We start from the raw sequence: 111,657 nt of genomic DNA, 5'->3' as shown, positions 1-111,657 counted from the left end.
GCTGAGCGATGTTCTCGGCGACCAGCTGGGCGTCGGTCTCGGGCTTGCGGATTTCGACGATGTTCAGGTGAACCTCGCCGTCCGTCATCGCCGCGATGTCCTTGCGCAGCTTGTCGATGTCCGCGCCCTTCTTGCCGATGATCACGCCAGGGCGCGCGGCATAGATGGTGATGCGGCACTTCTTGTGCGGGCGCTCGATGACGATCCGCGACACGCCGGCCTGGTACAGGCGCTTCTTCAGCGCACGACGAACCTTGAGGTCTTCGTGCAGAAGGCGGCCGTAGTCAGCGCCGTCGGCGAACCAACGGCTGTCCCAGGTGCGGTTGATGCCGAGGCGGAGCCCGACCGGATTGACTTTCTGACCCATCAGGCGGCCTCACCCAGCTCGCGGACCACGATGGTGATCTCGCTGAACGGCTTTTCGATGCGCGAAGCGCGGCCCCGCGCACGGGCGGCGAAGCGCTTCATCACCAGGTTCTTGCCCACGAAGGCCTCGGCGACGACGAGGTTGTCGATGTCGAGGTTGTGGTTGTTCTCGGCGTTGGAGATCGCCGAGTAGAGCGCCTTGCGCACATCGATGGCGATGCGCTTGTGGCTGAACTCCAGTTCGTTGAGGGCACGCTGCACCTTCAGGCCCCGGATGGACTGGGCCACCAGGTTGAGCTTGCGAGGGCTGGTGCGCAGAGTGCGCACCTTGCACATCGCCTCGATGCCTTTCAGCCGGCGAGCCTTGGCTTGCTTCGACATGGCTTACTTCCTCTTGGCCTTCTTGTCGGCCGCGTGGCCCGGGAAGTAACGCGTCGGCGCGAACTCGCCGAGCTTCATCCCGACCATGTCTTCCGAGACCAGCACGGGAACGTGCTTCTGGCCGTTGTGCACGCCGAACGTGAGGCCCACGAACTGCGGCATGATGGTGGAGCGGCGCGACCAGGTCTTGATCACGTCCTTGCGGCCGGAGCTCTGGAGAGCCTCGGCCTTCTTGAGCAGGTAACCGTCGACGAACGGACCTTTCCAAACGGAGCGGGTCATGCCTTAGCGAGCCTTCCTGGCGTGACGCGAACGGATGATGAACTTGTCCGTCGCCTTGTTGGTGCGGGTCTTGCGGCCCTTGGTCGGCTTGCCCCACGGAGTGACCGGGTGACGGCCGCCCGAAGTCTTGCCTTCACCGCCGCCGTGCGGGTGGTCGACCGGGTTCATGGCGACGCCACGAACGTGCGGGCGGCGACCCTTGTGACGGTTGCGCCCGGCCTTGCCCATGACCTCGTTCATGTGGTCCGGGTTCGACACGGCGCCAACGGTGCCCATGCAGCTGTCCGGCACCATCCGCAGCTCGCCCGAGTTCAGGCGGATCTGCGCGTAGCCGGCGTCACGGCCGACCAGCTGAGCGTAAGCGCCGGCGGCGCGGGCGATTTGCCCGCCCTTCAGCGGCTTCAGCTCGACGTTGTGGATGATCGTGCCGATCGGCATGCCGCGCAGCGGCATGGCGTTGCCCGGCTTCACGTCGGCCTTCTCGGAGGCGACCACTTGGTCGCCGGCCTTCAGGCGTTGCGGAGCCAGGATGTAGGCCAGCTCGCCGTCGGCGTACTTCACCAGAGCGATGAAGGCCGAACGGTTCGGGTCGTACTCCAGGCGCTCAACGGTGCCGACGACGTCGAACTTGCGACGCTTGAAGTCGATCATCCGGTACAGACGCTTGGCGCCGCCGCCGCGGAAACGGACCGCGATGCGGCCGCCGCCGCCACGACCGCCGGACTTGGTCAGCCCCTGGACGAGGGACTTCTCCGGACGGCCCTTGTGGAGCTCGGACTTGTCGACCAGGACCAGCTGGCGCCGGCCCGGCGAGGTCGGGTTGTAGTGCTTCAAGGCCATCGGATCAGAGCCCCGTGGTGATGTCGATCGACTGGCCTTCGGCCAGGGTCACGATCGCTTTCTTGACGTCGGAACGGCGGCCGACGATGCCGCGGAAGCGCTTGGTCTTACCCTTCACGTTGAGGGTGTTGACCTTGGTCACGTTGACCTTGAACAGCGCTTCGACCGCCGCAGCGATCTCGTCCTTCGAGGCGTCGGCGGCGACCTGGAAGACCACCTTGTTCTGCTCCGAGAGCAGGGTCGCCTTTTCAGTGATCACCGGCGACAGGATGGTGTCGTAGTGACGAACAGTGGGCTCAGCAGCCATTACGCGGCCTCCTCAGTCTGGAAGCGCTGCTGGATCGCCTCGACCGCGTCCTTGGTCAGGACCAGCGTGTGGCGGCGCAGCACGTCGTAGACGTTCAGGCCGGCGTTCGGCAGCACGTCGACGTTCGGGATGTTGCGCGCGGCGAGCTTCAGGTTGGTGTCGACTTCGACCCCAGCGATCAGCAGGGCGTTGGTGATGCCGATCTTCTCGAGGCTGGCGCGAAGCGCGGCCGTCTTGGCCTCGCTCGGCTTGGCCTCGTCGAGCACGATCAGCGAACCGGCCTTGGCCTTCGACGACAGCGCGTGCCGTAGAGCCAGCGCCCGGACCTTCTTGGGAAGGTCGAAGGCGTGGCTACGCACCACCGGCCCGTGGGCCTTGGCGCCGCCGACGAACTGAGCCGCCCGGCGCGAGCCGTGACGAGCGCCGCCGGTGCCCTTTTGCTTGTACATCTTCTTGCCCGTACGAGAGACCTCGTTGCGGACCTGGATCTTGTGGGTGCCGGCGCGGCGCTTGGCGAGCTGCCAAGTGACCACGCGCTGCAGGATGTCCCCACGGATCTCTTCGATGCCGAAGATAGCGTCGGGAAGCTCGATCGAGCCGCCCTTCCCGCCGTCGAGCTTGATGACGTCGAGTTTCATTAGGCTTGATCCCCAGCTTCCGGAGCCTGAGCTTCGGCTTCGACCGGCGCTGCCTCGGGGGCGGCGGCGGGCTGGCCAGCGGTGCGGAAGGCGCCCGGCTTCGGGGCGTCGGCCGGCAGAGCCACCTTCACCGCGTCGCGGATCTTCACGAACGTGCCCTCGGTACCGGGGACAGCGCCCTTGACCAGGATCAGGCCGCGCTCAGCGTCGACGCGCCAGACGGTCAGGTTCAGGGTGGTGACGGTTTCCTGGCCGTAGTGACCAGCCATCTTCTTGCCCGGGAAGGTGCGGCCCGGATCCTGACGGTTACCCGTCGAACCGTGCGAACGGTGCGACACGGACACACCGTGGGTGGCGCGCAGACCGCCGAAGTTCCAGCGCTTCATGGCGCCGGCAAAACCCTTACCGACGGTCACGCCGGTGATGTCGACCTTCTGGCCGACCAGGAAGTGGTCGGCGGTCAGTTCCGCGCCCACGTCGATCAGGTTGTCTTCGGAGACCTTGAACTCGACCAGGGTCCGCTTCGGTTCCACTTCGCCCTTGGCGAAGTGGCCACGCAGGGCCTTCGAGGTGTTCTTCGCCTTCTTGGCGCCGGCACCCAGCTGGAGGGCGACGTAGCCATCCTTGTCTTTGGTGCGCTGAGCGACGACCTGGCAGCCCTCGAGGCTGAGCACGGTCACCGGCACATGGCTGCCCACTTCATCGAAGAAGCGCGCCATACCCAGCTTCTTGGCGATCACGCCGGTACGCATCGGACCGATCCCCTTAGAGCTTGATCTCGACGTCCACGCCGGCGGACAGGTCGAGCTTCATCAGCGCGTCCACGGTCTGCGGGGTGGGGTCGACGATGTCGAGCACGCGCTTGTGCGTGCGGATTTCGAACTGCTCGCGCGACTTCTTGTCGACGTGCGGCGAGCGGTTGACGGTGAATTTTTCAATGCGCGTCGGCAGCGGGATAGGCCCGCGCACGGTGGCGCCCGTCCTCTTGGCCGTATTCACGATCTCGCGAGTGGAATGGTCCAACACGCGGTGATCGAAGGCCTTGAGCCGGATGCGGATGTTCTGACGATCCATATCGCTCTTCAGTTTCCCTACAGGCGGTCCGCCCGCGTGATCTCGACCATTTCAAAGACCAGCCCGAACACCTCTTACGAGGGGCTCGTACGCGAAAGTCCGCACAAACGACTTGGGCCCGCGCGTGAACCGCGAGGGCCGTCCCGAAACGCTAGCTTGTAAGCACTGTCCCAGGTCGTTCTGCGAACCGCGTCTGCGCCCCAAATCACTTCGAAGCGCACAGCCGGTCCAACAGGAGGCGCGGTAATACCTACCCGACTCGCCGACGTCAAGGCCGCGGACGCGCCGGAACGCCGCCGATCTTCACCGAGCCGGAGCCCATGACGCTGCGGCGCACCGCGCCGCGGACCTGGCGCACGCGCACGTCGCCGGAGCCGGCGACTCGCGCGCTCAGGCTGTCGGCGACGCCGCCGAACACGGCGTTGCCGGAGCCGGCCATGGAGACGGTCATCGCGGTGGCGCGGCCCTCGGCCACCACCACGTCCCCGGAGCCCGCCATGCGGACGTCGAGCGGCCCGGCGACCGACCGGACCCGAACGTTACCGGTGCCCGCCACGTCGGCCTCCAGGCGGCCGCGGACGTCGCCGGCCGCGATGTCGCCGGAGCCGGCCACCCGCAGCTTCGCCTCCCCGGCTGAACCGGCGCGCGCGTCGCCGGAGCCGGCGAGGTTCACCGCCAGCCGATGCTGAACATTGGCCACCGTCCAGTCGCCGCAGCCGGCGGCGCCCAGGGTGACATTGCGCGCCCGGCCGATCACGCCGAACACCGCCCCGCCGGCGGCCACGTCGACGTCACGTGGCGTGCGCACGACCACCCGCGGCATGTCCTTCAAGGCCACGTCGCCGACGCCGGCGATGCGCACCAGCGCGGTTGCCCCGTCGCCGCTGCAGCTGCGGATCCGGCCGCCGTCGAGGCCGCCGTCGATGACGATGCGGCCGCGGCCGTCCTTGAGCTTGAGCGGCAGGCGCGGATGGCCGGCAATCACCTCGACACGCACGTCGGCCCGGTCCTCCGGGATGATCGTCAGCTGGGCGACGGCGTCCTTGATCTCCAGCGCGGTCGCGGCCGCCGCGGCCTGGGCGGCGGCGAGGCTCGCGACGGCGCCTGCCAGAAGCGCGATCGGCGCACGCATCAGGTCTCTCCCCTCGCCCCAGGCGCGGCCGAGGCTATCCCCGGCGCACCGAGGGCGCAGCTGAAATCGCGGTCACGGGAAGCCGCGCCGCAGACAAAGGAAAAGGCCGCCGGGAGCGATCCCGGCGGCCTTCTCTAACGCTCGAGCGTCGCGCAGGCTTGCGCCTGCGTGCGCCTTACTTGGTGATCTTCGAGACGACGCCCGAGCCGACCGTCCGGCCGCCTTCGCGAATGGCGAAGCGCAGGCCCTGGTCCATGGCGATCGGGGTGATCAGCTCGATGTTCAGCTCGACGTTGTCGCCGGGCATGACCATCTCCACGCCTTCCTTCAGCTTCACGATGCCGGTCACGTCGGTCGTGCGGAAGTAGAACTGCGGGCGGTAGTTGGTGAAGAACGGCGTGTGGCGGCCGCCTTCTTCCTTGGTCAGGATGTAGACCTCGGCGGTGAACTCGGTGTGCGGGGTGATCGAGCCCGGCTTGCAGAGCACCTGGCCGCGTTCGACGTCTTCACGCTTGGTGCCGCGCAGCAGCACGCCGACGTTGTCGCCCGCCTGGCCCTGGTCCAGCAGCTTGCGGAACATCTCGACGCCGGTGCAGGTGGTCTTCTGCACGTCGCGGATGCCGACGATCTCGACTTCCTCGCCGACCTTGACGATGCCCTTTTCGATCCGGCCGGTCACCACGGTGCCGCGGCCCGAGATCGAGAACACGTCTTCCACCGGCATCAGGAACGGCAGGTCGACCGGACGCTCCGGCTGCGGGATGTAGGCGTCGACCTGGGTCATCAGCTCGAGGATCCGGTCTTCGCCGATCGCCGGGTCACGGCCTTCGACGGCGGCCAGCGCCGAGCCCTTGACGATCGGAATGTCGTCGCCCGGGAACTCGTAGCTCGACAGCAGCTCGCGAACTTCCATCTCGACCAGGTCGAGCAGTTCGGAGTCGTCGACCATGTCGACCTTGTTCATGAACACCACCAGCGCCGGAACGCCGACCTGGCGCGCCAGCAGGATGTGCTCGCGGGTCTGCGGCATCGGGCCGTCGGCGGCCGACACCACCAGGATCGCGCCGTCCATCTGCGCCGCGCCGGTGATCATGTTCTTCACGTAGTCGGCGTGCCCAGGGCAGTCGACGTGCGCGTAGTGACGGTTCTGCGTCTCGTATTCGACGTGAGCCGTGTTGATCGTGATGCCGCGGGCCTTTTCTTCCGGCGCCGCGTCGATGTCCGCGTAGTTCTTCGCGGTCGCACCGCCGGACTTCGCCAGAACGATGGTGATCGCCGCCGTCAACGTCGTCTTGCCATGGTCGACGTGACCGATGGTGCCGATGTTGCAGTGCGGCTTATTGCGTTGAAACTTTTCCTTGGCCATTTCAAGCTCCAGCCCTGTCCGGGCCTGTCCTCTAAACTAGGGTTGGATTGGTTAGGCGTACTTCTTGATCACTTCGTCGGCGACCGCTTGCGGGACCGCCTCGTAGTGGTCGAACTGCATGGTGAACTGCGCCCGGCCTTGGGACATGCCCCGCAGGTTGTTCACGTAGCCGAACATGTTGGCCAGCGGCACAAAGGCGTTGATGACGATCGCGTTGCCGCGCACGTCCTGCCCCTGGATCTGACCGCGACGGCCGTTCAGGTCGCCGATGACCGAGCCCAGGTACTCTTCCGGGGTCACGACCTCGACGCCCATGATCGGCTCGAGCAGCTTGGCGCCGCCCTTCTCACGCAGTTCCTTGAAGGCCGCGCGCGAAGCGATTTCGAAGGCCAGGACCGAGGAGTCGACGTCGTGGAAGGCGCCGTCCACCAGCGAGGCCTTGAAGTCGATCACCGGGAAGCCGGCCAGCAGGCCGTTTTCCTTGGCCGAGGTCAGGCCCTTTTCGACGCCGGGGATGTATTCCTTCGGCACCGAGCCGCCGACGACGGAGCTTTCGAAGACGAAGCCCGAACCGACTTCGCCCGGCTCGAACACCAGCTTCACGCGGGCGAACTGGCCCGTACCGCCGGTCTGCTTCTTGTGGGTGTAGTCGATCTCGGCCTTGCGGCTGATGGTCTCGCGATAGGCCACCTGCGGCGCGCCGATGTTGGCCTCGACCTTGTAGGTGCGCTTCAGGATGTCGATCTTGATGTCCAGGTGCAGCTCGCCCATGCCCTTCAGGATCGTCTGGCCCGACTCGTGGTCGGTCGAGACGGTGAAGGACGGGTCTTCCGCCGCGAGCTTGGCCAGGGCGACGCCCAGCTTCTCTTGGTCGGCCTTGGACTTCGGCTCCACGGCGATCTCGATCACCGGGTTCGGGAACTCCATGCGCTCCAGGATCACCGGCGACTTGCCGGGGTCGCACAGGGTGTCGCCGGTGCGGGTGTCCTTCAGGCCGGCCAGGGCGACGATGTCGCCGGCGTAGGCTTCCTTGATGTCCTCGCGGTTGTTCGAGTGCATCAGCAGCATGCGGCCGACGCGCTCCTTACGGTCGCGGGTCGAGTTCAGCAGGCCCATGCCGGTCTCGATCTTGCCCGAGTAGATCCGGCAGAAGGTCAGCGAACCGACGAAGGGGTCGTCCATGATCTTGAACGCCAGCATCGAGAGCGGCTCTTCGTCCGAGGCCTTGCGCTCGATTTCTTCTTCGGTGCGGTAGTCGATGCCCTTGGTCGGCGGGATGTCCACCGGCGACGGCAGATAGTCGACGACCGCGTCGAGCAGCGGCTGGACGCCCTTGTTCTTGAACGCCGAGCCGCAGAGGATCGGGTAGAAGGCGCCGGTCAGCACGGCCTTACGGATGCACTTCTTGATGGTCGCTTCCGACGGCTCTTCGCCGGACAGGTAGGCTTCCATCGCCTCGTCATCGAGCTCGACGGCGTTCTCGATCATGTAGGAGCGGGCTTCTTCGGCCTTCTCCTTGAGGTCGGCCGGGATCTCTTCGTCGCGGAAGTTCGCGCCCAGGCCGTCGTTGTCCCAGACAACCGCCTTCATGCGAACCAGGTCGACGAGGCCGCGCAGCGAGGACTCCGAACCGATCGGCAGCTGGATCGGAACCGCCTTCGCGCCCAGACGGTCGCGGATCGATTCCACCGACTTGTCGAAGTCGGCGCCCAGCTTGTCCATCTTGTTGACGAAGACGATCCGCGGAACCTTGTACTTGTCCGCCTGACGCCACACCGTCTCGGTCTGCGGCTCCACACCGGCGTTGCCGTCCAGCACGGTGACCGCGCCGTCGAGCACGCGCAGCGAGCGTTCGACTTCGATGGTGAAGTCGACGTGCCCGGGGGTGTCGATGATGTTCAGGCGCTTGCCGTTCCAGTAGGCGGTCGTCGCAGCCGAGGTGATCGTGATCCCCCGCTCCTGCTCCTGCTCCATCCAGTCCATGGTGGCCGCGCCATCGTGGACTTCACCGATCTTATGGCTCTTGCCGGTGTAGTACAGGATCCGCTCGGTCGTCGTGGTCTTGCCCGCGTCGATGTGGGCCATGATCCCGAAGTTGCGGTAATCTTCGATTTTGTTCGTGCGGGGCATAGCGGGGAGCTCTGCGAAAAGGGCTGTACGAGCGTGACAGTCTGAAATGGCTAGCGGTTCAGACGACCGTCGCGCTCAATCACTTGCGTTGGATCTCCCGGGCGAACCCGAAAATCCTGCGGTGGGCTGAACGGACAGCGCGGGCGGTTTAGCTCAAACCGCCCGCGCCGGGAACAGGTATATGAAACGTTACCAGCGGTAGTGCGAGAAGGCCCGGTTGGCTTCCGCCATCTTGTGGGTGTCTTCGCGCTTCTTGACCGCCGACCCGCGATTGGACGAGGCGTCGAGAAGCTCGCCGGCGAGCTTCTCGGTCATCGTGGTTTCACCGCGGTTGCGGGCGGCGTTGACCAGCCAGCGGATGGCCAGGGCGCGACGACGGTCGGGACGGACTTCGACCGGCACCTGATAGGTGGCGCCGCCGACCCGGCGGGAGCGCACTTCGATGGCGGGCGCGACGTTGTCCAGGGCGGCGTGGAAGGTTTCCAGCGGGCCCAGGTCCTTGCGCTTGGCTTCCAGGATGTCGAAGGCGCCGTAGAGGATGTTCTCGGCGACAGCTTTCTTACCTTCGTACATCACGTAGTTCATGAACTTCGTGACGACCAGGTCCCCGAACTTCGGATCCGGCAGGACTTGGCGTTTCTCGGCGCGACGGCGGCGGGACATGACTTCTTTTCCTTACTTCGGACGCTTGGCGCCGTAGAGCGAACGGCGCTGCTTGCGGTCCTTGACCCCTTGGGTGTCGAGCACGCCGCGCAGGATGTGGTAGCGCACGCCGGGAAGGTCCTTCACCCGGCCGCCGCGGATCAGGACCACCGAGTGTTCCTGCAGGTTGTGGCCTTCGCCGGGGATGTAGCACACCGCTTCGATGCCGGTGGTCAGACGCACCTTGGCGACCTTACGAAGCGCCGAGTTCGGCTTCTTCGGGGTGGTGGTGTAGACCCGCGTGCAGACGCCACGGCGCTGGGGGCAGCCCTTCAGGGCGGGAACCTTGTTCCGCGAGGGCTTGTCCTGGCGCGGCTTGCGGATGAGCTGGTTGACTGTCGGCATCTAAACTCGCTTGCGTGGAGGCGTGTGCCGTTGGGCCGGAGCGCCTCAGTTGGGGTCTTTGTCGTCTGCTCTTTCGCGACCGCCCGACTGAACGCAAAAACTCGCCGCGACGCCTTGCTCTGCGTCCGGCGAACCGGTTCAAACGGGACAGGGAAGGAATCCCAGCCTCGGAAGAGGCGCGCTACATAGTCGGGAAGCGGCTTGGCGTCAACGCTCCGGGCGGATCCGCGGCCGGAGGGTGTCAGATGTTAGGGCCGCCACGAAAACGCCGCGCGACGCGTTTCTTACACTGAAGCTCGAGGACCACGGAAGGCGGATGGCCAAGGCGACACGGCGCCTCAACGCGATTGCGATCGGCCTGTCCGTCGCCGCCCACGCCGTGGTGCTGAGCGTGCTCGCCCTGCACGCCCCAAAACTGATGCGCCCGCACGAGGAGGCCGGGCCGCCCGAACCGGTGATTCCCGTGCTGATCATGCCGCACACGCCGCCGGCCCCGCCGGGGGCCGAGAAGCCGGCGCCGATCCGGCTGCACCGCCGCCAGCTGCGCCGCGGGGCGCCGCCGCCGCCGGTCGAGCCGCTCGTCACCCCGCCGGTCCTGCCGGTGCCGAAGCCCCAGGCCGGCCGCCCCGCCGGCCCGCCGCGCTACACCGTCCAGCCCTCGCCCGGCGCGCAGCTGTCCACCACCCTGCGCGGCAGCCTGGTCGGCTGCGCCAATCCGAATCTGCTCAGCCGCAGCGAACGTGAGCGCTGCCAGGAGCGCCTCGGCCGCGGCGCCGCCGAGGCCCCTGTCCTGCCGCCGGCCGGCGACGCCGCGTTCGACGCCGCCGCAGCCTCGCGTGAGGCGGCGCGGCGCGAGCGCGACGCCGGCGTGCCGCCGGGGGTCACTGGCGGGTTTGGCGATTCCGGCAGCTCCTACCGCACGATGCCGGCGGAACCGCCTCCTCCGCCGCGGCTGCGCCCCTGAGAGGCTTTCGCGGCCGGGGATCAGTCGAAGATGTCGAAGATGTCGAACTTCTTCTTTTTCTTCCGGTAGTGGTAGTCGTCGTCGTAGCGGTGGCGGCCCTGCTCGCGGTCGAACGGATGGTTCTGCCGCCAGACCTCCGGGTCACGATGGAAGTCCGAGACCTCCCGCTCGAAGCGCTCACGGTCCTGCTGCTGACCCGCCTGGTCCTGGCGCGCCCCGCCCAGCAGCTTCTCCAATTCGCCGCGATCCAGCCACACGCCCCGGCAGCTGGGGCACATGTCCAGCTCCACCTCGGCGCGTTTCACGTTCTGCATCGAGACGTTGCAGTTCGGACAAAGCAGCAGTGGCAATGGTGATCCTCCAGGTCGTTCCCCGCGCCCGCTGATGTAGGAAGCGGGGCTGCGCGGCGTAACCCGCGCCCGCGCCCAGCCCGGGCGCTTTCTCCGCCTTCCCGGCCCGCAAAGCGAAACGGCCCGGGGTTTCCCCCGGGCCGCTCGTTACGCGTGACTGGCTGAAGAGACCTAGTCGACCTGCTCGGCCGCGGCCGCATCGGCGATGCTCTCCGGCAGCGGCTCCATGGCCGCCTCGCGGCTCTGCGCCAGGGCTTCGTCGCGCTTGGCGGCGATGCGCTGCAGGTTGCGCAGGTAGGAGCCCGTGCCCGCCGGGATGAGCCGGCCGACGATGACGTTCTCCTTGAGCCCTTCCAGGGTGTCGATCTTGCCCTGGACCGAGGCTTCGGTGAGCACCCGCGTCGTCTCCTGGAACGAGGCCGCGGAGATGAAGCTGCGGGTCTGCAGCGAGGCCTTGGTGATGCCGAGCAGCACCGGCTGGGTGAGCGCCGGACGGCCGCCACGGGCCTCCGCCTTGGCGCTCTCCTCGTCCACTTCGAGCTTGTCGAGGTGATCGCCCTTGAGCAGGCCGGTGTCGCCCGGCTCGAGGATCTCGACCTTCTGCAGCATCTGCCGGACGATCGTCTCGATGTGCTTGTCGTTGATCGGCACGCCCTGCAGTCGGTAGACCTCCTGGATCTCGTTCACCAGGAAGTCGGCCAGCGCCTCGATGCCCTGGATCCGCAGGATGTCGTGCGGATCCGGGTTGCCGTCGATCAGGTATTCGCCCTTGCGGATGATGTCCCCGTCGTGGACGGCGATGTGCTTGCCCTTCGGGATCAGGAACTCGACCGCCTCACCGCCGTCCTCCGGCGTGATCTTGATGCGGCGCTTGTTCTTGTAGTCCCGACCGAACTCGACCCGGCCGTCCATCTCGGCGATGACCGCGCAGTCCTTCGGACGACGCGCTTCGAACAGCTCGGCCACCCGCGGCAGACCGCCGGTGATGTCGCGGGTCTTGGCGCTTTCCGTGGGGATCCGCGCCATGACCTCGCCGGGCTTCACCTCGTCGCCGTCGCCGATCGAGAGAACCGCGCCGACCGGCAGCAGGTAGCGAGCTTCGCCGCCGTTCGAGATGCGCTTGTAGGCGCCGCTCTCGTCCAGCACCGCGATCGCCGGCCGCAGGTCCGAGCCCTTGGTCGAGGCCCGCCAGTCGACGACCACGCGGTTGGAGATGCCGGTGGCTTCGTCGGCCTCTTCGCGGAAGGAGAAGTTCTCCACCAGGTCTTCGAACCGCACACGGCCGCCGACTTCGGTGATGATCGGGGTGGTGTACGGGTCCCATTCGGCCAGGCGCTGGCCGCGCTTGACGGTCTCGCCGTCCTTGACGCGCAGGCGCGCGCCGTAGGGCGGCTTGTAGGCTTCGCGGTCCTTGCCGTCGACCTGCACCATCAGCTGCAGGTTGCGGCTCATGCCGATCAGCTGGCCCTCGGCGTTGACCACCGTGTTGCCGCCGGAGATCCGCACCACGCCGTCGTTGGCGCTTTCGAAGAACGACTGCTCGGCCACCTGGGCGGTGCCGCCGATGTGGAAGGTCCGCATCGTCAGCTGGGTGCCCGGCTCGCCGATCGACTGGGCGGCGATGACGCCCACGGCCTCGCCGATGTTCACCGGCGTGCCGCGCGCCAGGTCGCGGCCGTAGCAGGCGCCGCAGACGCCGTTCTTGGTTTCGCAGGTCAGGACCGAGCGGACCTTCACCGACTGCACGCCGGCGTTCTCGATGAGATCGCACATGTTCTCATCGAGGTAGCTGTCGGCCGGCACGATGACCTGGCCGCCCGGCTCCTTGATGTCCTCGGCCGCGAAGCGACCCAGGACCCGCAGGCCGAGCGAGACCAACACGTCGCCGCCTTCGACCACGGCGCGCAGGGTGATGCCCCGCGTGGTGCCGCAATCTTCCTCGGTGATGATGCAGTCCTGCGCCACGTCCACCAGACGGCGGGTCAGGTAACCCGAGTTGGCGGTCTTCAGCGCGGTGTCGGCCAGGCCCTTACGGGCGCCGTGGGTGGAGTTGAAGTACTCCTGGACGGTCAGGCCTTCCTTGAAGTTCGAGATGATCGGCGTCTCGATGATCTCGCCGGACGGCTTGGCCATCAGGCCGCGCATCCCACCGAGTTGCTTCATCTGCGCCTGCGAACCCCGGGCCCCGGAGTTCGACATCATGTAGATCGAGTTGATCTCGCCTTCGCGGCCGGTGGCGTCCTTCTCCGCGGTGGCGACCTCGATCATCATCTCGTCGGCGACGCGGTCGGTGGCCTTGGCCCAGGCGTCGACCACCTTGTTGTACTTCTCGCCCTTGGTGATCAGGCCGTCGGCGTACTGCTGCTCGTACTCTTCCACGAGCTTGCGGGTCTCTTCGACGATCGGCTTCTTGCGGGCCGGGATGACGATGTCGTCCTTGCCGAAGGAGATGCCGGCCTTGGCCGCCTCGCGGAAGCCGAGGCCCATGATCTGGTCGGCGAAGATGACCGTCGCCTTCTGACCGCAGTGCCGGTAGACGACGTCGATCAGGTTGCCGATTTCCTTCTTGGTCAGGTTCTTCTCAAGAAGGCGGTGACCCAGGGCCGGGTTGTGCGGCAGCAGAGCCGCGATCTTCATCCGGCCCGGCGTCGTATCGATCACTTTGCGGACCACGTTGCCGTCGGCGTCCATCTCGGTATGCCGCGACTTGATCTTGGTGTGCAGGGTGACCACGCCGGCGTCCAGCGCCCGGTCGATCTCGGCGAGATCGGCGAACGCCTTGCCCTGACCGGGCTCGCCGTCCTTGGCCAGCGACAGGTAGTAGAGCCCGAGCACGATGTCCTGCGACGGCACGATGATCGGCCGCCCGTTGGCGGGCGACAGGATGTTGTTCGTGCTCATCATCAGCACGCGCGCTTCCAGCTGGGCTTCCAGCGAGAGCGGGACGTGCACGGCCATCTGGTCGCCGTCGAAGTCGGCGTTGAACGCGGCGCAGACCAGCGGGTGCAGCTGGATGGCCTTGCCTTCGATCAGCTTCGGCTCGAACGCCTGGATGCCCAGGCGGTGGAGGGTCGGCGCGCGGTTGAGCAGCACCGGGTGCTCGCGGATCACCTCGTCGAGGATGTCCCAGACCGCCGGCTGCTCACGCTCGACCATGCGCTTGGACTGCTTGACGGTGCCCGACAGCCCCTTGGCGTCCAGCCGCGCGTAGATGAACGGCTTGAACAGCTCGAGCGCCATCTTCTTCGGCAGGCCGCACTCGTGCAGCTTCAGCTCGGGACCGACGACGATGACCGAACGGCCCGAGTAGTCAACGCGCTTGCCGAGCAGGTTCTGACGGAACCGGCCCTGCTTGCCCTTCAGCATGTCGGCCAGCGACTTCAGCGGACGCTTGTTGGCGCCGGTGATCACCCGGCCGCGGCGGCCGTTGTCGAACAGGGCGTCGACGGCTTCCTGCAGCATCCGCTTTTCGTTGCGGATGATGATGTCCGGCGCGCGCAGCTCGATCAGCCGCTTCAGGCGGTTGTTCCGGTTGATGACCCGGCGGTAGAGGTCGTTCAGGTCGGAGGTCGCGAAGCGGCCGCCGTCCAGCGGCACCAGCGGACGCAGTTCCGGCGGGATCACCGGGATGACCGACAGGATCATCCACTCCGGACGGTTGCCGCTCTCGGTGAAGCTCTCGATCAGCTTGAGCCGCTTCGAGTACTTCTTGAGCTTCATTTCCGAGGTGGTGGTCTTCAGGTCCTCGCGAAGCCGCTCGGCCTCCTTCTCGAGGTCGATGGCCTTCAGCAGCCCCTGGACCGCCTCGGCGCCGATTTCGGCGGTGAAGCTGTCGTCGCCGAACTCGTCCTGGAAGCGCATGTAGTCGTCTTCCGACAGCAGCTGGTGCTGCTTCAGCGGGGTCAGGCCCGGCTCGGTGACGATGTAGTGCTCGAAGTAGAGGACGCGTTCGATGTCCTTCAGCGCCATGTCGAGCATCAGCGCGATGCGCGACGGCAGGCTCTTCAGGAACCAGATGTGCGCGACCGGGCTGGCGAGCTCGATGTGGCCCATGCGCTCGCGGCGCACGCGGGCCAGCGTCACTTCAACGCCGCACTTCTCGCAGATGATGCCCTTGTACTTCATGCGCTTGTACTTGCCGCACAGGCATTCGTAGTCCTTGGTCGGGCCAAAGATACGGGCGCAGAAGAGGCCGTCACGCTCAGGCTTGAACGTACGGTAGTTGATGGTCTCAGGCTTCTTGATCTCGCCGAAGGACCACGAGCGGATCTTCTCGGGCGAAGCCAGCGCGATACGGATCTGGTCGAAGGTCGGGGCGGCCTGGACCGGATTAAAGATATTCAGGACTTCCTGGTTCATTGGATATCCAGTTCGTCAGGATTTCAAAGCGTGATGGAGAGGAGCTGACGGGCCCCTCTCCTCACGAAGGCTGCGGCGGTCAGGACGAACCTCACCCGTTCTCCAGCTCGACGTTCAGGCCAAGCGAACGCATCTCCTTGACCAGCACGTTGAAGCTTTCCGGGATGCCGGCTTCGAAGGTGTCGTCGCCGCGGACGATCGACTCGTAGACCTTGGTCCGGCCCGCGACGTCGTCCGACTTCACCGTCAGCATCTCCTGCAGGGTGTAGGCGGCGCCGTAGGCTTCCAGCGCCCAGACCTCCATTTCCCCGAAACGCTGACCGCCGAACTGCGCCTTACCACCCAGCGGCTGCTGCGTGACGAGGCTGTACGGGCCGATCGAGCGGGCGTGGATCTTGTCGTCCACCAGGTGGTGCAGCTTCAGCATGTAGATGTAGCCGACCGTGACCGGACGCTTGAACCGCTCCCCGGTTTGACCGTCGTACAGGAACGACTGACCCGAGCGGTCGAGGCCCGCCTTCTCCAGCAGGTTCTCGATGTCGTCGATGTGGGCGCCGTCGAACACCGGGGTGGCGTAGGGGATGCCCTTCGACAGGTTGCGGGCCAGCTCGAGCAGTTCCTCGTCGCTCTCCGGCAGTTCCTCTTCCGGGCCGTAGACGCCGGCCAGATAGTCGATCAGCGCCTTGCGCTGGCCGCCGTTCTGCCAGGCTTCCAGCAGGTCGGCGACCTGCTTGCCCAGGCCGGCCGAGGCCCAGCCGAGGTGGGTCTCGAAGATCTGACCGACGTTCATCCGCGACGGCACGCCCAGCGGGTTCAGCACGATGTCGACGTGCTGGCCGCTCTCCAGGTACGGCATGTCCTCGATCGGCAGGATCTTGGAGATGACGCCCTTGTTGCCGTGACGGCCGGCCATCTTGTCGCCCGGCTGCAGCTTGCGCTTCACCGCCACGAACACCTTAACCATCTTCATCACGCCAGGCGGCAGCTCGTCGCCGCGCTGCAGCTTGTCGACCTTGTCCTCGAAGCGACGGTCGAGCCGCTTGCGGGCTTCGTCGAACTGACGGCGCAGGGCCTCCAGCTCGGCCATCGCCTTCTCGTCGTCGAGCGCGATCTGCCACCACAGGCCCGGCGAGATCTCGCCCAGCTTGTCAGCGGTGATCTCGCCGCGGCCCAGGCCCTTCGGACCGGAGACCGCGTTCTTGCCGACCAGCAGCTGGCGTAGGCGGGTCGTCATGTTGCGGTTCAGGATGCCGAACTCGTCGTCGCGGTCCTTGCCCAGACGGTCGATTTCCGCCCGTTCAATCGCCAGCGCGCGCTCGTCCTTGTCGACGCCGTGCCGGTTGAACACCCGCACCTCGACAATCGTCCCGGCGACGCCCGGCGGCAGCCGCAGCGAGGTGTCGCGGACGTCGGACGCCTTCTCGCCGAAGATGGCGCGGAGCAGCTTCTCTTCCGGGGTCATCGGGCTTTCGCCCTTCGGCGTCACCTTGCCGACCAGGATGTCGCCCGGCAGCACCTCGGCGCCGATCGCCACGATGCCGGCTTCGTCGAGGTTGCGCAGGGCTTCCTCGCCGACGTTCGGGATGTCGCGGGTGATCTCTTCCGGGCCCAGCTTGGTGTCGCGGGCCATGACCTCGAATTCCTCGAGGTGGATCGAGGTGAAGATGTCGTCGCGCACGATGCGCTCGGAGATCAGGATCGAGTCTTCGAAGTTGTAGCCGTTCCAGGGCATGAAGGCGACGAGGGTGTTACGCCCCAGCGCCAGTTCGCCCAGCTCGGTCGACGGGCCGTCGGCGATCACGTCGCCGGCCTTGATCCGATCGCCGACCCGCACCAGCGGACGCTGGTTGATGCAGGTCGAGGTGTTGGAGCGCTGGAACTTCTGCAGACGGTAGATGTCGACGCCCGGCTTGGTCGGGTCGGTCTCTTCCGTCGCGCGGACGACGATCCGGGTGCCGTCGATCTGCTCGACCACGCCCGAGCGGCGAGCCACCACGACCGCGCCGGAGTCGACGGCGACGATCGCCTCCATGCCGGTGCCGACCAGCGGCGCATCCGACTGGATGAGCGGCACGGCCTGCTTCTGCATGTTCGAGCCCATCAGGGCGCGGTTGGCGTCATCGTTTTCCAGGAACGGGATCAGCGAGGCCGCGACCGAGACCACCTGCTTGGGCGACACGTCCATCAGGTCGACCTGATCCTTCGGGATCAGGGTCGGTTCGCCGTTGATCCGGCCGGGCACCAGGTCGTCGGCGATCGCGCCGCCGTCAAACCGGATGTTGGCCTGACCGATGGCGTGCTTCGCCTCTTCCATCGCCGACATATAGACCACCTCGTCGGTGATCCGGCCGTCGCGGATCCGGCGGTACGGGCTCTCGATGAAGCCGTACTTGTTCACCACGGCGTGGGTCGCCAGCGAGTTGATCAGACCGATGTTCGGGCCTTCCGGCGTCTCGATCGGGCAGATCCGGCCGTAGTGGGTCGGGTGCACGTCGCGGACTTCGAAGCCCGCCCGCTCGCGGGTCAGACCGCCCGGGCCAAGCGCCGAGAGGCGGCGCTTGTGGGTGATTTCCGACAGCGGGTTGGTCTGGTCCATGAACTGCGAGAGCTGCGAGGAGCCGAAGAACTCCCGCACGGCCGCGGCCGCCGGCTTCGCATTGATCAGGTCGTGCGGCATGACCGTGTCGATATCGACCGAGCTCATGCGCTCCTTGATCGCCCGCTCCATGCGCAGCAGGCCGACGCGGTACTGGTTCTCCAGCAGTTCGCCGACCGAACGGACCCGGCGGTTGCCGAGGTTGTCGATGTCGTCGATTTCGCCGCGGCCGTCGCGCAGGCCGACCAGGGTCTGCAGCACCGCCAGCACGTCTTCCTTGCGCAGGATCCGCACGTCGTCGGGGCAGTCCAGCTCCAGGCGCATGTTCATCTTCACGCGGCCGACCGAGGACAGGTCGTAGCGCTCGGAGTCGAAGAACAGGCTCTTGAACATCGCCTCGGCGGCTTCCACCGTCGGCGGCTCGCCCGGACGCATGACGCGGTAGATGTCGAACAGCGCGTCTTCACGCGCGGTGTTCTTGTCGACCCGCAGGGTGTTGCGGACGTAGGCGCCGATGTTGACGTCGTCGATGTCGAGCACGTCGAGCGTCGTGAAGCCCTGCTCCTCCAGCGAGGTCAGCAGCGCTTCGTCAAGCTCGTCGCCGGCTTCGGCGTAGATCTCGCCGGTCTCGTGGTTGACGAGGTCGCGGGCCAGGTAGCGGCCGTACAGCGCCTCGGGCGACAGCAGCAGGGTGGTGAGGCCGGCGTCGGCAAGCTTCTTGGCGTTCCGCGCGGAGATCTTGGTGCCGGCGGGGGCGACTTCCTCGCCCGTCTCGGCGTTGATCAGCGGGAAGTTCGGCTTCACGCCGCGCCACAGTTCGGCCTTGTAGGCGGTGGCCCAGCCGCCCTGGCGCTTCTCGTAGGAAATGGTGTCGTAGAAGGTGGAGAGGATCTCCTCCCCGTCCATGCCCAACGCCATCAGGAAGGTGGTGGCCGGCAGCTTACGGCGGCGGTCGATACGGACGTAGATGATGTCCTTGGCGTCGAACTCGAAGTCGAGCCACGAGCCGCGGTAGGGGATCACGCGGGCGGCGAACAGCAGCTTGCCCGAGGCGTGCGTCTTGCCCTTGTCGTGGTCGAAGAAGACGCCGGGCGAGCGGTGCATCTGGGAGACGATGACGCGCTGGGTCCCGTTGACGATGAAGGTGCCCTTCTCCGTCATGAGCGGGATGTCGCCCATGTAGACGTCCTGCTCCTTGATGTCCTTCACGGAGCGGGCGCCGGTCTCTTCGTCGGTTTCGAAGACGATGAGGCGCAGCTTGACCTTCAGCGGCGCGGCGTAGGTCATGTCGCGCTGGACGCATTCCTCGACGTCGTACTTCGGCTCCTCGAACTCGTAGGAGACGTACTCGAGGACCGCGCGTTCGTTGAAGTCCTTGATCGGGAAGACGGACTTGAAGACCGCTTCGACGCCCTCTTCCTTGCGATCCGCGACGCGCGTCTCGCGCTGCAGGAACTGTTCGTAGGACGAGCGCTGAACCTCGATGAGGTTCGGCATCTGCACGGCTTCGGGAATGCGGCCGAAGGACTTCCGGATCCGCTTCTTACCGGTGAAGGACTGCGCCATTTTTATCCCTTGAGGACACACGGGCGCACGGGTCCCGCGGTCTGACTTCTATCCTGCGTCCACCCTCGGCACTTCCCGGGCACGGGAAGCCGGACGCTGGAATGCCCCTGTATCGTCAGGGGCGCTCCCTCGCATGGTCGGAGGGCGACGGACCATGCCTCGGAGCGTGCACGCGCGAAGAACCGCGTCTTCGGAATCGGAAATTTCGCGAAGCAGCCGAAATAGGACCTTTCGGGCGGAAAGGGAAGCCCCCGGCGCACAGAAAGTGAGGCGGCGCGGATTGCACTCCGCGTCGCCTCCTTTGTCCGGGCCTGCCGGGCTTGCTGTGCTTTCGGTCGTTTACGCTGGTCGCGCAAACACCAACCGGGGGAGCGGGCGAAAAGTTCCGCCGCCGGCCGCCGCGCGGCGGACGCAAAAAGGGCCGGGATTGCTCCCGGCCCTTCCGCACGAAACCGATAAGTCGGCGTCGCCAGACTACTTGATCTGGACGGTCGCGCCGGCTTCTTCGAGCTTCTTCTTGATTTCTTCCGCTTCCTGCTTGGAAACGTTTTCCTTCACCGGCTGCGGAGCGCCTTCGACCAGGTCCTTGGCTTCCTTCAGGCCGAGGTCCGGACGGACGCCGCGGACTTCCTTGATCACGTTGATCTTCTTGTCGCCGCCGGCGGTCAGAACAACGGTGAACTCGGTTTGCTCTTCGACGGCTTCAGCCGGGGCGGCGGCGCCGCCAGCGGCGGCGACGGCCACCGGCGCGGCGGCCGAGACGCCCCACTTTTCTTCGAGCAGCTTGGAGAGCTCAGCGGCTTCCAGCACGGTCAGGGCGGACAGGTCGTCGACGAGTTGTTGCAGATTGGCCATTTGAATTTCCTTTTAGATGTCAGTGTTTGCCGGGAAGATGACGATCAGGCGGCGTCTTTGGTCGCGTAGGCGTTCATGACGCGGGCCAGCTGAGCCGCCGGCGCCTGCAGCACGCCAGCGATCTTGGTCGCCGGAGCCTGGATGAGGCCGATGAGCTTGGCGCGGAGCTGATCCAGCGACGGCAGGCTCGCGAGAGCCGTAACCGAGGCCTTATCCAGCACCTGTTCACCCATGAAGCCGCCAACGACGCTGAACTTGTCATTGCCCTTGGCGTATTCGGTCGCAACCTTGGCGGCGGACACCGGGTCCGGCGCGAAGGCGATGGCGACGGGACCCTTGAAGAGGGCGTCGCCCGCTTCGCCGATCGCACCGCCCAGAGCCTTCTGGGCCAGGGTGTTCTTCACCACCTTCAGCTCGGCGCCTTCTTTACGAAGACGGCCGCGAAGATCAGTCATTTCCGCAACAGTCAGACCCATGTAGTGGGTCACGACCACGGCGCCGGCGCCGGCGAAATCGCTTTTCAGCGACTCGATGGCTTCCTGCTTTTGAGCGCGGTCCATTGCGGTCTCCATACTCAGGTTCGACGCGCGCGGGAGTGCGCACGCCAGTCACACCTGTCCATGTTCGGAGAAGCCGCCGCCTCGCGCCCAACCGGTCGCCCGGGTGGCCTGCGAAACACACATCTTCCCATCTCCCTGCGTCCGGGGAAGGGCTCTCCCCCGCGTTCCGTCCGCGGGTGGCCCCCGCGGCTACACAGTTCTCGGACAGGATGGGTCGCTCCGAGGAGCGTCCCTTCCCTCGCCGACCGCGAGGCCAGCGACGAAGACGCGGCCATTACAGGAAAGCGCTGGAGAGTTCAACGCCCTGTTCGCTCGCCGCGGCGCCAGCGCGCAGAAAACGAAAAAGGGAGCGGCGTCGCCGCCGCTCCCTCTCATTCGTCAGCTATGTCGGTCCGCTTAGGCGGCGCCGAACGAGCCCGTCTCCACCCGGAAGCCCGGGCCCATCGTCGACGACAGGCTGATCTTCTTGATGTAGGTGCCCTTGGCGCCCGAGGGCTTCGAGCGGTTCAGCGCGTCGACCAGGGCGCGGACGTTGGCCAGCAGCGCCTCTTCCGTGAAGCTCGCCTTGCCGATGCCGGCGTGGATGATGCCGGTCTTCTCGGTGCGGAACTCGATGGCCCCGCCCTTGGCGTCCTTCACCGCTTGGGCGACGTTCGGCGTCACGGTGCCGACGCGCGGGTTCGGCATCAGGCCGCGCGGGCCGAGCACCTTACCGAGACGGCCGACCAGGGCCATCATGTCCGGCGTGGCGATCACGCGGTCGAACTCCATGAAGCCGCCTTGGATGCGCTCCACCAGCTCTTCCGCACCGACGATGTCGGCGCCGGCCGCCGTGGCTTCGGCCGCCTTGGCGTCCTTGGCGATGACGGCGACGCGGACGTCGCGGCCGGTGCCGGACGGCAGGTTGACCACGCCGCGGACCTGTTGGTCGGCGTGACGCGGGTCGACGCCGAGGTTGACGGCGATTTCGATCGACTCGTCGAACTTGGCTTTGGCGTTCGCCTTCACCAGCTTCACGGCGTCTTCGACCGAGTGGGCGGCCAGGCGGTCGCCCGTCCAGGCCTGGATGCGCTTGGGTTGCTTCGCCATCTCTTAGGCCTCCACGATCTCAAGGCCCATCGAGCGGGCGGAGCCCTCGATGATGCGGGCAGCGGCCTCGACGTCGTTCGCGTTGAGGTCCTTCATCTTCTTTTCGGCGATCTCGCGCAGCTGGGCGCGCGTGATGCTGCCGACCGTCTCGCGACCGGTCAGCTTGGCGCCCGACTTAATGCCCACGGCCTGCTTGATGTAGAAGGTCGCCGGCGGGGTCTTCGTGACGAAGGTGAAGGACTTGTCCTGGTAGACCGTGATCACGGTCGGCAGGGGCGTGCCCTTCTGTTCCTTCTCGGTGCGCGCGTTGAACTCCTTGCAGAAGCCCATGATGTTGACGCCGCGCTGACCGAGCGCCGGGCCGATCGGCGGCGACGGCGTGGCGGAGCCCGCGGGCACCTGCAGCTTGATATAGCCCAGAATCTTCTTGGCCATGTTTGCTCCTATAGGCCGGGATCCGGCCGGTTTGAGCCGTGGTCACGGGGTTGGCTGGCCCGCCCCTCCCACGGATTTGAATTCACGCCGGAGACCGGCGCGAAGCGGGCGCAAATATCAGGTGTGCGCGGCCGAGACAACTGCGGCGTCTCCCCTCCCCGCGTCATGGCCCGGCTTGTCCGGGCCACCCAGCCCACCAGCCCGGCCGCAGCGGCTGCGGAACGACTTCGGGATGGGTCGCCCGGACAAGCCGGGCGATGACGGATTTGAGCGGTCCGCTCGTGTTGGGTCGGGCTTGCCGGCAATGCAAAAAGGCCCGGCGAGCGCCGGGCCTTTTCGTAACTTTCGCCGCTCGGGCCGCCGATCAGCCGGTCTTTTCGACCTGGTTGTATTCGAGCTCGACCGGGGTCGCGCGGCCGAAGATCGAGACGGTGACGCGCAGGCGGGCGCGCTCTTCGTCGACTTGCTCGACCGAGCCGTTGAAGCTGGCGAACGGACCGTCGGTGACCCGCACCTGCTCGCCGATCTCGAAGGTGATGGTCGGCTTCGGCCGCTCCACGCCCTCTTCGATCGCGCCGATGATCCGGGCGACTTCCTTCTCCGACACCGGGATCGGCTTGGAGCCCGAGCCCAGGAAGCCGGTGACCTTCGGCGTGTTCTTGATCAGGTGATAGGCCTCGTCGGTGAGGTCCATCTTCACCAGCACATAGCCCGGGAAGAACTTGCGCTCGGTGTTGACCTTACGGCCGCGGCGGATTTCCACCACGTCCTCGGTCGGCACCAGGATCTCGGAGAAATGCTCGTCGAGGCCTTGGGCGTGAGCCTGTTCGCGGATCGAGTCGGCCACCTTCTTCTCGAAGTTCGAGTAGGCGTGGACGATGTACCACTTGTGGCGCGGATTGGAGGTTTGGGCGGCTTCGGACATGTCTCTTACCCCGCGGTCGCCAGCTTCAGAATCTGGGTCACGCCGAACTGCAGGCCGAAATCGACCACGGTGAAGAAGATCGCGGCAAGCGCCACCATGATGGCCACCATCACCGAGGTGATCCAGGTCTCCTTGCGGCTCGTCCAGGTGATCTTGCGCATCTCTGCGCGGACCTCCTTCGCGAACTGGGCGGGGCTGGTCTTCTTCTTCGGCTGGCTCTGCGCCACCGCAGCCGGCGAGGCCATGGCCGCGGCCGTTTTCGCCGCGCGGTTCCTCATCGCTTGCGGGGTCGAGCCCGGTTTCTTGGCCATGGCGGCTTTCTTCAAACTCGTCTTCGTGGGGCGGCGACTGTCGCGCCCCGGTGTTCCGACACGTACTTATATAGGATGGCAGGAGTGGAGGGACTCGAACCCCCGGCCCTCGGTTTTGGAGACCGATGCTCTACCAGCTGAGCTACACTCCTAAGCTCGTCTACCGGACAATGATCAGCGCGCCGGGAAGCCGTTCAGCCTTCCGGCGCGCGCGGCTCATTGGCCGGAGCCGGCTCATCTAGCAGGGGTGTCGGCTGGCGGCAAGGCGGATCGAAGCCCCGCCCCGCCCGTTCCTTTGGGCCCGTAGGCCGCAGCGAGATATTCCCATGGCCGAGCCCGACATCCAGAAGCGCTACAACCGCGACGAAGACCAGAAATCCGGCCGCCCGCCGCGCATGGCCCAGGAGCCGAAGGGCTCAGAAGGCTCCGCACGGACGTCGAAGACCCAGACCGACCCCGCCTCGGGCGAGCCCCTGCCCGGCGCCCCCGCCCCCAACCAGGCCGACTGATTCGGGACGGTAAACGGGGGAGCCCACGCCCCTCCCCCGCCGTCATCCCGGCCGAAGCGGAGCGACGAGCCGGGACCCAGGGGCCGCGCGCACCGCCCTGGTCCCGGATCGGCCATTCGGCCATCCGGGATGACGGGCGGGATGACGGGCGGGATGAGATCTAGGAATGCGAAAAGGCCGCCGGCGTGAGCCGACGGCCTTTCCTTCAGTCCGAAGCGTCGCGCAGGCTTGCGCCTGCGTGCGCCTTACTTGGTGATCTTCGAGACGACGCCCGAGCCGACCGTCCGGCCGCCTTCGCGAATGGCGAAGCGCAGGCCCTGGTCCATGGCGATCGGGGTGATCAGCTCGATGTTCAGCTCGACGTTGTCGCCGGGCATGACCATCTCCACGCCTTCCTTCAGCTTCACGATGCCGGTCACGTCGGTCGTGCGGAAGTAGAACTGCGGGCGGTAGTTGGTGAAGAACGGCGTGTGGCGGCCGCCTTCTTCCTTGGTCAGGATGTAGACCTCGGCGGTGAACTCGGTGTGCGGGGTGATCGAGCCCGGCTTGCAGAGCACCTGGCCGCGTTCGACGTCTTCACGCTTGGTGCCGCGCAGCAGCACGCCGACGTTGTCGCCCGCCTGGCCCTGGTCCAGCAGCTTGCGGAACATCTCGACGCCGGTGCAGGTGGTCTTCTGCACGTCGCGGATGCCGACGATCTCGACTTCCTCGCCGACCTTGACGATGCCCTTTTCGATCCGGCCGGTCACCACGGTGCCGCGGCCCGAGATCGAGAACACGTCTTCCACCGGCATCAGGAACGGCAGGTCGACCGGACGCTCCGGCTGCGGGATGTAGGCGTCGACCTGGGTCATCAGCTCGAGGATCCGGTCTTCGCCGATCGCCGGGTCACGGCCTTCGACGGCGGCCAGCGCCGAGCCCTTGACGATCGGAATGTCGTCGCCCGGGAACTCGTAGCTCGACAGCAGCTCGCGAACTTCCATCTCGACTAGGTCGAGCAGTTCGGAGTCGTCGACCATGTCGACCTTGTTCATGAACACCACCAGCGCCGGAACGCCGACCTGACGCGCCAGCAGGATGTGCTCGCGGGTCTGCGGCATCGGGCCGTCGGCGGCCGACACCACCAGGATCGCGCCGTCCATCTGCGCCGCGCCGGTGATCATGTTCTTCACGTAGTCGGCGTGCCCAGGGCAGTCGACGTGCGCGTAGTGACGGTTCTGCGTCTCGTATTCGACGTGAGCCGTGTTGATCGTGATGCCGCGGGCCTTTTCTTCCGGCGCCGCGTCGATGTCCGCGTAGTTCTTCGCGGTCGCACCGCCGGACTTCGCCAGAACGATGGTGATCGCCGCCGTCAGCGTCGTCTTGCCATGGTCGACGTGACCGATGGTGCCGATGTTGCAGTGCGGCTTATTGCGTTGAAACTTTTCCTTGGCCATCGGGGTCCTGCCGGCGTTGCTTAAACCAATGTAAGAGAGATTGGAGCGGGTAGCGGGAATCGAACCCGCATCCTCAGCTTGGAAGGCTGCTGCACTACCATTGTGCTATACCCGCCTAGCCAAGGCGGCGTCGCCGCACCTCTCGATTTGCTCCAGCGCGTGGTGGGGGAAGTAGGACTCGAACCTACGAAGCCATTACAGCAGCGGATTTACAGTCCGCCCCCTTTGCCACTCGGGACATTCCCCCAGCGCGCGGAGCCGCCTCGAGGCTTGGAACGAAAGCTCCGACGCGGCCGACGCGGAGTGCTATAGGCGCCCCGCAACAGTTCCGCAACCGGAGGTCCCGCTCGGGGGCCCCAATTTGGAGCGCGTCTTATAGTGGCCTCGCATTCCGAACGCAACGACGCCCGTCGGGGTCGAAAGCATCAATCTCACGGGCGCTCCCCAAGGCGTGCGGAGGCCGCCTCCGACGAGTGGATCTGGGGGTGGCACGCGGTCGAGGCCGCCCTCGAGAACACTGCGCGCGGCGAGCCGATTCGCCTCCTGGCGACGCCGGAACGGGCCCGCCAGCTCGAGCAGCGATTCGGTCGCCTGAAGGTGCTGGAGACCGCCGACAACGGCGCGATCGCCCAGGCGCTGCCGCAAGGTGCGGTGCACCAGGGCGTGGCGTTGAAGCCCGCGGAGCTCGAATCAGCCGTCCTCGAGGACTTCGTTGCGGAGCCCGGCGCGGTGCTCCTGATGCTCGACCAGGTCACCGACCCGCAGAACGTGGGGGCGATTCTCCGCTCGGCCGCGGCGTTCGGCGCCCGCGGACTGATTCTCCAGGACCGCCACGCGCCGAAGCTGACCGGCGCGCTCGCCAAGGCCGCGGCCGGCGCGGTCGAGCGCACGCCGATCGCCCGGGTGGTGAATCTCTCGCGCGCGCTGGAGACCCTGGTCGAACTGGGCTGGCGGACGGTCGGCCTGACCGGCGCGGCCGAGCGCACCCTGGCCGAGGCGCTCGACGGCGGTCCGGTGGTGCTGGTCCTCGGCTCCGAGGGCGAAGGCCTGCGCCGGCTGGTCGCCGAACATTGCGACGACCTCGCCAAGATCCCGATGCCCGGCGGCTTCGAGAGCCTGAACGTCTCGGCGGCCGCGGCGGTGTCGCTCTATGAGGCGGCGCGCCCGCGCTGATTGCTGATTGAACGCCGCCCCGCCTGCTCGCGCCGATCCAGCGCGGGCGGGCGGGTCTCCGGCGCCTCGGCCATTGCAGCCTGGCCGCGGCTGACGCATTGAGAGCGCCATGCTCGAAAGCCTGCTCTCCCCCGGCGCGATCAGCGCGCTCCTCCAGGTGCTGATGATCGACCTCGTGCTCGCCGGCGACAACGCCGTCGCGGTGGGCGTGGTGGCTGCGGGGCTGCCGCCCGACCAGCGCAAGCGGGCGATCTTCTGGGGCCTGGTCGCCGCGGTCGTCACGCGAATCGGCTTCGCCCTGATCACCACCCAGCTGATGGGCGTCATCGGCCTGCTGTTGGCCGGCGGCATCCTGCTGCTGTGGGTCTGCTGGAAGATGTGGAAGGAGATGCGCGCGCAGGCGGCGGTCGACGAAGCGACCGCCGAGGCGGTGCTCGACGCCGACCCGGCGACCGAGCCGAACGTCGTCCAGGCCAAGAGCTTCCGCAGCGCGCTGATCCAGATCCTGATCGCCGACGTCTCGATGTCGCTGGACAACGTGCTGGCCGTGGCCGGCGCGGCCCGCGAGCATCCCAGCGTGCTGGTGTTCGGCCTGCTGGTCTCGATCGCCCTGATGGGCGTGGCCGCGACCTGGATCGCCCGGCTGCTGCACCACTATCGCTGGATCGGCTACGTCGGCCTGGCGATCGTGCTCTACGTCGCCCTGCATATGATGTGGGAAGGCCACCGCGACCTGATCACCGATCTCGGCCGCGTCGAGCAGTACAACCGGCTGATGCCGGACGCCTTGGCGATCGATCCGGGCAAGTATCGGTAAAGACGGGGGCCTTCGCCCTCAGGACAGGGCTGCCGGCCTAAACGCCCCCTCAGTCGGCTTCGCCGACAGCTCCCCCGCTGCGCGGTGGAGCATCTCCGGCCCAGATCCTCCACCGCGCAGCGGGGGAGGTGGATCGCGCCAAAGGCGCGAGACGGAGGGGGGCGTTCGGGGAGAAGGGTTCCCTAAGCTGGCTTCTCGCCCCCGCCGAAGCGTTCGCGCCATTCTTCGACCTGGGTGTCCTCGACCTTGCGGAACAGCACTTCCGGCGCCTGCACCGGACGGCCGGGCTCGAGGACAGCGAGCGTCCCCTGCCCGTCCAGCGCCGGCCAGCGGCCGGGGAAGGACTCGCCGACGCCCATCGCGATCTTCTCGGCGGCGAACGGGATAAACGGCTCGCTGACCTTGGCGAACAGGGCGACCAGGTTCAGGCCGTAGCGCACCGCCACGGCGGCGCGGTCGCGGTCGGTCTTGATCGCCGTCCACGGCGCGGCTTCGGTCAGGTACTGGTTGCCGAGCACCCAGAGCTGGCGCAGCGCCGTCGCCGACTTGCGGAACTCGCGGTCCTCCATGTGGCCGGTCAGCTCGCGCAGCTTGGCCAGCACGTCCTCCTCGAGCTTGGCCTCCAGCGGCCCGGGCGCGCCGCCCTCGGGGACCACGCCGTCAAAGCGGCTCTCGGTGAACTTGCAGATCCGGTTGACGAAGTTGCCGAGCACGTCGGCCAGGTCGGCGTTCACCTGGGCCTGGAACGGCTCCCAGGCGAAGGTCGAGTCCGAGGTCTCCGGGGTGTTGGCGATCACCCACCAGCGCCAGTAGTCGGCCGGCAGCAGCTCCAGCGCGTGGTCCATGAAGACGCCGCGCTTCTGCGAGGTGGAGAACTTGCCGCCGTAATAGTCCAGCCAGTTGAAGCCCTTCAGCTGGTCGACCAGCTTCCACGGCGACGGATTGGTCGTGTGCCACTTGCCGTCGGCGTCGCGGCGCTCGTTGACCCCGATCAGGGTGCAGGGGAAGCCGACGGTGTGGAAGGGCACGTTGTCCTTGCCCATGAACTGCACGTAGCTGACGTCGCCGGCCTCGGCCCCGCGCCACCAACGCTCCCAGTCGGCGTCCTGCGGCTCGCGGCCGGCGTCGGCGGCCTGGCGGTCGGCCCATTCCCAGGTCGCGGCGATGTATTCGATCGGCGCGTCGAACCAGACATAGAAGACCTTGCCGGCCAGCCCTTCGATGTCGGGCAGCTGACCGTCGGGGTTCGGCCCCCACTCGAAGGCGTTGACCGGCACGCCCCACTCCAGGTCACGGGTGATGCCGCGGTCCTGCAGCCCCTCGTCCAGCCACTTCAGGGCGATCGAGGTGACCAGGTGCGGCCAGTGCGGCCGCTTGGCCTCGATCCAGGCGCGCAGCTTCTCGGAGAACAGGCTCTGGCGCAGGAACAGGTGCTTGGAGCCGCGGATCTCGATGTCCGGCGAACCGGAGACCGCCGAGCGCGGGTGCAGCAGGTCGGCCGGATCCAGCACCCGGGTGCAGTTCTCGCACTGGTCGCCGCGCGCCGCCTCGTAGCCGCAGTGCGGACAGGTGCCGATGACGTAGCGGTCGGGCAGGAAGCGCTTGTCGGCGTTGGAGTAGACCTGCTGGGTCACCCGCTCCTCGACGAAGCCCGCCTCCCAGAGGGTCTGGGCGAAGCGCTGGGTCAGCCGGTGATTGTGCGGCGACGACGAGCGGCCGAAGTGGTCCCACGACAGGCCGAACCGGCGGCCGAGGTCGTGCTGGACGGTGTGCTGCTCGCTGCAGAAGGTCGCCGGATCCTGGCCGGCCTCGGCGGCGGCCAGCTCGGTCGGCGTGCCGTGCTCGTCGGTGGCGCAGATATAAAGCGTCTCGCGACCGCGCGACCGCTGGAAGCGGGCGTAGACGTCGGCCGGCAGCATCGAGCCCGCCAAGGTCCCGAGGTGCTTGATCCCGTTGATGTAGGGCAGTGCCGAGGTGATCAGGATGCGGGACATGGTGCGGACTTATACGCCTCGGCATGGACGGAAGACCGGCGCTTATAGCCACGACGGCCTCTGACGCGAAACCCGGCGACCACGATTCTCGATCCCATCGGCGCCCGACACCGGCGCAGGAACCCCGCTGCCGGCTGCGGCGAGGTCCACCTACGGTGGAGCTTGCTGCAACCGTGTCGCGAGCTGAGCAGCAAATGTTATTGCCGCCCCGCTTCGCCGACCTAGTAATAATGGCTCAGGGTCCGAGATAATTGCCAAGCCATAAGCAACGTACGGCTCGAATTAGTTCGAGCCGAAAGTGATGTGCGGACAATAGGGGGATGTCACCCTGCTTCCGCGTGCAAAACTCCTCCGGGAAGGAGATGTGAAAGTGCAGCGCCTGATCGGTGTCTTCTTGCTGACTTGCTGCGCTTTCCTGCTGATTTCCGCAGGCATTTCTAATCCGACGACCAGGACGCGCGCGACGGCGGTCCCCGGCTTTCAGATCGCCTACTCCGACATGGTCGGTCCCGGCTACGAGCCCAACGATCCCAAGGCGCCCATTCTGATCGTCGGCGGCGCCGACAATCCGTTCTCCGCCTACTATCCCGAGCTGCTGAAGGCCGAAGGCCTGAACCTGTTCACGGCGATGCGGGCCCAGGACCTCACCGCTGAAGCCCTGGCCGACCGCCAAGTGGTGCTCGTCGTCAGTTCGCTGCTGTCGCCGGCCGCGATCGCAGCGCTGGAGGACTGGGTGCGCGCCGGCGGGCTGCTCGTCGCCATGCGGCCGCAGGGGCCGGTTCTGGAGTTGATGGGCTTCACGCGCACGCGGGCGGACGCCCTGCGCCACGCCTACCTCCTGGCCAGTCCATCGCTGCAGATGAGCCGCGGGATCGTCAACGAGACCCTCCGCGTCCACGCCTCGGCCGATCTGTGGGAGCCGCTGCCCGCGGCGCAGCTCGTCGCCGGACAAGACGACGCGCCGGTCACCGTGGCGCAGCTCTACGCCGATTCCACCACCGCCCTGCCCCACCCGGCGGTCACCGTGCGCCGCATCGGCCGCGGCTATGGCGCGGCCTTCGCCTTCGACCTGGCGCGCTCGGTCGCCCTGACCCGGCAAGGCAACCCGGTGTGGGCCGGCAAGGAACGCGACGGCTCCCTGCCCCGGCGGCCCAACGACCTGTTCTTTCCCGACTACTTGAACCTGGACAAGATCGGCGTGCCGCAGGCCGACGAACAGCAACGGCTGCTGGCGAACCTGATCCTGTCGGCCGCGGGCGCGCCCCTGCCCCGCTTCTGGTACCTGCCCAACGGCAAGCGCGCGGCGATCATCATGACCGGCGACGACCACGCCACCACCGACGGGACGGCGGAGCTCTTCGCCCGGCTCGCCGCCCTGAGCCCGGCAGGGTGCCGCCTGGAGGCCTGGGAATGCCTGCGGGCGACGGCCTACGTCACGCCCGCCACCGACCTGTCGGCCGAGAACGCCGAACGGTTCCGGAAGATGGGCTTCGAGGTCGGCGTCCACGTCGACACCCGCTGCCGGAACCAGGACAACGCGACCCTGTCGAACAGCGTGGAGACCCAGCTGCGGGGGTTCCACCGCAAGTACGCAGACCTGCCGCGGCAGACCACGCACCGCATCCACTGCATCGTCTGGAACGGCTGGGCCGACCTGGCGCGCATCCAGCGACAGAACGGCATCCGGCTGGATCTGAACTATTACCACTGGCCGCCGCCGTGGCTCGATCAGCGGCCGGGCTTCATGACCGGCTCGGGCTTTCCGATGCCGTTCATCGACAGCGACGGCTCTGTGCTGGACATCTACCAGGCCGCCTCGCACCTGGTCGACGAAAGCGGCGTGCCGCAGCTCGAAGGCGTGCGGTTCATGGTCGAGCGCGCGCTCGGCCCTGAGCAGTTCTTCGGCGCGTTCGGCACGCACTACGACCATTCCGACCGCTACGAGGACGTGCTGATCCAGGTCGCGCAGCAGCACGGCGTGCCGCTGGTCTCCGCCGAGCAGATGCTGAGCTGGCTCGACGGCCGCAACGGGTCGCGGTTCGCACAGCTGCGCTGGAAGGACTCGAAGCTGCGCTTTGACGTCCGCCTCGGGGCCGGGGCCGAGGCCGCTTCGGTCATGCTGCCCGCCGCCTTCGCCGGCGTCAGCCTCCGCAGGGTGACCTGCGCCGGCAAGCCGGTCGAGTTCGCCGTCCAGACCATCAAGGGGCTCGACGTGGCCTTCCTGGCCGCGCGTCCCGGCCAGTGCGAGGCGACCTACGGCCCCGACGCCCGGCCGCTCCGTTACGCCGCTAGAACGGGCCTTTGAACACCACCACCGCGCCGAGCCCGATCAGCACGAAGCCGACGAGATGGTTGGCGGTCAGCTTCTCGCCCAGCCAGGTCGCGGAGAAGATGGCGAACACCACCAGGGTGATCACCTCCTGCATCGCCTTCAGCTCGGCCGGCGCATAGACTGCGCGCCCCAGCCGGTTGGCGGGAACCGCCAGGCAGTATTCGAAGAAGGCGATCCCCCAGCCGATCAGGACGATCAGCCAGAGCGGCCGGTGCTCCACCTTCAGCTGGCCGTACCAGGCGAAGGTCATGAAGACGTTGGAGGCGAGCAGCAGCGCGACGGGCCCGATCGCGGTCCAGGTCTGAGGCATCGAACGCGCAGCTCCGTCCACGGCGGTTAAGCTCGCCGCGCCTTAGCCGGACTGCGCGCCTGACGCCAGCAAACCTAGGCCGAGACCTCGGGTTCCGCGCCCATCGCCGCCGCGAACGCCTCGAAGCTGATCTCCCCGCGGGCGATCAGCAGGCTGCAGTTCAGGTAATCGGTGAGATAGGCCCCGTTCGGTCCCGACCACCAGCGCTGCAGCAGGTTCTGCCGCCGATGGCCGACCACGACCAGCTCGGCCTTGATCTCGCGCGCGTAGGCCGAGATCTCCTGCGCCGGTTCGCCGCGCACCAGCTTGCCCTTCACGTGGAGGCCGAACTTGCCCAGCCCGCGCACCGCCTCTTCGAGCAACTGCCGATAGGTGTCGTCCTGATAGGCCATGGCGCCGGCGTAGGCGCCTTCGGCCACCCGCATGCCCGGGGTCTCGGGCACCACCGCCAGGACATAGAGGTCAGCGCCGAACTGACGGACGAGCAACGCGCCTTCCCGCAATGCGGTCCGGCCCTCGCGCGAGCCGTCGTAGGCGACCAAGACTCTCTTATACAATCTTCGTTTCCTCCGCCGGAGACCGGCTTTTTTTATATTAGGGCCAGCGCAGCAGGAATACACGGCGCCGCCTAGGTGCGTTCCTTCACAAAATCGCTCCCGGCGCTGTCGCGCCCTCCCAGAGCGCGCGCGCCATGCGACGACCGGCGTTCTTTGAAGTAAACTGCAATGCGCTCTTCGCATTCGCCGCGTAATCAATACGGATCGAATCGCACCGCATGAACGGAGCTCAATGGGCGACTTTATATTTCCGCCCTGAAGCACGTTTTTTCACCTGCAACCCCTGGAACGCCCCTGGCGATCTTTGGAAACAACACGCGACTTGTCGTGGCTGTCTGATGATGCTTTCTGCACGCGACACCCCATCGACTTTCCTCCCCGAGACCTTGGGCTACATGTCGTTGAAATCGCTCGCTCTGCCAGGCTTGGCGCTGCTGCTGCTGCTGACCGGCTGCGCGAAAAAGAATCCCCCGCCGCCTCCGCCGCCGGAGGCCGGCTACGTCGTGCTCGCGCCGCAGACCGCCTCGATCGACATCGAGCTGTCGGGCCGCACGACCGCCTATGAGACTTCCGAGGTCCGCCCGCAGGTCTCCGGCCTGATCCTGGCCCGGCGCTTCACCGAAGGCTCAATCGTCCATCAGGGCGAGACGCTCTACGAGATCGATCCCAGCCTCTACGGCGCGGCCGCGGCCGAGGCCAAAGCCAATGTCGGCCAGGCCGAAGCCAACCGCGCCGCGGCCGAGGCCCGGGCGTCGCGCTACAAGCCGCTGGTCGAGATCGAGGCGGTCAGCAAGCAGGACTACACCGACGCCGTCGCCCAGGCCCGCCAGGCCGCGGCCCAGGTCGCGCAGACCCGCGCGGCGCTGAAGACCGCCGAGATCAACCTGGCCTTCACCCGCGTGCCGGCGCCGATCACCGGCCGGGTCGGCCGCTCGCTGGTCACCACCGGGGCGCTGGTCACCAGCGGCCAGGACAGTCCGCTGACGACGATCTCCCGGCTCGATCCGATCAACGTCGACATCCAGCAGTCGAGCGCCGACCTGGTGGCCCTGCGCAACCGGCTGGCCTCCGGCGGGGTGCTGCCCTCCGGGGCCAGCGTCCAGCTGATGCTGGAGGACGGCAGCGTCTATGCGCAGCGCGGCCGGGTCGAGTTCGCCGAACCGCTGGTCGATCCGAGCACCGGAACGGTGACGCTGCGCGCCCGCTTCCCCAACCCGCAGAACCTGTTGCTGCCGGGCATGTTCGTCCGCGCCCGGTTCTCGCAGGCGACCTTGCAGAACGTCATCCTGGCGCCCCAGCAGGCGGTCTCGCGCACCCCGCGCGGGGACGCCTCGGTGATGCTCGTCGGCCCCGACAACAAGGCGGTGCTGCGCCAGATCAAGGTCGACCGGACGATCGGCGACAAGTGGCTGGTAGTCAGCGGCCTGGCGGCCGGCGACAAGGTGATCACCGAAGGCCTGTCGCGGGTGAGACCCGGCCAGCCGGTCCACCCGGTCCTCGCGGGCTCGGCGGCTGCAGCCCCGGCCGCCCAGGCGGGGCGCTGACCCGGCATGATCTCGCGCATTTTCATCGACCGCCCGGTTTTCGCCTGGGTGATCGCCATCGCCATCATGCTGGCGGGCGTCGCCGGCATCCGCTCGCTGTCGGTGGCGCAGTATCCGGACGTCGCGCCGGCCACGGTGAACGTCCGCGCGGTCTATCCGGGCGCCTCGGCCGAGGTGCTGGAGGCCAGCGTCACCCAGGTGATCGAGCAGCAGCTCACCGGCCTCGATGGGATGATCTACTTCTCGTCGAGCTCCAGCTCCGCCGGCCGGACTGACATCACCGTCACCTTCGACAAGGGCGTCAATCCCGACATCGCCCAGGTTCAGGTGCAGAACAAGGTGCAGCAGGCGCTGCCCCGGCTGCCGCAGGAAGTGCAGCAGCAGGGCCTGACCATCACCAAGGCGAACAACGACTTCCTGGCGATCCTGGCGCTCTATGACGAGACCGACCGCAGCACCAGCGGCGACATCGGCGACTATCTGGTCTCCCATTTGCAGGAGCCGATCGCCCGCATCGAGGGCGTGGGCGAGGTCAATGTCTTCGGCTCGCAGTACGCGATGCGCATCTGGCTCGACCCGTTCAAGCTGTCGAGCTTCAACCTGACGCCGGAAGACGTGACCACGGCGCTGCGCGCGCAGAACGCCCAGGTGGCGGCGGGCGAGGTCGGCGGCCTACCGTCGGCCCCTGGCCAGATGCTCAACGCCACGGTCACCGCCCAGTCGCGGCTCACCTCGCCCGAGCAGTTCCGCGCCATCGTTCTGAAGACCCAGCCGGACGGCTCGATCGTCACCCTCGACCAGGTCGCCCGGGTCGAGCTTGGCCAGGAGAGCTACAACGTCATCAGCCGGCTGAACCGACACCCGGGCGCGGGCCTGCAGGTGACGCTGGCGCCCGGCGCCGACGCCCTGAAGACTTCCGACCTGCTGCACGCCGAGGTGGCCAAGCGGGCGAAGGACTTCCCCCCTGGCTACAAGTACGCCTTCCCCAACGAGGCGGCCTCCTTCATCAAGCTCTCGGTCAAGGAGGTGGTGAAGACGCTGTTCGAGGCGATCGTCCTCGTCGTCATCGTCATGTTCGTCTTCCTGCAAAGCTGGCGCGCCACCCTGATCCCGGCGATCGCGGTGCCGGTCGTGCTGCTGGGCACCTTCGGCGTGCTGGCGGTGTTCGGCTACAGCATCAACACGCTCACCCTGTTCGGCATGGTGCTGTCGATCGGCCTGCTGGTCGACGACGCGATCGTCGTGGTCGAGAACGTCGAGCGCGTGATGCACGAGAACCCGGGCATGTCGGCCCGCGAGGCGACCATCATCTCGATGGACCAGGTGCAGACGGCGCTGATCGCCATCGCCCTGGTGCTCTCTGCCGTCTTCCTGCCGATGGCCTTCTTTGGCGGATCGGTCGGCGTGATCTACCGCCAGTTCTCGATCACCATCGTCTCCTCGATGGTGCTTTCGGTGGTGGTCGCCCTGGTGCTTTCGCCGGCGCTCGCCGCCGCCCTGCTGAAGCCGCCGGGCGAGGAGCGCCACGACAGCAACGTGCTGGACCGGATGCTCGGCCGCTTCGGGGTGCGCTTCAACGCCTGGTTCGACCGCACCGCCGAGCGCTACCAGCGCGCCGTCCACGGCATCATCGAGCGCAAGCGCCTGGCAATCGTCGTCTACGCGCTCGTCTGCGCGGTGCTGGCCGCCCTATTCACCAGCCTGCCGACCAGCTTCCTGCCGCAGGAAGATCAGGGCGGCGGCATGGTGCAGTACACCCTGCCCCCGGGGGCGACCCAGGCGCGAACGCTGGCGGTGGCCAAGGCCATCGAGGATTATTTCCTCGGCGACGAGCGGGCGAACATGGAGACGCTCTACACCGTGACCGGCTCGGGCCCGGCCGGCACCGCGCAGAACAACGGCCGCGGCTTCCTGAACTACACCGACTGGGACGACCGCAAGGGCAAGGCCAATTCGGCCGGGGCGATCTCGCAGCGCGCGACCCAGAAGCTCTCGAGCCTGCGCGACGCCCAGATCGTCGCGCTGAACCCGCCGCCGATCCGCGGCCTGGGCTCTTCGAGCGGGTTCACCATGCAACTGCTCAACACGGGCGGGCTCAGTCGGGCTGAATTCAAGACCCGGCTCGACGCCCTCATGACGGAAGCGCGCAACGATTCCAGCGTCACCGGCGTGCGGCTGAACTCGCTGGAGGACGCCCCGGCGCTGAAGATCACGGTGGACACCGCCAAGGCCGGGGCGCTGGGCGTCAGCCAGGCGCAGATCAACAGCACCATCAACGCCGCGTGGGGCGGCTCCTACGTCAACGACTTCATCGACCGCGGCCGGGTGAAGCGGGTCTACATTCAGGGCGACGCCCAGTACCGCAGCCGGCCCGAGGACCTCGGCGACTGGTTCGTCCGCACCAACAGCGGGACCATGGCCCCCTTCTCCAGCTTCGCGCGGGCGACCTGGGAGACCACCCCGCGGGTGGTGTCGCGCTTCAACGGCGTCTCCGCCTTCGAAATCCAAGGCGACGCGGCCGAAGGCAAGAGCACCGGCCAGGCCATGAATCGCATGACGGAGATCGCCGCCAAGCTGCCCGGCGTGGCAGTCGACTGGAGCGGCCTGTCCTATGAGGAACGCCGCTCCGGCGGCCAGGCGCCGCTGCTCTACGCCGTGTCGATCCTGGTGGTCTTCCTGTGCCTGGCGGCGCTCTACGAGAGCTGGTCGATCCCCTTCGCCGTGCTGCTGGTGCTGCCGCTGGGACTGGTCGGCGCGACCATCGCCGTCGCGCTGCGCGGCATGGCCAACGACGTCTACTTCCAGGTGGGCCTGCTGACGACCATGGGGCTGTCGGCGAAGAACGCCATCCTGATCGTCGAGTTCGCCGAACTAGCCGAGAAGCGGGGCGCCAGCGCCGTCGCCGCGGCGCTGGAGGCCGCCCGGCTGCGCCTGCGGCCGATCCTGATGACCAGCCTGGCCTTCATGTTCGGCGTGCTGCCGCTGGCCATCGCCACCGGCGCGGGCGCCCAGAGCCGGGTCGCCATCGGCACCGCGGTGATCGGCGGCGTGGTCACCGGCACCCTGCTGGCGATCTTCTTCGTGCCCTTGTTCTTCGTGCTGGTGCGCCGGCTGTTCCGTCCCCGCGCCGGCCACGGCCGCCCGGAAGCGACCGAAGGAGCCCCGGCGTGAGGCGCGCGCTGAGCCTGCTGTTCGCCGGCGCCACCCTCGCCGGCTGCACCCTGGAGCCGCGCTATGTGCGCCCCACCCCGGCCGTGCCGACGGCCTGGCCGAGCGGCGACGCCTACCTGACGTCGCAGCGCGACGCCCTGCCGGCGCTGAGCTACCGCGAGGTGTTCCGCGATCCGAAGCTGACCGCGCTGATCGACCAGGCGCTGGTCAACAACCAGAGCCTCCGCGCGGCGATGGCCAATGTGGAGATCGCCCGCGCCGGCTACCGCCTGCAGCGCTCCACCCTGTTCCCCAGCGTCGACGCCGCCGCCGACGCCGGCCAGGTGCGCACCCGCCAGGCGACCGCGGCCGAAGCTGACGTGCAGCGCAGCTACCAGGCTAGCCTCGCGGCGGCCTTCGAGCTCGACCTGTTCGGCCGGCTGCGCAGCCTGAGCCGCACGGCCCAGGAGCAGTACTTCGCCACCGAAGCCGGCGCCCGCGCGGCGCGGCTGACGCTGGTAAGCGAGGTCGCCCGCGCCTACCTGACGCTCGCCGCCGACCGCACCCTGCAGGCGATCGCCGCCGACACCGTCGACAGCGCCGCGCGCACCGTCACCCTGACCAAGGCGCGGCTCGACGGCGGGATCGCCGCGCGCACCGACCTCGCCCAGGCCGAGACCGCGCTGCAAGCCGCCCGCTCGGATCAGGTGGCGCTGATCACCCAGGTGGCGCAGGACCGCAACGCCCTGGAGCTGCTGGTCGGCGGCCCGGTCGCCGACGGCGCCCTGCCGGCCAATCTCGCGGCGGTCGACGACCTGCTGGGCGAGGCCCCCGCCGGTCTCGACTCGCACATCCTGCTGCGCCGGCCCGACGTGCTGGCGGCCGAGCACCGGCTGCGGGCGGCCAACGCCCAGATCGGCGCGGCGCGGGCCGCCTTCTTCCCGACGATCAGCCTGACCGGCCTCGCCGGCTACGCCAGCCCGCAACTCAGCGGCCTGGTCGCCGAACGCAATCTCACCTGGCAGGCGGCCGGCGGCGCGGACCTGCCGATCTTCGCCGGCGGCGCCAATCTGGCCAACCTGGCCGGCGCGAAGGCCGAGCGGCGGCTGGCGGTGGCCGAGTACCAGGGCGCCATCCAGGCGGCGTTCCGCGACGTCGCCGACGCCCTGGCCCGGCGCGGCACGATCCGCCAGCAGATCGAGGCCAAGGAAGCGCTGCAGGCGGCGGCGGCCGACAGCTTCGAGCTGTCCGACGCCCGTTACCGCGCCGGCGTCGACCCCTATCTGGCGACCCTGGTGGCGCAGCGGACGCTCTACGTCGCCCGCCAGGGCCTCACCCAGACCCAGCTGGACGAGGCGCTGAACTTGGTCGCCCTGTATGCGGCGCTCGGCGGCGATCCCGCCATCGAGACCCTGCCGGTCATCGCCGCGCCGAGAACCTGAACGCCGGGCGCCGATCTAGGCGCGTCACGAAGCTTGAGATCGACCGAGGCGGGCGTCGTTGACGCACGTCATGAGTGCGTACGCCACCAGTAGTCGTACCGAGAACAAGTGTCTCCTCGCCTCGGACCACCGCCATTGCGGCCACAGTCAACAGGTTCCGCGGCGTCAATGTTGACGGTTTGATGTCGACATGGAAGCAATTATTCAAAGGCGATTCTTTCGGCGGGGCCCGCACCGAGAAGAACACAGGCCAAGCCTCCGGATACGTCCAAATAAATGCTTGGGCGGCGCCAACGCGCGCCAGCCCGACAAAAAACATAGGGAGGCTGACACCATGAGATCTTCAGGTCGCTTGTTCTGGCTGCTCGCCAGCACCGCGCTCGCGTGTGGCGCCGGCGCGCCCGCCTGGGCCCAATCCACCACATCCAAGCCCGCGGCCGCCACCGAGCTCGACACCGTCGTCGTCACCGCGCGGCGGATGGAGGAGCGCCTGCAGGACGTTCCGATCTCCATTACGGTCTACAACCAGGACCAGCTGTCCAACCGCAACATCGTCAACAGCACCGACCTGGCCGCCTATACGCCCTCCCTGGCGGTCAACGGCCGCTACGGCTCCGACAAGTCGAGCTTCGTGATCCGCGGGTTCTCGCAGGACCTCAACACCCTGCCGACCGTCGGCGTCTACTTCGCCGACGCCGTCGCCCCCCGGCTGACCTCGAACATCACCAGCGGCAACGGCGCCGGCGTCGGCAGCATGTTCGACCTGCAGAACGTCCAGGTCCTCAAGGGGCCGCAGGGCACGCTGTTCGGCCGCAACACCACGGGCGGGGCCATCCTGCTCGTGCCGCAGCGCCCGACCGACCGGTTCGAAGGCTATGTCGAGGGCACGCTCGGCAACCTGGACGCCCGGCGGATCGAAGCCGTCGTCAACGTTCCGATCACCGACAGCCTGCGGGTGCGCGCCGGCGTCGACCGCAACGTGCGTGACGGCTTCATCAACAACCGGTCGGGCATCGGTCCGAGCGACTTCAGCGACATGGATTACTTCGCCGGGCGTTTGAGCGTCCTGTGGGACCTGACGCCGCAGCTCGAGAACTACACGGTCCTCACCTACGCCAAGTCCGACACCCACGGCACGCTGCCCCGGATCGCCTACTGCAACCGCGGGACGGTGCCGGGCTCCACCGGCTCCACCGCCATCACCCGGGCCGCGGCCTGCGCCCAGTACGACCGGGAGACCGCCGCCGGCTACGGCTTCTACGACGCGTCCAACATCAACCCGGACCCGTTCGTGAAGTCGCGGACCTGGCAGGGCATCAACACCACCACCTGGCACGCGACCGACAACCTGACCGTCAAGAACATCCTCAGCTACGGCGTGGCCAAGGAGCGGTATTCGTTCAGCCTGAGCGGCGACTTTATCCCCTTCCCCTTCGTCCTCACCTATCCGGGCCCGGACACGCCGCAGGGCCACCAGTGGACGTTTACGGAAGAATTCCAGCTGCAGGGGCGCAACTTCGACGATCGCCTGAACTGGCAGGCCGGCCTCTATCTGGAGCGCAGCGAGCCCAAGAACGGCCAGGAGCAGTACACGCAGATCTTCTCGCAGTGCACGAACATCTACGCGTTCCAGTGCACGCCCTTGACGCTGACGGTCGCCGGCCGCCCGGTTCCGGCCGGCAGTGTGTCGATTGCGCGGAACAACTATTACTACCGCAACACGGCGCTCTACGCGCAGGGCACCTATAACCTGACCGACCAGTTCAGCCTGACCGCCGGCATCCGCAACACCTGGGATTGGCAGAAGGAGACCGCCGACAACATCCGCGTCATCACCTCGGCGGCCGGCCCGCTGGTGTTCAGCTGCTCGCGCGCCGCGACGCCGGCCGGTGCGAACTCCAGCCTGCTGACCAGCGGGGTCTGCGGCGTCGGCCGGACCTTCAAGACCAAGTCCTCCGAACCGACCTGGCTGCTCAACCTCGACTACAAGCCGAACGACGACACCCTGCTCTACGCGAAGTACGCCCGCGGCTATCGCGGCGGCGGCATCAACGAGGCCAACTTCGGCGCCGAGACCTGGGAGCCGGAAACTGTCGACAACTACGAGCTCGGCCTCAAGACCAGCTTCCGTGGCCAGGTTCAGGGGACCTTCAACATCGCCGGCTTCTGGAACGAGTTTAAGGACCAGCAGGCTTCGGTGTTCATCCCGCAGTGCACCGCCAACATCCCCGGCTGCACCAACCCCGCGCCGACCGGCATCAACGGCATCCAGAACATCGGCCGCTCACGCCTGCGGGGCGTCGAGGTCGACGGATCGCTGCTGCTGAGCGACCAGCTGCGGCTCGACTACGGCTACGCCTATCTCGACGCCAAGGTTACCGGCGGCAGCGTGCCGTTCTGCGACAACACCCGCTTCATCTGTTCGCAGGCGTCGTTCCTCGGCGCCGGCACGGTGCTGCCCTTCGCGCCGAAGAACCGCTTCACGATGACCGCCACCTATACGCTGCCGCTTGATGAGAGCATCGGCGACATCTCCCTCGGCGCCACCTTCACCCACACGTCCGAATACTTCACCGGGCACGGCAGCGACGCCGCGTTCGCCGCCGGGGCCATCCCGTTCAACGCCAGCCTCAGCCCGGCGACCGACCTGCTCAACCTCAACCTGAACTGGCGCAACATCGCCGGCCGTCCGGTTGACCTCGCCGTCTACGCGACGAACATCGGCCAGGAGAAATACTACGTGGCGGCGGCCAACGCCCTCTCCACGGTCGGCGCCGAGTACCTCATCCTCGGCGAGCCGCGGATGTACGGCGTCCGCCTGAGGTACCGCTTCGGCGGCCAATAGAACGCCGAAGCTTGAGCGACCGGCGGCCCCTCGTCCACGAGGGGCCGCTGTTGTGTTGGATCGGCCCGCAGACGGGCGCGCTTTGCGCCTCGCCATTGCCGGGTTGAAGCGCATCGCCTGGCATGCGATCCCTGCCCGCCCGATCGGGGTCCGGCCGCCGCGCCGCGACCGCGTCAAAGCGCCGGATTAGCTCAGCTGGTAGAGCAGCGGTTTTGTAAACCGAAGGTCGCGGGTTCGAGTCCTGCATCCGGCACCATCCCCTCAGCCGCACCGCTCTGCCCCCGCCGCGCGGGCAAAGAAAAACCCGGCCGCCTTGCGGGCGGGCCGGGTCTAGTCATGGCAACAGGGTAGGACATTGTGTCACGGCGCGCAGAACGCAAGCGGCGCCGCGCGCGGATGAATTCACGTTTCTTGTGTCAGGCCGGCTGGCAACGGGCTGGCGGGGGCGTCGCCGGTCTCCTCGAACTGGCGCAGGCAGAGCTCGACCAGCGCCTCGGTCTCGGCATGGCCGAGGGAGATGCCGAGCGTCGTCTCGCTGGCCAGCACGCTGGAGAGGCTGACCATCAGCACGCTGGCGACGACCGGCTGGATCCTCGGCTCGATGCCGCGCGCCGCCAGGTGGCGCTCCAGCGCCTCCATCTGCATGCGGCGGAACTGCTCGGCGTAGCGGGCGATCTCGGCGCGGACCGCCTCCGAGCGCTGGGCCAGCGCGGTGAACTCCGCCGTGAAGCTGGTGCCGCGCGGATCGCGGATGATGTCCCACAGGGCCCGCAGCGGCCGCGGCGCCTGTAGCGCCGCCGACAGCCGCTCCAGGTTCTCCTCGGCCCCGCGGCGGAAGACCGCCAGGTAGAGCTCGTCCATGCCGCGGAAATAGTAGTGCACCAGCTGCGGCTTCAGCCCGGCCTTGGCGGCGACGCGGCGCGAGGTCACCGCGCTATAGCCCTCGTCGCGCATCAGCGCCTCAGCGGCGTCGATCAGCGCCGCCCGCGTCGCCGAGCTCGCCGCCCCGAGCTTGCGGGAGGTCCACGCGTTTTCCCCTTCGGCCATGCCGGCAAAACCTTTCTGCTGCGATCCAGACAGGATGCGCCTGCGCTTATACCCTGAGAGTCGCCCCGCCGAGCGATCCTTGGGGCGGGCTGCCTCCAAGGACCGCGCGCGATGTCGAGCCTCCAACTTGCAACCGTCGCGCTGGACCACGCCGCGGTGTTCGTGTTCGCCGCGACCGGCGCGCTGGCCGCCGCCGAGCGCCGCCACGACCTGGTCACCTTCGGCTTCTTCGCGGCGATCACCGGGGTCGGCGGCGGCACGCTGCGCGACCTGCTGATCGGCGCGCCGGTGTTCTGGATCCACCGCCCGGCCTACCTGATCACCTGCCTCGCGGCGGCGCTGACGATCTGGATCTTCGGCGGCGGACGGCGGCGCGAGCAGCTGCTGATCTGGCTCGATGCGCTGGGGCTGTCGGCCTATGCGGTGTTCGGCGCGGCCAAGGCGCTGTCGTTCGACGTCGGCCCGCTGCCGGCCATCGTCATGGGGGTGATGACGGCGACCGTCGGCGGGATCCTGCGCGACGTCATCGCCCAGCACCCCTCGGTGCTGCTGCGCCGCGAGGTCTACGTCACCGCGGCGCTGGCCGGCGCGACGACCTTCGTGCTGCTGACCGGGCTGGGCCTGGCCGTGCTGCCGGCCGGCCTGGCCGGATTCTGCGCCGCGTTCGGCGTCCGTTCCGGCGCCATCGTGTTCGGCTGGACGCTGCCCGGCTTCCGCCCGAAGGCGTAGCCGGCCGCGCCCCGCCGCGCCTCAGGCCGCGGCGCGCTCAACACGCAGCACCTTCAGCGTCCGCTTGTGGCCGTCGCGGTCGGGCCAGAGGATCGACTGGCCGGCGGTCAGCCCGATCAGGCCGGCGCCGATCGGCGTCAGCACCGAGACCCGGCCGGCGCTGATGTCCGCCTCGGCCGGATAGACCAGCTGCACGAGCCGCGAGCGGCCGTGCGTCTCGTCGACGAACTCCACCGTCGCGTTCATGCCGACCACGTCGGCCGGCACCAGGTGGTCGGGGCGCACCTGCGCGCGCTCGATCTCGTCGAGCAGCAGGCCGGCGGCCTCCGGCGCGCTGGCCTCCTTCTGCATGGCCAGGGCGCTCAGCCGCTGGGCGTCGGTTTCGCTGAGAATGATGCGGGGACGCGCAGACGCGCGGGCCGTGCTGGTCACGGGAATACCTCCGGTAAATGTCGTGGAGCGGCGCGCCTTAGGGCGCCGCGATCAGGTTCAGGGTTCGGTTCTTAGGAACGCGCTGCTGAGGAACGCGTCGGCCCCGGCCCCGTGCGGCGCGATGCAGGCCGCGCACAGGAGTCCGGGGCTAGGAGCCTGCTTGCAGGCTGCCGCCATGGTGGTGGAATCGCCGAAATGCCGGGCGAACGAACATCACGCCATTCCGGCGCCTTGCGCCGCCCTTGTCAAATCGCCCCGTCACGCCCTTGATTTAGGCGCCCGGTGAGCTATTTCCAAGCATCGAGGCCACGCCCTCCCCCGCGTCTGCGGGTCTGAAGTCCGGGACGGCCCGGCGCTCAGAGGAGGACGCGCAGTGGCGTGGATATCCCTTGTCATCGCCGGGATCCTGGAAGTGGTCTGGGCCTATTTGATGAAACAATCCTATGGGTTCACCCGGATTGTTCCGACGATCGCCTGCATCGTGACGATGATCGCCAGCTTCGGCCTGCTGGCCTTCGCCATGCGCACCCTGCCGCTCGGCGCGTCCTACATGATCTGGACCGGGATCGGCGCGGTGGGCGCCTTTTTAGCGGGCATCGCCTGGATGGGCGAGCCGGCCAATTTGCCGCGCATCGCCGCAGCCCTGCTGATCGTCAGCGGGCTGGCGCTGATGAAGCTGAGCCATTCGGCGTAAGCCCGCGAAGTCCCGGTCCGGCCGCGCCGGACTGGGAGCTTGGCCTCAGCCCTGCTGGTCGGGGCGGCGGTCGACCCGCACGGTCACCGGGACCCGCCGGCCCTCGCGCATCACGTCCAGCGCCAGGTCGACGTTCGGCTGGGTGTTGGCGACCCGGCGCATCAGGTCGCCGGCGCTGGCGATCGGTTGGCCGCCGACCCCGGTGACGATGTCGCCGGGCCGCAGCCGGCCGGCCGCCGGACCGCCGCTGGCCACCTCGACGACCACCGCGCCGCGCTGGCCGCGCGCGCCCATCCGGATCGCCAGCGCCGGCGTCAGGTCCTGCACGCCGACCCCGACATAGCCGCGCATCACCCGCCCGGACTTGATCAGCTGGTCGGTGACCGACTGCGCCACCTCGGCGGGAATGGCGAAGCCGATGCCGACCGAGCCGCCGCTCGGCGACAGGATCGCCGTGTTGACGCCGACCACCCGGCCCTGGAGATCGAACGACGGCCCGCCGGAATTGCCGCTGTTGATCGGGGCGTCGATCTGCAGAAAGCTGACGTAGCCCTCGCCGATCTCGCGGCCGTGGGCCGAGACGATGCCGGCGGTGGCGGTGCCGCCGAGGCCATAGGGATTGCCCACCGCCACGACCCAGTCGCCGACCTGCGGCGTCGCCGCCTGGGCGAAGCTGACGTGGGGCAGATCCCGCCCCTCGACCTTCAGGACCGCCAGGTCGGTGGGCGGATCGCGCCCGACCAGCCGCGCCGGCAGCTGGCGGCCGTCGGCCAGGCTGACGACGATCTCGCGCGCGCCTTCGACCACATGGTTGTTGGTCACCACGAAGCCGTCCGGCGAGATAATGAAGCCGGAGCCCGCACCGCGGCGCACCGGCACGGCCCCCATGCCCGGCAGCAGGCCCTCCGGCGGGCCCTCGGTGAACTGGCTGGGCGCGCCGCCGACCGTCAGGGTGTCGATCGAGACCACCGCCGGCGACACCTGTTTGACGATCGGGGCGAAGGAGCTGGGCGCTGCGCCGCCCGCCGCGACGACGGCGGCCGCGGGCTTTCCCGTCGCGGGTTTCTGGGCGCCCTCGCGCCGTTCGCAGCCGGCGAGCCCGCCGGCCACGGCGAGGCTGAGGGTGAGGATCGCTAGACGGCGCGGCATGGGGCCTCCGGGAGACGCTCTCGACACACCACAACGCACAGCGAGGCCGTACGCACCGTCCTGTGCTGGGTCTGACGTCGCCCTCCGCGCGGCGGTCGCGGAATCAGGCCGCGGCGCTGGTTGCGCGAACGTCGGAGATCATCAGCCGGGCGATTTCCTGCTCGCCCATGATCACCCGGTCCGCGCCGCTCTTCAGGATGTGCTCGAGCTCGCTGTCGAGATGGGCGCGGGCGACGATCCGCAGGGCCGGGTTCATCTCGCGCGCCCGGGCGACGATCTCGCCGGCCTCGAGGCCGTTCGGCACGGCGACCAGCAGGCTGGTCGCCTGGGCGACCCCGGCGGCCTCCAGCACCTCGGCGCGCGCGGCGTTGCCGAGGATCGCCGTGTGGCCGGTCCGACGCAGGTCCTCGACCCGCTCTAGGTCGGTCTCGACGATGACCGTCGGCACGCGTTCCTCGGCCAGGGAGTCGACCACCCGCTTGCCGACCCGGCCATAGCCGACCACCAGCACATGGCCGGCGCCGGCCACCCGGTGCGGCGCAGCCACGTCCTCGGCGACCACGCCCGCCTCCAGCTCGGCCGCGGCGAGCCGGCGCAGGCGTTGCGTCCGCAGCCAGTCGGCGAGCGCGAACACCAGCGGGTTGACGAGGATCGAGAGGATCGAGCCCGCCAGCACCAAGTCGCGGCCGGCCTCCGGCAGCACGCCGAGGCTCAGGCCCAGGGTGACCAGGATGAAGGAGAACTCGCCGATCTGCGCCAGGCTGGCGGAGATCAGCACCGCCGTGTCGCTGGGATAGCGGAACGCCTTGACGATGACGAAGGCGGCCACCGACTTGCCGACGACGATGATCGCCAGCGTCGCCAGCACCGCCAGCGGCTCGCGCAGCAGCACCGAGGGGTCGAACAGCATCCCCACCGAGACGAAGAACAGGACGGCGAAGGCGTCGCGCAGCGGCAGGGTGTCTTCGGCCGCCTTATGGCTGAGCTCGGACTCCTTGAGGATCATTCCGGCCAGGAAGGCCCCCAGCGCGAACGAGACGTCGAACAGGACCGCCGCGCCGTAGGCGATGCCGATGCCGATCGCCAGCACCGCCAGGGTGAACAGCTCGCGCGAGCCGATGCCGGCGACCCGCGCCAGCAGCCACGGGATCAGCCGGCGGCCGACGATGAACATCAGCGCGACGAAGGCGATCAGCTTGCCGAAGGTCAGGCCCAGCGACACCAGCAGGCTGTCGCCGCCCGCCGGATCGGCGACCGCGGCCCCGCCCGGCAGCACCCGGGCCAGGACCGGCAGCAGCACCAGCGCCACGACCATCGCCAGGTCCTCGACGATCAGCCAGCCGACGGCGATGTGGCCGCTGCGGGTGTCGAGCAGCTGGCGCTCCTCCATGGCGCGCAGCAGCACCACCGTGCTGGCCACCGACAGCGCCAGGCCGAAGATCAGGCCGCCGGCGATCGACCAGCCCATCATCCAGGCCAGCCCCATGCCCAGCAGGGTCGCCACCGCGATCTGCGCCACCGCGCCCGGCAGGGCGATGCTCTGCACCTTCATCAGGTCGCGATAGGAGAAGTGCAGGCCGACGCCGAACATCAGCAGGATCACGCCGATCTCCGCGAGTTCGGCGGCGAGGTCGCCGTCGGCGACGAAGCCCGGCGTGAACGGCCCGACGACCACCCCGGCCATCAGATAACCGACGATCGGCGGCAGCCGCAGCCGGCTGGCCGCGAGGCCGAAAAGGAAGGCGACAAGGAAGCCCAGCGCGATGGTCGCAATCAGCGGCGTGTGGTGCATGCCGTTTCGTAGCAAGCGCCGGCCCCAGCGTCTGCGCTGGTGTCGTGGAAAACGCCCTCGCCGCGCCGCTGACTCCGCCGCGCAAAGCCGCTAATGCGCAGGTCATGTCCGCTCTTCCCGCTCCCGCCGCGCCGCCCCCCTGGGTTGAGATCCTGCTCCGGGACGCCGACGACGCGTACGCCGCCGGCCGTCACGCCCTGGCGCTGGCGATCCACCGCCGCGTCGCGGCCGCCGCGCCCGACCACGCCGCCGCGGCGCAGCGGCTGGGGGCCATGCTGAACGCCCAGGGGCTGTACGCCGAGGCGGAGACGGCGCTGCGCCGCGCCGTCACGCTCGCTCCGCAAGATCCTGGCGCGCGCTACGCCCTGGCGGTGGCGCTGCTTGGCCAGGGCCGCTTCGCGGCGGCCGCCGACTTCTATCGGGCCCGCTTCGAGCTGCCGCAGCTACGGCGTCAGAAACCGGTCGGCCTGCGCTACCCGGAGTGGGCCGGCGGGGACCTCTCGGGCAAGCGGCTGGTGGTCTTTCCGGAGGCCGGCCTCGGCGACCAGATCCAGTTCGCCCGCTTCGCCGCCCAGCTTCGCGACCAGGGCGCGGAGGTGTGGCTGCTTTGCGCGCCGCCGCTCGCGCGGCTGTTCGCCACCAGCCTGCCCGGCGTGCAGGTCCGCGCCGCCCAGGGCGACCTCCAGCTCCCCGATCCCGACTACTGGACGACCAGCGGCGCGCTGATGTTCGGCGCCGGGACCGAGCTCGCCACCCTGCCCGCGGCGCCCTATCTGCGCCCGCCGGCGGTGACCCTGCCGGTGCCGCCTGGGCTCAAGATCGGGCTGATGACCGCCAGCGATCCGGGCGCCGGCGACGGCGGCTCGTTGCCGCCGGCGGAGGCCGAGCGCCTGCGCGCGGGGCTGCCCGGCGAGGTGTATGACCTGTCGCCGACCGCAACCGGCGCGCGCGACTTCGCCGACACCGCCGCCTTGATCGCCGCGCTCGACCTGGTGGTGACGGTCGACGGCGCGGTGGCGCAGCTGGCCGGCGCGCTCGGCAAGCGCGCCTTCGTGCTGCTGCCCCGCGCCGACGTCGATTGGTGCTGGGCGCCCGGGCACGAGGACAGCCCCTGGCACCCCAGCCTGCGGCTCTACCGCGCCGACCCGCAGGACGGCTGGGGCCCGACGCTGGACCGGCTGCTGCGCGACGCCCAGACAGCGGCGAACTAGCTCGGCCGCAGGCTTGCCTCGCCCGCCAATCCGGGCCAAGTCCGCGCCACGACTTTCCTGAAGGAGCTTCCGCATGCGCCGCCTGGTCGTCACCGCCATCGTCCTCAGCCTCGGGGCGGTCGTCGCCGGCTGCGGCAAGTCCTCGAGCTCGGGCGATGGTCAGGCCGCAGCGCCGACGCCCGCCGTCCCCGCGCCGACGCCGGAACAGATGAAGGCGACCCTGGCCACGCTGCCGGCGCCCTACAACACCGCCGACCTGGCGAACGGCCAGGCCAAGTTCGCGCTCTGCGCCTCGTGCCACACCATCACGCCCGGCGGCCCGAACATGACCGGCCCCAACCTGTTCGGCATCATGGGCCACAAGGCCGGCGTGCACGCCAACTACAACTATTCCGCGGCGCTGAAGGACTCCGGCTGGGTCTGGGAGCCGGCCAAGCTCGACCACTGGCTGGAGAACCCGCGCACCACCCTGCCCGGCACCAAGATGAGCTTCATCGGCCTGCGCGACCCCAAGGACCGGACCGACGTGATCGCCTACCTGATGGTGAACAGCCCGGCCCCGGCGCCGTAACCACTACCGATAGAAGCGGCCCTCAAAACAACAACCTTGACGCGCATTGCGGGCAGGCGCATCCTCGCCTGGTCGAGACGCTTCCATCTGTCCCGACCCCTTCTCCCGCCGGCGTCCCCCAAGGCCGGCGTGGCGGCGCCGGCGGATACTGGACCCATCTGCCGGCCCTGCCCCTCCCACTAGGCCTTCCCGCCGTTGGGAAGGCCTTTTCTTAGGTGGTTCTCACCCGCGCCACGGCGTCCAACCACCGGGCATAGAGCGCCTCACGGCGATGCAGGTCGAACTCCGGGGCGAAGTGCTCAGTCTCCGGCCGCGAGCGGGCGGCGGCCTCGAGGTCCAGGTGCAGGCCGGCGCCGAGGCCGGCGAACAGCGCCGCGCCGAGCGCCGTGGTTTCCTGGTAGAGCGCCCGGCGGACGTGCACCCCGGTCAGATCGGCGAGCCGCTGGCCGAAGCCGGCGCTGCGCGACATGCCGCCGGCGACGCGCAACTCCACCTGTCCCTGGAAGGCCTGCGGCGCGTCGGCGCGCATCGCCTCGATCAGGTCGCGCGTCTGCAGCGCGGAGGCGTCGAAGCAGGCCTGGGCGATCTCCGGCAGGCCGGCGTCACGGGTCAGGCCGAACAGCGCGCCGCGCGCGTCGGGGTCCCACCAGGGCGCGCCCAGGCCGGTGAAGGCCGGCACCAGCAGCACCCCGTGATCGCGCCGCGCCTGCGCCGCCAGCCGCTCCACGCCCTGGGGTCCGTCCGGCACGCCCAAGGCCTCGTTCATCCACTGGATCGCCGCGCCGGCGATGAAGATCGCCCCCTCGAGCGCGTAGGTGACCCGGCCGCCGACGCGCGCCGCCACGGTGGTCAGCAGCCGGGCGTTGGACACCGGCGCGCTCTCGCCGGTGTTCAGCAGCAGGAAGCAGCCGGTGCCGTAGGTGGCCTTCATCTCGCCTGGGCGGATGCACCCCTGGCCCATCAGCGCCGCCTGCTGGTCGCCGGCCACGCCGCGGATCGGGATCGCCCGGCCGAACAGCTCCGGCGCGGTCTCGCCGTAGTCGTCGGCGCAGTCCAGGACCCGTGGCAGCATCGCCAGCGGCACGCCGAGCAGCGCGGCCATTTGCTCCGACCAGGCCTGGGCGCGGATGTCGAACAGCAGGGTGCGCGAGGCGTTGGTGGCGTCGGTGGCGTGCACCCGGCCGGCGGTCAGCTTCCAGATCAGCCAGCTGTCGATCGTGCCGGCGAGCAGCTCGCCGGCCGCCGCGCGGGCCCGGGCGCCGGGAACGTGGTCGAGCAGCCAGCCGATCTTGGTGCCTGAGAAATAGGGATCGAGCAGCAAGCCGGTGACCGCGGTCACCTCCGGTTCGTGCCCCTCCAGGCGCAGCCGCTCGCAGGCCTCGGCGGTCCGCCGGTCCTGCCAGACAATGGCCGGATGGATCGGCCGTCCGGTGGCGCGGTCCCAGATGACCACCGTCTCGCGCTGGTTGCTGATGCCGATGGCGACGACGTCGCTCATCGCGCGGCCGGCCTTGGCCACGACCTCGCGCATCACCGCGACCGAGAACTCGAAGATCTCCTCCGGATCGTGCTCGACCCAGCCGTCCTGCGGGTAGGCCTGCCGGAGCGGCCGGCCGACTTCCGCCAGCGGGCGGCCCTTGTGGTCGAACAGGATGGCGCGAGTGCTGGTCGTGCCCTCGTCCAGCGCCAGGATCAGCGGCTCCGCCATACGCTCACCATCCCCTTGCCCAGGTTCGGCCACAAGCCCGAACGCGGCTTAAGTATGTTTTCATCTGGCTCGCCGAAAAAGAGTGTCCAGGCTCCACCACTCAGAAAGAGGGGGATCGGGCTTTTGGCCTCGATCGAAAGCCAAGAACGGCTTGTCCATCTCGCTCGCAGCCGCGCACCAGCGGACCGCGACCGATTGCTGCTCGCGCTCCCCGACCTCTGCCAGGTCGGCGGCGCCGCCGCGCATCCGGCGGCCGAAGAGCTGCTGTCGTCCATCTTCCTCAACCTCGTGGTCGAGGCCGAGCGCGACATGCGCCGACGGCTCTCCGAGAAACTCGCGAAGGCCGAGTGGGCGCCGCCCGCGCTGATCAACGTCCTGGCCCTCGACGACATCGAGGTCGCCCGCCCGATCATCGCCGCGAGCCCGGTGCTGCAGGACGAGGACCTGGTGCGCCTGCTGCTGGAAGCCACCATCGAGCACCAGATCGAAGTCGCCCGCCGCCCGTGCCTCGGCCGGCCGGTGGTCGCCGCCATCCTGCGCCAGGGCGAGCCGGCCGTGCTGACCGCGCTCGCCGGCAACCCGACGGCGGACCTCAGCGAAGACCACATGCGCGAACTGGTGGCCGAGGCCCGCCGGGTCGCCGCCCTGCGCGCGCCGCTGGCCAACCATCCGAAGCTCACCAGCGAACTGGCGCTGCAGCTCTACGTCTGGCTCGGCCAGGCCATGCGCCAGGCGCTGACCGATCGCTTCCGGCTCGACCCCGTCGCGCTGGAGGCGGCGATCGCCGAGACGGTGCGCGAAGCGCACGGCGGCGTGCGCCCGATGGACGACGGCGTGGTCGTGGTGGCCCGCGAGGGCGAACGCGAGGAAATGGAGCGGCGGCTGGTCGACAAGCTGCACGGCGCCGGCCAGCTGCGCCCTGGCTATCTGGTCCGCGCGCTGCGCGAAGGCCGCCTCAGCCTGTTCGCCGCAGCCCTGGCGAAGCTGGGCGACGTCAGCCTGGATCAAGTCCACGCGGCGCTGGACGCCGACACGCCCGAGGCGCTGCAGCGCGCCTGCGCCGACGTCGGCATCGATCGCAGCGCCTTTCCGACCATCCTGCAGTTGGTGCGCGGCCTGAACGCCGGGCGTCCGCAGAACGCCGCCGAGGCGCCGCGCGCGGCGCCCAGGCCGGTGACCTTCGTGATGCGCGCCGGCGCGCGGCGCTGACTGATCACGAATATTTCGTTGGCCACGCGACAGACTCAAGCGCGGCTCTGGCGTAGGGTGAATTAACCCCGGCTTCGGGCAGTCAGCCGAGACCTCGCGCCATGCCCATCTACACCTTCTATCCCTGCCGGTCGGACGGATCGTCCCCCACGTTTGAGGCTTTCGACCTGCTCGGCGACGACGAGGTCCTGCCCCGCGCGCGTCATCTCCTCGACGAACACCCCACCTGCGCCTTCGTGACGGTGTGGCAGGGCGACCGCGAAGTCCTGACCCTGCCGCGGGCCGTCCACGCGAACAGCCGCTGAGGCGCAAGCGCCGCCGAATTCCGCCGGCGCGATAGGCGCCGAGACGCCGACGCCGGCGTTTGACAAGTTCCGCGGCTTGCCCGCTTCGTGAACCGCCGATGTTCAAAGCCGAACCCTTCGTAACTCGTATCGCCTTCGTCGCCAGCGACCGGCCCGAAGCCCAGGAGGCGCGCGCCAATCTGGCCTCGCGCTATGGCGACGCCGCGCGCGATGAAGCCCAGGTGATCGTCGCCCTCGGTGGCGACGGCTTCATGCTGGAAACGCTCCACGCCCAGATCGAGAGCCGCACGCCGATCTACGGCATGAACTGGGGCACGCTCGGCTTCCTGATGAACGAATACAGCGAAGAGGGCCTGCTGGAGCGGATCAACGCCGCCGAGCGGACGGTGGTGCATCCGCTGCGGATGGTCGCCGCCGACGTGCACGGCGGAGTGCATCGCGGGCTGGCGTTCAACGAGGTCTCGCTGCTCCGCCAGACGCGCCAGACCGCCAAGCTGCGGATCTCGATCGACGGCAAGGTGCGGCTGTCCGAACTGTCCTGCGACGGGGCGCTGGTCTCCACCCCCGCCGGCTCGACGGCCTACAACCTCTCGGCCCACGGGCCGATCATCCCGCTCGACGCCCAGGTGCTGGCGCTGACCCCGATCAGCGCCTTCCGGCCGCGGCGCTGGCGCGGCGCGCTGCTGCGCCACATGGCCAAGGTGAAGTTCGAGATCCTCGAGGCGGAGAAGCGGCCGGTCAGCGCCGTGGCCGACAACTTCGAAGTCCGCGACGTGCTGGAAGTCCACGTCTCGGAAGACCGCGACCTGGCCCTGACGATGTTGTTCGACGCCGGCCGGAGCCTGGAAGAACGCGTGCTCGCAGAACAGTTTTCTTCGTAAGTACTTCCGGTTGCACGCTGCACCGGTTGTTAACTGCCAAGCCGGTACCTTCGCCGTGAGCGGCAGGAGGCGGCTTCGTGAGCGAGCAGAATAGCGGTCAGATCATCCACGTGCCGAACACCCTTCGGCTCAAGGTCGGCGGCGCCAGCCGGCTGGGCGCGCTTGACCCCTCCGCGATCGCCAAGGCCGAAGCTGCGCTGAAGAGCCTGTCCGGCAACTTCGCCCAGTGGCTGCAGGACGAAATCACCAAGCTGGAAGCCGCCCGCCAGGCGATCCGCACCGACGGCATGACGCCGGCGACGGTGGAGTCGCTCTATCTGCGCGCCCACGATTTGAAGGGCCTCGGCACCACCTACGGCTTTCCGCTGATCACCCGCATCGCCGCCTCGCTGTGCGTGCTGATCGACGACGCCGAAAAGCGCACCCGCGCGCCGATGGCCTTGGTCGACGCCCACATCGACGCGATCCGCGCCGCAGTCCGCGACGACATCAAGACCGACGAGCATCCGGTCGGCCGCGTGCTGGCCGAAGAGCTGGAAGCCCGCGTCGCCGAAGCCCTGGTCGACTGAGCTAGGCGTTCACCGCGGCGGCCTCGAACCGCAGCGCGTCGGAGACCTGGTCCATCTTCTCCAGCAGATAGTCGACGTCCTCGCGGGCGGCCGGCTGCGGCTGGGTGAGGAACCGCTGCAGCATCTTTTCCTGGAAGCGCTCCTTGTCGTGGGCGCCGCCGTCGAACTCGACGGAGTGGAAGGTGTCGACCGCCAGCCGGAACGCCGGATAGAGCCGCGCCGGCAGCCCGGCGCGCTCGTAGATCGCCCGCAGGCCGAGCGGCCCGGCGTCATGGATCATCAGCCAGGTGCGGTGGTGCGGCACGCCGGCCAGTTCGGCGATCCCCCACTCGAAGAAGGTCATGTTGCCGTTCACGAGGCCGCGCAGCAGCAGCGACGCCGACAGCCGCTGGCTCTCGACGAGGTGGGCGACGAAGGCCTTCATGTCGGCGGCGCGGCCGGCCTGATCGACCAGGTCGACGCTCGCCCGCTCGGCGGAATCCAGCGCCAGCTGCAGCGCCGTCTCCGGCGCGACCGCGTAGCGGTTGATCAGGTGCTCGCGGACCTCGTCGCTGACCAGCTGGATCAGCCGCTCGGTGATCGCCAGCGGCAGGGTCTGGCGATAGGCGACGGCGGCCAGCACCCGCTCCGAGGTCTCGAACCGCTCGACGACCGTCTGCAGCCCGCGCTCGGAGAACTGCACCGCGTCGTTGGCGCAGGCCGTGACCACCGCGCGCTCAGCGCCCAGCTCGGCCAGCGCATCAGCCACCTGCGGCGACAGTTTCGGCCGCTTGGCGATGGCGACCTGCCGCACCGGCCCGCCCAGTCGGACGATCTCCGCGAGATCCTCGTCGGTGAACACTGGCGAGAAGCTCAGCAGCGGCAGCGCCACGCCCTCGACGTCGCGAGCCAGCTTCAGCGCCACGTCGCGCGGCAACAGCGGGGATTTCTTCAGGGTGACGGCCAGCGCCCGGCGCACCAGTTCGGCGGCGTCGGCCGCCATGATCCGCAGGATCTCGCCGGCCAGCGTCCGGTCCGCGTCGGACAGCGACTCGGTCTCGATCGTGCGACAGAGCTTATGGGCGGCGGCTGCGCGCTCGTCCGGCGTCGCGCCCTTCACCAGGACGCGGATATCGTCCTGGGTCAACGCAGACCGCGTAGTCGCCATGCCTCCAACGCCCCTTCACTTGCAGGATTCAGAATCCCACGAGTCGAGCTTGCGACGGTATGCTTAACGAGGCGTTTTCATGGCGAAGCTGTGGACGGCCAAATGCAGGCCGAATGATCTGGCCACGGCGACAAGCGTTCCCACCCAAGGTCGTGCTAGGAGCGGTTCCATGAACCGGGATGCTGACGACAACGAGATGGACGGCGGCGGCTACGACGCCGACGACTGGACGCGGCTGCGGGCCTTCACTGGCGCGGTGGCGACGCTGGACGACGTCCAGGCCGGCCAGGCGGTGTTCGCGCTCGGCGACACCACCGCCCCGCGGCCGATCGACATGCCGCTGCCGCAACCGGTGATCTGGTGGGACGACGACGGCGAACAGGCCGCCGTCGCGGTCCAGGCCGAGGTTCACGAGACCGCCGAGGGCGAGACCATGGAGGTGCTCGGCCTCGTGCTCCCCGACGGCGGCGGGGCCGTGGCCCTGCTGGAGGACGTCGACCTCGTCGACGACACCGATCCCACCTGGCGCGAACTGGTCGCCAATGCGATCGAAGACGCCGACGAGGACGACGACTAGCCGCCCGCCCGCGCCGGGTGATCGGCCAATCGCTGAACGACGGCCGTGTACGGGACCTCGACGACCAGGCTCATCGAGGCGGCGTTGGACAGGCCGGTCGTGACGATCTGCGTCCGGTTCTCGCCGACATCCAGCACGCAAACGACGTGCTCGGGATTGACGTTGACCTCGCGGCCGCCGCCGCCGGCCATGCGAAATCCAATTAAATGTACACCCACGATCCGCGCTCCGCGTCCGGTTAAGCCACCCTCCTGAAGGGTGCCACGGCAGCCTTCCGCAACGGTTCGCTGGGAGTCTTAACGCGGCGCTCACCCTGCTGGCCGTCCGCCTGGCGGCTCAGCTTTCGCTGCGGGAATCCGACAGCAGCTTCAGCATCTCGCTGGTGAACATCGAGCCGGCGAGGCGCGAGCCGACGCCGGCCTGGTCCGACGGCTGGGAGCCCCGCAGGATCAGCGAGACCAGGGCGTCCTGCTGGCGCTCGCGGTCGCTGCGCCGCGCCGAGGCGTACTGCAGGAAGCCGTCGTCGCCGGCCGTCGCAGCGCCCGGGGACACCGCCTCGCCGGGCCCGGCGGTGCGCGAGAGGTTGGCGTAGACCTGGGCCACCGACACCGGACGGCCGTCGCGATAGAAGATCGACTTGTTCGCCCGCGCCGCGTCCGGGAACAGGTTGGCGGCGACCGCGCCCGGCGAGTTCTCGACCGCCTCGATCAGGCGCGCCGAGCCCTGCGGCCCGAGGAAATGCGCCGCGTAGAGCTCGCCAGAGGTCGGCGTGCGGCCGGTCCGGCCCTTCAGATAGGCGGCATGGTCCGACGCGAGCTCGCCGGCCATCAGCGAGGCGGCGTGCGGATCGAGCCGAAGGTCCATCACCGCCTTGCGCGCCTCGGCCCCCTCGACCCGGTAGCGGCCGTCCGCGCCGCGATTGATCAACTCGGCGTAGCGGGCGTAGCCATATTTCGAGCCGTGCTGCTTCAGGGTCGAGAGCCAGGTCTGCTCGACGAACTGGAAGAGCCCGGCGGCGGACGAGGTGGTCGCCCGGGCGTGCGGGTTCATCCCGCTTTCGCGCCCGGCGGTCTTCAGCAGGAAGGTGAAGTCCACGCCCGTGGCCTTGGCGGCGCGCTGAATCGCCGCCTCCACCACGCCACGGATTCCCTCGATCGCCATGAGGGATTCCTCGCCTCACATGGTTAACGAGCCGCTAACCATAGCGGCGAGATTGCGCCTCTTGACGCAACGCGAGGTGGAGCGTTGCATCTCCGTTACGCAATGATGTTGCAGTACGAAATATGGGAGCGCGCCTTGGTTATCCGCCAGACTTTTCCGCTCGCCTTCCACCTGCCCACCCGCAAGGTTCCGCTGCGCCTGCAACTGGCGCTCGGCGTCTCGCTGGCCCTGCATGTCGCCGGCGGCGGCTACCTGGCCTTCATGAAGTTCACCGCGCCGATCGTCGAGGCGCCGCCCGCCGCGCCGCAGGTGATCGAAGTGCCGATCGTCGACTGGCCGCTCCTCCAGCCCGAACGCGCCAAGCCGGTCGAGTCGCCGCGCATTCGCCCGCCGGTGGTCCGCGAGACGGCCGAGGCGCCCGCCCCGCTCGCGCCGACGCCGCCGATCTTCGACAGCCTGCCGATGATCACCCCGCCGACGCTCGCGCCACCTACGGTCGCGCCGCCGGCCGCGCCGGCCGAACCGCGCGTGGTGCGCCAGCCGACCTGGCTGCGCACGCCCTCGGCCGACGAACTGGCCCGCGCCTATCCGGAGCGCGCCGTTCGCCGCGGCGTCGGCGGCCAGGCGGTGCTGACCTGCCTAGTCACCGCGGCCGGCGCGGTGCGCGATTGCCGGGTCGCCAGCGAAACGCCCGGCGGCGAAGGCTTCGGCGACGCTGCGCTCAAGCTTTCGCGCTACTTCCGCATGAGCCCGCAGACCGTCGACGGCCGCCCGGTGGAGGGCGGCGCGGTCAACATCCCGATCCGCTTCAGCCTGAACTAGCTGAAGCGCGCCGGGTCGAAGCGCGCGGCGTAGCGGCCGGGGTCGCGCCCGGCCGCGAGCGCGGCCGCCACCTGGGCGACCAGCGGGGCGATCAGCCAGCCGTTGCGCCGCGCCCCGCTGGCCAGCAGCACGCCCGGTTCCTGGCTGAAGCCGACCAGCGGCAGGCCGTCGGGCGTCGCCGCCCGCACCCCGGCCTGCAGCTCGTAAGCGGCGCCGGCGAGCGCCGGAAACAGCCTGGCGCCGGCGCTCAGCAGCGGGCCGGCCTTGGCCGGATCGGGCCGCGGGTCGGCGACCCCGGCCTCCATGGTCGCGCCCACCGCCAGGCCGGCGTCGGCCGGGGTCACATAGACGCCCTCGCCGCGGACCGTCACGCTGCAGAGATCCGGGGTCGGGGTGCGCAGGATATGTCCCTTGATCGGCGCCAGCGCCGCCATCTCGGGCGCCAGGGCGGCCAGATCGGCGGCGCCGGTGGCGAGCACCAGCAGGTCCGCGTCGCCGCGCCCGCGCACCGCCTCGCTTCGGAAGGCGACGCCGGCCGCCACGGCCGCGGCGGTCAGCGCCTGCAGGGCCGCCCGCGGATCGAGCCGCCAGTCCTCCCGGTTCAGCAGCACCGGGCCCAGCCCGTCCGCCAGCCCTGGGGCCAGCTCCTCCGCCGCGCGGCGGGGGATCTCCGTCGCGTGAAGCCCGAGCCCGGCCAGCCGGGTCGCCACCTGCTGCAGCCACTCCGGCCGGCCGGCCGCCAGCGCCCCGGTGCGGTCGAGGCTGACGCCGCTGCGCGCCTCCAGCGCCGGCCACAGGTCGCGCGCCGCCAGCAGCAGGTCGAAGTGCGCCGTCGCCTCAGCGTCGAGCACCGCCTCGAACGTCGGGGCGATCATCCCGCCGGCCACGGCCGAGGCGTTGCCGAGCGCCGGACCGGGGTCGCAGACCGTCACCGCAAACCCGGCGTCCGCCAGCGCCAGGGCGCAGCTGAGGCCGAGCGCGCCCGCGCCCGCCACCGTGACCTTCGCATTCGTCGTCATGCCACTACCCAGCGGGTCCGGATCGGAAAATCAAGCGGAACCGGCCTCGAAAGCGGGGGTTGTCAGCCACAACTCCGCTTCCTTCCCAGCTTGACGAGCGCGACATGGCCGAAGCCCTCGACCCCGCCATTCCCGCCGAAGTGGACGCTTTGGCCAAGCGAGTTCTGGACGAAGCCTGCTCACGGGGCCTGATGCTGGCGACCGCGGAAAGCTGCACCGGGGGGCTGCTGGCGTCGCTGCTGACCGACATCCCCGGCGCCTCACACGCCTTCGAACGCGGCTTCGTGACCTACACCGACGACGCCAAGCTCGAGATGCTGGGGGTGCCGCTGGCGATGCTCGAAACAAACGGCGCGGTCTCCGCGCCGGTCGCCCGGGCCATGGCGGAGGGCGCGCTGGCCTTCTCCCGGGCGGACGTGGCGGTGGCGATCACCGGCTTCGCCGACGGCGGCTCCGGCGAGGCGGGCCTGGTGCATTTCGCCTGCGCGCGGGCCGGCGAAGCGGCGCGCCATCGGGTCGAGCGGTTCGGCGAGATCGGGCGGGCCGCGGTGCGCCTGGCGGCGCTGAAGACCGCGCTCGCCATGCTGCACGAGGCGCTGGGCGACCCGGTCGATCCGACCTAGGCGCTTGCGTCAGCTCCAGCCCTGATGCCACTCGGGCTCGCCGGCGTAGCGGCGCGCCAGGAAGTCGACGAAGGCGCGCACCTTCGGCGCCAGGTGGCGGGCGTGCGGATAGACCGCGTGCACGTGGATCTGCTCCGGCTCGAAGTCGCACAGCAGCGCCTTGATCCGCCCGGCCCGCAGGGCCTCGGCCGCGGCGAAGGCGGGAACCCGGGTGACGCCGAAGCCCGCGACCGCGGCCGCCACGCAGGCCGGCGCGCCGGAGAACCGCAACCGCCCGCGCACCCGCACGTCGGCTGGCGCACCCTCGACGCCGAAGCGCCAGAGCGTCGGATCGGCCAGGTTGGTGTCGATCACCGCCTCGTGGGCGGTCAGGTCGCCGATCGTCGTCGGCGACCCGGTGCGGGCGAGATAGTCCGGGGCCGCGCAGGTCACCATGCGGACCGCCGCCAGCTTACGCGCAACCAGCGAGGAATCGCTCAGCAGGCCGATGCGCACGGCGACGTCGAAGCCTTCCTCCACCAGGTTGACCATCCGGTCGGTGGAGGTGACGTCGAGCGAGATGTCCGGATAGGCCGCGGCAAACTCCAAGAGCGCCGGGACCAGCTCGGCCGCGCCGAACGAGACCGGCGCAGACAGCCGCAGCAGGCCGCGCGGCCCGCTCTGCTCGCTCACCGAGCTCTCCAGGGTGGCGAAGTCCTCCAGCACCTGCCGCGCCCGGTCGAGGTAGGCCCGCCCGATGTCGGTCAGCGAGACGTCGCGGGTCGTGCGGTTGAGCAGGCGCGCGCCCAGCCGGTTCTCCAGCCGGGCGACCAGCTTGGACACCTGGGCCGAGGACACCTCCAGCCGCCGCGCGGCGTGGGTGAAGCTGCGGGCGTCCGCAACCGCGATGAATGCGTTGATCTCGTCGAGCCGATCCACGGGCATTACTTCCTGTTTGGAAAAGCAATGCTGCGATCGGACGGGATTATCAACTGCGCAGCAGGCCCGCATCTTGGTGACAGCAAGCCGGAAAGAGGACCTCCCATGTCGCAGCCCCGCACCGTCGCCGTCATCGTCGGCAGCCTTCGCAAGGACTCGGTGACCCGCAAGGTCGCCCGGGCGATCGAAGCCCTGGCGCCGCCGCACCTGAAGTTCGACGAGATCCCGATCGGCGACCTGCCGCTGTACAACCAGGACTCCGAGAGCGATCCGCCGCCGGCCGACGTGGCCTTCCGCGATCGCGTCCGCGCCGCTGACGCCGTGCTGTTCGCCACCCCGGAGTACAACCGCTCGGTCCCCGGCGGCCTGAAGAACGCGCTCGACGTCGGCTCGCGCCCCTACGGCCACAGCGTCTGGAACGGCAAGCCGGCCGCGGTCGTCAGCGTCTCGCCCGGCGCGATCGGCGGGTTCGGCGCGAACCACCACCTGCGCCAGTCGCTGGTGTTCCTCAACATGCCTGTGCTGCAGCAGCCGGAGGCCTATGTCGGCAACGCCTTCAGCCTGTTCGACGAGAATGGCGAGCTGGTGAACGAGGCCACGGCTGAGTTCCTCCGCGCCTTCGCCCAGACCTTCGCCGACTGGATCGAGCAGACCGCGCCGGCGGCCGCCCGCTAGGGCCGCCGGCGAAGCCTTCAGGAGCCCGCCATGCGACTGCCCACCTATTTCATCCCCCACGGCGCGGGGCCTTGTTTCTTCATGGAATGGACCCGCGGCCCGGCCGACACCTGGGACAAGACCGCCGCCTGGCTGAAGGGGCTGCTCGCCGGCCTGCCCGAACGGCCGAAGGCCATCCTGGTGGTCTCGGGCCACTGGGAGACGCCGGTGTTCACCGTCGGCGCGGCCGCGCAGCCGGAGCTGATCTACGACTACTACGGCTTTCCGGAGGAGACCTACCGGCTGCGCTTCGACGCCCCGGGCTCGCCGCCGCTCGCCGCGCGGGTGCGCGAGCTGCTGGGCCAGGCGGGCTTTCCGACCGCCGAGGACGCCGAACGCGGCTACGACCACGGGGTCTTCGTGCCGCTGAAGCTGGTGGCGCCCGAGGCCGACATTCCGGTGGTGCAGCTGTCGCTGCGCGGCGACCTCGACCCCACGGCGCATCTGGCCGCCGGCCGCGCGCTGGCGCCGCTGCGCGACGAAGGCGTGCTGATCCTGGGCTCGGGCATGAGCTGGCACAACATGCGCGGCTTCACTCCCGCCTTCACCGGCAAGTCCGAGGCGTTCGACACCTGGCTGTCGCAGGCGATGACCGATCCGAGCCGGCGCGACGAGGCGCTGCGGGTTTGGGACCAGGCCCCCTACGCGCGCGAAGCCCACCCACGCGAAGAGCACCTCGCGCCGCTGTTCGTCGCCGCCGGCGCAGCTGAGGGCGAGCCCGGCCGGCACGCCTTCCGCGACGTGGCGATGGACGTGGTGATCTCGGGCTACGCCTTCGGCGAGCGGGCCGACTGAGGTCCTAGGCGGCGGCCTCGGCGCCCGGTTCGGCCGGCGGCTCGAGCGCCGTCTGCACCGCGGCGAACAGGCGGCTGGCGGCGATCGGCTTGGCGACGAAGCCGTCCATGCCGGCGGCCAGATAGTCGGCGACCTGATCGTCCAGGGCGTTGGCGGTGAGCGCCAGGATCGGCGTCCGCGGCCGGCCCTCGATCCGCTCGCGGGCGCGGATCTCGGCGGTCGCCGCCGGCCCGTCCATCAGCGGCATCTGCACGTCCATCAGGATCAGGTCCCAGGGCTCGCGGGCCCAGGCCTCGATCACCGCCCTGCCGTCGCCGACCATCACTGGCTCGATGCCCACCTGGCTGAGCAGGGTCTTCAGCACCAGCTGGTTGACGCTGTTGTCCTCGGCCGCCAGCACCCGCAGCGGCCGGTCCGGCCCCTCGGCGTCCGCCTCCGGCGCGGATGACGCGGCCGCCGCGCCTGCGAGCCGCGGCAGCGGCAGGCTCACGGTGAAGCTCGCGCCGTTGCCCGGCTTGCTCCGCACCCGGATCCGGCCGTGCATCAACTCGCAGAGCTCGCGGCAGATCGCCAGCCCGAGCCCGGTGCCGCCGTAGCGCCGGCTGGTCGAAGCCTCGGCCTGCTCGAAGGCCTGGAACAGATTCGCCTGCTGCTCGGCGGTCATGCCGATGCCGCTGTCGCTGATCTTCAGGTGCAGCAGCCCGGCGCGACGGCCGACGACGATCCTCACCGCCCCGCGGTCGGTGAACTTCAGGGCGTTGGAGACCAGGTTCGACAGGATCTGGCGCACCCGCAGCGGATCGCCCCGGTAGACCCCGCGCGCGCCCGGAAGCACCTTCAACACGAAGCCCAGCCCCTTGTTCTCGGCGATCGCCTGGAAGGTGGCGTAGGTCCCCTGCGCCAGCTCGGCGACGTCGAACTCGCCGTCCTCGAGGGTCAACTTGCCGGCCTCGATCTTCGACAGGTCGAGCACCTCGTTGAGGATCGACAGCAGCCCCTCGCCGGACTGGCGGATGATCTGCAGCCGGTCGCGCTGGGCCGGCTCCAGCGGCCCCCTGGCCATGGCGTGGGCCATGCCGAGCAGGCCGTTCAGCGGCGTACGGATTTCATGGCTGATGGTCGCCAGGAAGGTGCTCTTGGCGCGGTTCGCCGCCTCGGCCTCCTCCTTGGCGCGGATCAGCGCCCGCTCCTGCAGCTTGCGCTTGGTGACGTCGTGCAGCGCGCCGACGAAGCGCAGCGGCTGGCCGTCGGCGTCGGTGACCTGGCTGATCGCGCTGGTAACCCAGATCTCCTGCCCGTCCTGGCGGTGCATGCGGTACTCGGGCAGGGTCGCGCCGCGCTCGGCGATGGACTGCTCCCATCCGGCGATCACCGCCGGGCGGTCGCGCGGGTCGATGCTCGCCCAGGGATCGGCCATCACCCCATCGTAGGACTGCGGCGTCTCGAAGAATGCGTCTTCGCGGCCGACCTTGGTGATCTCCTGGCGGCGGTAATCAATCTCCCAGACGTAGAGCTGGGCGCTTTCGGCCGCGAGCTTCAGCCGCTCCTCGGAGCGGGCGACCCGCTCCATCGCCTCGACCATCCGGGTCAGGTCGTGGGCGACCATGATCAGTCCGCCGACCTGGCCGGAGGCGTCGCGCCAGGGCGCCACGCGGGCCTGCAGCCAGCTGGTCCCGCCGTCGGGGCGCGGCACCGGCGCCTTCTCGGCGAACAGGGTCTGGCCGGTCAGGCAGCGCTCGAACTCGGCGCGAAAGGGGCCGAACACCTCGGGGGCCAGCTCGTAGACGCTGCGGCCGAGCGCCGCCTCGGCCGTCAGCGCGCGGTCGGCCAGCCAGATCGGGCTCGCATGGATGATCCGCATATCGCGATCGGTCAGCGCCAGCGACAGCGGCGCGGACTGGACGATCGAGGCCAATGTGCCGTGGGCGGCGTCGCGCGAACGGGTGGCGCGCACCCGGGTCCACTCGTCGGCGACGAAGTCGGCGAGGTCCTGCAGCCGTTCGGCCAGCGCCGCATCGTAGGCCTTCGCCTCCCGACGGCCGACCACCAGCACGCCGGGAACCGAGCCGTCGTCCAGCCGGATCGGCGCGGCGACATAGAGCCTGAGCGACGCCTGACCGTAGGCGGCGGCCAACTGGCCGAACCGGGCGTCGTGGCTGAGGTCCTCGATCCACAGCAGTTCGCCGTGCTCGACCACCCACTGCGAGCCTTGCGCGGTCGCCGGCATGCGGCGGCCGTTAGGATCGCTGCTGCGCCAGACCTGGCCGTTCTCGACGAGCACGATGTCGGCGTCTTTCGCGTCGCCGCCGAACAGCGCGCCGGCCAGACGGCGCGCGCGGTCGAACACCGGGCCGGATCGCTCCAGCTCCAGCGGCGCGTGCGCCGCCTTGTCCGTGTGTTCTTCGCTTCGCCCCACGGGCCGATCGTCTCCGGAACCCAATCTGGGCGATTGTGCGCCGGGGTAGGTTAAGCCGGCCTTTCGGCAGAACGACGTTTGCTTAATTGGTAAAGAACCAAACCGCTGGTGGTCGCGACGTTCAACGAGTCGAAGCCGCCGGCCATTTCGATCCGCACGGTGCGGGTGCGCGCCATCAGGCCGGGCGCCAGGCCCGGTCCCTCCGCGCCGAACAGCGCCGCGACCCGACCGCCGCAATGGAGGTCCGCCAGCTCCTCCGCGCCGGCCGGCGACAGCGCGACCACCTCGCAGCCGGCCGCGGCCAGGGTCTGAACGAGGTCCTCGTCACGCTCCAGCCGGGCGAACGGAGTGGTCAGCGCCGCCCCCACCGAGACCCGGATCGCCTTGCGGTAGAACGGATCGCAGCAGGCGGCGTCGAGCAGCACGGCGTCGGCGCCGAAGGCGGCCGCGTTGCGGAAGATCCCGCCCATGTTGTCGTGGTTGGCGATGGCGCTCAGCCCCACCACCAACGCGGTCTGCTTGAGGCCGGCCAGCAGATCGCGCGGCGCGATCGCCCGCCGCTCGCCGACCCCCAGCACGCCGCGGTGCATCGGAAAGCCGGCGATCCGGTCCATCACCGCCTGCGGCGCGACGTAGGCCGGGATTTCCGCGGGAAACTGGCCCAGCAGATCGCGCATCCCCGGCAGCTTGGATTCAGAGATCAGCAGCGAGCGCAGCGGATGGCTCCCCGCCCGCGCCAGCTTCTCGAGGACCACCCGGCCTTCCGCCACGAACAGGCCGGCGCGGCCGACCAGATCGCGCTCGCGCACGTCACGATAGGGTTCGAGGCGCGGGTCGTCGGGATCGGAGACGGGCGTGAGGACGGCCATCCGCGTCTTCTGCGGCGCCGGTCGGACTTTGGCGAGCCCGCGTAGCCGCGCGCCTAGGCTCAGCGCCGTCGCTGCGCTATGGCGGCGGCATGCGGATGGCGGTCTTCCATGAGGCGCCCTGGAGCGACCCGGCCCAGGTGCTGAGCGCGCTCGGCGAACGGCCGTGGACGATCGGCTTCCTGACCGGCGGCGCCGAGCCGGGCTGGTCCTATGTCGCCGCCGACCCCGCCGCAGTCTGCACCCTGGCCCCGGAGGACTCCGAAGACCCGATCGCAGCGCTCGCCGCCCTGCTCGGCCCGACGGTCGATCCCGACCCGGCCGGGCCGCCGTTCCAGGGCGGCGTCGCCGGCCTGCTCGGCTACGAGCTCGGCGACCGCTTCGAGCCGATCGGCCTGCCCCGCCACGACGGCTGGCCGGATCTGGCCTGCGCTCGCTACGATGCCCTGCTCGCCTTCGATCACGCCCAGGCGCGGGTGCTGGCGATCGGCCGCGGCGCGACCGAGGCCGAGGCGGCGGTCCGCGCGGCGACCGCGCGGAGCTGGCTCGACCTGCCGCCGCGCCCGGCGCAGCCGCCGGGGTGCGAGCTGCAGGCGGATTCCCCCGAGGCCTACGAAGCCGCGGTCGCCGAAACCGTCGAGCGGATTGCCGCCGGCGAGATCTTCCAGGCCAACCTGGCGCGGCGCTGGCGGGGCCGGCTCGCGCCCGACGCGCGGCCGATCGACTTGATGATCCGGCTGGCGGCGACCAGCCCGGCCCCGTTCGCCGCCTATCTGCGGCTGCCCGACCGAGCGATCGTCTCGAACTCGCCCGAGCGCTTCCTCAAGGTCGAGCGCCAGGACGGCGGACTGGTCGCCGAAACCCAGCCGATCAAGGGCACCGCCCCGCGCGGCGCGACGCCGGCCGAGGACGAGGCGCTGGCGGCGGGCCTAAGCGCCTCGGTCAAGGACCGGGCCGAGAACCTGATGATCGTCGACCTGATGCGCAACGACCTCGCCCGGGTCTGCACGCCGGGCGCAGTGCGGACCCCGGAACTGTTCCGCCTCGCCAGCTTCGCCAACGTCCACCACCTGGTCTCCACGGTCACCGGGCGGCTGGCGGCGGGGCGCACCGCCGGCGACCTGCTGCGCGCCGCGTTCCCGCCCGGCTCGATCACCGGCGCGCCCAAGGTGCAGGCGATGAAGGTGATCGCCGGGCTCGAAGGGGGCCGCGGCCCGTTCTTCGGGTCGCTCGTCTGGCTGGGATGCGACGGCGGCCTCGACAGCAGCGTGCTGATCCGCACCGCGGCCTTCGTCCATGACGCCGACGGCTGGCGCGTCGAGGCCCGGGCCGGCGCCGGCATCGTCGCCGACAGCCGACCGGCGAGCGAGCGCGCCGAGACCGAGACCAAGATCGCAGCCGTCGCTGCGGCCCTACAGAACTAGTCGACAAAAAATCGATACTAAGTCGGGTATCCGACAATAACGTCAGATCTCTTAGCTTCCCCGCGTTGAGCCGAATTGATCTTTTGACGACGAAGACACGGTATACTTGCAGCGATTCTATTTAGAGATACCGTGGAGACTCACCCACTAAGCGAACAGCGAGAACGACACCTTGAGGTCGCCACGGGACGGAAGCGCGCGGCTTCGAACGAGCCGCCAGCAAGCACGGGGGACGCCGGATGACGAGCCGGGTGACGCCTCACTCGGCCTTGCGGCCGCTGGAGGCGGTGGTGCGCCGCTTGACGGCGCTTAGCGCCCTGTCGGACGCCGAGCGTGAACTGCTGCGCGGGTTCCCAATCCGGCGTGAACGCCACCTTCCCGGGGATCTGCTCCTCGCCGAGGGGGCGCTGGGCGGCCGGCGGCGCTTCATCCTCGCGGGCTGGGCCTGCCGCCAGCGCACGTTGGCCGACGGCCGCCGGCAGATCTTCAGCTTCCTGCTGCCGGGCGACAGCATCGCCTGCGTCGCGCGGACGCTGCCGGAAGCCTCCGCCGTCGTCGCCCTGACCGCCATGGAGACCGCCGACGCCCAGCCGGCGCTCGACGCCGCCCAGGCTGGCGACGCGCCGGGCCTCGCCTACGCCTTCCGCGCCCTCGAGGCGCTCGAGCAGAGGCTGTTGCTCGACCACATGGTCCGGCTCGGCCGGCAGACCGCCTATGAGCGCGTCGCGCACTTCCTGCTCGAACTGCAGCGCCGCCTGGAGATTGCCGGGCTCGGCGACGACCAGCGGTTCCCGCTGCCGCTCACCCAGGAGATCATGGGCGACGCGCTGGGGCTCAGCATCGTCCACGTCAACCGCATCCTGCAGCAGCTACGGCGCGACCGGCTGATCGAGCTGCGCTCGGGCGTCGCTATCCTGCTGGAGCCCGAACGGCTGGCCGAGATCGCCGTTTTCCCGCCGCCGCAGCTCCGTCGCGCCAGCGCCGCCCAGTCGCCGGGCGGCCTGGGCGACCCCGCGCCGGCCTGAACCGGCTCAGCCGATGAACAGCTCGGCGTAGCGCTGGCGCAGCAGGTTCTTCTGCACCTTGCCCATGGCGTTGCGCGGCAGGTCGTCGACGAACAGGATCCGCTTGGGCGCCTTGTAGGCGGCGAGCTGGGCGCGGGCCGCGGCGATCAGCGCCGCCTCGTCGCCCTGGCCGATCACCACCGCCGCGACGCCCTCGCCGAAGTCCGGATGCGGCAGGCCGATGACGGCGCTCTCGACGACGCCCGGCACCTCGTCAAGCACCAGCTCGACCTCCTTCGGATAGACGTTGTAGCCGCCGGAGATGATCAGGTCCTTGGCCCGGCCGGAGATCCAGACGCGGCCGTCCGGATCCTGCCGGCCGACGTCGCCGGTCAGGAAGAAGCGGTCGGCGGTGAACTCCTCGGCGGTCTTCTCCGGCATCCGCCAGTAGCCGGAAAACACGCTGGGCCCGCGGATCTCGATCACGCCGGTCTCCTCGCCGCCGCCGATGCGCAGCTCCACCCCGGGCAGCGGGAAGCCGACGCTGCCGGGCACGCGCCCGCCGTCCAGCGGGTTCGAGGCGATGATCGCCGCCTCGCTCATCCCGTAGCGCTCGAGGATCCGCTGGCCGGTGCGGGCCTCGAATTCGGCGAAGGTCGACTCCAGCAGCGGCGCCGAGCCGGAGATGAACACCCGCACCGGCGCGGCGCGCTCCCGGGTGAACTCCGGATTGGCCAGCAGCCGGGTGTAGAAGGTCGGCACGCCCATCATCACGGTGGCCCGGGCCAGCCCCGCCAGCACCTCGGCGTCGGCGAACTTCGGCAGCCAGACCATCGGACAGCCGCCCAGCAGCGCGCAGTGCAGCGCCACGAACAGCCCATGGACGTGGAAGATCGGCAGGGCGTGCAGCAGCACGTCGTCGGGGCTGAACCCCCAGGCGTCGTAGAGCGCCAGCGCGTTGGCCGCGAGATTGCCGTGGCTCAGCATCGCGCCCTTCGAGCGGCCGGTGGTGCCGCTGGTGTAGATGATCGCTGCGAGATCCGAGGCGGCGCGCGGCGTGCTCTTCGCCAACGGTTCGGCCGGCGCGCCGGCCAGGAACGCCGCCGGATCGGTGATCAGCAGCCGCGGCTCAGCGTCGGCGCGGAAATACTCCACCTCGGCGGGCGTGTAGGCGGCGTTCAGCGGCAGGAAGACCGCGCCGGCCTTCAGCGCCGCGAGGTAGAGCATCACGCCCTCGACGCTCTTCTCCGCCTGCAGCGCCACCCGGTCGCCGGGCTCGACGCCCTCGGCCAGCAGCCGTGCGGCGATCCGGCCGACGCCGTTTTCGAGCGCGCCGTAGCTGACCTCAGCGCCGTCACTCAGCAGGAAGCAGGGCCGCGAGCGGTCGGCGGGAAAGCGCGCGGCGAGAAGGTCGTAGAGGTTCGCGGACATGGAGACTGGTTAGCGAAGACGGCGCGCAGCCGCAAAGCCACAAACGCCCCCTCCGTCTCGCGCCTGCGGCGCGATCCACCTCCCCCGCTGCGCGGTGGAGGATCTGGGCGCCAGGATGCTCCCCTGCGAAAGCGGGGGAGCTGTCGGCGAAGCCGACTCAGGGGGCGTTCTGCCGCCCCTACCCCGTATTCCGCAGCCCCGCGGCCACGCCGTTGATGGTCAGGTGGATGCCGTTGCGGACCGCCTCGCTGTCGTCGCCGGCGCGCAGGCGGCGGAGCAGCTCGATCTGCAGGTGATTGAGCGGGTCGATATAGGGCAGCCGCGCGCGGATGATCGCCGCGAGGTCGGGGTTCTTCTCCAGCAGCGCGGTCTGGCCAGTCACCTTCAGCACCGCCTCCACCGTGCGTTCCCACTCGGCGCGGATCTGGTCGAACACCGCGTCGGCCAGCGCGCGGTCGGGGACCAGGCCGGCGTAGCGGGCGGCGATGGCCATGTCGCTCTTGAACAGGACCATCTCCATGTTGGACAGCATCGAGGCGAACGAGGGCCAGGTCTCGGCGAGCTCGGCCAGGGTCTCCAGCGGTACGCCGGACTGCTGCACCGCCGAGCCGAAGCCGTACCAGCCCGGCAGCATCGCCCGCGACTGCGACCAGGAAAACACCCAGGGGATGGCCCGCAGTCCGGCGAGCGTGCGCGCGCCCTGCCGCGAGCTGGGGCGGCTGCCGATGTTGAGCTCGGCGATCTCGTTGATCGGGGTGGCGGCGTAGAAATAGTACACGAAGCCCGGGGTCTCGACGATCTTGCGGTAGGCGCCGAACGAGGCGTTCGCCAGCGCGTCCATCGCCTCGCCTCGCCCGCCGCCCAGCTCGTCGGCCGGCGGCCGGCGCAGCGAGGCCAGCACCACGCCGGCGGTGAGCGTCTCCAGGCTCTGCCGCGCGAGTTCGGGGTCGGCGTACTTGTTGGCCACCACCTCGCCCTGCTCGGTGATGCGGATGCGGCCGCCGACGGTGCCGGCCGGCTGCGCCAGCAGCGCCTCGAAGCTGGAGCCGCCGCCGCGGCCCACCGCACCGCCGCGGCCGTGGAACAGCTGCAGCTTCAGCCCCTGGCCGTGCACCACTTCGACCAGCGCACGCGAGGCCTTGAACAGCTCCCAGGTCGAGGTGAGGTAGCTGCCGTCCTTGTTGGAGTCGGAATAGCCGATCATCACCTCCTGCATGCCGGGCGCGGCGAGCAGGGCGCGGACCAGCGGCATGCCGAGGTAGCGCTGCATCGTCTCGGCGGCGGAGCGCAGGTCGCCGATGGTCTCGAACAGCGGCTCGGCGAAGATCTCGGTGCGCGGCGGATCGCCCGGCGCGTAGAGCCCGACCTCCTTCAGCAGCACATAGACCTCGAGCAGGTCAGAGACCGAGGTGGTGTTGGAGACGATGTAGGCGCGGATCGCCTCGCCGCCGTAGAGCCGCTTGACCTCCGCCGCAGCGGCCAGGGTGTCGAGCTCGCGCCGGGTCTCGTCGGAATAGGCGATGTGCGGCGAGGCCAGCAGCCGGCCGTGGCCCAGCTCGCGCAGCAGCAGCTCGCAGCGCGCGGTCTCGTCTAGCGCGGCGTAGTCGGGGCAGACGCTGGCGGTCTTCAGCAGCTCCGCCACCACCCGCTCGTGCACCGCCGAGTTCTGCCGCATGTCCAGCGTCGCCAGGTGGAAGCCGAAAATGTCGACGGCGCGGATCAGCTCCGGCAACGGGCCGACGGCGAAGACCTCGCCGTGCTGGCGCAGCAGCGAGTCCAGGATGGTCCGCAGGTCGGCCTTGAAGGCTTCGGGCGTCGGATAGGGTTCGGCGGCGAGGCCCGAGGGCCTGGGCGGCGTCTCGCCGGTGAGCCGCTGGTAGCTGGCCGCCAGCCGCGCATAAACCCCGGCGAGCGCCAGCCGGTAAGGCTCGTCGGCGCGCTGCTGCGAGGGGTCCTGGGCACGGTCGGCCAGCGCCGCGAGCGCCGGCGTGACGCCGGCCAGCTCGACCGAGAGCGACAGCTCGGCCCCCAGGGCGTGCAGCTGGTCAAGGTAGAGCTGCAGCGCCGCCTTGGCCTGCCACGCCAGCGCCTGGCGCATCACCGCGCCGGTGACGTAGGGATTGCCGTCACGGTCGCCGCCGACCCAGGAGCCGACCTTCAGGAAACTGGGCAGGCTCTCGGCCCCCAGCACCTCCTGCCAGTGGGCGTAGAGCTTCGGCAGCACGGTCAGGAAGCTGCGCTCGAAGAACGACACCGCGTTCCAAATCTCGTCCGAGACGGCGATCCGCACCCGCCTCAAGAGCCGCGTGCGCCAGAAGATCGAGACCTGCCGCGCAAGCTCCTTCTCGACCTCGGCGCGTTCGACCTCGCCGGCGGCGACGTCCAGCCGGTCGAGCTGGTGGGTGATGGCGCTCTCGCGGTCCAGCACGCTCTTGCGTCGCACCTCGCTCGGGTGGGCGGTGATCACCGGCGCGATCAGGGCGCAGCCCAGCAGCTCGCGCACCGCCGAGTGCTCGATCCCCTGGGCCCCGAGAGCGCGCAGCGCTCCGGCGAGGGTGTCGGGCCGCATGTCGCCGGCCCGGCCGCGGCGGCGCTGGATGTGGTCCTCGGCGATGTTGGCGATCTGCAGGAAGCAGGCGAAGGAGTGGGCGAAACGCACCGTCTCGGCGAGCGACAGCGCCGCCAGCCGATCGCCCATCAGCTGGGCCGCTTCGGGCGTGCCTTCGCGGTGGAAGCCGACCGAGGCGCGGCGGATGTCCTCGATCTGGTCGAACACCGCCTGCCCGTCCTGCGCCCGGATCACGTCGCCCAGAACGCGGCCGAGGTAGCGGACGGCGGAGCGGAGCTGGTTGGGCAGCGGCTGGGTCATGCCAGATCAAAACGCCAACCACCGACCGGCGTCATCTGGTTTCCGCCCTCAGCCTCGGCGATAGTTCGCAGGAGTTGAAAAGGACGGCGCATGAGCCCCGAGGAGTCGCTCGCCCGCATCCGTCGCTACGATGGCCGGCTGAAGGCCTTCGTGCGGGTTTTCGATCCGCCGCTGGTCGGCGAGACCGCCGAGGGGCCGACGTTCGCCGTCAAGGACCTGATCGACGTGGCCGGCCAGCCCACCGGCGGCGGCGCGCAGGTCCCGGTCGATCCCCATCCCCACCTCCACGCCGTCGTCGTCGAGCGGCTGCTGCAGGCCGGCTGGACCGCGGTCGGCAAGAGCCACACGGTCGAGCTGGCGTTCGGGGCCTGGGGCACCAACCAAGCCGTCGGCGCGCCGTGGAACCCGTGGGACGCGAAGGTGCAGCGCGCGCCGGGCGGCTCTTCGTCCGGCTCGGCCGTCGCGGTGGCCGCCGGGCTGTGCGACGCCGCCCTGGGCACCGACACCGGCGGCTCGGTGCGGATTCCCGCGGCGATCTGCGGCGTCGTCGGCCTGAAGCCCGGCCGCGGGCTGGTCAGCCTGAAAGGCGTGCATCCTTTGAGCCCGGCGCTCGACACGGTCGGGGCGATCGCCGCCGACGTAGCGACCGCCGCGCGCATGCTGGGGGTGATTTCCGGCCCCGACGGGGCGAGCGCCGACCGCGAGCCGTTCGACGCCGACGAAGCGCTGCGCGCCGACGTCCGCGGCCGCCGGCTGGCGGCCAGCCCGCCGGAATTCCTCGGCGAGCTGCATCCGGAGGTCGAACGGCTCTATCTCGAAGCGATCGGGCGGCTGCGCGACCTGGGCGCGACGGTGGAGATGGTCCCGCCGCTGCGAACGCTCGACGAGTCCTTCCTGCCCAACGGCCTGATCATGGCCGCCGAAGGCTGGCGGCACTGGCGCGAGCGGATCACCGCCCAACGGCCGGTGATGGATCCGTGGATCGTCCGCCGGTTCGAAGCCGGCCGCGGATTCACCGACCGCCACCTGGCCGAGGCCCACGCCCGGCGCGCCGAGGACCAGGACGCCTTCTACGCCTGGATGGCCCCCTACGACGGCCTGGTCAGCCCGACCTGCCCGCTGCCCGCGCCGCCGATCGCCCGGGTCGACGAGATGACCTCGCCGCTGTCGCGGCTAACCCGCGCTGCCAACTACCTCGACCTGCCGGGGATCACCGTCCCCTGCGGCCTGACCGCGGACGGCCTGCCGGTCGGCCTGCAGTTCATCGCCAAACCGCGCGACGAAGCCGGCGTGGTCAGCCTGGGCGCGGCCTACGAACGCGTCTCCGGCTGGAACGGCCGTCGGCCGGACCTCACCGGGTTCGAGGGTTAGGAACCACGAAAAACACGAAAGACACGAACGGGTTGGGGCACAAACCTCATGCCCCACTTACCAGCGCAGCTTGAATTGGAGCCCGGCCGGTATTTGCACCCAGCGCCCCTCGCCGTCTCGCTGCTCTCGGCGCGGCCCTTTCGTGTCTTTCGTGCCTTTCGTGGTTCTCTTCGCTCACTCGCTCCTGAGCGCCGGCCCGGGGCGTTTGGACAGCGCCTGCAGGGCCGCGAGCACGCCGCCCAGGCCGGCCAGCAGGGCTGCGCCGGCCAACAGCGCGGCGACGCCCGCCCAGTCGACGCTCCAGCGCGCCTCGAACACCTTCACCACCACCGGCCAGGCCGCGGCATAGCCGAGGGCGACGCCGGCCGTCCCGGCGATGGCCCCGACCAGGCCGTACTCCAGCGCATAGGCGGCGAGGATCTGCCCGCGCGAGGCGCCCAGCACCTTGAGGATCGCGGCCTCGCGCACCCGCGCCTGGGCGCGTGCGGCGATCGCCCCGGCGAGCACCAGGAGGCCGGCCAGGGCCGCGACGGCGGCCGCGCCGCGCACCGCCAGCGCCAGGCGGGCGAAGAGTTCACTCGCCGCCTCCAACTGTTCGCGCACGGAGATGACGTTCACCTCCGGAAAGCCGTCGCCGAGCGCGCGCACCACCGCGGCCTCCTGCGTCCGGCTGGCCTTGGCGATCGCCACGTCGCGCAGCTGCGCGCCCTCCAGGGCGTTGGGCGTGAGCACCAGCGGGAAACTCGCGCCGAACGCGCCGAACTCCACCCGCCGCAGCACGGCGACCCGCGCCTCGATCTCGCGGCCGAGCACCGACAGGGTGAGCCGGTCGCCGAGCTTCAGCTGCGCGGCCTTGGCGACCTCGGAGTCGACCGCCAGCAGCGGCGGCCCGGCGTAGTCGGACGCCCACCAGCGGCCCTGCAGCACGCCGGCGTTCGGCGGCTCGGCCCCGATCGCCGACAGGCTGACGTCGTTGTCGTAGGCCCAGCGCTCCGAGGCCGGGATCTGCGCCAGGTTCACCGGCGCGCCGCGCACCGTCGCGATCCGGCCGGTGAGATAAGGCGCGCGCAGGTAGGTCTCGCGCGACAGTGGGTGCGCGAAGGCCCGCCGCACCGCCTGGTCGAAGCTGGTCCCCCGGTCCCCCGGGATCTCGGTGAACACCAGCGCCGGCGCGGTGCGCGGGGCGACCTCGGAGACCTCGGCCAGCAGGCTCGACTGGATCAGCACCACCGCCGCCAGCAGGGCGACGCCCAGGCCGATGGCCGGCGCGGCGGTGCGCGCCGCCGAGCGGGGGCCGGCGAGGTTGGCGAGCGCGATGCGCCAGGCCCCGCCGGCGCCGCTGCGCCAGCGGCCGGCCAGCGCGGCCGCGCCCCAGCCGAGCAGCCAGAGCAGCGCGAACGCCGCCGCCACCCCGCCGATCATGATCAGCGCCGCCAGCCGGGTCGGCGCGCCGAGCACCGCCAGCGCCGCCAGCCCGAGACCGGCGAGGCCGGCGCCGACCGTCTCCGGGCCCAGGCGCAGCCGCGGCGACAGGTCATGGCGGAACAGGCTGGCCGGCGGGGTGGCCCGCGCCCGGCCGAGCGGCGCGAGCGCGAAGGCCGCCGCCGCCAGCAGGCCGAAGGCCGCGGCCTTGGCCAGGGCGGACGGATAGATGGCGAACAGCGCCGGCACCGGCAGGTCGTCCTGCACCAGCGCGCCCAGCAGCAGCGGCGCGGCGGCGCCGACGACCAGGCCCAGCACGACGCCGAGGCCGGCCAGCGCCCCGATCTGCACCAGGTAGAGGTTGCGCACCAGCGCGCCGTCGGCGCCCAGCGCCTTCAGCGTGGCGATCGCCGGCTTGCGGCTTTCGAGATAGGCGCTGACCGCGCCGAACACGCCCAGGCCGCCCGCCACCAGCGAGGCCAGGCCGATGAACCCCAGGAAGTATTCCATCTGGTCGACCAGCCGGCGGATGCCGGGCGCGGCGTCGTTGCGGTCGCGCACCCGGCCCTCGGATTTCTTCACCGCGCGGGTCACCGCCGCCTTGCCGGCCGGCAGCGACAGGCCGGGCTTCAGCGCCACCCGGGCGGTCTCGACGAACGGCAGGCCGGGCGCGGCGAAGCCGCCTTGCTCGACCACTTCGAGGCGGGTCAGCACGCGCGGCCCCAGCGCAAAGCCGCGCGACAGCCGGTCCGGCTCCTGCAGCAGCACGGCGCGGGCGACCACCGCGGTGTTGCCGACCAGGAACCGGTCGCCGAGCTTCAGCCCCAACCGGTCCAGCAGCGCCTGCTCGACCGCCACGCCGGCGGCGTCGCCCTGCGGCGCGAACGCCTCCGCCAGGGTGCGCGCCCCCTTCAGCTCGACGCGGCCGGCCAGCGGATACTCCCCGCCGACGCCGCGCAGCTCCACCAGCCGGCGCTCGCCCGACGGGGCCTCGGCCATCGCCCGATTGGCCAGCGCGTAGGAGACCTGCCCCAGTCGTTCGAGGGCGGCGCGCTCGGCGTCGCTGAAGGGGCGCTGGCGGACGGTGACCGCGAGGTCGCCGCCGAGGATCTCGCGCGCCTGACCCGACAGCCCCTGGCGGAAGGCCTCGGCGGTCGAGCTGGCCGCGGCGATCGCCGCCACCCCCAGCGCCAGGCAGGCCAGGAAGATGCGGAAGCCGCGCACGCCAGCGCGCAGCTCGCGCACGGCGAAGCGCACCGAGAGCGGGATCATGCCGCCGCGGCCACCCGGCCGTCGCTCAGCCGCACCGCGCGATCGGCCCGCTCGGCCAGACCCTCGTCGTGCGTGACCAGCACCAGGGCCGCGCCGGTCTGCGCCGTGAGGTCGAACAGCATGCTGGCGACGCGCCGGGCGTTAGCGGCGTCCAGGTTGCCGGTCGGCTCGTCGGCGAAGATCAGTTGCGGCGCCGGCGCGAGCGCCCGGGCCAAGGCGACCCGCTGCTGTTCGCCACCCGAGAGCTGATGCGGATAGTGCCTGAGCCGGCTCGACAGGCCGACGCGGTCCAGCCAGGCGCGCGCCGCGGCCATCGCATTCGGCGTGCGGGCGATCTCCAGCGGTGCGGCGACATTCTCCTCGGCGGTCATGCTGGGCAGCAGATGGAAGGCCTGGAAGACCAGCGAGACGCGCCCGCGCCGCAGCCGCGCGCGTCCGTCCTCGTCGAGCTGGGCGAGGTCCTGGCCGAACAGCCGCACCCGGCCGCTGCTCGGCTGCTCCAGCCCGGCCGCCACCGAGATCAGCGACGATTTGCCGGAACCGGAGGGGCCCACCAGGGCGACGCGTTCGCCGGCCGCGACCCGCACGTCGAGCCCGCGCAGGATCTCCACGGGACCGGCCGCCGACGGCAGCGTCAGCGAGACGTCCTCCAGGACCAGCGGATCGGCGGGGTTGGACAAGGCGCTCTCGTGCGTTGGAGGCTACGTCAGAGCATCCTAGATAGGACGCCTGAATGGTCGAGACACCCGCCACCTGCTCCCGTCGCGCCCTGCTGGGCCTGCCATTGCTGGCCCTGCCGCTGTTCGGGGCCGGGCCCGCGCTGGCGGCGCGCGGCAAGGTCGTGACCATCCTGGGCGATTCGATCACCGCCGGCCTCGGGCTGCCCGCCGCTCAGGCCCTGCCCGCCCAACTGCATCAGGCGCTGAACCGCCGGGGCGTGGCCAACATCGTTCGCGGCGCCGGCGTCTCCGGCGACACCACCGCCGGCGGAGCCGCGCGGATGGACTTCAGCATCCGCCCGGACACCGCGGTGACGGTCGTGGCCCTGGGCGCCAACGACCTGCTGATGGGGCTCCAGCCGCGCGTCGTCCGCGCCAATCTCGAGCGCATCCTCACCCGGCTGCAGGCGCGGCGGATGGGCGTGGTGCTGGCCGGGATCCAGGCGCCGCCGGAGATCGGCCGCGGCTATGCACGGGAGTTCAACGCGGTGTTCCCAGCGATCGCCAAGGCCCATCGGGTGGCCTTCTATCCCGATCTGCTCGCCGGCGTGGCCCGCAACCCCAAGTTCAACCAGTCGGACGGAATGCATCCGAACGCCGCCGGGGTGCGGGTGATCGCCGATCGGCTGGCTCCTGTCGTCGCGAAGGTTCTGGCCGCCCGTCCCTAGGGTGCGAGCCGCTGCTGCGGCTCCTCGTATCGGGCGCCGCAGCGCAGCATAAGCTCGACCGCCGCCTGAGCCCCGTCGCGGCTCTCATCGGCCCCGCGTGCGACCGTCACGCCGTCTTCATCATAGACGCTCCAACGCCAGCCTTCTTCGACTTGGCAGAGCGAGTAGGCGAAGGACGGTGAGGTCTGCATCGCAATCTCCTGGAGACACGCCATGATCGAACCCCGCCAGCGACGACGGGTTTCCGTGCGCCTGTCACATTTTCGCAACTGCAAAACGGCGCACCACAAGCGAACAGCCATTTGTGGCGCTGCAACGGCGACGGTTTAGCTCAATTGTGTAGCTTTTCGTCGCCGCCCTGCCGCTTTGCGCGGCGTCGGGGCGGCCAAACGCCTAGAAGCGGAAGCCCTTGGACGCCCACCAGGCGACGCCAACCGCCACTACCGCAACGAGTAATGCCCGCCAGAGCGGCGCGAACGTCAGGCCCGGGTCGGACTGGAATTTGCCGCGCCCAGTGACCATCGGCCGCACCAGGTCCGCGCGCTTGTGGACGGCGTAGAAGATCACCGCCGCGACGTGCAGCACGACCAACACCTGCAGGGCGGTGAAGCTCAGTTCGTGCACGGCGGCGAACGCCCGGCCGGTGTCGAAGTCGACGCGATCTGACAGCGGCCCGGACTCCAGCCCGTCGACGTCGACCGAGAACAGCCCGGTGACGACCTGGAGGATCAGCACGCCGAGCAGCGCGACCACGCTCCAGGCGCCGAGCGGATTGTGCCCGGGCGTCGCGGCATAGGCTCGCGACGGCAGGGTGCGCAGATAGGACCAGGTCGCCGCCGGCCCCTTCACGAAGCTCGAGAACCGCGCCGAGCCGGAGCCGAAGAAGCCCCAGAGCAGGCGGAAGACCAGTAGGCCGATGACCGAATAGCCGGCCAGCCGGTGCCACTCCATGTTGCGGGTCTCGGCCGACCACCAGGAAAAGCCGAGCAGCGCCACCAGCGCCCAGTGGAAGATGCGGGTGGGGCCGTCCCAGAGCTTCGCCCAGACGGTGGAGTTGGCGGTGTCGCGCATCAAGCGTCCCGATTCCGAAGTTCGCGTGCGGCTATAGCCCCTAGCGGAGTTTGTTCGGATTTTGAAGTTCGCCCGGAGGCCCGCAGGCTAGTGTGCTGGATCTGAAGTTCGCCTGCGCATCGGTCACGCGCCGGAGCGAACTTCAGATCCAGCACACTAGAAACATATACTTGCTAGTGTCCTGATCGATTCCGAAGTTCGCCAGAGGCCGCCACAAAGCGCATGCGAACTTCGGAATCGGGACACTAGGTCTTGTCCGGCACGCGGAACTTGTCGTGGCAGCCCTTGCAGGCCCCGCCGGTCGCCTGGACCTGCGCCTTCAGGCCGGCCGCGTCGCCGCTGGCGGTGACCTGCTGCAACTGGCCAGTCGCGCCCTGCAGCTTCTGGACCGCCGCGGCGAAGCCCTGCGGATCGCTCCAGACGTCGGGCTTGGCGTGGGTCTTGACGCCGCTCTCCGCGCCGCTGCCCTTCGGGAACCAGCCGCCCATCTGCCGGGCCAGCCCGTTCAGCTTCTGCGCATTGGCGGCGAGCGCCGCCTGGTCCGGCGAGCCCTTCCGCGCCTCGTCGTTGATCGCCTTGAAGGCCGCGCCGACCTGCTTGAAGTTGTCGTGCCGCGCGGCCGCGGCCTTGCCGGCCGGCGTCTTGGGCGCCGGGCCGACGTCGTGCGCCACCGCCGCGCCGGCGATCACCACCGCGCCGAGCGCCGCCGCAGCGGCCGCGGCCTTGCCGAACCTGACGCTCATGGACGTCCCCTAGCCTGATCGAAGTCGCGGCGAGATTGCGGGCTCCGCGGCGGCGGCGTCAACCGGACCGTGTCCTGTTCAGCGCGCCGCGGTGCGCACCGGCGCGCCCTGGTTCGCCGCCGCGCCGACCAGGGCGGCGCAGTTGGCGTCCTTGGCCAGGCCGACGTCGATGAACGGCAGGATCGCCGCTAGCGGCGACAGGAAGGTCGCCAGGGCCGCCGCCGCCCCGCCCTGGGCGATCGCCGCGCCGGGCTGGACGCCCAGTTGCGGCCGACTGACCGGCCCCTCGGCGGTGACCGGCGCCATCAGCCGCACGAGCTGGAACTTCTTCGGATGGCCCTGGGCCTTCAGGTCGAGACGCTCGGTCTCCATGTTCACCGCGCCCGACCCGGTGACCAGCACCGGCCCGGTGTCGATGACGATCCGCTCGGCGCGGAACACGCCGCCCTTCGCCTCGAAATTGGCTACGCCGCAGCGGATCGGCGTGCTCTCCTGGTTCTTGGAGAGCAGCAGCCCCAAGCCCTTCACCACATTGACGCCCATCAGCTCGGCGAAGGCCTTGCGGATCTCGCCGCCCGGCACCACCAGCATCACCTGGCCGTCAGCGTTGGCGAACGCCCGGCGCACGCTGTCGCCCTCGCCGCGCAGCTTGGCGCGGCCGACGAAGGCGCCGGTGAACGGCGCCTCGCCGCCGAGCTTCACCGGCAGCAACTGCTCGAGGCGAGCGTTGGAGAGCCGCAGGTCCAGGTCGGTGACCGGGACATCCTTGCGCGCGTCGAGCTGAATGGTCCCGGCGATGCGGCCCTGCGGCAGGGCGAAGTCGATCGGGTCGGCCTTCAGCACCCCGGCGTCCAGCTTCACGTGGGCCGAGCCCGAGCGCAGGTTGACCGGCGCGTTGCGGATGTCGTCGGCCTTGTAGGTGACGTCGGCGTCGATCGCCCGGATGCGCTCGACCTTGAGCGGCGCGTCCGGCAGCAGCCGCTGCTCGGCCTGCAGCGCGCGCGAGACCGCAACCTGCTGCGGCGAGGCCACCTTGCCGGCGCCGCCGCCGAACAGCGGGCCGAGGTCCTTGAAGTCGAGGCTCTTGGTGTGCAGCTGCGCCGTCAGCAACGGCCGGTCGTCGCCGGTCTTCACCGACAGCTGGCCGGCCAGATCCGAGGTCCCGACCCGGCCGTTCAGGCCCGCCACCCGCCAGGTTTCGTCGTCGCGCGAAAGCCGGCCGCGCAGGTTGTATGGCGGGGTGTTCGGCAGGGCCACGCCGGTGATCCCGTAGAGGTCCGCCGCGTCCTGGCCACGCGCCGTGACGTTCATGTGGAACTGGCCGAAAGCGAACGGCCGGGGCACGGCGCCGCGCGCGGTGACCAAGGTCTGGCCGGCGCGCACCTCCGCGTCGAACGGATAGGGCTTGGCGCGGTCGATGTTCAGCAACGGCCCGCCGGTGACCAGCAGATGGAACGGCTCGCGGTTCAGCGAGCCCTGCCCGCTCAGCGCGAAGCCGCGATCGCCGCCGCCAAGCTTTTCGCTGGCGTTGAGCGTGCCGACGAAGCTGAGGCCGCGGCCGACGTCGCGATAGGTCAGCCGGCCGTCGTTGACGACAAAGTCGCGGATCGGCGGCAGCCGCATCGGCTGCTGAGGCTTGCGGCCGTCCGAGAAGTCCCAGTTGGCCCGGCCGTTGGCGCTGCGCACCAGCGAAACCCGCGCCTGGTCGAACTGCAGCAGGCGCATGTCCACGTTGCCGATCAGCAGCGGGAGCAGCCGGATGCGGACGGCTAGGCGGCCGATGTCGGCCATGTTCTCGCGACCGGCCCAGGCCGGGTTGGCGATCCGCACCCCGGTGACCGTGGCGCTCGGCTGCCAGGAGAACAGGTCCACCTTGAGGTCGCCGGCGATGGTCACCTCGCGGTGCAGCCGCGCCGAGGCCATGCGCTCCACCGGCCCGCGGAACCAGTTCCAGTCCCAGACGGCGATCAGGATGGCGAGGGCGATGGCCAGCACCGCGAGCACGGCGCCGGTCCAGCCGAGCGTCTTGCGGCTCGGCCGCCCGATCCGCGTCTGGCCCAGCCTGGCCCGCGCCGCCCGCCAGTGCTCCTGGGTCCAGGCCCCGGCGCGTTGCAGCGGCCGCCGCTCGCCGGTGCGCGCCGGCGCAGGCTTGGCAGGCTCCCGACGGCGGCCAGTCTGCGGGTCTTGATTGGCGTCGCTGGACACGACGTGAACTCCGACAGTGTCCCCGGCGGCTTGAAACCCGCGCCCCGGCGTCCAGTTCCCCTCAATTGCTAGTGGCTGACCCCGCGCCCGGTGAGCGCGGCCCGGGCGGTGACGGCCAGTATCCGCAGGTCGAAGCCCAGCGACCGACGCTGCAGATACTCGATGTCCAGTTTGACCTTCTGCGAGATCGGCAGCTCGTCGCGGCCGTTGACTTGGGCCCAGCCGGTCAGCCCCGGGCGCAATCGGTGCACGCCCCCGGCGGTGCGTAGCGCCACCAGGTCATCCTGGTTGAACAGCGCCGGCCGCGGGCCGACCAGGCTCATCTCGCCGACCAGCACGCTCCACAGCTGCGGCAGCTCGTCCAGGCTAGTGCGCCGCAGGAACCGGCCCAACGGCGTCACCCACTGATCCGGGTCCTGCAGCAGGTGGGTGGCCACATCGGGCGTCCCCACCCGCATGGTGCGGAACTTCGGCATGCGGAAGATGTGGTTGTCGCGGCCGATCCGCCGCGACCAGTGCAGCGCCGGCCCCGGGCTCTCCAGCGGGATCGCCGCCAGCAGGAACAACAGCACGGGCGAGAGCAGCACCAGCCCCGCCAGCGCGCCCGCAATATCCAACGCCCGCTTCACCCTCGCCTGCGCTCCTTGCCGTTCGCAGGCATTTAGGCCGCGACTCAGGCGACGTCCAAGTCAACGAGGGGCAAGTCAGCGAGCGCCAAGTCAGCAGGGCAAGTCAGTTGGGCTTGGGCTCGGCGCCTTTCGCGCGCCGGCGCGGGGCGGGTTTCGGCTGCGCGATCGGCGCGGCCGCCAGTTCGGCGTCCAGCTCCGGCCCGTCGAGCAGTTCTCCCTCCAGCACCGCAGGCGGGATCGGCGCACTCTCGCCGCCGACCGGGACCAGGGCGGTGTTCTCGCTCACCAGCACCAGCCGCGGCCCGGCAGCCTTGGCCGGCACCGTGGGGACAAGCTCGGTCCGCATCCAGCGGGTCATCCACCACCAGGCGGTCCCGCTCACGGCGGCGGCTGCGAAATAGCCCCACAGCGGCGTCGCGGCGCCGAGCACGAACTCCGGCCGGGGAATGGGGGGAATCTGCGCCTTCACGAACCAGGGCTGATCCGACATAGCGACGGCCTCCTGCGCGATTTGCTGCACCGCACACTAAGCCGAATCATCTCGCAATTGCAAAAAGTTAGACGTCAGAGCGGATAGATTCGCGCCGCGCCGCCCTCGCCCAGGGTTTCGGCGGTCCATCGGCAGATGGGCTCGAGCACCGCCTGGAACGCCGGGTCGCCGCCGACCAGCACCAGCGCGCAGCCGTTCATCTTCAGCGGGTCGGTCAGCGGACGCATCCGCGTCTCGGCCACCAGGATCGGCGCGTCGGTCGCATCCTCCAGAGTGCGCAGGAAGGCGTCGAAGGTCTCCAGATCCTTCAGCGGCAGCCACACCAGCGCCTGGGCCGCGGGGTTCTTCCGCCGCAGCGCCGCCACGGCGGCGACGACCTGGGCGTAGTCGTCGGCGCGCTCGAACGGCGGGTCGATCAAGGCCAGCACCGACCCGGTCCGCGGACAGCGGTCGAGCGCCATAGCGAAGCCGTCGGCGCACAGCGTCTCGACGCCCGGCCGGCCGCCGAGCGCCTTGTGCAGGGCGGCGTGCTCCGGCGGCCGCAGCTCGCAGCCGAGGTAGCGGTCCTGCGGCCGCAGCGCCTCGGCGACCAGCCAGGGCGAGCCGGGATAGCGGACCAGCTTGCCGCTGCCGTTCAGCCGCTTCACCGCGGCTAGCAGCGAGGCGAACTCCGGCGGCGCGTCCCGCGCCGCCATCAGCCGGGCGACGCCGGCCTCGGCCTCGCCGGAGCGCTGGGCCTCCGGCCCGGTCAGGTCGTAAAGCCCCGCGCCCGCGTGGGTGTCGAGGACGCTGAGCGGCGCCGGCTTGGCGGCCAGTCGGGCGATCAGCTGCAGCAGGGCCGCGTGCTTCACCAGGTCGGCGAAGTTCCCGGCGTGAAAGGCGTGACGGTAGTTCAACTGTGCTCCCAAGGACCCGCGAGGAGGAACCGGCCCTGCGCATACCACGTTGGCGGCGAACCGAAGGAGCCGCCTTGCAGACGCCGCGCGATACGCCCGACCTGGTCCCCGACCTGTTGCACGTCAGCGACCAGGATCCCGGCATCCGCCGGCGCAAGGCCCGCAGCGGCTTCGATTACCTGAAGCCGGACGGCGCGCTGGTGCGTGACGAGCCGACCCTGGACCGGATTCGCAAACTGGCCATTCCGCCGGCCTGGACCGAGGTCTGGATCAGTCCCGAGCCGCGCGGCCACATCCAGGCGGTGGGCCGTGACCAGCGGCGGCGCAAGCAGTACCGCTACCATGACGACTGGCGGCGCGTGCGCGACAGCTGCAAGTACGATCGGGTGATCGGCTTCGGCCACGCCCTGCCGAAGCTTCGGCGACGCGTCGCCGTCGACCTGGCGCGCCGCGGCCTGCCGCGCGAGAAGGTGCTGGCGGCGGTCGTCCAGGTGATGGAGATTACCCTGATCCGCGTCGGCAACAGCGAATACGCCAAGCAGAACAAGAGCTTCGGCCTCACCACCCTGCGCGACCGGCACGTGCGGATCGGCGGCGGGCGGGCGATCTTCGAGTTCCGCGGCAAGAGCGGTAAGCCGCACCGCACCGGCTTCCGAGACCGCCGGCTGGCGCGCATCGTCAAGGCCTGCCAGGACCTGCCCGGCCAGCGATTGTTCCAGTACCTCGACGAGGACGGGCAGCGGCGCGCCGTCGAGAGCGCCGACGTCAACGGCTACATCCGCGAGGCGATGGGCGACGACTTCTCGGCCAAGGACTTCCGCACCTGGGCCGGCACGCTGGCGGCGGCGCGCGCGCTGACCGCCTCGGAGCCCTGCGCCAGCGCCGCCCAGGCCAAGCGCACCGTGAACACCTGCGTGAAGGCGGTGGCCGGGGTGCTCGGCAACACCGCCGCGGTCTGCCGCAGCGCCTATATCCATCCGGCGGTGCTGGAGGCCTACGCCGACGACGCGCTCACGCTGAAGCCGGGGCGGACCGGCCGGCCGTTCGAGCTCGCCGTGCTGCACTTTCTGGAGGCCGCCCGCGACAAGGATCTCGCCGGCGAGGCCCGCGCGACCCGGGCCATGACGCGCGAGAGGGCGGCGGAGGCGCAAGCCTCCGCCGCCTAGTCATCTAGCGCCGGTAGGAGATCCCCACCCGCACGGTGCGGGGCGCGGCGTAGCTGTTGACCCCGTCGGCGGTCTGGCCGACCGCGATGTCCACGTCGGCGATGTTGTCGGCGGCGAGATAGACCTCGGTCGCCTCGGCCACCCGCCAGCCGGCGCGGGCGTCGACCTGAAACGCGGCCTTCAGCTTGCGCGAGTTGAGGTCGTCCTCGTAGCGCGTGCTTTCGTAGCGCAGCTCGGCGGCCAGGCTGAGCGGCGCCAGCGGCCGCCATTCGAGACCGCCGGTGGCGGCGAACGCCGGGGCCTGGGCCGGGCGCTTGTCGGTCAGCTGCGGCGCGGCCGAGCCGCCGTCCACCCGGGCGTGGGTGTAGGCGAAGGCCGCCCGCCAGCCGAGCATCGCCGCGAAATCGCCTGACGCATCGCCCTCGAGGCCCCAGGCGTCGATGCGCCCGGCGTTCTGCCGCTGGCGCAGCACCCCGCCGGCAGGAATGAACCCGGCGGTCGGGAAGGTCGCCGGGCCGAAGCCCACGGTGACGTTGGTGATCGGGTCCTTCAGCTGGTTGTAGAAGGCCGTGGCGCTCCACTGCACCCAGCTCGCCTCGCCGCCCAGCCCGGCCTCGGCGCCGTACAGCTTCTCCGGCTTCAGCGACGGGTTGGCCTCGGTCACGTCGTTGCCGACGCGGAACGGACGGTGCAGCTCGTTGAGCGTCGGCGGCCGGAAACCGGCGTAGGCCGCCGTACGCAGCCACAGGTTCGGCGTCACCGTGTAGCGCACCCCGGCCCGCGCCGTCGGCGTCACCCCGTCGGAACCTTGCGGATGCGCGTCCAGCGTCAGCGCCCCGGTGGCGGTGTCCTGCTCGCGGCGAACCGCGCCGCTGGCGCGCCAGGCGTCGAGCCGCACCCCGCCGGTGACCAGCCAGGGGTCATCGGTCCAGTCGGCGTCGACGTAGATCCCGGCGACGCTGGTCTGGCCGCCGGCCTTGCGGTCGCGGGTGAAGGCCCCGTTCATGTAGCGGAAGCGCTCGAACTCGACGCCGCGGGTCAGCCGGGCGTCGGCCCCGGCCTCCCAGCCGAACGGGCCGCCGCCGCCCTGCACCGCGGCGTTGACGCCATAGCCCTGGGCCGGGGTGGAGTATTGGTCGTTGGCCGGGGTGGTCGAGTTGCGGTCGGCGGCCACCGCCACCGAGCTGTTGGAGAAATCCGAAGCGCGCATCCAGGTCTGCAGGCGCCAGCCCAGGGCCTCCGGCTGGCGCGGCTTGGCCAGGGTGAAGGTCGCCGACAGGCCCGAGGCCTCGGAATAGGCCCCGGCGAGGCCCGAGCCGCGGCGCTCGTTGTAGAGGCCGAAGCGGGCCGAGCCCTCGGCCTCGCCGATCGCGTGCTGCACGCGGAACGCATAGTTGGCGGTGCGCAGGTCCAGCGGCCGGTCGGCGGCGCCGGCGCGGTCGCCGCGCACCGGGGTATAGCCGGCGGTGCTCTCGCCACTGGCGATCATGAACAGCCCCGGCGCGCCGTAGGCGACCGCGGCCCGGTAGCTGTTCCGCTCGCCGGTCGAGGCGTCGAACGCCTGCAGCCCGCCGCCGGCCCCGCGTTCCTGCAACGCCACCACCCCGGTCAGCGCGCCGGCCCCGTAAGGCCCCGCGCCGGCGCCGCGGACGATGGTCGCCGCGGCCAGGCCTTCGGGCGGCAGCGCGCTCCAGATCACCCAGCCGCCGAACGGATCGTTCTGCGGCGCGCCGTCCAGCGTCACCAACGCCCGGCCGGCGCCCGACGGCGCAATCGCCCGCAACGACAGGCCCTGGGTGGTCGGATTGGCCGCCAGGCTGGTGGTGCGCCGGAACAGCGAGACGCCGGGCGTCGTCGTCAGCGCCTCGTCGAGCCGCGGATTGAGCCGCAGCACCTCAGGCGACACCTGGACGGCGTCGAACGCCGCCTCCCCGGCCAACGGCGCCAGGCGCGGCGCGTAGACAACGACGGATTCCGCCTGCAGCGGCGGCGGCAAGATGGGCGGCATGAACCGGTCTCCTCCCCGAGAACGGGGCTATCTAGACCGGTTTGTCGTCGCGCACACCCCTGAACATTCGTTCAGGCTGAGCGGGCCGTGGTTTCCGGCGGCGCCTGGGTCGCAGTCTCGGAGGCGGACGAGAGCTGCGCCATGCTTTCGGTGAAGCATTCCTGATAGTCGTCGACCAGCTGGGTCCAGAAATTCAGCTGGACGGCCATCAGCTCCGCCGGCTGGCGGATCTCCGCACAGCTGCGCCAGAAGTCGGCGATCGCGTTGGCGCGGCGGCCCATCAGCTCCATGCCGACGTTGACCGACGCGACTGGCATGTCAGCGAGAAAGCTCCGCGGTTCTGCGGGTGCAGGCATGGCTTCTCTCCCTGTCCCCCCAGCGCGCGGAGGGGTACGCGTGTCCAAAGACGGTGTTCCGCTGACTCTCCTGCGATCACAGAAACTTGCGGTACGGCCAAGCTCGATTAGAACGGCCGCTGGCGCAGGGCCCGTCAGTTCGCCTAACGCCGAAGGAAACGCCGTGAGGGGTTGGAAACAACCTCACTACGGACCCTAACCATGCGTCACATCGCTATCCTGGCCGCGGTCGCCGCCGCCCTCGTCGCCGCGCCCGCCAGCGCCGCCTCCGTCCAGATCTCGACCGCCGGCAAGTCGGCGCAACAGATCCGGGCCGACGTCGAAAAGGCCGCCGCCGAGGTCTGCTGGCAGGAGACCCGGCACGACACCCTCTCGTACTACACCAAGGCGCCCTGCATCCGCCGCACCGCGCGCGAAGCCCTGCAAGGCCTGGAGCAGCCGCTGACGACCGCCCAGCGGTAAGCAGCCCCAAGTCCTGTCGCAGCGCTCATCGCAACTGCGCCTTCGACGACGGCGACGGTCAGGACCGGCGAAACGCCGGGCCTGGCCGTCTCCACGCCCCCGTTGTCCTGCGATCAGATGCCGCCTTGAACGGCCGCGCGGCTCGGCTAGAAGCCGCGCCGACGCAAGGGCTCGTCAGTTCGCCCAGCGTCGACAAGGGAACGCCGTGATGGGGTTGGTCACAACCTCATACGGATCAAGTACATGCGTCGCATCGCACTCCTGGCCGCCGCCTGCGTCCTCATCGCCGCGCCGGCGAGCGCCGCCTCCATCCGGATCTCCACCGCCGGCAAGTCGACTTCAGAAATCCAGGCCGACGTCGCCAAGGCCGCGGCGCGCGTGTGCTGGGCCGAGACCAAGCTCGACTCCCTCGCCTTCCACACCCGGACCGCATGCCTGCGCGCCGCCACGCGCGACGCCCTGCAGAGCGCCGAGCGGCCGCTGACGACCGCCCAGCGGTAAGCCGCTCAGGGCTGTTGCAGCCCCATGTCCTGGTCGCAGCGCTCATCGCGGCTGCGGCCCTCGACGACGGTGGCGGTCAGGACCGGCGAGGCGCCGGGCTTGGCCGTCTCCACGACCACATTCAGCGCCCGTCGCCCGGGCGCATTGCAGAGCGCCTCGCGCGAGGCGAAACCGCCCGGGGCCCAGGCGGTGCGGGCCGGCGCGAAGCGCTCGGCGCGCGCCGAGACCGCCGCCAGCACGCCTTGCCGCACCTCGTTTGGATCGCCGCTCGACACCGTCACGCTGCAGAGGTTCGGCGCGGCCTCGCGATGGATGGCGACGTCCTCGATCTTCATGTCGGTGACCGGCGCCTTGTCGATCACCGCCGCCAGACAGGCGCCCATCGCTGAACGCGCCTCATAGACCGGATCGGCGCGGACCGCGGTGGCGGCGGCGAGGCTGGCGAAGAACGCAAGGACGGCGAGACGCATGGGAAGCTTCCAGTGACGGCTGCGCCCGCCATCGCCCGGGAAAGCGGCGCGGGTGTGGCGGCGACCCCGGCCTGACACACGCCCCTTGCCGCCGGCTCCGCCCCCTCCATAATGACACCCAAAGGGCGCCATTGAAAAACGGGCGGCCGCCAGCAGGGAAGGAAGACGCCATGGGTTCGGCGGTCGAAAAGCTCACGCGCCTGGTTGAGGCGCCCGAACGCTTCGACATTCCCTGGGACGATCTGCGGCCGGTCCAGATCGCGGCGATGAACGAGCGCTTCCAGCAGCGCAAGGACGCGATCAAGCTGCTGGCCCACCGGGCGACGGAAGGCGGCGTCTCCGAGGTGCGCGACCTCGCCGAGGTCGTGCCGCTGCTGTTCGCCCACACCGCCTACAAGAGCTATCCGGAAAACTGGCTCGGCGAGCAAAAGTGGGACCGGATGGGCCGGTGGCTGTCGACCGTCTCCACCTACCCGGTCAAGGACATCGACCTGGCCGGGGTCACCGACATCGATGACTGGATCGACCGGCTCGGCCGGGCCGGCCACCACGTCTCCTGCTCCAGCGGCACGACCGGCAAGTCGGCGATGCTGAACGCCTCCGACGCCGACATGGCCTGGTCCCGGCGCGACACCGTGGCGGCCTTCACCTGGGGCGCGGGCGTCGAGCCGCGCCAGGACCGCAAGATGTTCGGCCTGGCGCCGGTCGCCAGCGTGCCGAAGAACCTGGAGATCCGCGACGCGCTGAGAGCGGCCTTCGCCGATCCGACGGCGACGCCGTTCCTCTATCCGGTGCCGCCGATCACCATCGGCAAGCTCACCGGCATGGTCGCGCTGCGCAAGGCGATCGCCGACGGGACCGCCAAGCCGGGCGACCTCGCCGCCTACGAGGCGACCGCCGCCGAACGCCAGCAGGCGGTCGACGCCGCCGTGGGGATCTCCGCCGAGGCCCTGGTCGCGGCGCGGAAGGACAAGCTGTTCCTCTCCGGCATGTGGGCCTCGCTCTACAGGATCGCCGAGGCGGTCCGCGCGCTCGGCTACGGCGCCAAGGACTTCCAGCCGGACAACACCATCTACATCGGCGGCGGGCTCAAGGGCGCGGTGCTGCCGCCGAACTACCGCGAGTACGTGTTCGAGACCTTCAACCTGTCGCCCGAGCGCATCTTCCAGATGTACGGAATGCAGGAGATCAACACCGCCATGCCGCGCTGCACGGCCGGCCGCTATCACGTGGCGCCGTGGCTGATCTGCCTGCCGCTCGACGAGGCGGGCGAGACCCTGCTGCCGATCGGCAAGGGCGAGGTCGAAGGCCGCGCGGCCTTCTTCGACGCCTCGCTGGACGGCCGCTGGGGCGGGGTGATCTCCGGCGACAAGATCGCCGTCGACTTCGGCCAGTGCGCCTGCGGCCACCAGGGTCCGTCGATCCGCGACAACATCGCCCGCTACGCCGAGCTGCCGGGCGGCGACAAGATCAGCTGCGCCGGGACGATCGACGCCTACGTGCGCGGCGTCGCCTGACGCCGCTCAGTCGAAGCGGACGCGCGTCAAGGACATGGCGCGCGTCCGTCACCAGGCCTGTCCGCTAATGGGGCCGGGCCTCAGCGCCGCTCGCCGCCCCGGCGGCGTCGGGCGCGGCGTGCGGCTCCAGCACGACGATGCACTCGCCGGCCGCGACGGGCCCGTCGCTCTCAAGTAGCGGACTGATGTTCGCCTTGAACCAGGCGACGACTTCGTCCTTCACGGGCGCCCAATCGTCGGCGCTGTCGAACACCAGGACGCCCTCACCCGTGCGGTCGCCGGTATGGATCACGTAGTAGCCGCAGAAGCCCGGCTGGCCCATGACGATCGGCCCGATGCCGGCCTCCATCTGCTTCGCCACCTCCTCAAAGGAAGCCCGGGTCTTAATCCGACCATTGACGACGAACATGGGTGACCTCCAGGTCTCCCCCCGACGGACGCCGCGATACTCCTTTGCGGCGCTCAAGGCATTATCAGCATTCGGCCGCCACACAGCCATTTGATCACCTGACGCAGAGCAGTCGTCAGACACGCCGCTGGCGCAGGACCTGCGCCGCCCCGAGGTCGCGCCCCTGAGCGTCGATGAAGGTCACCGTCATCACGTCGCCGGCGATCTCGAACGCCGTGAAGCCGGCGCTCGGCCAGCCCTGCACGTGCCCTGCGACGCACCGGCGGGCCAGCGCGTCGCCCTCCGACCCGCCGCCGCTGATGATGTGCGCCACGCCGCCCGAATGGATGTACTCTAGATGGTGGTCGTGGCCAGCCAGGTAGGCGTGCACGCCATAGCGCTGCAGGCGCGGCTCGAGCCACCGGTTCAAGAGGGAGAAATCGCGCTTCTTGTAGCCGCTCGACAGGATCGGATGATGTCCGACGACGATCTTCCAGTCGGCGCGCGAGGCGAGCATCTCGCGGTCGAACCAGCCCCATTGCGCGTGGAGGTTGGACCTGCTCGCCGCGTAACTCGAAGGGTCGGCGATCGGCGCGGTGTCCAACACGAACAGGTCGAGCGTCCGCCCGCCGGATAGCGCCACCGTCTGGCGATAGTAGCGCCCGTCCATCCGCCATCCGGCGAAGTGCTGGGAATAGGCCACCTGGATGTCCGGGTCGCCGTTGTGGTCGTGGTTGCCGAGCGCCGGATACCAGGTGTGCAGCGTCTGCAGGTCGTAGACGTCGGTGAACGACTGCCGCCAATGGCCGTCGAGGGTGCTGCGGACGCCAGCCGCATAGAAGTTGTCGCCGACGGTCACGACGAACCGGCTGCCGATGTCCCGCGCGCGCGACGCCATCGCCTGCGCCACGGCGCGCTGTTGCCGAGCGCCTTTGCGCCCCCAGTCGCCGAGCGCCAGGAAGCTGTCACGCGACCGCGGCGACGCCGCGACGGCGAATCCGGGCGCCGCGGCCAGGGCGCCGAGGCCGGCGACGACCGTGCGGCGACTAAGTCCAGGGCTGCTCATCGTCCTCCTCTTCGCGCCGCATTCCCCAAAGACCGGCGTCCAATGGCGCAAGATTGCCCGGAAGTTCGCAATCCGGCATCGCGCTTTCACCGGAGCCGGCTCCCGGAGGAACCCTTGCGAGGGTACAAGGGAGCAGCCGCCACCCCGGGCGATGCTGATGGAACAGAGCCCGCCGCCGTGTCCAGGTTCGAAGTCGACGCCGAGCTCGAGCTCCCGACCGCGCGGGTGCAGCTGGTGCGCCTCAATCACCCGGGGCCGCATCAGAGCCTGTTCCGCCCCTCAGGCGTCTATTGGATGGACCTCTGCCTGACGCCCCGGCGGCCGAACGCCCGGGCGCGGTACGCCGACCACTGGGGGCCGCACCGGTTCGGCGCGATGGGCTCGATCATCGCCCTGCCGGCCCACGAGGCGCTGGACGTGAACATCTCCGGCGGGCGACACGCCTCGCTGATCTGCCAGTTGCGCGCCGAGGCGGTGGACCGCTGGCTGCCGGACGACTTCGAGTGGAGCGACCGACGGCTGGAAGCCTGCCTCGATATCGCCAGCGCGCCCATTCGCGGCATTCTCCTGCGCCTGGCGCTGGAGCTGCGCCGCCCAGGGGTGGCCAGCGAAGAGCTGGCCGAGGCGCTGGTGTTTCAGCTGGCGATCGAGTTCGCCCGCTATCTCGTCGCGATCAGCGAGCCGACCGAGACCGGCGGGCTCGCCGCCTGGCGGCTGCGGACCATCGACAAGCGGCTGGCGGAGGCCGGCGAGCAGCCGACGCTCGCCGAGCTGGCCGACCTCTGCAACATGTCCGTGCGGCAGCTGACCCGCGGCTTTCGCACCAGTCGCGGCTGTTCGATCGGCGACTACATGGCGCAGAGCCGGATCGAGGCCGCCAAGCGGCGGCTGTCCGCCGGCGAGAGCATCAAGGCGATCGCCACCTCGATGGGCTACGCCTCGCAGTCGAACTTCGCCTTCGCCTTCCGCCGCGCCACCGGCGTGACCCCGAGTCAGTTCCGCACCCGCGTGCTGCGCGGCGGCGAACGCCAGCCGGCGCGCGCCTGAGCCGCCCCTCGCCGCGGCCCGGCGATTTGGTTGCATACGTATACGCCATTTGCCAGGGTGGGCGCCGACGAGCCTGAGGAGGTGCGCATGAGAGCCGAGGAGCCGCCGCTCGATCCCGCGCGGCCGATCATCGATCCGCACCTCCACCTGTGGGAGATCCGGCCGGCGCCCGGCGCGCTGCAGGCGCCGCAGCGGTTCCTGCTGCCCGAGACCCTGGAGGCGATCGCGGCCAGCGGCCACAACATCACCCACACGGTCTTCGTCGAATGCCACGCCATGTACCGGCAGGACGGTCCGCCGCAGCTTCGACCGCTCGGCGAGACCGAGTTCGCCAACGGCGTCGCGGCGATGAGCGCCAGCGGCGGCTACGGCCCCTGCCGGGTCGCGCACCGCATCGTCGGCCACGCCGACCTGCTGCTCGGAGCGGCCGTCGCGCCGGTGCTCGAGGCGCACCTCGCCCGCGCCGGCGAACGGTTCCGCGGGGTGCGCTGCAACACCGCCTTCAGCCAGGCTGGCCTGTTCGGGTCCGCCTGCGACCCGCGCGCCCGCGACGCTCTGCGCCGCCCGGAGTTCCGCGCGGGCGCCGGCGTCCTGGCGACCCTGGACCTCAGCCTCGACGTCTGGTGCCTTCACACCCAGCTCGGCGACCTGATGGCGCTCGCCGACGCGACGCCCGACCTCGCGATTATCCTCGACCATGTCGGCACGCCGGAAGACCGCGGGGCCGAGGCGCGGCGCCAATGGGCCGCGCAGATCGCCGAGCTGGCGCGCCGGCCCAACCTCCGCATCAAGCTGGGCGGGCTGGGCATGGACCTGTCGGGACCGATCGCCGCCGACGTCGGCCCGGCCGCCTCCGAGGCGCTGGCCGAGCAGTGGCGGCCCTATGTCGAGACCTGCATCGCCGCCTTCGGGCCGCAGCGCTGCATGTTCGAGAGCAACTTCCCGCCGGACAAGGCGGCGGGCAGCTACGGCGCGACCTGGAACGCCTTCAAGCGCATCGCGCGCGGCGGCTCCGACGCGGAGCAGGACTGGCTGTTCCGGCGGACGGCGGCCGAGACCTACCGGATCGCGCTGACCTAGACTCAAAAGGGAGACACGGATGGACCTGCAACTGGCCGGAAGGCGCGCGCTGGTGACCGGCAGCAGCTCGGGCATCGGCAGGGGAATCGCCATGACCCTGGCGCGCGAGGGCGCGACCGTCATCGTTCACGGGCGCAACCGGGAGCGGACCGAAGAGGTCGCCGAGGCGATCCGCATCGCCGGCGGCCAGGCCCACCTGGCGATCGGCGACCTGGCGACGGACGACGGCGCCGCGGCGGTCGCCAAGGCCGTGCAGGCCGCCACCGACGGCGTCGACATCCTGGTCAACAACATCGGCGGCACCGAATCCAGCGGCGGCGGCCTGCGGTCCTGGTTCGAGATCCTGCCCGAGCACTGGGCCGGGGCGATGCAGCAGAACCTGATCGCCGCCGTGCGCATGATCCACGCCTTCGCGCCGGCGATGCGCGACCGCGGCTGGGGCCGGGTGATCAACGTGGCCAGCGCCGGCGGCTCGGAGCCGCCGCCGACGGTGCCCGACTACTGCGCCGCCAAGGCCGGGCTGATCAACATGAGCGTCAGCCTGTCGAAGGCGCTCACCCGCACCGGCGTGACCGTCAACACCGTCAGCCCCGGCTGCACCCGGACCGAGGCGTTCAAGCGGACCCTGGAGCGGATGGCCGCCGACCAGGGCTGGCCGGACGACTATGAGACCCGCGAGGCCGGCTTCATGGCGCTCGGCATGTTCCCGTGCGCCTCCGAGCGCTACGGCCGGCCCGAGGACGTCGGCACGCTCGTCGCCTTCCTGGCCAGCCCGCTCGCGGCCTTCGTCAACGGGGCCAACTACCGGATCGACGGCGGCCAGTGCCAATCGGTGAATTAGTTGAATTAGGCTGAGGCCTCGCCCGGCGCCGATTGCTCGGGCCGGGCGAGGCGTCGGTCAGCGGGCGGCGGCACGCGCCCAGCAGGTGCGGACGAAGCGGGCGACCTCGCGGTTGAGCGCCGCCTCCTCCGGGGCGCCGTGGAAGCCGCCGTGTGAGGCGGCCTCGATCACGTAGAGCTCCGAGGGCACGTCGGCGGCGAGCAGCGCGGCGTGCATGCGCACGGCGTTGGACAGGAACAGGTCGCGGGTGCCGGCGCTGAGGAAGGTCGGCGCAAAGCCCTTGGTGAAGTCGCCGAACAGCGGCGACAGGTAGGGGTGCGCCAGGTCATGCCCGGCCGCGTAGAGCCGGTTGATCGACCACATGTCGCCGGGCAGCACCGAATCCAGACCCTTGTTGGTCTCGTAGCTATCGCCGGAATTGGTCATGTCGAGCCCGGGCGTCAGCAATACGCAGCCGGCGGGAAGCGGTAGGCCCTCGTCGCGCGCGCGCAAGATCAGCGCCGCCGACAGGTTGGCCCCGGCCGAGGCCCCGCCGATGACGATCTCCTCCGGCCGGCGCACCTGCAGCAGCGCCCGGTAGGCGGCCAGGCAGTCGTCGAGCGAGGCCGGATAGGGATGTTCCGGCGGCGCGCGATAGTCGACCGACCAGACGTGCACGCCGAGGTCGCCCGCCAGGCTGACCGCCTCGGCCCGACAGCAGTCGCCGTAGCCGACGATGAAGGCGCCGCCGTGGATGTCGAGGAACACCCCGCGGTCGTCGGCCGACGCCGTCTGCGGATCGACGACGAACACCCGCGCGCCGCCGGCGTCGATCTCCTCGACCTTGGCCGGGACCTTCGCGCGCGCCTGGAAGGCCGGCAGCATCGCCTGGTTCATGCCCTGGGCGTAGGCGCGCCAGCCGGCCAGGTCGTCGAGCGCCGGATAGGGCGGCGGGGCCGGCCGGCGGATCGCCATCTGGGCCTGCGCCGCCGGGCTGACCGACGTGGGAACCGGAATGTCGCGCGCCGGCACATGACGCACGGGACGCGGCTCTGCCTCGGACATGGTCTTCTTCCTCCCACCTCTGTTGTTGTTGTTTGCCGCCCCCTGCCCTGGCCGTCAGCCGCGGCGGAAGCGGTCGATTCGTTCGCGCCAGTCCGGCGCGCGGCCGGGATGGCGGTCCTGCTCGTGCGCCAGGCCCTCGGCCAGCGGCAGGCCCTCGGTCTCGATCAGCAGCCGCTTGTTGGCGGCGTTGGTGAAGGCGCTGTTGGCCAGCAGTTCGGCGGCGAAGCCCGCGACCAGCGCGTCCAGCCCGCCGGCCCCGGCCAGCAGGTCGACCAGACCGAGCTCCTCGGCCTCGGCCGCCTCGACCACGCGGGCGGTCATCATCATCCGCTTGGCGGCGGGCAGGCCGATCCGGCGCGGCAGCCGCTGGGACATGCCCCAGGAGGCCACCAGCCCCCACTTGCCGTGGGTGTCGGCGAACTTCGCGGTGGCGTCGGCGAGGATGAAGTCGCAGGCCAGCGCCAGCTCCAGCCCGCCGGTGAAGCAGACCCCGTGGACCGCGGCGATCACCGGCTTCTCCAGCCGCGCCAGCCGGGCGATCACATCGGACTTGAACCGCGACGGCCGCCCGCTCGCGTCGCCGATGTCGTTCAGGTCCGCGCCGGCGCAGAACCCGCGGCCGGCGCCGCGCAGCACCACGCAGCCGATGCTGTCGTCCGCCTCCAGCGCGGCGAGCTGCGCGTCGAGCGCCTCGAACGCCGCCGTGTCGAGGGCGTTGAGCTTTTCCGGCCTGTTCAGCGTCAGGGTGCAGACCCCGCCGGCGTCGCTGCGGATCAGGCGCTCGGACATGCCGCCTCCTCGCTCTGCAGCGCGGCCCGCGCCGCCTCGGCCATGTCGGGGGTCCGGCAGGCGGCGAGATACTCCGCCTGCAACTGGCGCACCAGGTCGGCGACGCTGGGCAGGTCGGGGATCAGCCCGATCCCCTGCCCGGCGCTCCAGATGTCGCGCCACGGCTTCACGTCTTCCGGCAGGTGGTCGGTGCCGCGCCGCTCGAGCCTCGGCAGATTGTCCGGATCCAGCCCGATCGCGCGGATCGAGGCCTTCAGCCACATCGCCGGCAAGCCGTTGATCCCGTTGGTGTAGATCACGTCGGCGGCGGTCCCCTCGACGATCATCGCCTTATAGGCCTCGGGCGCGGCGGCCTCGCGAGTGGCGATGAAGCGGGTGCCCATGTAGGCGAGGTCCGCGCCGAGGATCTCCGCCGCGCGGATCGTCGCCCCGGTGGTCACCGCGCCGGCCATGACGATGGTCCCGTCGAACATGGCGCGGATCTGCGGGATGAAGGCCAGATGGCTGATCACCCCCGAGTGGCCGCCGCCGCCCGCCCCGATGGCGACGATGCCGTCGACGCCCGCCACCGCGGCCTTCTCGGCGAAGCGCAGGGTGGTGGCGTCGTGCCAGTGCTGAAGTCCGAAATCATGGATCAGTGGCGCGTTGGCCGTCGGATCGCCGACCGAGGTGATGATAATGCTGGCGCCGTGCCGCCGGCAGGCGTCGAGATGCGCGCGGAACTCGTCCGCGCCGAAGGTCGGCGAGATGTTCACCGCCAGCGGGCCGACCTTGCGGTCCGGGTGCTGATCGCGGAACCGGGCGAGCGCGTCTTCGACGGTCTTCAGCTGGGCTTCGAGCTCTTCGAGATCGCGGCAGTGGTTGCGGGTCAGCGAGCCGACCAGGCCCGCCTTGCAGACCTCGATCGCCAGCTCGACGCCGCTGCACAGGAACATTGGGGCGGCGACCGCCGGCAGGGTCAGCCGGTCACGAATGGCGGACGGCAGAGCCATGTCAGCGCGCTCCGTCGCGGGGCTGGGTCAGCGTCATATCCATCCTCCTGGCTTTCGATGTATTCGTATGCAAACACGGGCGCAACACCCTTTGGCCCGACCTTGAAGGCTGCGCCGGATGCCTATACCCGAAGCTTTCGAGCCCACGCCGAGGCTGTTCGAGGCCTGATGTCCAAGCGCCTGTCGCCCCCTTCCGCGCACGATGTCGCCCGCCTGGCCGGCGTGTCGCAGGCCGCCGTCTCGCGCGCCTTCACCCCCGGGGCCAGCATCGCCACCGCCACCCGCGACAAGGTGTTCGAGGCCGCCAAGGAACTCGGCTACCGGCCCAACCTGCTGGCCCGCTCGCTGATCAAGGGCCAGTCGGGGATCGTCGGGGTGGTGGTCGGCAACCCGCGCTACCCGTTCTTCCAGGCGGCGCTCAACGCGCTCTCGAGCCGGCTGTCGCAGGCCGGCAAGCACATCCTGATCTACACCGCCGAGGAGAACGCCACCGTCGACGCCCACGTTGAGGACCTGCTGAAGTACCGGGTCGACGCGGTCCTGCTGATGGCCGCCAGCCTGTCTCCACGGCAGGCCGAGCAGTGCCAGGCCGAGGGCGTGCCGGTGATCTCGCTTGGCCGCTCGCCGCTGGCGCCGGGCAGCCTCGCCAGCGTCGTCGGCGACAGCGCCGGCGGGGCGGCGAAGATCGCCGAGCACCTGCTGCAGCAGGGCTACCGGCGGCTCGCCCTGATCGCCGGCTCGCCGGACACTTCCTCCAGCCGCGAGCGCGAGGCCGGCTTCGTCGAACATCTCGCCGCTCGCGGCCTGCCGGCGCCGGCGCGCGCAGTCGGCTACTTCCGGCGGGAGGCCGCATTCGAGGCGGCGCGCAGCCTGCTCGCCCAGACGCCGCGCCCCGACGCCCTGTTCTGCATCAACGACGACATGGCGCTGGCCGCCATCGAGGTCGCGCGCTTCGAGTTCGGGCTGGAGATCGGCCGCGAACTCGGGGTCGCCGGGTTCGACGACATCGAACTGGCCGCCTGGCCGTCGTTCGACCTGACCACCTACTCCCTGCCCGTCGACCAGCTGATCGAAAAGACCGTCGCGATCCTGCTCGACGAAGCCGCGGCCGCCGCGCCCGCGTCGACCATCGTCCACGGCGCGCTGAAGATCCGCGGCAGCACCCGGCGCGACTGAACCCCGCCCCCGCTTGCGCGCCGCGCCCTGGCTATGCATACGTATGCACATAAAGCACAGGGAGGAACTCATGGGAGCGCTCGACGGCAAGGTCGCACTGGTCACCGGGGCGGGCAGCGGGCTGGGCCGCGCCTGCGCCCAGATCTTCGCCCGCGAAGGCGCCGCAGTGGCGGTCGCCGACATCCGCCCCGAGGGCGGCGAAGAGACGGTGCAGCTGATCCGCGACGCCGGCCGGCGAGGCCAGCTTCGTCGCCGCTGACGTGGCCCAGTCGGCGCAGGTCCAGGCGATGGTCCGCGCGGCGGTCGACACCTACGGCGGGCTCGACTGCGCGATCAACAACGCCGTCTACTTCTACGGCCGCACGCCGCTCGCCGAGATCCCCGACGAGGACTAGGCGGCCGCCGCCGCGGTCAACTACACCGGCGTCTTCCTGTGCATGAAGTACGAGATCCAGGCGATGCTGGACCGCGGCGCCGGTGCGATCGTCAACATCGGCTCCGGCAACGAGCACAGCTCCAAGCCCGGTCTCTCCTGGTATCTCAGCGCCAAGCAGGCGATCTACGGCATGACCAAGGTCGCTGCGCTCGACTACGGCGGGCGCGGGATCCGGGTGAACGCCGTCGGTCCCGGCTCGATGTGGACGCCGGGCCTGCGCCGCGTCGCAGCGGCCGATCCGCGCCACGTCGAGCAGCTCGAGGCGCTGAGCCCGCTGATGCGCCTGGCCGAGCCCGAGGAGGTGGCGGAAGTCGCCGTCTGGCTGTGCACCGACAAGGCGTCCTACGTGCTGGGCCATACGATGCTGGTCGAAGGCGGCGCGGTGCTCGGCTAGCGTCGTCGCGCCAGGAATCGAAAACGGCCCCGGCTCGGAGGCACGGGGCCGTTAAACTTCGGGTGCGGGGACGGGATGATCGGCCGTCCCACAGTTCTTCCTATGGTGTTCTCGGCCTGAACCTGTGGCCGAAGAAGTCGTCTGCTCAAGGCGCACTCTGCTGCGGTGACCAAGCCGCAAGCCCGACGGTTCCCCATACGTTCTCACTTCCGCCGAATCACAGGTCGAATGCGTGCGTGGCGAGCAGCACCGGGACTGCTCGACCAAGCAAGGAGGCGGCCGCCCGCGGCGGCCCGATAATAACGCATGGCAGAAACAACGGCACAGGCGGTCGCGCGGAGACGGCGAGAGCGTGAAGCGCTCGAGGCCGAGGACCGAGCTCGCCGCTATTCCAGTACCCCTGGGTATGCTCAACGCGCCGGCGGCGGGCTCGCTGGCACTCTACGCGAGGGTGTTCTGCAGGCCGACACTGCTCTGAGGAGCGTCGCCAACACGTTCACTCTCGACGGGGCGAACAGCTTGGCGGCCGGCTTGGCCGCAGTTGTTCCGGTGGAGCGCCAGGGATTACGTCAACGGTACGAGACCCGTCTGGCAGCCGAGCGCGCGCGGGACCAGTACGATTCCGTGCACCGGCCGGCCGCCCAACAGGTCGGTGCAGGCGCAGCGACTGCGCTCGCCGTGCTAGGCGGCCGAGCCTTATCGGCGCCCAAGCTCATCGCCGGTGCCGCCCCCCGATCGGCGCTTGAAACAGCGGCCGTCCTGGGCGCCGGCGGGGTGTCGGGGCTCGCCTTCCAAAGCCTTTCGGACACGATCGCAGGCCGACCGAGCAATTGGCGCGACGGACTCGGAGCCGTGGCCGGAGGCGTGGTTGGCAGCGCCGCCCTGCCATTCGGACCGGGGAGAGCCGCCGCCGTTGGGGCCGCGACTGCGACCGCGGCTCAGAACGTACTTCACGGCCGCCCGGTCTCGCTGCGCGAGACGGGGCGAAGCGCTGCGGCCGGGCGCGCGATCGGCGCGGGCGTGGGGTCGGCCGGTCGCGACTTGTCCCAGAGCCTGTCGTCGCAGGGAAAGGGTCGCCTCGGAGAGGCGATGGGAGCGGTTCGCAGCGACATCAATCGGATGAGGCGGGATCCTGGGCCCAAGCAGTTGCTCAAGCCAAAGGGCAGCAAGATCGGAACCATCCCGGACGGCCGGAGCGGCGAGAACATCTTCGAGGATAAATTCGGCCTGCGCGCCGCCCTCAGCGCCGGGCAGCGGATCGCGAGGGACACTTTGAAACGGAACTATACTGTCTATCATTTCGTGCCTGAACAGGTGGGCAAGATCGCCAGTTTGCCCTCGATGGGTCTCGCTCCGCAGTTGGCGAACCCGAGGCCGAGCCACCGACCCGCATCCAAACCTAAACCGCGCTGACGATTCACAATCGTTCCGCCTTTGTTCTTGACGGCAAGCTAGCCTGCTTCAAACTGGCTTGGTCCTCGTCAGGCTGGGGAATTCGATGGGCGCGCGTTTGAACTGGCTCGCCGCAGAAGGCGCGGACGCGGCGTCGCTTCTGGCGCGCCTCGGGTTGGTGGAATCCGGAACGGCGAGCGACGAGTACAGCTCGGCGCTCGCCTGCGCCCGGTTTCCCGGCGGCTGGCTGGTCCTGGTTTGCGCGGGCACGGGGCTCGACCTGGACGAAGCGCTGCGGCTGGCTTCAATGGACGGTCTCTCACTCGGCTGCGAGATCGAAGAGCACGTCATGTTCAGCCGCCTGCGCGCCTTCCAAGGCGGCGCGCTCACCTGGGCTGTCACCCACGATCCTGACGCCGCCATCCATGGCTTAGCCCAAGAGGGCGAACCGCCGCCGCCCTTTGCGGACATCCGTGCGGCGCTCGCCGCGCGACAGGCGGACGAGGCCGAACGCGTCGACCATATGTTCGAGGCGCCGATCCGCCTGGGCGAGGCGCTCTGCGGCTACCGGCACGACGCGTCGCACCAGGTGGTGTGGACCATCCTGGAGCGCCGAGCCAGGACCCGCGCGGGGACCGGCGCGGCACGTTCGCCACGGCGGATCGAGTCGGAGCTGACGACCCGGCTGCTGGAGGTCTTCACGTCGGACCTGGAGCCGACGCTGCGAGCCTGTGGCTGGGCCCTGGAGGAAGAGGACTCCGGGTTCCGCCAAGGCGCCTGGTGGTTCTACCGCTTGCGCGAGGGCCGTCGCCAAATCCTGCGGCTTTGGTGGACAGATCACGGCCCCGCCCTCGACCTGGAGGCCGTCTTCGTGGTGCTGGAGGGTGCGGACATCGAGGGCGAGACGGTGCTCCGGGGAACGACCCGCGCGGTGCGCGAGGCCGGCGAGGCCACCGGCCTTCACCTGCGCCGGCGCATCGCCGCTCTCTTCCGTGCGCGACCCGAGGCGGAACCCGCGGGGCCGCCGCCCGCTCCTGTCGACCCGTTCGCTAAGCTGATCGCCCGCGTGAAGGCGGATCTGGCGGCGATCGAGGCCTTCCTCGCCACCGGCGCGCCGAGCCCACGACTTGAGGTCAGTGGCGCGGCGAATGTCCCCCGCCCTTCGGCATCCGCCTGATCCGGCTCCGGGCGACGCCGAAACGCGAAAACGGCCCCGGAGCTTGCGCTCGCGGGGCCGTTCGAAGTTTGGGTGCGGGGACAGGATTTGAACCTGTGACCTTCAGGTTATGAGCCTGACGAGCTACCGGACTGCTCCACCCCGCGGCAATACCGGGTCGGATTGTGATGAGAAGGTTGGATGATCATGCGTATCGTCTTGGTAGACCTGGCGGCGACCTACTCTCCCGCGCCTTAAGACGAAGTACCATCGGCCCAGAGGGGCTTAACGACCGAGTTCGGAATGGGATCGGGTGGGGACCCCCCGGCAAAACCACCAGGTCAACGAAGACGATACGCTGTGAAGACATCGGTTCCTGCGGTTGGGCAGGATGTCCGGCAGGACAAAGCTCAAGTTCATGAGTTTTGATAAGAACGATCAAGCCGATCGAGCGATTAGTACCAGTAAGCTCCATGCCTCGCGGCACTTCCACACCTGGCCTATCAACGTGGTGGTCTACCACGGCTCTCGGCGAAGCCTTGTTTTGAGGTTAGTTTCCCGCTTAGATGCTTTCAGCGGTTATCTATTCCACACTTAGCTACCCTGCTGCGCGGCTGGCGCCACGACAGGTCCACCAGAGGTGTGTCCATCCCGGTCCTCTCGTACTAGGGACAGATCCTCTCAAGCTTCGTACACCCACGGCAGATAGGGACCAAACTGTCTCACGACGTTCTGAACCCAGCTCACGTACCACTTTAATCGGCGAACAGCCGAACCCTTGGGACCTGCTCCAGCCCCAGGATGTGATGAGCCGACATCGAGGTGCCAAACTTTGCCGTCGCTGTGGACGCTTGGGCAAAATCAGCCTGTTATCCCTAGAGTACCTTTTATTCGTTGAGCGATGGCCCTTCCACGCAGAACCACCGGATCACTATGGCCGACTTTCGTCTCTGATCGACTTGTCAGTCTCTCAGTCAGGCGGGCTTATGCCATTGCACTCGACGAGCGATTTCCGACCGCTCTGAGCCCACCATCGCGCGCCTCCGTTACACTTTGGGAGGCGACCGCCCCAGTCAAACTACCCGCCACGCCATGTCCCGGATCCGGATAACGGACCGCGGTTAGACGTCAGTAACAACAAGGGTGGTATTTCAAGGTTGGCTCCCCCGAAGCTGGCGCCCCGGATTCATAGCCTCCCACCTATCCTACACATGTTGTCACTAACGCCAAGGCGAAGCTGTAGTAAAGGTTCATAGGGTCTTTCCGTCTGACCGCGGGAACCCCGCATCTTCACGGGGAATTCAATTTCGCTGAGCCTATGCTGGAGACAGCGGGGAAGTCGTTACGCCATTCGTGCAGGTCGGAACTTACCCGACAAGGAATTTCGCTACCTTAGGACCGTTATAGTTACGGCCGCCGTTTACCGGGGCTTCAATTCGGAGCTTGCACCCCTCCTTTTAACCTTCCGGCACCGGGCAGGCGTCAGACCCTATACGTCGCCTTGCGGCTTCGCAGAGCCCTGTGTTTTTGATAAACAGTCGCTACCCCCTGGCCTGTGCCACTCAGTCTTGCTTGCGCAAGGTGAGTCACGCTTATCCCGAAGTTACGCGTGCAATTTGCCGAGTTCCTTCAGCATAGTTCTCTCAAGCGCCTTGGTATACTCTACCTGTCCACCTGTGTCGGTTTCGGGTACGGTCTCCGTTGGAGTTATTTCCAGGAACCCCTTCACTGCCAGGAGCAATCCAATAAGCCCTAACAATTTACGGGATTCGTCACTTCCAACTGGCCCAGGAATATTCACCTGGTTCCCATCGACTACGCCTTTCGGCCTCGCCTTAGGGGCCGGCTAACCCTGCGCAGATTAGCTTTACGCAGGAACCCTTGGACTTTCGGCGAGAGTGTCTCTCACACTCTTTGTCGCTACTCATGTCAGCATTCTCACTTCCGATACCTCCAGCCAGCCTCACAGCTGACCTTCACAGGCTTACGGAACGCTCCGCTACCGCTTGCAGTAAACTGCAAACCCATACCTTCGGCGCACGGCTTGAGCCCCGTTACATTTTCCGCGCAGGATCGCTTGACCAGTGAGCTGTTACGCTTTCTTTAAATGATGGCTGCTTCTAAGCCAACATCCTGGTTGTCAAAGCAATCCCACATCGTTTCCCACTTAGCCGTGACTTGGGGGCCTTAGATGATGGTTAGGGTTGTTTCCCTTTTCACGACGGACGTTAGCACCCGCCGTGTGTCTGCCGGATAGTTCTCTTGGGTATTCGGAGTTTGGTTAGAATTGGTAGATCTCGCGACCCCCGCATCCATCCAGTGCTCTACCCCCCAAGGAATTCGTCCGACGCACTACCTAAATAGTTTTCGCGGAGAACCAGCTATGTCCAGGTTTGATTGGCCTTTCACCCCTATCCACAAGTCATCCCAGAATTTTTCAACATTCACGGGTTCGGTCCTCCAGTGAGTGTTACCTCACCTTCAACCTGCTCATGGATAGATCACCTGGTTTCGGGTCGTCATGCGACGTACTTATTCGCCCTATTCAGACTCGCTTTCGCTGCGCCTACACCTAACGGCTTAAGCTTGCACGGCACATGAAGTCGCTGACCCATTATACAAAAGGTACGCCGTCACCACGCGAGGTGGCTCCGACTGCTTGTAGGCTTCCGATTTCAGGATCTATTTCACTCCCCTCGTCGGGGTGCTTTTCACCTTTCCCTCACGGTACTTGTTCACTATCGGTCGTCGAGGAGTACTTAGGCTTGGAGGGTGGTCCCCCCATGTTCAGACAGGATTTCACGTGTCCCGCCCTACTCGAGGCTGTCGCTAATTGACGCTTACGGGGCTATCACCCGCTATGGCCGACTTTTCCAAGTCATTCAGCTTTATGTCACGACAGCACTGGCCTGGTCCCGGTTCGCTCGCCACTACTACGGGAGTCTCGGTTGATGTCCTTTCCTCCGGGTACTGAGATGTTTCAGTTCCCCGGGTTCGCTCAATGAACCCTATGTATTCAGGTCATTGTACCTTTAAACGTCCTACGAACCGGAACCCCGGACTAGCCGGAGCTCATGTTCGCAGACCGTAAAGGTGGGTTCCCCCATTCGGAAATCTTCGGATCAAAGGGTGCTCGCGCCTCCCCGAAGCTTATCGCAGCGTGCCACGTCCTTCATCGCCTCTCGACGCCAAGGCATCCATCAGAAGCCCTTATGCGCTTGATCGTTCTCAGCAAAACTCATGCACGGGACGGTTACGCGCCCGCTCACGGATACTCTTCCGGAGCCGACAGACGCCCATACATGCGCTTTGTATTTGCCAGACAATGATGTCTTCACAAGATCATCCCTCAAAGCGCCGAAGCGCCGGGAAAACCTTCTCTTCACAATGTCATAGATCCGCCCCGCCGGCCGAACGGCCGATGCGGCGGAAATCTGTGTCATCCGCGATCGCACGGAACTGCTAAAACCTTGGTGGAGCCAGACGGGATCGAACCGACGACCTCATGCTTGCAAAGCACGCGCTCTACCAACTGAGCTATGGCCCCCTTAGGAAGGAAGCCGGCCCCATTTACGGGAATGCTCGGTGAGAGCCATCGTCGATCCGCCTGTTCCGCCCAAGGTGTCACACGATGGAGTGTGGTGGGCCCAGGCAGACTCGAACTGCCGACCTCACGCTTATCAGGCGTGTGCTCTAACCAGCTGAGCTACAGGCCCTTGAAGCGGTCCGCCCGGCGCATCCGCCCTCCCGATGGAGAACGATGCGCCAGATGCGCGATCGCACCGCAGCCTCTCATCGACGGCTGCAGTGTTGCGGAAAGAGAAACGAAGACGGCGGCGATCCGCACCTGGATGGTGTCTTTGGAGAACCAATAGGCTGCGTGAGCGGCCTGGAGGTCCATCCTTAGAAAGGAGGTGATCCAGCCGCAGGTTCCCCTACGGCTACCTTGTTACGACTTCACCCCAGTCGCTGACCCTACCGTGGTCGACTGCCTCCCTTGCGGGTTAGCGCATCGCCTTCGGGTAAAACCAACTCCCATGGTGTGACGGGCGGTGTGTACAAGGCCCGGGAACGTATTCACCGCGGCATGCTGATCCGCGATTACTAGCGATTCCGACTTCATGCACTCGAGTTGCAGAGTGCAATCCGAACTGAGACGACTTTTAGGGATTAGCTCACCTTCGCAGGGTTGCAACCCTCTGTAGTCGCCATTGTAGCACGTGTGTAGCCCACCCCGTAAGGGCCATGAGGACTTGACGTCATCCCCACCTTCCTCCGGCTTACCACCGGCGGTCCCATTAGAGTGCCCAACTTAATGATGGCAACTAATGGCGAGGGTTGCGCTCGTTGCGGGACTTAACCCAACATCTCACGACACGAGCTGACGACAGCCATGCAGCACCTGTGTCCCTGTCCCCGAAGGGAAAACTGGATCTCTCCAGCGATCAGGGCATGTCAAAAGGTGGTAAGGTTCTGCGCGTTGCTTCGAATTAAACCACATGCTCCACCGCTTGTGCGGGCCCCCGTCAATTCCTTTGAGTTTTAATCTTGCGACCGTACTCCCCAGGCGGAGTGCTTAATGCGTTAGCTGCGTCACCGACATGCATGCATGCCGACAACTAGCACTCATCGTTTACGGCGTGGACTACCAGGGTATCTAATCCTGTTTGCTCCCCACGCTTTCGCGCCTCAGCGTCAGTATCGGGCCAGTGAGTCGCCTTCGCCACTGGTGTTCCGCCGAATATCTACGAATTTCACCTCTACACTCGGCATTCCACTCACCTCTCCCGAACTCAAGACAGCCAGTATCAAAGGCAATTCCAAGGTTGAGCCCTGGGCTTTCACCTCTGACTAAACTGTCCGCCTACGCGCCCTTTACGCCCAGTAATTCCGAGCAACGCTAGCCCCCTTCGTATTACCGCGGCTGCTGGCACGAAGTTAGCCGGGGCTTCTTCTCCGGGTACCGTCATTATCTTCCCCGGTGAAAGTATTTTACAATCCTAAGACCTTCATCATACACGCGGCATGGCTGCGTCAGGCTTTCGCCCATTGCGCAAGATTCCCCACTGCTGCCTCCCGTAGGAGTCTGGGCCGTGTCTCAGTCCCAGTGTGGCTGATCATCCTCTCAGACCAGCTATGGATCGTAGGCTTGGTAGGCCATTACCCCACCAACTACCTAATCCAACGCGGGCTGCTCCAATGGCGATAAATCTTTCCCCCGAAGGGCACATACGGTATTAGCTGAAGTTTCCCTCAGTTGTTCCGTACCAAAGGGCACATTCCCACGCGTTACTCACCCGTCCGCCACTCCCCCGAAGGGGCGTTCGACTTGCATGTGTTAGGCCTGCCGCCAGCGTTCGCTCTGAGCCAGGATCAAACTCTCAGGTTGAGTTAGACCAACTGACCAAACGTCACCCACCCCTCAACAGGGCAGGCTGGCTTTAGTCTGCGTAGTATCTTGACGAGTTCCCACAAATTCTAGCCAGACCCAAAGGCCCGACCATATTCATGGTGTCTTCAAGAGACCGCAGTCACAGTCAGTAGTCGTTGTGATAGGTCATAAACCTATCGCCAGACCACCGCCGCCTGCGTTTCTCTTTCCAATCTACAATGTCAAAGACCCGATCGACTTTCCGCCGATCCCGCTGTTTTTCGCCGGCGGTCGGCGGAGGCGGCTATCTAGTGAACCGTCTCTTTCATGTCAACCGGTCGTTTCCGACTTTCTTGCGTCGCCATCCTAGGTGGATTTTGGCGCAAAAATCACCGCGGGCCGCCGAGGGGCTTCCCCGATGAGTCCGTAGCGATTCGATTGAGGCTCGGGAAGATACCCAGCTGGAGGAGGAAATCAAGCGCTTTTCAGCGCCAACTTCCCGCCAGCGGGTCCTGCCCGGAGCGGAGGCGGCTTCTAGGCCCGCCCCCGGACGGAGTCAACCGACCCCGGAAGGTTTTGCCGGGGGCTTTTTCGCCGGCAGATCGACCGTCGGTCGGCGAGCCCCCTCGCGCCGCGGCGCGCACACCCCTATTAAGGGGCTGAAAGGATTGATCCGGATGCTGTCTCAGAAGGCCCGATACGCCCTGCGCGCGCTGGTGGAGCTCGCCCGCGCCGACGGCGCGCAGCTCACCTCGGGGGAGCTGTCGACCCGCGCCGACGCGCCGCGCAAGTTCCTCGAGGCGATTCTGCTGGAGCTGTCCCGCAATCACCTGGTGATCAGCCGCCGCGGCAAGTTCGGCGGCTACACCCTGGCGCAGCCGCCCGCGCAGATCAGTTTCGCCCAGGTGATCCGGGTGATCGACGGACCGCTGGCCCTGGCGCCGTGCGTCAGCAAGCGGATGGGCTATCGCAAGTGCGACGACTGTCCGGACGATCCGGCCGCCTGTTCGCTGCGCGAGGCGCTGCGCCGGGCGCGCGACGCGACCGCCGAGGTGCTGGAGGCCTACAGCCTGGCCGACGCCACGGCGAACAGCGGAACCCTCGAGGCGATCGAGGCCGCCGCCTCGTAAAGTCGGCGCGGACGCACGGAAACGCGCGGCGATTCCCCCTCCCCGCCCCGTCGGCGGCGGGTCAGCCGGTGGCGATGTAGGTCTTCAGCCCCTCGGCCTCGGCCTCGACCTCCGAGATCTTCCATTTGACCAGGTCGCCGATCGACACCAGGCCGACCAGCCGATCATTGTGGCAGACCGGCAGGTGGCGGACCCGACGGTCGGTCATCCGGCCGAGCAGGGAATCGATCGTTTCGCTCGGCTCAGCGAACAGCACGTCGTGGGTCATGCAGTTGGCGACCGGCTCGGTGAGCGCGCCGACGCCGCGTTCGGCGACGGCGCGGACGATGTCGCGCTCGGAGACGATGCCGGCCACCTGGCCGCCGGCGTCCAGCGCCACCAGGGCGCCGACTCCGCGGGCGTGCAGCTCGGCGGCGACCGCGGCGATCGTCGCCGCCGGTGTCGTGGTGAAGACCAAGTCGCCTTTGCGCTTGAGGATCTGCGACACGAACATCAGCCGTGGTCCCCATTTCTGGATTGAAATAACAGCGTCACCCATTTCCACAGGTGAATCAACGCACGCGGACGTGAGTCAGGTTCCGGATTCAGCGCCGCCCGGCCAGCAGCGCGAACGGTCCGACCAGCAGCAGGCCGGCGAGGAACCCGGCGAGATGCGCCTCCCAGGCGATTCCCGCGCCGTTGGCGCCCGGCACCCAGCCGCCGCCGAGGACCGCGATCAGCAGATTCACCGCCAGCAGCGCCGCGCCCATGCCGAGCACCGGCGGCGAGGTCAGGCCGCCCAGCCGGCCGTGGCCGCCGATCAGCCGCGCGACCGCCCCCATCAGCCCGGAGACCGCCCCCGAGGCGCCGACGAGTCCCTCCGGACTGCCCGCGTTGACCGCGGCGTAGCCCAGGTTCCCGAGCGCGCCGCACAGCAGATAGAAGGCGAAGAAGGCGAAGGCCCCGCGCGGCCCCTCGCCGAAATAGCGCGCCAGCGGCGTCGCAAAGGCCAGCGCCATGGCCGCGTTGGTCAGCGCATGCGCCCAGCCGCCATGCAGGAAGATGGCGGTGAACAGGCCGCGCCACTCGCCGGCCGCCAGCTGCGCCGGCGTGAAGACGAAGGCCTCCATCAGCCCTGGCGACAGCCGGGTCTGCAAGGCGTAGCCGCCGATGATCAGCACGACCAGCGCCAGCGCCGGCCACGGCGCGTTGAACACCGGCTCGTGGACCGGCCGGCGGTCGGGCGTCGGCCCGTCGGGATAGCCGCGACGGGGGTCGTTCGACGTGTCCTGGAAGAGGCTCGCGGGCATTGCTCCACCATTTAGGCGCTCTTCTTAGGCGCTCTTCGCCGCGGGCGCGAGCGGCAGGCGCGCCTTGCAGGCGCCGCACGCGACGACGATGCTGCTCAACCTGATGCACTTGGGTCCGGGGCTCCCTAACCGATGATTGGCGTACTCAAGGCTGGCGCGGCGTTCGCCGCCGCCGTCGCGTTCCTCGCGGCGGCCCCGATCGCCGCCGCGGCCCCGGCCCAGGCCGCCGCGCCGGCCGCCGCGCCGGCATTTGTCGCCTGGCCGCAGGCCGCCTCCGACCTCAAGGCCGATCCGGATATCCGCTTCGGCGTGCTGCCGAACGGCCTGCGCTATGCGATCCGCCGCCAGACCGTGCCGCCCGGCCAGGCGGCGCTGCGGCTGTGGATCGGCGCCGGGGCGCTGCAGGAGACCGACGACCAGCAGGGGCTGGCGCACTTCCTGGAGCACATGGCGTTCAACGGCTCCACCGCGGTGCAGGAGGGCGAGATGATCCGCATCCTCGAGCGGCTCGGCCTCGCCTTCGGCCCCGACACCAACGCCTCCACCGGGTTCGACGAGACCATCTACAAGCTCGACCTCCCGCGCACCGACGCCGAGACGGTCGACACCTCGCTGATGCTGCTGCGCGAGACCGCCGGCGCCCTGACCATCGATCCACGGGCGGTCGACCGCGAACGCGGCGTGGTGCTGTCGGAAGAGCGGGCCCGCGACACGCCCGGCTACCGGGTGCTGCGCGAGCGGCTGGCCTTCCTGCTCAAGGGCCAACGGCTGCCCGAGCGCATGCCGATCGGCAAAGTCGAGGTCCTGCGCACCGCCCCGGCGTCGCGGGTGCGCGACTACTACCAGGCGCACTACCGGCCGGAGCGCGCCGTGCTGGTGGCGGTCGGCGACTTCGATCCCGACGCGATGGAGGCGAAGATCCGCGCCCGCTTCGGCGACTGGCGCCCCGCCGCGCCCGAGCCGCCGCAGCCGGACCTCGGCGCCGTGCCGCCCCGCGGAACCGAGGCCAAGCTGGTGGTCGAGCCCGGCGCGCCGTTCAGCCTGCAGCTCGCCTGGACCGCCCCGCCCGACCTCGCCGCCGACAGCCAGGCCAAACAGCGCCGCAGGGTGATCGAGCAGCTTGGCCTGGCGGTGCTGAACCGCCGCTTCTCGGCGCTCGCCCGGGCCCCGGACCCGCCGTTCATCAGCGCCGGCGTGGCGAAGTTCGACCAGAGCCGCACCGCCCGGATCACCCTGATCAACGTCACCGCCGAGCCCGACGCCTGGCGCCCCGCGCTGAGCGCGATCGACGCCGAGCAGCGTCGGCTGGTGAAGTACGGCGTGCGGCAGGATGAACTCGACCGCGAGATCGTCGAGATGCGCGCGCGGCTGAAGGCCGCCGCCCAGGGCGCCGCGACCCGCCGCCCGCAGGACATCGCCGAAGAGGTGGTGCGGGCGCTGGGCGAGGACGAGGTGGTCACCAGTCCGGCCCAGGACCTGGCGCTGTTCGACCAGATCGTCGCCGGCCTGAAGGCGGACGAGGTGTCGACGGCGACCAAGGCCGCCTTCAGCGGCTCCGGACCGCTGCTGTTCGCCGGCTCGCCGCAGCCGATCGCCGGCGGCGAGGCGACCCTGCTGGCCGCGCTGGCCGACTCCCGCAAGGTCGCGGTGACGCCGCCCGCGGCGCCGCCGAAGATCAGCTGGCCCTATGCGAGCTTCGGCGCCCCGGGCAAGGTCGCCGAGCAGCGCACGGTCGAGGACCTCGGCGTCACCTTCGTGCGCTTCGAGAACGGCGTGCGGCTGACGCTGAAGCCGACCCGGTTCCGCGACGACGAGGTCCTGGTGCGGGTCAACGTCGGGCGCGGCCTGATCGACCTGCCGCGGGATCGGCAGGCGGCGACCTGGGCCGGCGCCGCCTTCGTCGAGGGCGGGCTCAAGCAGATCGCCAGCGAGGACATGGAGCGGGTGCTGGCCGACAAGGTCTATGGCGCGCGCTTCGGCGCCGGCGACGACGCCTTCGTGCTGTCCGGCGGCACTCGCACCGGCGACCTGCCGACTCAGCTCGAGGTGCTGGCGGCCTATGTCGCCGAACCCGGCTGGCGGCCCGAGGCCTTCCTGCGGCTGAAGGCCAGCGGCAAGACGATCCACGACCAGTACGAGGCGACCAGCTCGGGCGTCCTGGCCCGCGATCTCGGCGGCCTCCTGCACGCCGGCGACCGGCGCTGGACCTTCCCCTCGCGTGCGGAGATCGCCGCCGCCCAGCTCGGCGACCTGCAGGGCGAGCTGGCCCCGGACCTGTCGAAAGGCCCGATCGAGGTGGTGATCGTCGGCGACTTCGCGCCGGAGGCGGCGATCG

Annotated in this window: 98 protein-coding genes, 7 tRNA genes, 3 rRNA genes and 1 pseudogene (2 of these 109 running past the window's edge); 41 read left to right on the top strand and 68 right to left on the bottom strand. The window is 69.3% G+C overall.

The window, feature by feature from the left end:
* From rpsC to rpsL, 13 genes are all read right to left on the bottom strand, one after another.
* A protein-coding gene (gene rpsC, locus ACSQ14_RS07035; protein WP_436011087.1) for a 30S ribosomal protein S3 crosses the window boundary here: on the bottom strand, positions 1 to 367 show its start. 389 nt of this gene lie to the left of the window's left edge; only the first 367 of its 756 coding nucleotides appear in the window; it begins with the start codon at positions 365 to 367; the stop codon falls past the left edge of the window.
* Positions 367 to 747: a 50S ribosomal protein L22 gene (gene rplV / locus ACSQ14_RS07030; RefSeq protein ID WP_436011085.1), complete on the bottom strand. Its 381-nt coding sequence runs from the start codon at positions 745 to 747 to the stop codon at positions 367 to 369. The genes rpsC and rplV overlap by 1 nt, the downstream gene beginning before the upstream one ends.
* A gap of 3 nt (positions 748 to 750) precedes the next feature.
* Positions 751 to 1,029 carry a 30S ribosomal protein S19 gene (gene rpsS, locus ACSQ14_RS07025; RefSeq protein ID WP_436011082.1) on the bottom strand — a complete coding sequence of 93 codons (279 nt, stop codon included), beginning with the start codon at positions 1,027 to 1,029 and terminating at the stop codon, positions 751 to 753.
* A gap of 3 nt (positions 1,030 to 1,032) precedes the next feature.
* Entirely contained in the window at positions 1,033 to 1,869 is an 837-nt protein-coding gene (gene rplB, locus ACSQ14_RS07020; RefSeq protein WP_436011080.1) for a 50S ribosomal protein L2, read from the bottom strand.
* 4 nt (positions 1,870 to 1,873) lie between these two features.
* Positions 1,874 to 2,176: a 50S ribosomal protein L23 gene (locus ACSQ14_RS07015; RefSeq protein WP_436011078.1), complete on the bottom strand. Its 303-nt coding sequence runs from the start codon at positions 2,174 to 2,176 to the stop codon at positions 1,874 to 1,876.
* Positions 2,176 to 2,814 (bottom strand): 50S ribosomal protein L4, encoded by a 639-nt coding sequence (rplD, locus tag ACSQ14_RS07010; protein WP_436011076.1) that lies wholly within the window; start codon positions 2,812 to 2,814, stop codon positions 2,176 to 2,178. Before rplD ends, ACSQ14_RS07015 begins: the two co-directional genes overlap by 1 nt.
* Entirely contained in the window at positions 2,814 to 3,566 is a 753-nt protein-coding gene (rplC, locus tag ACSQ14_RS07005) for a 50S ribosomal protein L3 (RefSeq protein WP_436011074.1), read from the bottom strand. Before rplC ends, rplD begins: the two co-directional genes overlap by 1 nt.
* 13 nt (positions 3,567 to 3,579) lie before the next feature.
* Positions 3,580 to 3,888 (bottom strand): 30S ribosomal protein S10, encoded by a 309-nt coding sequence (rpsJ, locus tag ACSQ14_RS07000; RefSeq protein WP_091739014.1) that lies wholly within the window; start codon positions 3,886 to 3,888, stop codon positions 3,580 to 3,582.
* Between the two features lie 268 nt (positions 3,889 to 4,156).
* The gene (locus ACSQ14_RS06995; protein ID WP_436011072.1) at positions 4,157 to 5,020 is read right to left on the bottom strand and encodes a GIN domain-containing protein; all 864 of its coding nucleotides are present in this window, start codon (positions 5,018 to 5,020) and stop codon (positions 4,157 to 4,159) included.
* A 175-nt stretch (positions 5,021 to 5,195) separates the two neighbouring features.
* Positions 5,196 to 6,386, bottom strand: coding sequence for an elongation factor Tu (gene tuf / locus ACSQ14_RS06990; protein ID WP_436011043.1), 1,191 nt, complete (start codon positions 6,384 to 6,386; stop codon positions 5,196 to 5,198).
* 51 nt (positions 6,387 to 6,437) lie between these two features.
* Entirely contained in the window at positions 6,438 to 8,516 is a 2,079-nt protein-coding gene (gene fusA, locus ACSQ14_RS06985) for an elongation factor G (protein ID WP_436011070.1), read from the bottom strand.
* A gap of 189 nt (positions 8,517 to 8,705) precedes the next feature.
* Positions 8,706 to 9,179 (bottom strand): 30S ribosomal protein S7, encoded by a 474-nt coding sequence (gene rpsG / locus ACSQ14_RS06980; protein WP_436011068.1) that lies wholly within the window; start codon positions 9,177 to 9,179, stop codon positions 8,706 to 8,708.
* A 12-nt stretch (positions 9,180 to 9,191) separates the two neighbouring features.
* The gene (gene rpsL, locus ACSQ14_RS06975) at positions 9,192 to 9,563 is read right to left on the bottom strand and encodes a 30S ribosomal protein S12 (protein WP_056018026.1); all 372 of its coding nucleotides are present in this window, start codon (positions 9,561 to 9,563) and stop codon (positions 9,192 to 9,194) included.
* A 316-nt stretch (positions 9,564 to 9,879) separates the two neighbouring features.
* On the opposite strand from rpsL, the gene ACSQ14_RS06970 reads away from it, so the two are divergent.
* Positions 9,880 to 10,527, top strand: a complete 648-nt coding sequence (locus tag ACSQ14_RS06970; protein ID WP_436011065.1) for a hypothetical protein — start codon at positions 9,880 to 9,882, stop codon at positions 10,525 to 10,527.
* Positions 10,528 to 10,547: 20 nt separating this feature from the next.
* On the opposite strand, the gene ACSQ14_RS06965 is transcribed toward ACSQ14_RS06970, so the two are convergent.
* From ACSQ14_RS06965 to ACSQ14_RS06920, 10 genes are all read right to left on the bottom strand, one after another.
* Complete coding sequence (locus ACSQ14_RS06965; RefSeq protein ID WP_436011063.1) at positions 10,548 to 10,877, bottom strand: zf-TFIIB domain-containing protein; 330 nt, start codon at positions 10,875 to 10,877, stop codon at positions 10,548 to 10,550.
* Between the two features lie 171 nt (positions 10,878 to 11,048).
* Positions 11,049 to 15,236 (bottom strand): DNA-directed RNA polymerase subunit beta', encoded by a 4,188-nt coding sequence (rpoC, locus tag ACSQ14_RS06960; RefSeq protein ID WP_436011061.1) that lies wholly within the window; start codon positions 15,234 to 15,236, stop codon positions 11,049 to 11,051.
* 91 nt (positions 15,237 to 15,327) lie between these two features.
* Entirely contained in the window at positions 15,328 to 19,398 is a 4,071-nt protein-coding gene (rpoB, locus tag ACSQ14_RS06955) for a DNA-directed RNA polymerase subunit beta (RefSeq protein WP_436011059.1), read from the bottom strand.
* Positions 19,399 to 19,872: 474 nt separating this feature from the next.
* Positions 19,873 to 20,253: a 50S ribosomal protein L7/L12 gene (gene rplL, locus ACSQ14_RS06950; RefSeq protein ID WP_436011057.1), complete on the bottom strand. Its 381-nt coding sequence runs from the start codon at positions 20,251 to 20,253 to the stop codon at positions 19,873 to 19,875.
* A 44-nt stretch (positions 20,254 to 20,297) separates the two neighbouring features.
* A complete protein-coding gene (rplJ, locus tag ACSQ14_RS06945; protein ID WP_436011055.1) occupies positions 20,298 to 20,813 on the bottom strand; it encodes a 50S ribosomal protein L10 in 516 nt (171 codons plus the stop codon).
* A 396-nt stretch (positions 20,814 to 21,209) separates the two neighbouring features.
* Positions 21,210 to 21,902 carry a 50S ribosomal protein L1 gene (rplA, locus tag ACSQ14_RS06940; protein WP_436011053.1) on the bottom strand — a complete coding sequence of 231 codons (693 nt, stop codon included), beginning with the start codon at positions 21,900 to 21,902 and terminating at the stop codon, positions 21,210 to 21,212.
* A 3-nt stretch (positions 21,903 to 21,905) separates the two neighbouring features.
* Entirely contained in the window at positions 21,906 to 22,337 is a 432-nt protein-coding gene (gene rplK, locus ACSQ14_RS06935) for a 50S ribosomal protein L11 (RefSeq protein ID WP_436011051.1), read from the bottom strand.
* Positions 22,338 to 22,701: 364 nt separating this feature from the next.
* Positions 22,702 to 23,262, bottom strand: a complete 561-nt coding sequence (gene nusG / locus ACSQ14_RS06930; RefSeq protein ID WP_436011049.1) for a transcription termination/antitermination protein NusG — start codon at positions 23,260 to 23,262, stop codon at positions 22,702 to 22,704.
* Between the two features lie 5 nt (positions 23,263 to 23,267).
* Positions 23,268 to 23,573 (bottom strand): preprotein translocase subunit SecE, encoded by a 306-nt coding sequence (gene secE, locus ACSQ14_RS06925; RefSeq protein ID WP_436011047.1) that lies wholly within the window; start codon positions 23,571 to 23,573, stop codon positions 23,268 to 23,270.
* A 76-nt stretch (positions 23,574 to 23,649) separates the two neighbouring features.
* Positions 23,650 to 23,725 (bottom strand) — tRNA-Trp (locus ACSQ14_RS06920).
* Between the two features lie 174 nt (positions 23,726 to 23,899).
* Here ACSQ14_RS06920 and ACSQ14_RS06915 point away from each other — a divergent pair.
* Positions 23,900 to 24,082 carry a hypothetical protein gene (locus tag ACSQ14_RS06915; protein WP_436011045.1) on the top strand — a complete coding sequence of 61 codons (183 nt, stop codon included), beginning with the start codon at positions 23,900 to 23,902 and terminating at the stop codon, positions 24,080 to 24,082.
* Between the two features lie 245 nt (positions 24,083 to 24,327).
* On the opposite strand, the gene tuf (ACSQ14_RS06910) is transcribed toward ACSQ14_RS06915, so the two are convergent.
* The 3 genes from tuf (ACSQ14_RS06910) to ACSQ14_RS06900 form a co-directional block, all read right to left on the bottom strand.
* Complete coding sequence (gene tuf, locus ACSQ14_RS06910) at positions 24,328 to 25,518, bottom strand: elongation factor Tu (protein ID WP_436011043.1); 1,191 nt, start codon at positions 25,516 to 25,518, stop codon at positions 24,328 to 24,330.
* Between the two features lie 41 nt (positions 25,519 to 25,559).
* Positions 25,560 to 25,633 (bottom strand) — tRNA-Gly (locus ACSQ14_RS06905).
* 45 nt (positions 25,634 to 25,678) lie between these two features.
* A tRNA-Tyr gene (locus ACSQ14_RS06900) sits at positions 25,679 to 25,765 on the bottom strand.
* 131 nt (positions 25,766 to 25,896) lie between these two features.
* Between ACSQ14_RS06900 and rlmB the strand changes: the two genes are divergently transcribed.
* Both rlmB and ACSQ14_RS06890 read left to right on the top strand, forming a co-directional pair.
* Positions 25,897 to 26,691, top strand: coding sequence for a 23S rRNA (guanosine(2251)-2'-O)-methyltransferase RlmB (gene rlmB / locus ACSQ14_RS06895; RefSeq protein WP_436011041.1), 795 nt, complete (start codon positions 25,897 to 25,899; stop codon positions 26,689 to 26,691).
* A 109-nt stretch (positions 26,692 to 26,800) separates the two neighbouring features.
* A complete protein-coding gene (locus ACSQ14_RS06890; RefSeq protein WP_436011039.1) occupies positions 26,801 to 27,508 on the top strand; it encodes a TerC family protein in 708 nt (235 codons plus the stop codon).
* A 182-nt stretch (positions 27,509 to 27,690) separates the two neighbouring features.
* On the opposite strand, the gene metG is transcribed toward ACSQ14_RS06890, so the two are convergent.
* Positions 27,691 to 29,502: a methionine--tRNA ligase gene (metG, locus tag ACSQ14_RS06885; protein ID WP_436011037.1), complete on the bottom strand. Its 1,812-nt coding sequence runs from the start codon at positions 29,500 to 29,502 to the stop codon at positions 27,691 to 27,693.
* Positions 29,503 to 29,872: 370 nt separating this feature from the next.
* On the opposite strand from metG, the gene ACSQ14_RS06880 reads away from it, so the two are divergent.
* Positions 29,873 to 31,807, top strand: coding sequence for a hypothetical protein (locus ACSQ14_RS06880; protein ID WP_436011035.1), 1,935 nt, complete (start codon positions 29,873 to 29,875; stop codon positions 31,805 to 31,807).
* Here the strand turns inward: ACSQ14_RS06880 and ACSQ14_RS06875 are convergent.
* Positions 31,791 to 32,144 (bottom strand): DMT family protein, encoded by a 354-nt coding sequence (locus ACSQ14_RS06875; protein ID WP_436011034.1) that lies wholly within the window; start codon positions 32,142 to 32,144, stop codon positions 31,791 to 31,793. The genes ACSQ14_RS06880 and ACSQ14_RS06875 overlap by 17 nt on opposite strands.
* A gap of 74 nt (positions 32,145 to 32,218) precedes the next feature.
* On the bottom strand, positions 32,219 to 32,701 hold the full coding sequence (locus ACSQ14_RS06870) for a universal stress protein (RefSeq protein WP_436011033.1): 483 nt from the start codon (positions 32,699 to 32,701) through the stop codon (positions 32,219 to 32,221).
* 338 nt (positions 32,702 to 33,039) lie between these two features.
* Here ACSQ14_RS06870 and ACSQ14_RS06865 point away from each other — a divergent pair, with 338 nt between their 5' ends.
* From ACSQ14_RS06865 to ACSQ14_RS06845, 5 genes are all read left to right on the top strand, one after another.
* On the top strand, positions 33,040 to 34,245 hold the full coding sequence (locus ACSQ14_RS06865) for an efflux RND transporter periplasmic adaptor subunit (protein ID WP_436011032.1): 1,206 nt from the start codon (positions 33,040 to 33,042) through the stop codon (positions 34,243 to 34,245).
* Between the two features lie 6 nt (positions 34,246 to 34,251).
* Positions 34,252 to 37,416 carry an efflux RND transporter permease subunit gene (locus ACSQ14_RS06860; RefSeq protein WP_436011031.1) on the top strand — a complete coding sequence of 1,055 codons (3,165 nt, stop codon included), beginning with the start codon at positions 34,252 to 34,254 and terminating at the stop codon, positions 37,414 to 37,416.
* Positions 37,413 to 38,837 carry an efflux transporter outer membrane subunit gene (locus ACSQ14_RS06855; RefSeq protein WP_436011030.1) on the top strand — a complete coding sequence of 475 codons (1,425 nt, stop codon included), beginning with the start codon at positions 37,413 to 37,415 and terminating at the stop codon, positions 38,835 to 38,837. Before ACSQ14_RS06860 ends, ACSQ14_RS06855 begins: the two co-directional genes overlap by 4 nt.
* Positions 38,838 to 39,171: 334 nt before the next feature.
* On the top strand, positions 39,172 to 41,682 hold the full coding sequence (locus ACSQ14_RS06850) for a TonB-dependent receptor (RefSeq protein ID WP_436011029.1): 2,511 nt from the start codon (positions 39,172 to 39,174) through the stop codon (positions 41,680 to 41,682).
* A 180-nt stretch (positions 41,683 to 41,862) separates the two neighbouring features.
* Positions 41,863 to 41,938: transfer RNA gene (locus ACSQ14_RS06845), tRNA-Thr, on the top strand.
* Positions 41,939 to 42,084: 146 nt separating this feature from the next.
* Here the strand turns inward: ACSQ14_RS06845 and ACSQ14_RS06840 are convergent.
* A complete protein-coding gene (locus tag ACSQ14_RS06840) occupies positions 42,085 to 42,729 on the bottom strand; it encodes a TetR/AcrR family transcriptional regulator (protein WP_436011028.1) in 645 nt (214 codons plus the stop codon).
* A gap of 111 nt (positions 42,730 to 42,840) precedes the next feature.
* Between ACSQ14_RS06840 and ACSQ14_RS06835 the strand changes: the two genes are divergently transcribed.
* A complete protein-coding gene (locus tag ACSQ14_RS06835) occupies positions 42,841 to 43,458 on the top strand; it encodes a trimeric intracellular cation channel family protein (protein ID WP_436011027.1) in 618 nt (205 codons plus the stop codon).
* A 21-nt stretch (positions 43,459 to 43,479) separates the two neighbouring features.
* On the opposite strand, the gene rnk is transcribed toward ACSQ14_RS06835, so the two are convergent.
* Positions 43,480 to 43,890 carry a nucleoside diphosphate kinase regulator gene (gene rnk / locus ACSQ14_RS06830; RefSeq protein WP_436011026.1) on the bottom strand — a complete coding sequence of 137 codons (411 nt, stop codon included), beginning with the start codon at positions 43,888 to 43,890 and terminating at the stop codon, positions 43,480 to 43,482.
* A 373-nt stretch (positions 43,891 to 44,263) separates the two neighbouring features.
* On the opposite strand from rnk, the gene ACSQ14_RS06825 reads away from it, so the two are divergent.
* Positions 44,264 to 44,584 (top strand): DMT family transporter, encoded by a 321-nt coding sequence (locus ACSQ14_RS06825; RefSeq protein WP_436011025.1) that lies wholly within the window; start codon positions 44,264 to 44,266, stop codon positions 44,582 to 44,584.
* 45 nt (positions 44,585 to 44,629) lie between these two features.
* On the opposite strand, the gene ACSQ14_RS06820 is transcribed toward ACSQ14_RS06825, so the two are convergent.
* Positions 44,630 to 45,733: a S1C family serine protease gene (locus ACSQ14_RS06820; RefSeq protein WP_436011024.1), complete on the bottom strand. Its 1,104-nt coding sequence runs from the start codon at positions 45,731 to 45,733 to the stop codon at positions 44,630 to 44,632.
* A 103-nt stretch (positions 45,734 to 45,836) separates the two neighbouring features.
* On the bottom strand, positions 45,837 to 47,525 hold the full coding sequence (ybaL, locus tag ACSQ14_RS06815; protein WP_436011023.1) for a YbaL family putative K(+) efflux transporter: 1,689 nt from the start codon (positions 47,523 to 47,525) through the stop codon (positions 45,837 to 45,839).
* Between the two features lie 104 nt (positions 47,526 to 47,629).
* Here ybaL and ACSQ14_RS06810 point away from each other — a divergent pair, with 104 nt between their 5' ends.
* Positions 47,630 to 48,736, top strand: coding sequence for a tetratricopeptide repeat protein (locus tag ACSQ14_RS06810; RefSeq protein ID WP_436011021.1), 1,107 nt, complete (start codon positions 47,630 to 47,632; stop codon positions 48,734 to 48,736).
* Positions 48,737 to 48,809: 73 nt separating this feature from the next.
* Positions 48,810 to 49,307, top strand: a complete 498-nt coding sequence (locus ACSQ14_RS06805; RefSeq protein WP_436011019.1) for a c-type cytochrome — start codon at positions 48,810 to 48,812, stop codon at positions 49,305 to 49,307.
* 211 nt (positions 49,308 to 49,518) lie between these two features.
* Here the strand turns inward: ACSQ14_RS06805 and glpK are convergent, their stop codons facing one another.
* Entirely contained in the window at positions 49,519 to 51,015 is a 1,497-nt protein-coding gene (gene glpK, locus ACSQ14_RS06800; protein WP_436011017.1) for a glycerol kinase GlpK, read from the bottom strand.
* Positions 51,016 to 51,210: 195 nt separating this feature from the next.
* On the opposite strand from glpK, the gene ACSQ14_RS06795 reads away from it, so the two are divergent.
* The 4 genes from ACSQ14_RS06795 (at position 51,211) to ACSQ14_RS06780 (ending at position 53,979) form a co-directional block, all read left to right on the top strand.
* Entirely contained in the window at positions 51,211 to 52,224 is a 1,014-nt protein-coding gene (locus tag ACSQ14_RS06795; RefSeq protein WP_436011015.1) for a DUF2336 domain-containing protein, read from the top strand.
* 101 nt (positions 52,225 to 52,325) lie between these two features.
* Positions 52,326 to 52,529, top strand: a complete 204-nt coding sequence (locus tag ACSQ14_RS06790) for a hypothetical protein (RefSeq protein ID WP_436011013.1) — start codon at positions 52,326 to 52,328, stop codon at positions 52,527 to 52,529.
* 98 nt (positions 52,530 to 52,627) lie between these two features.
* Positions 52,628 to 53,410 carry an NAD kinase gene (locus ACSQ14_RS06785; protein WP_436011011.1) on the top strand — a complete coding sequence of 261 codons (783 nt, stop codon included), beginning with the start codon at positions 52,628 to 52,630 and terminating at the stop codon, positions 53,408 to 53,410.
* A 77-nt stretch (positions 53,411 to 53,487) separates the two neighbouring features.
* On the top strand, positions 53,488 to 53,979 hold the full coding sequence (locus ACSQ14_RS06780; RefSeq protein WP_436011009.1) for an Hpt domain-containing protein: 492 nt from the start codon (positions 53,488 to 53,490) through the stop codon (positions 53,977 to 53,979).
* A gap of 1 nt (position 53,980) precedes the next feature.
* Here the strand turns inward: ACSQ14_RS06780 and ACSQ14_RS06775 are convergent, their stop codons facing one another.
* Positions 53,981 to 55,126 carry a DUF2336 domain-containing protein gene (locus ACSQ14_RS06775; protein ID WP_436011007.1) on the bottom strand — a complete coding sequence of 382 codons (1,146 nt, stop codon included), beginning with the start codon at positions 55,124 to 55,126 and terminating at the stop codon, positions 53,981 to 53,983.
* Positions 55,127 to 55,295: 169 nt separating this feature from the next.
* Here ACSQ14_RS06775 and ACSQ14_RS06770 point away from each other — a divergent pair, with 169 nt between their 5' ends.
* Positions 55,296 to 55,703, top strand: coding sequence for a hypothetical protein (locus ACSQ14_RS06770; RefSeq protein WP_436011006.1), 408 nt, complete (start codon positions 55,296 to 55,298; stop codon positions 55,701 to 55,703).
* Here ACSQ14_RS06770 and ACSQ14_RS06765 read toward each other — a convergent pair.
* Positions 55,700 to 55,921, bottom strand: coding sequence for a hypothetical protein (locus tag ACSQ14_RS06765; protein ID WP_436011004.1), 222 nt, complete (start codon positions 55,919 to 55,921; stop codon positions 55,700 to 55,702). The two genes, ACSQ14_RS06770 and ACSQ14_RS06765, sit on opposite strands and share 4 nt — an antisense overlap.
* A 118-nt stretch (positions 55,922 to 56,039) precedes the next feature.
* Positions 56,040 to 56,864 carry a transglycosylase SLT domain-containing protein gene (locus ACSQ14_RS06760; RefSeq protein ID WP_436011002.1) on the bottom strand — a complete coding sequence of 275 codons (825 nt, stop codon included), beginning with the start codon at positions 56,862 to 56,864 and terminating at the stop codon, positions 56,040 to 56,042.
* Positions 56,865 to 56,999: 135 nt separating this feature from the next.
* On the opposite strand from ACSQ14_RS06760, the gene ACSQ14_RS06755 reads away from it, so the two are divergent.
* Positions 57,000 to 57,686: an energy transducer TonB gene (locus ACSQ14_RS06755; protein WP_436011000.1), complete on the top strand. Its 687-nt coding sequence runs from the start codon at positions 57,000 to 57,002 to the stop codon at positions 57,684 to 57,686.
* Here the strand turns inward: ACSQ14_RS06755 and ACSQ14_RS06750 are convergent.
* Positions 57,683 to 58,705 (bottom strand): NAD(P)/FAD-dependent oxidoreductase, encoded by a 1,023-nt coding sequence (locus tag ACSQ14_RS06750; RefSeq protein ID WP_436010998.1) that lies wholly within the window; start codon positions 58,703 to 58,705, stop codon positions 57,683 to 57,685. The two genes, ACSQ14_RS06755 and ACSQ14_RS06750, sit on opposite strands and share 4 nt — an antisense overlap.
* Before the next feature lie 104 nt (positions 58,706 to 58,809).
* On the opposite strand from ACSQ14_RS06750, the gene ACSQ14_RS06745 reads away from it, so the two are divergent.
* Positions 58,810 to 59,328, top strand: a complete 519-nt coding sequence (locus tag ACSQ14_RS06745) for a CinA family protein (protein ID WP_436010996.1) — start codon at positions 58,810 to 58,812, stop codon at positions 59,326 to 59,328.
* Positions 59,329 to 59,337: 9 nt separating this feature from the next.
* On the opposite strand, the gene ACSQ14_RS06740 is transcribed toward ACSQ14_RS06745, so the two are convergent.
* Positions 59,338 to 60,246, bottom strand: coding sequence for a LysR substrate-binding domain-containing protein (locus ACSQ14_RS06740; RefSeq protein ID WP_436010994.1), 909 nt, complete (start codon positions 60,244 to 60,246; stop codon positions 59,338 to 59,340).
* 105 nt (positions 60,247 to 60,351) lie between these two features.
* Here ACSQ14_RS06740 and ACSQ14_RS06735 point away from each other — a divergent pair, with 105 nt between their 5' ends.
* Both ACSQ14_RS06735 and ACSQ14_RS06730 read left to right on the top strand, forming a co-directional pair.
* A complete protein-coding gene (locus ACSQ14_RS06735; protein WP_436010992.1) occupies positions 60,352 to 60,921 on the top strand; it encodes an NADPH-dependent FMN reductase in 570 nt (189 codons plus the stop codon).
* A gap of 30 nt (positions 60,922 to 60,951) precedes the next feature.
* A complete protein-coding gene (locus ACSQ14_RS06730) occupies positions 60,952 to 61,755 on the top strand; it encodes a DODA-type extradiol aromatic ring-opening family dioxygenase (protein WP_436010990.1) in 804 nt (267 codons plus the stop codon).
* A 4-nt stretch (positions 61,756 to 61,759) separates the two neighbouring features.
* Here the strand turns inward: ACSQ14_RS06730 and ACSQ14_RS06725 are convergent, their stop codons facing one another.
* Positions 61,760 to 64,171, bottom strand: coding sequence for an ATP-binding protein (locus tag ACSQ14_RS06725; RefSeq protein WP_436010988.1), 2,412 nt, complete (start codon positions 64,169 to 64,171; stop codon positions 61,760 to 61,762).
* A 50-nt stretch (positions 64,172 to 64,221) separates the two neighbouring features.
* Positions 64,222 to 65,040, bottom strand: coding sequence for a TrmH family RNA methyltransferase (locus ACSQ14_RS06720; RefSeq protein ID WP_436010986.1), 819 nt, complete (start codon positions 65,038 to 65,040; stop codon positions 64,222 to 64,224).
* 95 nt (positions 65,041 to 65,135) lie between these two features.
* On the opposite strand from ACSQ14_RS06720, the gene ACSQ14_RS06715 reads away from it, so the two are divergent.
* Both ACSQ14_RS06715 and ACSQ14_RS06710 read left to right on the top strand, forming a co-directional pair.
* A complete protein-coding gene (locus ACSQ14_RS06715; RefSeq protein WP_436010984.1) occupies positions 65,136 to 66,461 on the top strand; it encodes an anthranilate synthase component I family protein in 1,326 nt (441 codons plus the stop codon).
* A gap of 239 nt (positions 66,462 to 66,700) precedes the next feature.
* Positions 66,701 to 67,486 carry a Crp/Fnr family transcriptional regulator gene (locus tag ACSQ14_RS06710; protein WP_436010982.1) on the top strand — a complete coding sequence of 262 codons (786 nt, stop codon included), beginning with the start codon at positions 66,701 to 66,703 and terminating at the stop codon, positions 67,484 to 67,486.
* A 6-nt stretch (positions 67,487 to 67,492) separates the two neighbouring features.
* Here the strand turns inward: ACSQ14_RS06710 and ACSQ14_RS06705 are convergent, their stop codons facing one another.
* Both ACSQ14_RS06705 and ppc read right to left on the bottom strand, forming a co-directional pair.
* Positions 67,493 to 68,896, bottom strand: coding sequence for an AMP-binding protein (locus tag ACSQ14_RS06705; protein ID WP_436010980.1), 1,404 nt, complete (start codon positions 68,894 to 68,896; stop codon positions 67,493 to 67,495).
* Between the two features lie 178 nt (positions 68,897 to 69,074).
* The gene (gene ppc / locus ACSQ14_RS06700; RefSeq protein ID WP_436010978.1) at positions 69,075 to 71,765 is read right to left on the bottom strand and encodes a phosphoenolpyruvate carboxylase; all 2,691 of its coding nucleotides are present in this window, start codon (positions 71,763 to 71,765) and stop codon (positions 69,075 to 69,077) included.
* A gap of 90 nt (positions 71,766 to 71,855) precedes the next feature.
* Between ppc and ACSQ14_RS06695 the strand changes: the two genes are divergently transcribed.
* Positions 71,856 to 73,136: an amidase gene (locus tag ACSQ14_RS06695; RefSeq protein ID WP_436010976.1), complete on the top strand. Its 1,281-nt coding sequence runs from the start codon at positions 71,856 to 71,858 to the stop codon at positions 73,134 to 73,136.
* Positions 73,137 to 73,310: 174 nt separating this feature from the next.
* Here the strand turns inward: ACSQ14_RS06695 and ACSQ14_RS06690 are convergent, their stop codons facing one another.
* Together ACSQ14_RS06690 and ACSQ14_RS06685 are read right to left on the bottom strand one after the other, a co-directional pair.
* Entirely contained in the window at positions 73,311 to 75,830 is a 2,520-nt protein-coding gene (locus ACSQ14_RS06690; protein ID WP_436010974.1) for an ABC transporter permease, read from the bottom strand.
* Complete coding sequence (locus tag ACSQ14_RS06685) at positions 75,827 to 76,510, bottom strand: ABC transporter ATP-binding protein (protein WP_436010972.1); 684 nt, start codon at positions 76,508 to 76,510, stop codon at positions 75,827 to 75,829. The genes ACSQ14_RS06690 and ACSQ14_RS06685 overlap by 4 nt, the downstream gene beginning before the upstream one ends.
* A 53-nt stretch (positions 76,511 to 76,563) precedes the next feature.
* Here ACSQ14_RS06685 and ACSQ14_RS06680 point away from each other — a divergent pair, with 53 nt between their 5' ends.
* On the top strand, positions 76,564 to 77,217 hold the full coding sequence (locus tag ACSQ14_RS06680; protein ID WP_436010970.1) for an arylesterase: 654 nt from the start codon (positions 76,564 to 76,566) through the stop codon (positions 77,215 to 77,217).
* Here the strand turns inward: ACSQ14_RS06680 and ACSQ14_RS06675 are convergent.
* The 7 genes from ACSQ14_RS06675 to rlmJ all read right to left on the bottom strand — a co-directional run bounded on the left by ACSQ14_RS06675 (position 77,214) and on the right by rlmJ (position 83,251).
* Complete coding sequence (locus ACSQ14_RS06675) at positions 77,214 to 77,408, bottom strand: hypothetical protein (protein ID WP_436010968.1); 195 nt, start codon at positions 77,406 to 77,408, stop codon at positions 77,214 to 77,216. The genes ACSQ14_RS06680 and ACSQ14_RS06675 overlap by 4 nt on opposite strands.
* Before the next feature lie 202 nt (positions 77,409 to 77,610).
* Positions 77,611 to 78,288 (bottom strand): cytochrome b/b6 domain-containing protein, encoded by a 678-nt coding sequence (locus ACSQ14_RS06670; RefSeq protein WP_436010966.1) that lies wholly within the window; start codon positions 78,286 to 78,288, stop codon positions 77,611 to 77,613.
* A 245-nt stretch (positions 78,289 to 78,533) separates the two neighbouring features.
* Positions 78,534 to 79,031 (bottom strand): c-type cytochrome, encoded by a 498-nt coding sequence (locus ACSQ14_RS06665; RefSeq protein WP_436010964.1) that lies wholly within the window; start codon positions 79,029 to 79,031, stop codon positions 78,534 to 78,536.
* Positions 79,032 to 79,109: 78 nt separating this feature from the next.
* Positions 79,110 to 81,236: an AsmA family protein gene (locus tag ACSQ14_RS06660; RefSeq protein WP_436010962.1), complete on the bottom strand. Its 2,127-nt coding sequence runs from the start codon at positions 81,234 to 81,236 to the stop codon at positions 79,110 to 79,112.
* 68 nt (positions 81,237 to 81,304) lie between these two features.
* Positions 81,305 to 81,865, bottom strand: coding sequence for a sugar transferase (locus tag ACSQ14_RS06655; RefSeq protein ID WP_436010960.1), 561 nt, complete (start codon positions 81,863 to 81,865; stop codon positions 81,305 to 81,307).
* A 103-nt stretch (positions 81,866 to 81,968) separates the two neighbouring features.
* Positions 81,969 to 82,355 carry a hypothetical protein gene (locus tag ACSQ14_RS06650; protein WP_436010958.1) on the bottom strand — a complete coding sequence of 129 codons (387 nt, stop codon included), beginning with the start codon at positions 82,353 to 82,355 and terminating at the stop codon, positions 81,969 to 81,971.
* A 74-nt stretch (positions 82,356 to 82,429) separates the two neighbouring features.
* Positions 82,430 to 83,251, bottom strand: coding sequence for a 23S rRNA (adenine(2030)-N(6))-methyltransferase RlmJ (gene rlmJ / locus ACSQ14_RS06645; RefSeq protein ID WP_436010956.1), 822 nt, complete (start codon positions 83,249 to 83,251; stop codon positions 82,430 to 82,432).
* A 74-nt stretch (positions 83,252 to 83,325) separates the two neighbouring features.
* On the opposite strand from rlmJ, the gene ACSQ14_RS06640 reads away from it, so the two are divergent.
* Positions 83,326 to 84,417, top strand: a complete 1,092-nt coding sequence (locus ACSQ14_RS06640) for a DNA topoisomerase IB (RefSeq protein WP_436010954.1) — start codon at positions 83,326 to 83,328, stop codon at positions 84,415 to 84,417.
* Positions 84,418 to 84,421: 4 nt separating this feature from the next.
* Here the strand turns inward: ACSQ14_RS06640 and ACSQ14_RS06635 are convergent, their stop codons facing one another.
* Positions 84,422 to 86,425 carry a TonB-dependent receptor gene (locus ACSQ14_RS06635; protein ID WP_436010952.1) on the bottom strand — a complete coding sequence of 668 codons (2,004 nt, stop codon included), beginning with the start codon at positions 86,423 to 86,425 and terminating at the stop codon, positions 84,422 to 84,424.
* 71 nt (positions 86,426 to 86,496) lie between these two features.
* A complete protein-coding gene (locus ACSQ14_RS06630; protein WP_436010950.1) occupies positions 86,497 to 86,742 on the bottom strand; it encodes a hypothetical protein in 246 nt (81 codons plus the stop codon).
* Positions 86,743 to 86,982: 240 nt separating this feature from the next.
* Between ACSQ14_RS06630 and ACSQ14_RS06625 the strand changes: the two genes are divergently transcribed.
* Together ACSQ14_RS06625 and ACSQ14_RS06620 are read left to right on the top strand one after the other, a co-directional pair.
* A complete protein-coding gene (locus tag ACSQ14_RS06625; RefSeq protein ID WP_436010948.1) occupies positions 86,983 to 87,243 on the top strand; it encodes a hypothetical protein in 261 nt (86 codons plus the stop codon).
* A 243-nt stretch (positions 87,244 to 87,486) separates the two neighbouring features.
* Positions 87,487 to 87,744, top strand: coding sequence for a hypothetical protein (locus ACSQ14_RS06620; protein WP_436010946.1), 258 nt, complete (start codon positions 87,487 to 87,489; stop codon positions 87,742 to 87,744).
* 5 nt (positions 87,745 to 87,749) lie between these two features.
* Here the strand turns inward: ACSQ14_RS06620 and ACSQ14_RS06615 are convergent, their stop codons facing one another.
* Positions 87,750 to 88,214 (bottom strand): hypothetical protein, encoded by a 465-nt coding sequence (locus tag ACSQ14_RS06615; RefSeq protein WP_436010944.1) that lies wholly within the window; start codon positions 88,212 to 88,214, stop codon positions 87,750 to 87,752.
* 170 nt (positions 88,215 to 88,384) lie between these two features.
* Here ACSQ14_RS06615 and ACSQ14_RS06610 point away from each other — a divergent pair, with 170 nt between their 5' ends.
* On the top strand, positions 88,385 to 89,731 hold the full coding sequence (locus ACSQ14_RS06610; protein ID WP_436010942.1) for a hypothetical protein: 1,347 nt from the start codon (positions 88,385 to 88,387) through the stop codon (positions 89,729 to 89,731).
* Positions 89,732 to 89,795: 64 nt separating this feature from the next.
* Here the strand turns inward: ACSQ14_RS06610 and ACSQ14_RS06605 are convergent, their stop codons facing one another.
* The gene (locus ACSQ14_RS06605; RefSeq protein WP_436010940.1) at positions 89,796 to 90,140 is read right to left on the bottom strand and encodes a hypothetical protein; all 345 of its coding nucleotides are present in this window, start codon (positions 90,138 to 90,140) and stop codon (positions 89,796 to 89,798) included.
* 115 nt (positions 90,141 to 90,255) lie between these two features.
* Positions 90,256 to 91,185 (bottom strand): metallophosphoesterase, encoded by a 930-nt coding sequence (locus ACSQ14_RS06600; protein WP_436010938.1) that lies wholly within the window; start codon positions 91,183 to 91,185, stop codon positions 90,256 to 90,258.
* A gap of 177 nt (positions 91,186 to 91,362) precedes the next feature.
* On the opposite strand from ACSQ14_RS06600, the gene ACSQ14_RS06595 reads away from it, so the two are divergent.
* From ACSQ14_RS06595 to ACSQ14_RS06585, 3 genes are all read left to right on the top strand, one after another.
* Positions 91,363 to 92,232, top strand: coding sequence for a helix-turn-helix domain-containing protein (locus ACSQ14_RS06595; protein ID WP_436010936.1), 870 nt, complete (start codon positions 91,363 to 91,365; stop codon positions 92,230 to 92,232).
* 87 nt (positions 92,233 to 92,319) lie between these two features.
* A complete protein-coding gene (locus ACSQ14_RS06590) occupies positions 92,320 to 93,312 on the top strand; it encodes an amidohydrolase family protein (protein ID WP_436010934.1) in 993 nt (330 codons plus the stop codon).
* Between the two features lie 19 nt (positions 93,313 to 93,331).
* Positions 93,332 to 94,153, top strand: a complete 822-nt coding sequence (locus ACSQ14_RS06585) for an SDR family NAD(P)-dependent oxidoreductase (RefSeq protein ID WP_436010932.1) — start codon at positions 93,332 to 93,334, stop codon at positions 94,151 to 94,153.
* A gap of 57 nt (positions 94,154 to 94,210) precedes the next feature.
* Here ACSQ14_RS06585 and ACSQ14_RS06580 read toward each other — a convergent pair whose 3' ends face one another.
* From ACSQ14_RS06580 to ACSQ14_RS06570, 3 genes are read right to left on the bottom strand one after another with little or no spacing between them, the layout of a single operon-like run.
* Complete coding sequence (locus ACSQ14_RS06580) at positions 94,211 to 95,197, bottom strand: alpha/beta hydrolase (RefSeq protein ID WP_436010930.1); 987 nt, start codon at positions 95,195 to 95,197, stop codon at positions 94,211 to 94,213.
* Between the two features lie 54 nt (positions 95,198 to 95,251).
* Positions 95,252 to 95,986: an enoyl-CoA hydratase/isomerase family protein gene (locus ACSQ14_RS06575; RefSeq protein WP_436010928.1), complete on the bottom strand. Its 735-nt coding sequence runs from the start codon at positions 95,984 to 95,986 to the stop codon at positions 95,252 to 95,254.
* A complete protein-coding gene (locus tag ACSQ14_RS06570) occupies positions 95,971 to 96,978 on the bottom strand; it encodes an NAD(P)H-dependent flavin oxidoreductase (RefSeq protein WP_436010926.1) in 1,008 nt (335 codons plus the stop codon). Before ACSQ14_RS06570 ends, ACSQ14_RS06575 begins: the two co-directional genes overlap by 16 nt.
* Before the next feature lie 168 nt (positions 96,979 to 97,146).
* Between ACSQ14_RS06570 and ACSQ14_RS06565 the strand changes: the two genes are divergently transcribed.
* The 5 genes and pseudogenes from ACSQ14_RS06565 to ACSQ14_RS06545 all read left to right on the top strand — a co-directional run bounded on the left by ACSQ14_RS06565 (position 97,147) and on the right by ACSQ14_RS06545 (position 101,553).
* The gene (locus ACSQ14_RS06565; RefSeq protein ID WP_436010924.1) at positions 97,147 to 98,154 is read left to right on the top strand and encodes a LacI family DNA-binding transcriptional regulator; all 1,008 of its coding nucleotides are present in this window, start codon (positions 97,147 to 97,149) and stop codon (positions 98,152 to 98,154) included.
* A gap of 70 nt (positions 98,155 to 98,224) precedes the next feature.
* The gene (locus ACSQ14_RS06560; RefSeq protein WP_436010922.1) at positions 98,225 to 98,413 is read left to right on the top strand and encodes an SDR family NAD(P)-dependent oxidoreductase; all 189 of its coding nucleotides are present in this window, start codon (positions 98,225 to 98,227) and stop codon (positions 98,411 to 98,413) included.
* Between the two features lie 28 nt (positions 98,414 to 98,441).
* Positions 98,442 to 98,984, top strand: a pseudogene (locus tag ACSQ14_RS06555) (SDR family oxidoreductase).
* A gap of 531 nt (positions 98,985 to 99,515) precedes the next feature.
* On the top strand, positions 99,516 to 100,397 hold the full coding sequence (locus ACSQ14_RS06550) for a hypothetical protein (protein ID WP_436010920.1): 882 nt from the start codon (positions 99,516 to 99,518) through the stop codon (positions 100,395 to 100,397).
* A gap of 85 nt (positions 100,398 to 100,482) precedes the next feature.
* Positions 100,483 to 101,553 carry a hypothetical protein gene (locus ACSQ14_RS06545; RefSeq protein WP_436010918.1) on the top strand — a complete coding sequence of 357 codons (1,071 nt, stop codon included), beginning with the start codon at positions 100,483 to 100,485 and terminating at the stop codon, positions 101,551 to 101,553.
* A gap of 69 nt (positions 101,554 to 101,622) precedes the next feature.
* Here ACSQ14_RS06545 and ACSQ14_RS06540 read toward each other — a convergent pair.
* The 6 genes from ACSQ14_RS06540 to ACSQ14_RS06515 all read right to left on the bottom strand — a co-directional run bounded on the left by ACSQ14_RS06540 (position 101,623) and on the right by ACSQ14_RS06515 (position 106,921).
* A tRNA-Met gene (locus ACSQ14_RS06540) sits at positions 101,623 to 101,699 on the bottom strand.
* Between the two features lie 59 nt (positions 101,700 to 101,758).
* A 5S ribosomal RNA gene (gene rrf, locus ACSQ14_RS06535) occupies positions 101,759 to 101,873 on the bottom strand.
* A 93-nt stretch (positions 101,874 to 101,966) separates the two neighbouring features.
* Positions 101,967 to 104,756: ribosomal RNA gene (locus tag ACSQ14_RS06530) — 23S ribosomal RNA — on the bottom strand.
* Positions 104,757 to 105,003: 247 nt separating this feature from the next.
* A tRNA-Ala gene (locus ACSQ14_RS06525) sits at positions 105,004 to 105,079 on the bottom strand.
* A 92-nt stretch (positions 105,080 to 105,171) separates the two neighbouring features.
* Positions 105,172 to 105,248 (bottom strand) — tRNA-Ile (locus tag ACSQ14_RS06520).
* 191 nt (positions 105,249 to 105,439) lie between these two features.
* Positions 105,440 to 106,921, bottom strand: a 16S ribosomal RNA gene (locus tag ACSQ14_RS06515).
* Together the 16S, 23S and 5S rRNA genes with 3 tRNA genes alongside form the textbook arrangement of a ribosomal RNA operon.
* Before the next feature lie 659 nt (positions 106,922 to 107,580).
* Between ACSQ14_RS06515 and ACSQ14_RS06510 the strand changes: the two genes are divergently transcribed.
* Positions 107,581 to 108,033, top strand: a complete 453-nt coding sequence (locus tag ACSQ14_RS06510; RefSeq protein ID WP_436010916.1) for an RrF2 family transcriptional regulator — start codon at positions 107,581 to 107,583, stop codon at positions 108,031 to 108,033.
* 61 nt (positions 108,034 to 108,094) lie between these two features.
* Here ACSQ14_RS06510 and ACSQ14_RS06505 read toward each other — a convergent pair whose 3' ends face one another.
* Together ACSQ14_RS06505 and ACSQ14_RS06500 are read right to left on the bottom strand one after the other, a co-directional pair.
* Positions 108,095 to 108,526 (bottom strand): CBS domain-containing protein, encoded by a 432-nt coding sequence (locus tag ACSQ14_RS06505; protein ID WP_436010914.1) that lies wholly within the window; start codon positions 108,524 to 108,526, stop codon positions 108,095 to 108,097.
* Between the two features lie 91 nt (positions 108,527 to 108,617).
* A complete protein-coding gene (locus tag ACSQ14_RS06500; RefSeq protein WP_436010912.1) occupies positions 108,618 to 109,322 on the bottom strand; it encodes a rhomboid family intramembrane serine protease in 705 nt (234 codons plus the stop codon).
* A gap of 132 nt (positions 109,323 to 109,454) precedes the next feature.
* Between ACSQ14_RS06500 and ACSQ14_RS06495 the strand changes: the two genes are divergently transcribed.
* Positions 109,455 to 111,657: the 5' portion of a M16 family metallopeptidase gene (locus ACSQ14_RS06495; RefSeq protein ID WP_436010910.1), read on the top strand. Its footprint extends 662 nt past the window's final position; only the first 2,203 of its 2,865 coding nucleotides appear in the window; its start codon is at positions 109,455 to 109,457; its stop codon lies beyond the right edge, outside the window.

This window comes from Phenylobacterium sp. LjRoot219 (assembly GCF_964252995.1).
In the GTDB taxonomy this organism is placed as follows: domain Bacteria; phylum Pseudomonadota; class Alphaproteobacteria; order Caulobacterales; family Caulobacteraceae; genus Phenylobacterium.
The sequence above is the reverse complement of the archived record's forward strand: the minus strand, read 5'-3'. Positions and strand labels throughout refer to the sequence as shown.

Coding starts and splice junctions, on each gene's coding strand:
- rplV (WP_436011085.1), bottom strand. CDS start 747: ATGTCGAAGCAAGCCAAGGCTCGCCGGCTGAAAGGCATCGAGGCGATG.
- rpsS (WP_436011082.1), bottom strand. CDS start 1,029: ATGACCCGCTCCGTTTGGAAAGGTCCGTTCGTCGACGGTTACCTGCTC.
- rplB (WP_436011080.1), bottom strand. CDS start 1,869: ATGGCCTTGAAGCACTACAACCCGACCTCGCCGGGCCGGCGCCAGCTG.
- ACSQ14_RS07015 (WP_436011078.1), bottom strand. CDS start 2,176: ATGGCTGCTGAGCCCACTGTTCGTCACTACGACACCATCCTGTCGCCG.
- rplD (WP_436011076.1), bottom strand. CDS start 2,814: ATGAAACTCGACGTCATCAAGCTCGACGGCGGGAAGGGCGGCTCGATC.
- rplC (WP_436011074.1), bottom strand. CDS start 3,566: ATGCGTACCGGCGTGATCGCCAAGAAGCTGGGTATGGCGCGCTTCTTC.
- rpsJ (WP_091739014.1), bottom strand. CDS start 3,888: ATGGATCGTCAGAACATCCGCATCCGGCTCAAGGCCTTCGATCACCGC.
- ACSQ14_RS06995 (WP_436011072.1), bottom strand. CDS start 5,020: ATGCGTGCGCCGATCGCGCTTCTGGCAGGCGCCGTCGCGAGCCTCGCC.
- tuf (WP_436011043.1), bottom strand. CDS start 6,386: ATGGCCAAGGAAAAGTTTCAACGCAATAAGCCGCACTGCAACATCGGC.
- fusA (WP_436011070.1), bottom strand. CDS start 8,516: ATGCCCCGCACGAACAAAATCGAAGATTACCGCAACTTCGGGATCATG.
- rpsG (WP_436011068.1), bottom strand. CDS start 9,179: ATGTCCCGCCGCCGTCGCGCCGAGAAACGCCAAGTCCTGCCGGATCCG.
- rpsL (WP_056018026.1), bottom strand. CDS start 9,563: ATGCCGACAGTCAACCAGCTCATCCGCAAGCCGCGCCAGGACAAGCCC.
- ACSQ14_RS06970 (WP_436011065.1), top strand. CDS start 9,880: ATGGCCAAGGCGACACGGCGCCTCAACGCGATTGCGATCGGCCTGTCC.
- rpoC (WP_436011061.1), bottom strand. CDS start 15,236: ATGAACCAGGAAGTCCTGAATATCTTTAATCCGGTCCAGGCCGCCCCG.
- rpoB (WP_436011059.1), bottom strand. CDS start 19,398: ATGGCGCAGTCCTTCACCGGTAAGAAGCGGATCCGGAAGTCCTTCGGC.
- rplL (WP_436011057.1), bottom strand. CDS start 20,253: ATGGCCAATCTGCAACAACTCGTCGACGACCTGTCCGCCCTGACCGTG.
- rplJ (WP_436011055.1), bottom strand. CDS start 20,813: ATGGACCGCGCTCAAAAGCAGGAAGCCATCGAGTCGCTGAAAAGCGAT.
- rplA (WP_436011053.1), bottom strand. CDS start 21,902: ATGGCGAAGCAACCCAAGCGCATCCAGGCCTGGACGGGCGACCGCCTG.
- rplK (WP_436011051.1), bottom strand. CDS start 22,337: ATGGCCAAGAAGATTCTGGGCTATATCAAGCTGCAGGTGCCCGCGGGC.
- nusG (WP_436011049.1), bottom strand. CDS start 23,262: ATGTCCGAAGCCGCCCAAACCTCCAATCCGCGCCACAAGTGGTACATC.
- secE (WP_436011047.1), bottom strand. CDS start 23,573: ATGGCCAAGAAACCGGGCTCGACCCCGCAAGCGATGAGGAACCGCGCG.
- ACSQ14_RS06915 (WP_436011045.1), top strand. CDS start 23,900: ATGGCCGAGCCCGACATCCAGAAGCGCTACAACCGCGACGAAGACCAG.
- tuf (WP_436011043.1), bottom strand. CDS start 25,518: ATGGCCAAGGAAAAGTTTCAACGCAATAAGCCGCACTGCAACATCGGC.
- ACSQ14_RS06890 (WP_436011039.1), top strand. CDS start 26,801: ATGCTCGAAAGCCTGCTCTCCCCCGGCGCGATCAGCGCGCTCCTCCAG.
- metG (WP_436011037.1), bottom strand. CDS start 29,502: ATGTCCCGCATCCTGATCACCTCGGCACTGCCCTACATCAACGGGATC.
- ACSQ14_RS06875 (WP_436011034.1), bottom strand. CDS start 32,144: ATGCCTCAGACCTGGACCGCGATCGGGCCCGTCGCGCTGCTGCTCGCC.
- ACSQ14_RS06865 (WP_436011032.1), top strand. CDS start 33,040: ATGATGCTTTCTGCACGCGACACCCCATCGACTTTCCTCCCCGAGACC.
- ACSQ14_RS06860 (WP_436011031.1), top strand. CDS start 34,252: ATGATCTCGCGCATTTTCATCGACCGCCCGGTTTTCGCCTGGGTGATC.
- ACSQ14_RS06850 (WP_436011029.1), top strand. CDS start 39,172: ATGAGATCTTCAGGTCGCTTGTTCTGGCTGCTCGCCAGCACCGCGCTC.
- ACSQ14_RS06840 (WP_436011028.1), bottom strand. CDS start 42,729: ATGGCCGAAGGGGAAAACGCGTGGACCTCCCGCAAGCTCGGGGCGGCG.
- ACSQ14_RS06835 (WP_436011027.1), top strand. CDS start 42,841: ATGTCGAGCCTCCAACTTGCAACCGTCGCGCTGGACCACGCCGCGGTG.
- ACSQ14_RS06820 (WP_436011024.1), bottom strand. CDS start 45,733: ATGCCGCGCCGTCTAGCGATCCTCACCCTCAGCCTCGCCGTGGCCGGC.
- ybaL (WP_436011023.1), bottom strand. CDS start 47,525: ATGCACCACACGCCGCTGATTGCGACCATCGCGCTGGGCTTCCTTGTC.
- ACSQ14_RS06810 (WP_436011021.1), top strand. CDS start 47,630: ATGTCCGCTCTTCCCGCTCCCGCCGCGCCGCCCCCCTGGGTTGAGATC.
- ACSQ14_RS06805 (WP_436011019.1), top strand. CDS start 48,810: ATGCGCCGCCTGGTCGTCACCGCCATCGTCCTCAGCCTCGGGGCGGTC.
- glpK (WP_436011017.1), bottom strand. CDS start 51,015: ATGGCGGAGCCGCTGATCCTGGCGCTGGACGAGGGCACGACCAGCACT.
- ACSQ14_RS06790 (WP_436011013.1), top strand. CDS start 52,326: ATGCCCATCTACACCTTCTATCCCTGCCGGTCGGACGGATCGTCCCCC.
- ACSQ14_RS06785 (WP_436011011.1), top strand. CDS start 52,628: ATGTTCAAAGCCGAACCCTTCGTAACTCGTATCGCCTTCGTCGCCAGC.
- ACSQ14_RS06775 (WP_436011007.1), bottom strand. CDS start 55,126: ATGGCGACTACGCGGTCTGCGTTGACCCAGGACGATATCCGCGTCCTG.
- ACSQ14_RS06770 (WP_436011006.1), top strand. CDS start 55,296: ATGAACCGGGATGCTGACGACAACGAGATGGACGGCGGCGGCTACGAC.
- ACSQ14_RS06760 (WP_436011002.1), bottom strand. CDS start 56,864: ATGGCGATCGAGGGAATCCGTGGCGTGGTGGAGGCGGCGATTCAGCGC.
- ACSQ14_RS06750 (WP_436010998.1), bottom strand. CDS start 58,705: ATGACGACGAATGCGAAGGTCACGGTGGCGGGCGCGGGCGCGCTCGGC.
- ACSQ14_RS06745 (WP_436010996.1), top strand. CDS start 58,810: ATGGCCGAAGCCCTCGACCCCGCCATTCCCGCCGAAGTGGACGCTTTG.
- ACSQ14_RS06735 (WP_436010992.1), top strand. CDS start 60,352: ATGTCGCAGCCCCGCACCGTCGCCGTCATCGTCGGCAGCCTTCGCAAG.
- ACSQ14_RS06730 (WP_436010990.1), top strand. CDS start 60,952: ATGCGACTGCCCACCTATTTCATCCCCCACGGCGCGGGGCCTTGTTTC.
- ACSQ14_RS06720 (WP_436010986.1), bottom strand. CDS start 65,040: ATGGCCGTCCTCACGCCCGTCTCCGATCCCGACGACCCGCGCCTCGAA.
- ACSQ14_RS06715 (WP_436010984.1), top strand. CDS start 65,136: ATGGCGGTCTTCCATGAGGCGCCCTGGAGCGACCCGGCCCAGGTGCTG.
- ACSQ14_RS06710 (WP_436010982.1), top strand. CDS start 66,701: ATGACGAGCCGGGTGACGCCTCACTCGGCCTTGCGGCCGCTGGAGGCG.
- ACSQ14_RS06705 (WP_436010980.1), bottom strand. CDS start 68,896: ATGTCCGCGAACCTCTACGACCTTCTCGCCGCGCGCTTTCCCGCCGAC.
- ppc (WP_436010978.1), bottom strand. CDS start 71,765: ATGACCCAGCCGCTGCCCAACCAGCTCCGCTCCGCCGTCCGCTACCTC.
- ACSQ14_RS06695 (WP_436010976.1), top strand. CDS start 71,856: ATGAGCCCCGAGGAGTCGCTCGCCCGCATCCGTCGCTACGATGGCCGG.
- ACSQ14_RS06690 (WP_436010974.1), bottom strand. CDS start 75,830: ATGATCCCGCTCTCGGTGCGCTTCGCCGTGCGCGAGCTGCGCGCTGGC.
- ACSQ14_RS06680 (WP_436010970.1), top strand. CDS start 76,564: ATGGTCGAGACACCCGCCACCTGCTCCCGTCGCGCCCTGCTGGGCCTG.
- ACSQ14_RS06675 (WP_436010968.1), bottom strand. CDS start 77,408: ATGCAGACCTCACCGTCCTTCGCCTACTCGCTCTGCCAAGTCGAAGAA.
- ACSQ14_RS06670 (WP_436010966.1), bottom strand. CDS start 78,288: ATGCGCGACACCGCCAACTCCACCGTCTGGGCGAAGCTCTGGGACGGC.
- ACSQ14_RS06665 (WP_436010964.1), bottom strand. CDS start 79,031: ATGAGCGTCAGGTTCGGCAAGGCCGCGGCCGCTGCGGCGGCGCTCGGC.
- ACSQ14_RS06650 (WP_436010958.1), bottom strand. CDS start 82,355: ATGTCGGATCAGCCCTGGTTCGTGAAGGCGCAGATTCCCCCCATTCCC.
- ACSQ14_RS06635 (WP_436010952.1), bottom strand. CDS start 86,425: ATGCCGCCCATCTTGCCGCCGCCGCTGCAGGCGGAATCCGTCGTTGTC.
- ACSQ14_RS06630 (WP_436010950.1), bottom strand. CDS start 86,742: ATGCCAGTCGCGTCGGTCAACGTCGGCATGGAGCTGATGGGCCGCCGC.
- ACSQ14_RS06625 (WP_436010948.1), top strand. CDS start 86,983: ATGCGTCACATCGCTATCCTGGCCGCGGTCGCCGCCGCCCTCGTCGCC.
- ACSQ14_RS06620 (WP_436010946.1), top strand. CDS start 87,487: ATGCGTCGCATCGCACTCCTGGCCGCCGCCTGCGTCCTCATCGCCGCG.
- ACSQ14_RS06615 (WP_436010944.1), bottom strand. CDS start 88,214: ATGCGTCTCGCCGTCCTTGCGTTCTTCGCCAGCCTCGCCGCCGCCACC.
- ACSQ14_RS06610 (WP_436010942.1), top strand. CDS start 88,385: ATGGGTTCGGCGGTCGAAAAGCTCACGCGCCTGGTTGAGGCGCCCGAA.
- ACSQ14_RS06605 (WP_436010940.1), bottom strand. CDS start 90,140: ATGTTCGTCGTCAATGGTCGGATTAAGACCCGGGCTTCCTTTGAGGAG.
- ACSQ14_RS06600 (WP_436010938.1), bottom strand. CDS start 91,185: ATGAGCAGCCCTGGACTTAGTCGCCGCACGGTCGTCGCCGGCCTCGGC.
- ACSQ14_RS06590 (WP_436010934.1), top strand. CDS start 92,320: ATGAGAGCCGAGGAGCCGCCGCTCGATCCCGCGCGGCCGATCATCGAT.
- ACSQ14_RS06585 (WP_436010932.1), top strand. CDS start 93,332: ATGGACCTGCAACTGGCCGGAAGGCGCGCGCTGGTGACCGGCAGCAGC.
- ACSQ14_RS06580 (WP_436010930.1), bottom strand. CDS start 95,197: ATGTCCGAGGCAGAGCCGCGTCCCGTGCGTCATGTGCCGGCGCGCGAC.
- ACSQ14_RS06575 (WP_436010928.1), bottom strand. CDS start 95,986: ATGTCCGAGCGCCTGATCCGCAGCGACGCCGGCGGGGTCTGCACCCTG.
- ACSQ14_RS06570 (WP_436010926.1), bottom strand. CDS start 96,978: ATGGCTCTGCCGTCCGCCATTCGTGACCGGCTGACCCTGCCGGCGGTC.
- ACSQ14_RS06565 (WP_436010924.1), top strand. CDS start 97,147: ATGTCCAAGCGCCTGTCGCCCCCTTCCGCGCACGATGTCGCCCGCCTG.
- ACSQ14_RS06560 (WP_436010922.1), top strand. CDS start 98,225: ATGGGAGCGCTCGACGGCAAGGTCGCACTGGTCACCGGGGCGGGCAGC.
- ACSQ14_RS06545 (WP_436010918.1), top strand. CDS start 100,483: ATGGGCGCGCGTTTGAACTGGCTCGCCGCAGAAGGCGCGGACGCGGCG.
- ACSQ14_RS06510 (WP_436010916.1), top strand. CDS start 107,581: ATGCTGTCTCAGAAGGCCCGATACGCCCTGCGCGCGCTGGTGGAGCTC.
- ACSQ14_RS06505 (WP_436010914.1), bottom strand. CDS start 108,526: ATGTTCGTGTCGCAGATCCTCAAGCGCAAAGGCGACTTGGTCTTCACC.
- ACSQ14_RS06500 (WP_436010912.1), bottom strand. CDS start 109,322: ATGCCCGCGAGCCTCTTCCAGGACACGTCGAACGACCCCCGTCGCGGC.